Annotated in this window: 107 protein-coding genes and 1 tRNA gene (2 of these 108 cut by a window edge); 64 read left to right on the forward strand and 44 right to left on the reverse strand. The window is 65.5% G+C overall.

The features are described from left to right. From JQ617_RS05060 to JQ617_RS05110, 11 genes are all read right to left on the reverse strand, one after another. Positions 1–524, reverse strand: partial view of a cation diffusion facilitator family transporter gene (locus tag JQ617_RS05060; protein ID WP_212024862.1) — the 5' portion only. The gene continues 445 nt to the left of window position 1, outside the view; the window shows 524 of its 969 coding nt (coding positions 1–524); its start codon is at positions 522–524; its stop codon lies beyond the left edge, outside the window. Positions 525–526: 2 nt separating this feature from the next. Then, positions 527–3739, reverse strand: coding sequence for a divalent metal ion exporter subunit IhpC (gene ihpC / locus JQ617_RS05065; RefSeq protein ID WP_212024864.1), 3213 nt, complete (start codon positions 3737–3739; stop codon positions 527–529). Next, positions 3732–4709, reverse strand: coding sequence for a divalent metal ion exporter adaptor subunit IhpB (gene ihpB / locus JQ617_RS05070; protein ID WP_212024865.1), 978 nt, complete (start codon positions 4707–4709; stop codon positions 3732–3734). The genes ihpC and ihpB overlap by 8 nt, the downstream gene beginning before the upstream one ends. Continuing rightward, entirely contained in the window at positions 4706–5980 is a 1275-nt protein-coding gene (ihpA, locus tag JQ617_RS05075; RefSeq protein ID WP_212024867.1) for a divalent metal ion exporter subunit IhpA, read from the reverse strand. The genes ihpB and ihpA overlap by 4 nt, the downstream gene beginning before the upstream one ends. Before the next feature lie 54 nt (positions 5981–6034). Beyond that, on the reverse strand, positions 6035–6322 hold the full coding sequence (locus tag JQ617_RS05080) for a hypothetical protein (protein ID WP_249156833.1): 288 nt from the start codon (positions 6320–6322) through the stop codon (positions 6035–6037). A gap of 333 nt (positions 6323–6655) precedes the next feature. Continuing rightward, on the reverse strand, positions 6656–7906 hold the full coding sequence (pepT, locus tag JQ617_RS05085; protein ID WP_212024869.1) for a peptidase T: 1251 nt from the start codon (positions 7904–7906) through the stop codon (positions 6656–6658). Between the two features lie 105 nt (positions 7907–8011). After that, the gene (locus tag JQ617_RS05090; protein WP_212024870.1) at positions 8012–8311 is read right to left on the reverse strand and encodes an HU family DNA-binding protein; all 300 of its coding nucleotides are present in this window, start codon (positions 8309–8311) and stop codon (positions 8012–8014) included. Between the two features lie 186 nt (positions 8312–8497). Next, a tRNA-Asp gene (locus JQ617_RS05095) sits at positions 8498–8574 on the reverse strand. 161 nt (positions 8575–8735) lie between these two features. Beyond that, a complete protein-coding gene (locus tag JQ617_RS05100; RefSeq protein WP_212024872.1) occupies positions 8736–8939 on the reverse strand; it encodes a hypothetical protein in 204 nt (67 codons plus the stop codon). Between the two features lie 143 nt (positions 8940–9082). Next, a complete protein-coding gene (locus JQ617_RS05105) occupies positions 9083–10378 on the reverse strand; it encodes a spinster family MFS transporter (protein WP_212024874.1) in 1296 nt (431 codons plus the stop codon). A 69-nt stretch (positions 10379–10447) separates the two neighbouring features. Continuing rightward, positions 10448–11638 carry an aromatic ring-hydroxylating dioxygenase subunit alpha gene (locus JQ617_RS05110; RefSeq protein ID WP_212024876.1) on the reverse strand — a complete coding sequence of 397 codons (1191 nt, stop codon included), beginning with the start codon at positions 11636–11638 and terminating at the stop codon, positions 10448–10450. Positions 11639–11827: 189 nt separating this feature from the next. On the opposite strand from JQ617_RS05110, the gene JQ617_RS05115 reads away from it, so the two are divergent. The 24 genes from JQ617_RS05115 (at position 11828) to mtnK (ending at position 36059) form a co-directional block, all read left to right on the forward strand. Then, complete coding sequence (locus JQ617_RS05115) at positions 11828–12340, forward strand: MarR family winged helix-turn-helix transcriptional regulator (protein WP_212025969.1); 513 nt, start codon at positions 11828–11830, stop codon at positions 12338–12340. A gap of 179 nt (positions 12341–12519) precedes the next feature. Beyond that, positions 12520–14769 (forward strand): TonB-dependent siderophore receptor, encoded by a 2250-nt coding sequence (locus JQ617_RS05120; protein ID WP_212024878.1) that lies wholly within the window; start codon positions 12520–12522, stop codon positions 14767–14769. A 695-nt stretch (positions 14770–15464) separates the two neighbouring features. Further along, entirely contained in the window at positions 15465–15830 is a 366-nt protein-coding gene (locus JQ617_RS05125) for an NADH-quinone oxidoreductase subunit A (RefSeq protein WP_008136158.1), read from the forward strand. Beyond that, positions 15821–16408: a NuoB/complex I 20 kDa subunit family protein gene (locus JQ617_RS05130; RefSeq protein WP_212024880.1), complete on the forward strand. Its 588-nt coding sequence runs from the start codon at positions 15821–15823 to the stop codon at positions 16406–16408. The genes JQ617_RS05125 and JQ617_RS05130 overlap by 10 nt, the downstream gene beginning before the upstream one ends. An 11-nt stretch (positions 16409–16419) precedes the next feature. After that, positions 16420–17031 (forward strand): NADH-quinone oxidoreductase subunit C, encoded by a 612-nt coding sequence (locus JQ617_RS05135; protein ID WP_063683171.1) that lies wholly within the window; start codon positions 16420–16422, stop codon positions 17029–17031. 2 nt (positions 17032–17033) lie between these two features. Next, positions 17034–18230, forward strand: a complete 1197-nt coding sequence (locus tag JQ617_RS05140; protein ID WP_145666028.1) for an NADH-quinone oxidoreductase subunit D — start codon at positions 17034–17036, stop codon at positions 18228–18230. Next, positions 18230–19192 carry an FkbM family methyltransferase gene (locus JQ617_RS05145; protein WP_212024882.1) on the forward strand — a complete coding sequence of 321 codons (963 nt, stop codon included), beginning with the start codon at positions 18230–18232 and terminating at the stop codon, positions 19190–19192. Before JQ617_RS05140 ends, JQ617_RS05145 begins: the two co-directional genes overlap by 1 nt. A 12-nt stretch (positions 19193–19204) precedes the next feature. After that, positions 19205–19816, forward strand: a complete 612-nt coding sequence (gene nuoE / locus JQ617_RS05150; RefSeq protein ID WP_027559486.1) for an NADH-quinone oxidoreductase subunit NuoE — start codon at positions 19205–19207, stop codon at positions 19814–19816. Then, a complete protein-coding gene (locus JQ617_RS05155) occupies positions 19816–20022 on the forward strand; it encodes a hypothetical protein (protein WP_212024884.1) in 207 nt (68 codons plus the stop codon). Before nuoE ends, JQ617_RS05155 begins: the two co-directional genes overlap by 1 nt. A gap of 15 nt (positions 20023–20037) precedes the next feature. Then, a complete protein-coding gene (nuoF, locus tag JQ617_RS05160; RefSeq protein ID WP_212024886.1) occupies positions 20038–21363 on the forward strand; it encodes an NADH-quinone oxidoreductase subunit NuoF in 1326 nt (441 codons plus the stop codon). Positions 21364–21368: 5 nt separating this feature from the next. After that, on the forward strand, positions 21369–23444 hold the full coding sequence (gene nuoG, locus JQ617_RS05165; protein WP_212024888.1) for an NADH-quinone oxidoreductase subunit NuoG: 2076 nt from the start codon (positions 21369–21371) through the stop codon (positions 23442–23444). 4 nt (positions 23445–23448) lie between these two features. Beyond that, positions 23449–24516: an NADH-quinone oxidoreductase subunit NuoH gene (gene nuoH / locus JQ617_RS05170; RefSeq protein ID WP_156527639.1), complete on the forward strand. Its 1068-nt coding sequence runs from the start codon at positions 23449–23451 to the stop codon at positions 24514–24516. Positions 24517–24530: 14 nt separating this feature from the next. Then, complete coding sequence (gene nuoI / locus JQ617_RS05175; RefSeq protein WP_026232873.1) at positions 24531–25019, forward strand: NADH-quinone oxidoreductase subunit NuoI; 489 nt, start codon at positions 24531–24533, stop codon at positions 25017–25019. A gap of 9 nt (positions 25020–25028) precedes the next feature. Then, the gene (locus JQ617_RS05180) at positions 25029–25667 is read left to right on the forward strand and encodes an NADH-quinone oxidoreductase subunit J (protein WP_212024889.1); all 639 of its coding nucleotides are present in this window, start codon (positions 25029–25031) and stop codon (positions 25665–25667) included. Continuing rightward, positions 25664–25972, forward strand: coding sequence for an NADH-quinone oxidoreductase subunit NuoK (gene nuoK, locus JQ617_RS05185; RefSeq protein ID WP_008547737.1), 309 nt, complete (start codon positions 25664–25666; stop codon positions 25970–25972). Before JQ617_RS05180 ends, nuoK begins: the two co-directional genes overlap by 4 nt. An 8-nt stretch (positions 25973–25980) precedes the next feature. Then, positions 25981–28059, forward strand: coding sequence for an NADH-quinone oxidoreductase subunit L (nuoL, locus tag JQ617_RS05190; RefSeq protein ID WP_212024891.1), 2079 nt, complete (start codon positions 25981–25983; stop codon positions 28057–28059). Further along, positions 28060–29568, forward strand: coding sequence for an NADH-quinone oxidoreductase subunit M (locus JQ617_RS05195; RefSeq protein WP_063683180.1), 1509 nt, complete (start codon positions 28060–28062; stop codon positions 29566–29568). It abuts the gene before it with no gap. A 22-nt stretch (positions 29569–29590) separates the two neighbouring features. Beyond that, on the forward strand, positions 29591–31027 hold the full coding sequence (gene nuoN / locus JQ617_RS05200; protein WP_063683181.1) for an NADH-quinone oxidoreductase subunit NuoN: 1437 nt from the start codon (positions 29591–29593) through the stop codon (positions 31025–31027). Position 31028: 1 nt separating this feature from the next. Then, the gene (locus tag JQ617_RS05205) at positions 31029–31835 is read left to right on the forward strand and encodes a biotin--[acetyl-CoA-carboxylase] ligase (RefSeq protein ID WP_212024893.1); all 807 of its coding nucleotides are present in this window, start codon (positions 31029–31031) and stop codon (positions 31833–31835) included. Then, positions 31835–33505: a ribonuclease J gene (locus tag JQ617_RS05210; RefSeq protein ID WP_063683183.1), complete on the forward strand. Its 1671-nt coding sequence runs from the start codon at positions 31835–31837 to the stop codon at positions 33503–33505. Before JQ617_RS05205 ends, JQ617_RS05210 begins: the two co-directional genes overlap by 1 nt. 69 nt (positions 33506–33574) lie before the next feature. After that, positions 33575–33979: a methylmalonyl-CoA epimerase gene (mce, locus tag JQ617_RS05215; RefSeq protein ID WP_212024895.1), complete on the forward strand. Its 405-nt coding sequence runs from the start codon at positions 33575–33577 to the stop codon at positions 33977–33979. 8 nt (positions 33980–33987) lie between these two features. Continuing rightward, on the forward strand, positions 33988–34263 hold the full coding sequence (locus tag JQ617_RS05220; RefSeq protein WP_212024897.1) for a DUF1467 family protein: 276 nt from the start codon (positions 33988–33990) through the stop codon (positions 34261–34263). Positions 34264–34311: 48 nt separating this feature from the next. Beyond that, entirely contained in the window at positions 34312–34659 is a 348-nt protein-coding gene (locus JQ617_RS05225) for a hypothetical protein (protein ID WP_063683186.1), read from the forward strand. A gap of 116 nt (positions 34660–34775) precedes the next feature. After that, the gene (gene mtnK, locus JQ617_RS05230; RefSeq protein WP_212024899.1) at positions 34776–36059 is read left to right on the forward strand and encodes an S-methyl-5-thioribose kinase; all 1284 of its coding nucleotides are present in this window, start codon (positions 34776–34778) and stop codon (positions 36057–36059) included. Between the two features lie 133 nt (positions 36060–36192). Here the strand turns inward: mtnK and JQ617_RS05235 are convergent, their stop codons facing one another. Next, positions 36193–37203 (reverse strand): hypothetical protein, encoded by a 1011-nt coding sequence (locus JQ617_RS05235; RefSeq protein WP_249156639.1) that lies wholly within the window; start codon positions 37201–37203, stop codon positions 36193–36195. 146 nt (positions 37204–37349) lie between these two features. Here JQ617_RS05235 and JQ617_RS05240 point away from each other — a divergent pair, with 146 nt between their 5' ends. The 5 genes from JQ617_RS05240 to JQ617_RS05260 are packed head-to-tail and all read left to right on the forward strand — an operon-like array spanning position 37350 to position 42733. Then, positions 37350–38939 (forward strand): ABC transporter substrate-binding protein, encoded by a 1590-nt coding sequence (locus JQ617_RS05240; protein WP_212024901.1) that lies wholly within the window; start codon positions 37350–37352, stop codon positions 38937–38939. A gap of 54 nt (positions 38940–38993) precedes the next feature. Continuing rightward, positions 38994–39917 carry an ABC transporter permease gene (locus tag JQ617_RS05245; RefSeq protein ID WP_212025971.1) on the forward strand — a complete coding sequence of 308 codons (924 nt, stop codon included), beginning with the start codon at positions 38994–38996 and terminating at the stop codon, positions 39915–39917. Next, on the forward strand, positions 39914–40735 hold the full coding sequence (locus JQ617_RS05250) for an ABC transporter permease (RefSeq protein ID WP_063683191.1): 822 nt from the start codon (positions 39914–39916) through the stop codon (positions 40733–40735). Before JQ617_RS05245 ends, JQ617_RS05250 begins: the two co-directional genes overlap by 4 nt. After that, entirely contained in the window at positions 40732–41712 is a 981-nt protein-coding gene (locus JQ617_RS05255) for an ABC transporter ATP-binding protein (RefSeq protein WP_212024903.1), read from the forward strand. Before JQ617_RS05250 ends, JQ617_RS05255 begins: the two co-directional genes overlap by 4 nt. Then, positions 41705–42733, forward strand: a complete 1029-nt coding sequence (locus JQ617_RS05260) for an ABC transporter ATP-binding protein (protein ID WP_212024905.1) — start codon at positions 41705–41707, stop codon at positions 42731–42733. The genes JQ617_RS05255 and JQ617_RS05260 overlap by 8 nt, the downstream gene beginning before the upstream one ends. Positions 42734–42883: 150 nt before the next feature. On the opposite strand, the gene JQ617_RS05265 is transcribed toward JQ617_RS05260, so the two are convergent. From JQ617_RS05265 to JQ617_RS05290, 6 genes are all read right to left on the reverse strand, one after another. Then, complete coding sequence (locus JQ617_RS05265) at positions 42884–43960, reverse strand: serine hydrolase domain-containing protein (protein WP_212024907.1); 1077 nt, start codon at positions 43958–43960, stop codon at positions 42884–42886. 501 nt (positions 43961–44461) lie between these two features. Continuing rightward, entirely contained in the window at positions 44462–45715 is a 1254-nt protein-coding gene (locus tag JQ617_RS05270) for a threonine/serine exporter family protein (protein WP_212024909.1), read from the reverse strand. A gap of 260 nt (positions 45716–45975) precedes the next feature. Next, positions 45976–47001: an ABC transporter permease gene (locus tag JQ617_RS05275; protein WP_212024911.1), complete on the reverse strand. Its 1026-nt coding sequence runs from the start codon at positions 46999–47001 to the stop codon at positions 45976–45978. Between the two features lie 11 nt (positions 47002–47012). After that, a complete protein-coding gene (locus JQ617_RS05280) occupies positions 47013–48515 on the reverse strand; it encodes a sugar ABC transporter ATP-binding protein (RefSeq protein ID WP_212024913.1) in 1503 nt (500 codons plus the stop codon). A 6-nt stretch (positions 48516–48521) separates the two neighbouring features. Next, positions 48522–49544, reverse strand: coding sequence for a sugar ABC transporter substrate-binding protein (locus tag JQ617_RS05285; protein ID WP_063683197.1), 1023 nt, complete (start codon positions 49542–49544; stop codon positions 48522–48524). 146 nt (positions 49545–49690) lie between these two features. Beyond that, entirely contained in the window at positions 49691–50095 is a 405-nt protein-coding gene (locus JQ617_RS05290; RefSeq protein ID WP_212024915.1) for a globin, read from the reverse strand. A 484-nt stretch (positions 50096–50579) separates the two neighbouring features. On the opposite strand from JQ617_RS05290, the gene JQ617_RS05295 reads away from it, so the two are divergent. The 11 genes from JQ617_RS05295 (at position 50580) to JQ617_RS05345 (ending at position 61783) form a co-directional block, all read left to right on the forward strand. Then, on the forward strand, positions 50580–50954 hold the full coding sequence (locus JQ617_RS05295; RefSeq protein ID WP_212024917.1) for a DUF2946 domain-containing protein: 375 nt from the start codon (positions 50580–50582) through the stop codon (positions 50952–50954). Between the two features lie 84 nt (positions 50955–51038). Continuing rightward, entirely contained in the window at positions 51039–53447 is a 2409-nt protein-coding gene (locus JQ617_RS05300) for a TonB-dependent receptor family protein (protein WP_212024919.1), read from the forward strand. A gap of 29 nt (positions 53448–53476) precedes the next feature. Next, positions 53477–54688 carry a sialidase family protein gene (locus JQ617_RS05305; RefSeq protein WP_212024921.1) on the forward strand — a complete coding sequence of 404 codons (1212 nt, stop codon included), beginning with the start codon at positions 53477–53479 and terminating at the stop codon, positions 54686–54688. After that, the gene (locus tag JQ617_RS05310; RefSeq protein ID WP_212024922.1) at positions 54685–55182 is read left to right on the forward strand and encodes a TlpA family protein disulfide reductase; all 498 of its coding nucleotides are present in this window, start codon (positions 54685–54687) and stop codon (positions 55180–55182) included. Before JQ617_RS05305 ends, JQ617_RS05310 begins: the two co-directional genes overlap by 4 nt. Before the next feature lie 28 nt (positions 55183–55210). Further along, the gene (locus JQ617_RS05315) at positions 55211–55732 is read left to right on the forward strand and encodes a copper chaperone PCu(A)C (RefSeq protein WP_212024924.1); all 522 of its coding nucleotides are present in this window, start codon (positions 55211–55213) and stop codon (positions 55730–55732) included. Continuing rightward, a complete protein-coding gene (locus JQ617_RS05320) occupies positions 55732–56154 on the forward strand; it encodes a hypothetical protein (protein WP_212024926.1) in 423 nt (140 codons plus the stop codon). Before JQ617_RS05315 ends, JQ617_RS05320 begins: the two co-directional genes overlap by 1 nt. A 14-nt stretch (positions 56155–56168) precedes the next feature. Beyond that, positions 56169–56687: a YcnI family copper-binding membrane protein gene (locus tag JQ617_RS05325; protein WP_212024928.1), complete on the forward strand. Its 519-nt coding sequence runs from the start codon at positions 56169–56171 to the stop codon at positions 56685–56687. After that, complete coding sequence (locus tag JQ617_RS05330; RefSeq protein ID WP_212024930.1) at positions 56687–58249, forward strand: copper resistance CopC/CopD family protein; 1563 nt, start codon at positions 56687–56689, stop codon at positions 58247–58249. Before JQ617_RS05325 ends, JQ617_RS05330 begins: the two co-directional genes overlap by 1 nt. A 152-nt stretch (positions 58250–58401) precedes the next feature. After that, on the forward strand, positions 58402–59721 hold the full coding sequence (proS, locus tag JQ617_RS05335; protein ID WP_212024932.1) for a proline--tRNA ligase: 1320 nt from the start codon (positions 58402–58404) through the stop codon (positions 59719–59721). Between the two features lie 72 nt (positions 59722–59793). After that, a complete protein-coding gene (locus JQ617_RS05340) occupies positions 59794–61074 on the forward strand; it encodes a lipoprotein-releasing ABC transporter permease subunit (RefSeq protein WP_212024934.1) in 1281 nt (426 codons plus the stop codon). A gap of 7 nt (positions 61075–61081) precedes the next feature. Continuing rightward, positions 61082–61783 (forward strand): ABC transporter ATP-binding protein, encoded by a 702-nt coding sequence (locus JQ617_RS05345; protein ID WP_063683207.1) that lies wholly within the window; start codon positions 61082–61084, stop codon positions 61781–61783. A gap of 130 nt (positions 61784–61913) precedes the next feature. Here the strand turns inward: JQ617_RS05345 and JQ617_RS05350 are convergent, their stop codons facing one another. Next, positions 61914–62993 carry a quinone oxidoreductase family protein gene (locus JQ617_RS05350; RefSeq protein WP_212024937.1) on the reverse strand — a complete coding sequence of 360 codons (1080 nt, stop codon included), beginning with the start codon at positions 62991–62993 and terminating at the stop codon, positions 61914–61916. Positions 62994–63102: 109 nt separating this feature from the next. On the opposite strand from JQ617_RS05350, the gene JQ617_RS05355 reads away from it, so the two are divergent. After that, positions 63103–63876 carry a helix-turn-helix transcriptional regulator gene (locus JQ617_RS05355; protein ID WP_212024939.1) on the forward strand — a complete coding sequence of 258 codons (774 nt, stop codon included), beginning with the start codon at positions 63103–63105 and terminating at the stop codon, positions 63874–63876. On the opposite strand, the gene JQ617_RS05360 is transcribed toward JQ617_RS05355, so the two are convergent. The 8 genes from JQ617_RS05360 to JQ617_RS05395 form a co-directional block, all read right to left on the reverse strand. Beyond that, entirely contained in the window at positions 63861–64436 is a 576-nt protein-coding gene (locus tag JQ617_RS05360) for a hypothetical protein (protein ID WP_212024941.1), read from the reverse strand. The two genes, JQ617_RS05355 and JQ617_RS05360, sit on opposite strands and share 16 nt — an antisense overlap. A gap of 190 nt (positions 64437–64626) precedes the next feature. Beyond that, a complete protein-coding gene (locus JQ617_RS05365; protein ID WP_249156641.1) occupies positions 64627–64842 on the reverse strand; it encodes a hypothetical protein in 216 nt (71 codons plus the stop codon). Beyond that, positions 64839–65048: a hypothetical protein gene (locus JQ617_RS05370; RefSeq protein ID WP_212024943.1), complete on the reverse strand. Its 210-nt coding sequence runs from the start codon at positions 65046–65048 to the stop codon at positions 64839–64841. The genes JQ617_RS05365 and JQ617_RS05370 overlap by 4 nt, the downstream gene beginning before the upstream one ends. A 250-nt stretch (positions 65049–65298) precedes the next feature. Continuing rightward, entirely contained in the window at positions 65299–65547 is a 249-nt protein-coding gene (locus tag JQ617_RS05375; protein WP_212024945.1) for a DUF6894 family protein, read from the reverse strand. A gap of 344 nt (positions 65548–65891) precedes the next feature. Further along, positions 65892–66638, reverse strand: a complete 747-nt coding sequence (locus JQ617_RS05380; protein WP_212024947.1) for a Crp/Fnr family transcriptional regulator — start codon at positions 66636–66638, stop codon at positions 65892–65894. A gap of 5 nt (positions 66639–66643) precedes the next feature. Then, positions 66644–69772, reverse strand: a complete 3129-nt coding sequence (locus tag JQ617_RS05385) for a CheR family methyltransferase (RefSeq protein ID WP_212024949.1) — start codon at positions 69770–69772, stop codon at positions 66644–66646. Positions 69773–69936: 164 nt separating this feature from the next. After that, positions 69937–70215, reverse strand: coding sequence for a hypothetical protein (locus tag JQ617_RS05390; RefSeq protein WP_212024951.1), 279 nt, complete (start codon positions 70213–70215; stop codon positions 69937–69939). An 8-nt stretch (positions 70216–70223) separates the two neighbouring features. Then, positions 70224–71228 carry a chemotaxis protein CheB gene (locus JQ617_RS05395; RefSeq protein WP_212024953.1) on the reverse strand — a complete coding sequence of 335 codons (1005 nt, stop codon included), beginning with the start codon at positions 71226–71228 and terminating at the stop codon, positions 70224–70226. Positions 71229–71312: 84 nt separating this feature from the next. On the opposite strand from JQ617_RS05395, the gene JQ617_RS05400 reads away from it, so the two are divergent. Then, positions 71313–71717 (forward strand): response regulator, encoded by a 405-nt coding sequence (locus tag JQ617_RS05400; protein ID WP_212024955.1) that lies wholly within the window; start codon positions 71313–71315, stop codon positions 71715–71717. Positions 71718–71768: 51 nt separating this feature from the next. Next, positions 71769–71945 (forward strand): hypothetical protein, encoded by a 177-nt coding sequence (locus tag JQ617_RS05405; RefSeq protein WP_212024957.1) that lies wholly within the window; start codon positions 71769–71771, stop codon positions 71943–71945. 79 nt (positions 71946–72024) lie between these two features. Here JQ617_RS05405 and JQ617_RS40175 read toward each other — a convergent pair whose 3' ends face one another. From JQ617_RS40175 to pdxR, 3 genes are all read right to left on the reverse strand, one after another. Further along, the gene (locus tag JQ617_RS40175) at positions 72025–72150 is read right to left on the reverse strand and encodes a hypothetical protein (protein ID WP_283842035.1); all 126 of its coding nucleotides are present in this window, start codon (positions 72148–72150) and stop codon (positions 72025–72027) included. Positions 72151–72401: 251 nt separating this feature from the next. Beyond that, complete coding sequence (locus tag JQ617_RS05410; protein ID WP_212024959.1) at positions 72402–73667, reverse strand: hypothetical protein; 1266 nt, start codon at positions 73665–73667, stop codon at positions 72402–72404. A 94-nt stretch (positions 73668–73761) separates the two neighbouring features. Beyond that, positions 73762–75168 (reverse strand): MocR-like pyridoxine biosynthesis transcription factor PdxR, encoded by a 1407-nt coding sequence (gene pdxR / locus JQ617_RS05415; protein ID WP_212024961.1) that lies wholly within the window; start codon positions 75166–75168, stop codon positions 73762–73764. Between the two features lie 117 nt (positions 75169–75285). Here pdxR and JQ617_RS05420 point away from each other — a divergent pair, with 117 nt between their 5' ends. Together JQ617_RS05420 and JQ617_RS05425 are read left to right on the forward strand one after the other, a co-directional pair. Continuing rightward, positions 75286–75747, forward strand: coding sequence for a carboxymuconolactone decarboxylase family protein (locus JQ617_RS05420; protein WP_212024963.1), 462 nt, complete (start codon positions 75286–75288; stop codon positions 75745–75747). A 49-nt stretch (positions 75748–75796) separates the two neighbouring features. Continuing rightward, positions 75797–76435 (forward strand): HD domain-containing protein, encoded by a 639-nt coding sequence (locus JQ617_RS05425; protein ID WP_212024965.1) that lies wholly within the window; start codon positions 75797–75799, stop codon positions 76433–76435. A gap of 3 nt (positions 76436–76438) precedes the next feature. On the opposite strand, the gene JQ617_RS05430 is transcribed toward JQ617_RS05425, so the two are convergent. The 3 genes from JQ617_RS05430 to JQ617_RS05440 form a co-directional block, all read right to left on the reverse strand. Next, positions 76439–77737 carry an MFS transporter gene (locus tag JQ617_RS05430; protein WP_212024967.1) on the reverse strand — a complete coding sequence of 433 codons (1299 nt, stop codon included), beginning with the start codon at positions 77735–77737 and terminating at the stop codon, positions 76439–76441. A 158-nt stretch (positions 77738–77895) separates the two neighbouring features. Next, entirely contained in the window at positions 77896–78150 is a 255-nt protein-coding gene (locus JQ617_RS05435; protein WP_212024969.1) for a DUF3551 domain-containing protein, read from the reverse strand. Position 78151: 1 nt separating this feature from the next. Next, positions 78152–78460, reverse strand: a complete 309-nt coding sequence (locus tag JQ617_RS05440) for a DUF3551 domain-containing protein (RefSeq protein ID WP_212024971.1) — start codon at positions 78458–78460, stop codon at positions 78152–78154. Between the two features lie 255 nt (positions 78461–78715). On the opposite strand from JQ617_RS05440, the gene JQ617_RS05445 reads away from it, so the two are divergent. The 3 genes from JQ617_RS05445 to JQ617_RS05455 all read left to right on the forward strand — a co-directional run bounded on the left by JQ617_RS05445 (position 78716) and on the right by JQ617_RS05455 (position 84038). Next, positions 78716–79438: an outer membrane protein gene (locus JQ617_RS05445; RefSeq protein ID WP_212024973.1), complete on the forward strand. Its 723-nt coding sequence runs from the start codon at positions 78716–78718 to the stop codon at positions 79436–79438. A 455-nt stretch (positions 79439–79893) separates the two neighbouring features. After that, positions 79894–83397 (forward strand): DNA polymerase III subunit alpha, encoded by a 3504-nt coding sequence (gene dnaE / locus JQ617_RS05450; RefSeq protein ID WP_212024975.1) that lies wholly within the window; start codon positions 79894–79896, stop codon positions 83395–83397. A 134-nt stretch (positions 83398–83531) separates the two neighbouring features. Beyond that, complete coding sequence (locus JQ617_RS05455; protein WP_349630602.1) at positions 83532–84038, forward strand: DUF2846 domain-containing protein; 507 nt, start codon at positions 83532–83534, stop codon at positions 84036–84038. 70 nt (positions 84039–84108) lie between these two features. Here the strand turns inward: JQ617_RS05455 and JQ617_RS05460 are convergent, their stop codons facing one another. Beyond that, complete coding sequence (locus JQ617_RS05460; protein WP_212024979.1) at positions 84109–84348, reverse strand: hypothetical protein; 240 nt, start codon at positions 84346–84348, stop codon at positions 84109–84111. A gap of 93 nt (positions 84349–84441) precedes the next feature. Here JQ617_RS05460 and JQ617_RS05465 point away from each other — a divergent pair, with 93 nt between their 5' ends. The 13 genes from JQ617_RS05465 (at position 84442) to fabZ (ending at position 99931) form a co-directional block, all read left to right on the forward strand. Beyond that, positions 84442–85212, forward strand: coding sequence for a carbonic anhydrase (locus JQ617_RS05465; protein WP_212024981.1), 771 nt, complete (start codon positions 84442–84444; stop codon positions 85210–85212). Between the two features lie 175 nt (positions 85213–85387). Next, positions 85388–87865, forward strand: coding sequence for a caspase family protein (locus JQ617_RS05470; protein ID WP_212024983.1), 2478 nt, complete (start codon positions 85388–85390; stop codon positions 87863–87865). A 213-nt stretch (positions 87866–88078) separates the two neighbouring features. Further along, positions 88079–89074 carry a 30S ribosomal protein S2 gene (locus tag JQ617_RS05475; protein ID WP_018642316.1) on the forward strand — a complete coding sequence of 332 codons (996 nt, stop codon included), beginning with the start codon at positions 88079–88081 and terminating at the stop codon, positions 89072–89074. Positions 89075–89206: 132 nt separating this feature from the next. Further along, positions 89207–90130, forward strand: a complete 924-nt coding sequence (tsf, locus tag JQ617_RS05480) for a translation elongation factor Ts (RefSeq protein ID WP_063683223.1) — start codon at positions 89207–89209, stop codon at positions 90128–90130. A 60-nt stretch (positions 90131–90190) separates the two neighbouring features. Continuing rightward, positions 90191–90907, forward strand: coding sequence for a UMP kinase (pyrH, locus tag JQ617_RS05485; RefSeq protein ID WP_063683224.1), 717 nt, complete (start codon positions 90191–90193; stop codon positions 90905–90907). A gap of 71 nt (positions 90908–90978) precedes the next feature. Further along, positions 90979–91542, forward strand: a complete 564-nt coding sequence (gene frr / locus JQ617_RS05490; protein ID WP_057756077.1) for a ribosome recycling factor — start codon at positions 90979–90981, stop codon at positions 91540–91542. Positions 91543–91554: 12 nt separating this feature from the next. Then, complete coding sequence (locus tag JQ617_RS05495) at positions 91555–92313, forward strand: isoprenyl transferase (protein ID WP_063683226.1); 759 nt, start codon at positions 91555–91557, stop codon at positions 92311–92313. After that, positions 92310–93152, forward strand: a complete 843-nt coding sequence (locus tag JQ617_RS05500; protein WP_156527644.1) for a phosphatidate cytidylyltransferase — start codon at positions 92310–92312, stop codon at positions 93150–93152. The genes JQ617_RS05495 and JQ617_RS05500 overlap by 4 nt, the downstream gene beginning before the upstream one ends. A gap of 4 nt (positions 93153–93156) precedes the next feature. Continuing rightward, positions 93157–94380 carry a 1-deoxy-D-xylulose-5-phosphate reductoisomerase gene (dxr, locus tag JQ617_RS05505; protein WP_212024985.1) on the forward strand — a complete coding sequence of 408 codons (1224 nt, stop codon included), beginning with the start codon at positions 93157–93159 and terminating at the stop codon, positions 94378–94380. A gap of 44 nt (positions 94381–94424) precedes the next feature. After that, positions 94425–95576, forward strand: coding sequence for an RIP metalloprotease RseP (gene rseP, locus JQ617_RS05510; protein ID WP_063683228.1), 1152 nt, complete (start codon positions 94425–94427; stop codon positions 95574–95576). Between the two features lie 175 nt (positions 95577–95751). After that, positions 95752–98280: an outer membrane protein assembly factor BamA gene (bamA, locus tag JQ617_RS05515; RefSeq protein WP_212024987.1), complete on the forward strand. Its 2529-nt coding sequence runs from the start codon at positions 95752–95754 to the stop codon at positions 98278–98280. A 125-nt stretch (positions 98281–98405) separates the two neighbouring features. Then, positions 98406–99473 carry a UDP-3-O-(3-hydroxymyristoyl)glucosamine N-acyltransferase gene (gene lpxD / locus JQ617_RS05520; protein ID WP_212024988.1) on the forward strand — a complete coding sequence of 356 codons (1068 nt, stop codon included), beginning with the start codon at positions 98406–98408 and terminating at the stop codon, positions 99471–99473. After that, positions 99470–99931 carry a 3-hydroxyacyl-ACP dehydratase FabZ gene (gene fabZ, locus JQ617_RS05525; RefSeq protein WP_063683231.1) on the forward strand — a complete coding sequence of 154 codons (462 nt, stop codon included), beginning with the start codon at positions 99470–99472 and terminating at the stop codon, positions 99929–99931. The genes lpxD and fabZ overlap by 4 nt, the downstream gene beginning before the upstream one ends. A gap of 22 nt (positions 99932–99953) precedes the next feature. On the opposite strand, the gene JQ617_RS05530 is transcribed toward fabZ, so the two are convergent. Then, positions 99954–100277: a KTSC domain-containing protein gene (locus tag JQ617_RS05530; protein WP_212024990.1), complete on the reverse strand. Its 324-nt coding sequence runs from the start codon at positions 100275–100277 to the stop codon at positions 99954–99956. 176 nt (positions 100278–100453) lie between these two features. On the opposite strand from JQ617_RS05530, the gene lpxA reads away from it, so the two are divergent. Genes lpxA through lpxB form a run of 3 tightly spaced genes read left to right on the forward strand, consistent with a single transcriptional unit; the run spans position 100454 to position 103297 of the window. After that, a complete protein-coding gene (gene lpxA / locus JQ617_RS05535) occupies positions 100454–101245 on the forward strand; it encodes an acyl-ACP--UDP-N-acetylglucosamine O-acyltransferase (RefSeq protein ID WP_212024992.1) in 792 nt (263 codons plus the stop codon). Between the two features lie 19 nt (positions 101246–101264). After that, positions 101265–102122: an LpxI family protein gene (locus JQ617_RS05540; protein WP_212024994.1), complete on the forward strand. Its 858-nt coding sequence runs from the start codon at positions 101265–101267 to the stop codon at positions 102120–102122. Continuing rightward, the gene (lpxB, locus tag JQ617_RS05545) at positions 102119–103297 is read left to right on the forward strand and encodes a lipid-A-disaccharide synthase (RefSeq protein WP_212024996.1); all 1179 of its coding nucleotides are present in this window, start codon (positions 102119–102121) and stop codon (positions 103295–103297) included. The genes JQ617_RS05540 and lpxB overlap by 4 nt, the downstream gene beginning before the upstream one ends. A 110-nt stretch (positions 103298–103407) precedes the next feature. On the opposite strand, the gene JQ617_RS05550 is transcribed toward lpxB, so the two are convergent. The 9 genes from JQ617_RS05550 to gltX all read right to left on the reverse strand — a co-directional run. Next, on the reverse strand, positions 103408–104175 hold the full coding sequence (locus JQ617_RS05550) for an SDR family NAD(P)-dependent oxidoreductase (protein ID WP_212024998.1): 768 nt from the start codon (positions 104173–104175) through the stop codon (positions 103408–103410). Then, positions 104172–105281, reverse strand: coding sequence for an ABC transporter ATP-binding protein (locus JQ617_RS05555; protein WP_212025000.1), 1110 nt, complete (start codon positions 105279–105281; stop codon positions 104172–104174). Before JQ617_RS05555 ends, JQ617_RS05550 begins: the two co-directional genes overlap by 4 nt. Positions 105282–105291: 10 nt before the next feature. Further along, positions 105292–106149: a carbohydrate ABC transporter permease gene (locus JQ617_RS05560; RefSeq protein WP_212025002.1), complete on the reverse strand. Its 858-nt coding sequence runs from the start codon at positions 106147–106149 to the stop codon at positions 105292–105294. Then, positions 106142–107065 (reverse strand): carbohydrate ABC transporter permease, encoded by a 924-nt coding sequence (locus tag JQ617_RS05565; RefSeq protein WP_212025004.1) that lies wholly within the window; start codon positions 107063–107065, stop codon positions 106142–106144. Before JQ617_RS05565 ends, JQ617_RS05560 begins: the two co-directional genes overlap by 8 nt. Then, positions 107062–108348 (reverse strand): ABC transporter substrate-binding protein, encoded by a 1287-nt coding sequence (locus JQ617_RS05570; protein ID WP_063683239.1) that lies wholly within the window; start codon positions 108346–108348, stop codon positions 107062–107064. The genes JQ617_RS05565 and JQ617_RS05570 overlap by 4 nt, the downstream gene beginning before the upstream one ends. Positions 108349–108407: 59 nt before the next feature. Further along, on the reverse strand, positions 108408–109586 hold the full coding sequence (locus JQ617_RS05575) for an ROK family transcriptional regulator (RefSeq protein WP_212025973.1): 1179 nt from the start codon (positions 109584–109586) through the stop codon (positions 108408–108410). A gap of 121 nt (positions 109587–109707) precedes the next feature. Continuing rightward, positions 109708–110112, reverse strand: a complete 405-nt coding sequence (locus JQ617_RS05580; RefSeq protein ID WP_212025006.1) for a GFA family protein — start codon at positions 110110–110112, stop codon at positions 109708–109710. A gap of 174 nt (positions 110113–110286) precedes the next feature. Further along, complete coding sequence (gltA, locus tag JQ617_RS05585) at positions 110287–111591, reverse strand: citrate synthase (RefSeq protein WP_063683241.1); 1305 nt, start codon at positions 111589–111591, stop codon at positions 110287–110289. 155 nt (positions 111592–111746) lie between these two features. Continuing rightward, positions 111747–112708, reverse strand: partial view of a glutamate--tRNA ligase gene (gene gltX / locus JQ617_RS05590; protein ID WP_212025008.1) — the 3' portion only. The gene runs 466 nt beyond the window's last position; only the last 962 of its 1428 coding nucleotides appear in the window; its start codon lies beyond the right edge, outside the window — the gene reads right to left on this strand; the stop codon is at positions 111747–111749.

Raw genomic sequence — 112708 nt, forward strand, 5'->3', positions numbered from 1 at the left:
TAGGCGCCTTCGATGTTGATGTCGTCCTTGCGGCCGCTGGCGAACAGCATCGCCGTGAAGCCGTTGATGAGGATGCCGATGCCGGCAACCACCATCACGGTCACGCCGGCGATCGGCTCCGGCTGGCGCAGGCGCAGGATCGCCTCCCAGCCGATGGCGCCGGTCGCGACCAGTAGCAGCACCGCGTTCGCGAGCGCAGCGAGGATGGTGGAGGCGCGCAGGCCATAGGTGAAGCGGCCGCTCGGCGCGCGCCGCGCCGCGATCGAGGCGCCCCAGGCCACGACCAGGCCAAGCACGTCGGAGAGATTGTGGCCGGCATCCGCGAGCAGGGCGGTTGAGTTGCTGATGTAGCCATAGATCGCCTCGGCCACGACCAGCGCGGTGTTGAGGACAATGCCGATCGCAAAGGCCTTGCCGAAGCTGGCGGGGGCATGGACATGACCGTGACTGTGGTCATGCCCGTGATCATGCGAATGGCCGGCATGGTCATGATGGTCGTGGCCGTGGTGGTCGTGGCTGCCCAAACCTAGTGCTCCCCGGACGCCGCCAGATCGGGCACCATTGTAGGCGTTTCGCTCGCCGCGTCACGCCGGAACAGCACGTAGAGTGCCGGCAGCACCAGCAGCGTCAGCACCGTCGAGGAGATGATGCCGCCGATCACGACGGTCGCCAGCGGCCGCTGCACCTCGGCGCCGGCGCCGGTGGCGAGCGCCATCGGCACGAAGCCGAGCGAGGCGACCAGCGCCGTCATCAGCACGGGCCGCAGCCGCGTCAGCGCGCCCTCGCGTACGGCCTCCGCAACGGGACGCCCCTCGCTGCGCAGCCGCTCGATGAAGGCGATGATGACGAGGCCGTTGAGCACGGCGACGCCCGACAGCGCGATGAAGCCGACGCCGGCGCTGATCGACAGCGGGATGCCGCGCAGTAGCAGGGCCGCGACGCCCCCGGTCAACGCCAGCGGCACGCCGGAGAACACCAGCGCCGCATCCGCCGCCGATCCCATCCCCATGAACAGCAGCAGGAACACCAGCAGCAGCGCGACCGGCACCACGATGGTCAGCCGCTTGGTGGCGGAGACCAGCTGCTCGAACTGTCCGCCCCAGCCGATCCAGTAGCCCGGCGGCAGCTTGACCTTCTCGGCCACGGCGGCCTGCGTCTCGGCGACGAAGGAGCGCAAATCGCGCCCGCGCACGTTGGCCATCACCACGACGCGGCGTTTGCCGTTCTCGCGGCTGATCTGGTTGGGGCCCGGCGCGATCTCGACCGCCGCGACCGAGGATAGCGGCACGTAGCGCAGTGCCGGACCCGCCGTCCCCGACCAGGCCGTCTTGGTGACCGCGGCGGCATCCTCTCCCGGCGGCAGCGGGATCGGCAGCGACTTGATGGTGTCGGGGTTGGCACGCAGGCTTTCCGGCAGCCGCACCACGATGTCGAAGCGGCGATCGCCCTCGAACAGCTTGCCGACCGGTTTGCCGCCGATCGCGATCTCGACGAGGTTCTGCACCTCGCTGAGGCTGAGGCCGTAGCGCGACAGCGCCTGGCGGTCGAGCTTGACGGTGAGGATCGGCAGGCCCGCGACCTGCTCGGTCTTGACGTCGGCGGCGCCCTCGATGCCGCGCACGATGCCGTTGACCTGCTGGGCGATGCCCGCGAGCACGTCGAGATCGTCGCCGAAGATCTTGACGCCGACGTCGCTGCGGATGCCGGCGATGAGCTCGTTGAAGCGCATCTGGATCGGCTGCGTCATGCCGTAAGCCGTGCCGGGCAGGGTGTTGGCGGCGCGCTCGATCTCCTCGATCACCTCATTCTTCGGCTTATCGGGATCGGGCCATTCCTCGCGCGGCCGCAGGGTGACATAGGTGTCGGCGACGTTGGGCGGCATCGGATCGTTGGCGATCTCGGCGGTGCCGACCTTGGAGAAGATGGTCGCGACTTCCGGAACCTGCTTGACGGCTTGCTCCAGGCGAAGCTGCATGTCGACGCTCTGGGTCAGGCTGGTGCCGGGAATCCGGATGGTCTCGATGGTGATGTCGCCTTCGTCCAGGCTCGGAATGAACTCGCCGCCCATGCGCGTCGCGGCAAAGACACTGCCGGCGACGATCAGCACCGCGATGAACGCGACGCTGCCGCGATAGCGGATTGCGCGGTCGAGCAGCGGCACATAGAACCGCTTGGCCGCCCGCATGAAGATGTTCTCCTTCTCCGAGACCTTGCCCGTGACGAAGATCGCAACCGCGGCCGGCACGAAGGTGACGGACAGCAGCGCGGCACCGGCGAGCGCCATCAGCACGGTCAGCGCCATCGGCGTGAACATCTTGCCCTCGGTCCCGGTCAGGGTCAGGACCGGCAGGTAGACCACGGCGATGATCAGCGTTCCGAACAGGCTCGGCTTGATGACCTCGCTGCTCCCGGCGCGGATGGTGTCGAGGCGTTCGTCCAGCGTCAGCAGCCGGCCGCGCCGATGCTGCTCGGTAGCGAGCAGCCGCAGGCAGTTCTCGACGATGATGACGGCGCCGTCGACGATGATGCCGAAATCGATGGCACCGAGACTCATCAGATTGGCGCTGACCCTGCTCTCGACCATGCCCGTGATCGTGAACAGCATGGAGAGGGGGATGACGCAGGCCGTGATCAGCGCGGCGCGGATGTTGCCGAGGATCAGGAACAGCACCGCGATCACCAGTGCCGCGCCCTCGATCAGGTTCCTGGCGACGGTCTGGATGGTCGCCTCCACCAGATGCGTGCGGTCGTAGACGGCGCGCGCGATCACGCCGTCGGGCAATGACTTCGCGATCTCCGTGAGCCTCGCCTTCACGCGCTGGGCAACCGTGCGGCTGTTCTCGCCGATCAGCAGCATGGCGGTGCCGAGCACCGTCTCCTTGCCGTTGGCCGAGGCCGCGCCGCTGCGCAGGTCCTGGCCTTCCTGGACGTCGGCAACGTCGCGGATGCGCACGGGCACGCCGCCGCGCGAGCCGATCACGATGTCGCGGATATCCTCGATATTGGCGACCTGACCGGGGGCGCGGACGAGATATTGCTCGCCGTTGCGCTCGATATAGCCGGCGCCGACATTGGCATTGTTGGCGGCGAGCGCCGTCATGATGTCGCGGAAGCCGAGCTTGTAGGCCATCAGCCGGCCCGGGATCGGCAGCACGTGGAACTGCCGCTCATAGCCGCCGATCGAGTTGACCTCGACCACGCCGGGAATGGTCCGCAGCTGCGGCTTGATGATCCAGTCCTGGATGGTGCGCAGCTCGGTCGGCGTGAACTCCGTACCCGTCGGCGACTTCGCGCCCGCCTTGGCTTCGACGGAGTAGACATAGATCTCGCCGAGCCCGGTCGAGATCGGCCCCATCGCGACCTCGGTGCCCGCAGGCAATTGCTCCTTCGCCTGCTGGATGCGCTCATTGACGAGCTGGCGCGCGAAATAGATGTCGGTGCCGTCCTGGAACACGACCGTGACCTGGCTCAGGCCGTAGCGCGAGATCGAGCGGGTGTAGTCGAGCCTGGGTAGGCCGCCCATGGCGGTCTCGAGCGGGAAGGTGATGCGCTGCTCGGCTTCGAGCGGCGACAGGCCCGGCGCGCGCGTGTTGATCTGGACCTGAACGTTGGTCACGTCGGGCACCGCGTCGATCGGCAGCCGCGTGAAATTCCAGGCGCCAAAGGCGCCGGCGGCGAGCGCGAGCAGCACCACCAGCCACCGCTGGCGAACGGAGAAGGCGAGGAGCGCGTCAATCATGATCGGCGTCTCCCTTCCCCATCTCCGCCTTCACGACGAAGCTGTTCTCGGCGACGTAGCGCTCGCCGGCCGACAGGCCGGCGCGGATCTCGACGAATTTCGGGTCGGAATCGCCAAGCTCGACGGGACGCGCCTCGATCTTGTCGCCGTCCTCGCGGACGAACACGATGGTCTTGTTCTCCAGCGTCTGGATTGCGCTCCGGCGCACGGCGACCGCGACATTGCGGGCGGCGAGGATCAGCCGGGCCGTGACGAACAGGCCGGGCCGCAGGCGCCCTTCCGGGTTCGGCAGCACCACACGCGCCAGCGCGGTCTGGGTCTCGCTGGAGCCGATCGGCGCCATGTAGGAGATGGTGCCCTTGATCTCGCCGCGGCCGTCGTCGGGATCGATCAGCACCTCGTCGTTGAGACGGACGCGTTTCAGGTCCTGCCGGTAGATCGACAGATCGACCCAGATGGAGGAGAGATCGGCGACGACGAAGGCCGGCTTCTGCTCGGAGGCGTATTCGCCGAGCGAGATCTGCCGCTCGATCACGGTGCCGGCGATCGGCGCCTTCAGCTCGTAGACCGTGAGGCTCTGATTGCTCTCGATCGCCGCCAGCAGGTCATCCTTGCCGACCTTGTCGCCGATCCGCTTCTGGATCGATTTTGCAATTCCGGGAAAGCGGGGCGTGACCTGGACGACCGCCTCCTGGTTCGCGCGCAGGATGCCGTTGAACGACAGCGTGTCGGTCAGCGTCGCGCTCGCGGCTTCCGCCAGGGTCACGCCGGCGGCGGCCAGCTTGACGTCGGAGATGCGAATGCGGTCGGCACCGTGCTCGTCCTGCTCGACATGGTCGTTCGGCTTCTCCGGCTTCTTCTCTTCGGCGTGCTCGATGTGCGCAACCTTGGCAGGGGCGAGCAGCGAGTAACCGTAAGCCCCGAGCGCGGCCGCGACGACAGCTATGAGGAGGGTGGAGGATGCCTTCATCGCGCGCTCTCCCGGGCCAGCGCAAAGGGATTGCCGACGAGGCCTTCGATGGTGGCAACGCCGACGTGGAAGTTCTGCTGTGCTTCCTGCTCGCGCAGCCGCGCTTGCGTCACGCTGGCCTGTGCGTCGAGCACTTCGAGCAGGGTGAAGCGGCCCTGGCCGTAGCCCTGCGAGATCGCCTCGGACGCCTCGACCGCCTTGGGGATGGCGGTCTCGCGCAGCACGGCGAGCTCGCGCAGCGAGCCCTGCACCGAGTCGTAGGCGCGGCCGGCGATCACGATCAGCGTGTTGCGGTTGGCCTCGCGCTCGGCTTTGGTCTTGGCGAGGCTTTCCTGCGCCGAGAGGATGTTGCCCTGGTTCTGGTCGAACACGGGAATCGGCACGGAGACGGTGAGCCGCACCGCATCGTCATTGCTCTCGTTGAAATGGCGCCAGCCCGCGGCGATCCGCACGTCGGGATAGGGCTTGAGGCGCGCGATCAGCAGCTCGGCGTTGCGCTGGGCGAAGACTGCGGTCCAGCGCACCAGCTGTGGATTGGCATCGATGGCGGCGATCACCGACTGGAAGGTCGGCGGCCGCCCGGTGGTGTCGAGCCGTCCGGAGACCTCGCCGAATTTCGCCGCGGGATCGCCCATCAGCACCGCAAGCTCGCGCCGGGCGCTCGCCAGCGTCGCCTTGAGGCGCTCGCGGTCGGCCTTCACCAGCGCGGAGGCGACCTCGGCGCGGCCGGTCTCGGCCGGGGAGGAGGCGCCGGCTTCGACGCGGCGGCGAAGCAGCGGCGTCAGCCGGTCGATCGCGGCGATCTGCTCGTCGAGGATCTGGATGCGCCGCTGCGCGCCGAGCACGCTGAGGAAGGCGATAGCGGTCTCCGACAGCACCTCCAGCCTGACCGCCTTGCGCTGGATCGCGGCGACCTCGATGCCGGCCTGTCCGGCGGCGATCCTGGCGTCGCGCTTGCCGAACAGCTCGAAAGCCTGGCTGATCTGGAGCGTGGTCTCGGCCGATCGGGTGCCGCGATAGATGCCGGAGCCAAACGAATTATCCTGCTCGTAGGACAGTTCCGGATTGAGCAGCGCGCCCGCCTGGATGCGCTGGCCCGTGGCGATGCCGACATCGCGCTCCGCCGCCGTGAGGCGCGGGCTCGCGGCCAGCGCGCGCGAGAGCGCCGCGCGCATGGACAGCGTCTGGGCGTGCGAGGCCGCCACCAGGGCTGGGCTGATGAGAATAGCCACCGCGCACGCGATGCGCGCGGCCGTCCGTCTGCAAGACATGAATAGAACCTGTGAAGGAGAACCGATGGGCGCTCGTAACGCCCGGCTGATCCGTCAGGTCAGGTGTTTTGGAGGCGGGGAGGTGGTGTCGGGTGCTATGCCGGCGAGCGCCGGTTGCCGCTGCGAGACCGGCGCGGCGATCACATCGGCCCCAGCTTCCGCGTGCACCTGCGGTGCAACGGCGACGGAGAAGCAGCCATGGCAGTGATGGCCCGCAAGTGCCTTGTGATCTGCGTGGCCGGAGGCAGCCTCATCGAGGATCGAGGCGATCTCCGAGCCGCCGGACGGGCTGGTCACGTCGATGTCGTGCGCCCCGTGAAGCGTGCCCGACAGCAGGTACATGATGGCAACGAACACGGCCACGAGCCCACGCCAATTGCGCGTGCGGCTCGATCGATAGGCGCTGTCGGTGACGATCACGGTCTGACTCAAGTTCCCCAATCCGGTTGCGGTAGCATGGCGGCCGCAACACTGTCGACCTGCAACATTGTTACTTCCGGGGAACTCGATGTCGCACGGCCCCAAACACGGAAAGGCCCCAGCCCGGGGCTGACCGGCTGAGGCCTCATGTGCTCACAATCTTCAATCCTTGGGACTTGAGCTTCCAACACGCTCCCTACCGGATCGTTCCGGCGCGGCTGGAATTATTTTGCCCGCAGCGGGGAGGAGCGGCGCCTACGCCTTCTCCTCCCAGATCATCGCGAGATGCACGATGGTCTGCACCGCCTTCTCCATGTCCTGCCGGCTGACCCATTCCAGGCGCGAGTGGAAGGCGTGCTCGCCCGCGAAGATGTTGGGGCAGGGCAGGCCCATGAAGGACAGGCGCGAGCCGTCGGTGCCGCCGCGGATCGCGGTGCGCATCGGCCGCAGGCCGGCGCGGCGGATCGCCTCGATGGCGTATTCGAGGATGTGCGGGTGACGGTCGATCACCTGCTTCATGTTGCGGTATTGCTCGCGGACCTCGAACGTGTAGGTCGAGCGCGGATAGTCCTTCATCACGTCCTTGACGATGTTCTCGAGCAGGGCCTCCTTCTCCTTCAGCCCTTCCTCGGTGAAGTCGCGCACGATGAAGGAGAGGCTCGCCTGCTCCAGCGCGCCCTCGATGCCGATCGGATGCAGGAAGCCCTGCTTGCCCGAGGTCGTCTCCGGCGAGCAGCCTTCCCTGGGCAGCCGCTCGACGATGGCGGCCGCGATCTTGATCGCGTGCTCCATCTTGCCCTTGGCGTAGCCGGGATGGGCGCTGACGCCGTTGATGGTGATGGTGGCTCCGTCGGCCGAGAAGGTCTCGTCCTCGACGCTGCCCGCGCTTTCGCCATCCATGGTGTAGCCGAAATCGGCGCCGAGCTTCTTGAGGTCGACATTGTCGACGCCGCGGCCGATCTCCTCGTCGGGCGTGAACAGGATCTTGATGGTGCCGTGCTTCACGTCGGGATTGTTGATGAAGAAATACGCGGCATCCATGATCTCGGCGACGCCGGCCTTGTTGTCGGCCCCGAGCAGCGTGGTGCCGTCGGTGGTGATGATGTCGTTGCCGATCTGGTTCTTCAGCGCGGGATGCTCGGCAAAGCGGATCACCTGGTTGGGATCGCCCGGCAGCACGAGGTCGCCGCCGCGATAGTTCTTCACTAGCTGCGGCTTGACGTCCTTGCCGGTGACGTCGGGCGAGGTGTCCATGTGCGAGCAGAAGCAGATCACCGGCACCTTCTTGTCGGTGTTGGCCGGGATCGTCCCATAGACGTAGCCGTAATCGTCGAGATGAGCGTCGGCGACGCCGATGGCCTTCAGCTCGGTGACGAGCACGCGGCCGAGATCCTTCTGCTTCTCGGTCGAAGGCGAGCGCGGGGATTCGGGATCGGACTGGGTGTCGATGGTGACGTAGCGCAGGAAGCGCTCGGTCACGGTGTGCGAAAAGGTGAGGGAGGTCATTTCTGTTCAAACCGCCGGGGCTTTGGGGAAGCTGGCGGTATATCAGAAAAGCGGGCCAGGTTGCGCCGGAACGACGCTGGATCAGGCTTAACGATCGGTAAGCGGCTAGATCGCCTCTTTCAGCTCCTTGACCGGGCGGAACGCCACCTTCTTGCTGGCCTTGATATGGATGGCTTCGCCGGTGGCGGGATTGCGGCCGGTGCGGGCGGCCCGTTTGCGGACCTGCAGGATGCCCAGGCCCACGATTCGGACCCGGTCGCCCTTCTTCAGGTGCTTGGTGATCAGCTCGACCATGTCGGTCAGGACGGCCTCGGCGTGCTTTTTCGACAGGTCCTGGCTCTCCGCGATGTCGGCGGCGAGCTGCTTGAGCGTGATGGTGGCGGGAGCGGCTGCCTTTTTCGCCATATCTGGCCTCCTCAATGACAGGGAAGCCCCGGAAAAGCCGGAAAAGCGTGGGGATCCCTTCCTAAGTCCTGGAAGGCGTAGACGATTCGGGCGCGGGCTGACTATGCCACGGGTTCCCGACATGGCGGGCAATGCCGCCAAAGGCATCGAGATGTTCGGGCTAAGACTATGAAGGGGTTGCCAAAATGGCGCGAGAGACGGGGCTCGAACCCGCGACCTCCGGCGTGACAGGCCGGCGCTCTAACCAACTGAGCTACTCCCGCGTGGCTCGCTGAACGCGCGCGGAACGAGGGGGGACTTAAAGGCGGGGCTGAGTGAAGTCAAGGACGTTGCGCTTCGTCCGCGCATCTCGCCTAAGCATTGCTTTGGAAAACGAAAAAGGCCGCCCGGCGGCGGCCTTTGGTCAGCCCGGAACGGGGCTGAGTCAGCGAATCTCGGACGTGCCCGCGCTGGTGACCGCAACCGGCTTGCCGGCCTTGATCACGTGGGTCGACTGGGCGGTCTGGCTGTAATCGGCGTTGGTCCGGGCGGCGATCCCGAAACCGGCCACTGCAATGCCGGCAACCAGCGCCACCACCACGATCTTCAGGTGGGTCGCACGATCAGCAGAATGAATTGAGTGGTTCATATGAGCCTCCCGACGGGCTTAGCCGCCGTCTATGGGCTCATCTTCTAAGGACCATCTGTTTCCGGATGGTTTCGCGGGTTCCGCAAAATGGTTTCATCTGGCGGTCCGGAGGGTTTCTCTGGGCTGCCGCCCCTGGGCGGCTTTCAGGCCGCCGCCCGCCCGATATCGCTCCGGATGCTTCGCGCCGCCCAGACGAACAGGAGGGCGCCGAGCGTGGTCGTGACCGCCGCCGAGAGCAGGGAGTAGCGTACGGCGTCCGCGCCATAGCTGCCCTTCAGGGCATCGTTGACGACGCCCACGGCGAGCGGACCGACGCCCTGACCGAAGCAGGTGGCGGTGAGCGCGATCAGCGCCGAGGCCAGCGCCCGCATGCTGGGCTTGGCGACCGTCTGCGCGATCGCGAAGATCGGGCCGAGATGGAAGCCGACCAGGAACGAGGTCAGCGCCAGCATCGCCACCATCATCGCGAAATCCTGCGTCAGCATGCAGAGCGCGAAAACCGGGCCGGCGAGGCCGGAGGTGATCGCAGGCGCCCACAGCTTCCAGCGGTCGTCACGGCGGCTGATCTGCGCCACCACGAACCCGCCGAGCAGGGTGCCGGCCATGCCGGCGAGCCCTTTGAAGGTGCCGGCATAGGTGCCGATCTCGGCGCTCGACAGATGGTGCACGCGCGCCAGGAACGGCGGGATCCAGGCCGCGGTCGCGTAGTTCGTGTAGGTGGTGAGGCAGAAGCCGATCAGCACGACGATGAAGCTCCGCTGCGAGGCGAGGAAGCGCAGCGTCGGGCCGAGCGGCTCGGGCACGAAGCTCTCCTGCATCGCGCCGCGCTTCGGCTCGGAGATCGTCAGCCACAGCACCAGCGCGAGCAGGATGCCGGGCAGGCCGGCGACATAGAACGCCATCCGCCAGCCATAGTGCTGGTTGACGTAGCCGCCGACGAAATAGCCGAGGAAGACGCCGAGATAAGTGCCGATGGCGTAGATGCCGAGCGCGCGCGGGCGCTCGTTCTTGGCGAAGAGATCGGCGACGATCGACTGCGAGGCGGGGGAGCCCGCGGATTCGCCGATGCCGACGCCGATCCGCGCCAGCGCCAGCGAGGTCAGGCTGGTGGCGGCGCCGCACAGCGCCGTCATCGCACTCCAGAACGCGAGGGCGACGGCGACGATGTTGCGCCGGTTCATCCGGTCGGCGACGCGCGCGATGGGGATGCCGAGCAGGGAATAAAACAGTGCGAAGCCGAAGCCCGCGAGCAGGCCCATCATGGTGTCGCTGAGCTGAAACTCCTTCTTGATCGGCTCGATCAGGACATTGAAGATCGTGCGGTCGAGGAAATTCAGCGCGTAGATGATGGTGAGCAGGCCCAGGACGTAATAGCGCCGCGCCGAGGGCTTTGCCGCGGCCGCCGCTTGCACCGACATCTGTGACGTCACATCGACCATCGCTTCCCCCAATTTGTCTTTGTTTTGTCTTTGTTGCCGTCACCCGTCCAGCCCCTGAAGGCTGTCGGCTCAGCCCTCGCGGATGTAATTCCCCGCTTCGAACTCGACCGGCGGCGCGCCTGCATCGAACGAGATGCCGATCGGATCGCGACCTGCTTCCATCGCTTCCAGCTGGTCGGTCAGCATGCGCCGGATCATCAGGATGCCGCGGTCGCTCTGGCCGAAATGCTCCTCGGAATGGACCGTCACCTCGCCCTGGCCTACCTGGGCCTCATAGTCGCCCGGGAATTTCTGGTGCTCTTCCTCGGTCATGTCCCACCAGAACTTGCCGTTGAATTTCGAGCGCATGCGGCTGATGTCGCCGGGCGCCTTGACGCGGCCGGCGACATAGATGCGGAACGACGTGTCGTCGATCGGCAGGACCCAGCCGATCGACTCGACGCGGGCGAACTGCGCGACGCGCGGGTTCGGCACCACGCGCAGCGTCGGCAGTGCCGCCTCGCTGACGCGGTAAAACACCTTGCCGTCGTCCTGCTTGCGCTCGGAGCGCACGAGCACGCCGCGCGGCGATTTCTCGAACTTCACCGCCGGGATGGAGGCCATCATGTTGGTGAATTGCGGGCCCGAGAACGAGCCGTGCAGCACCGGCACGTGGTAGGGATCGACGACGTTCTCGAAATGCTGGAGCCAGTTGCAGGGGATGATCGCGGGGCCGCCGCCGCCGATCGATGAATCGTCGGCCTCGACCAGCTCGCCGTCGTCCATGTTCTCCAGGCACTCATAGTGCGGCAGCACCGGGCGTTTCTCCGCCGGGCCCATATAGGCGAAGATCAGCCCGTAGCGCTCCTCGACCGGATACCAGGGCTGGCGCACCTTGTCCTTGAACTGGCCGCCCTCGGGCTCGCAGGGCTGCTCCAGGCAGTGGCCTTCGGTGTCGAACTTCCAGCCGTGATAGCAGCAGCGGATGCCGTCCTCCTCGACCTTGCCATAGTAGAGCGTGGTGCCGCGGTGGCAGCAGCGCGCGTGCAGCAGGCCGGCGCGGCCATGCTTGTCGCGGAACAGCACCAGATCCTCGCCGAGCGCGCGCACCTTCTTCGGCGTGTCGGTGGCGTCACCGACGAGGCCGACCGGATGCCAGTAGCGGCGGAGCAGTTCGCCCATCGGCGTGCCGCGCACGACCGAGGTGAGCTCGATGCGCGTGTGCGCCGGCTTCATCGCGTAGGCCGTGCCGAGATCGCGATCCCGCTGGGTGATGGTCATGCTGATCCTCCCGCCGGCCGCGCTGACCGGGCCTTCTCGATGTCTTGTTGACGTCTTGGGAGCAGTGAAAAATAAATCGATGACAATGTCAACGATCTTCTAAATGCCTCTTAATCGCATTTGAGGAGAACGGCCGGGCCGCGGCGGCTCAGGCTTGGCAGCGCCGGGCTTTCTTGGCAGAGGTGGATGATGAACGAGACACCGAGCAGGGACGGGTGGACGGCCCCCGAGGCGAGCAAGAGCGAACCGGCGCCGGTCACCGTGATGCTGTCGTCGCGGCTGATGGTGCTGGCCAATCTGCTCAAGCGCGGTGCCATCCTCCGTTACAAGCGGCTGACGGGATTGTCCTCCGTCGAGTTCGGTCTCGTTGCCTCGCTCGGCCGGCGTCCGCCGATGAGCGTGGCGCGGCTCGCCGAGGCGGTCGGCCAGGACAAGGGGCAGATCAGCCGCGCGCTGGCCAATCTGGTGTCGCGCAAGCTGATCGCGAAGTCGGCAAATCCGAAAGATAGCCGCGAGGTGCTGATCTCGCTCACCGCGGCGGGCCTCGCCGCCCATGATGCGATCGTCGCAGGCGCGCAGGAGCGCAACCGCCGCCTGTTGGAAAGTCTGAGCCCCGCCGAGTTCGAGATGCTGCTGCAGCAGGTCGATCAGCTCACGGCGATCGCGGCCGACATGCTCGAGAGCGAGAAGAACGCGCGCTGACGCTTCGATCGTGCCCGGGAACAATGGATCGGTTCTAAGAGTCGCTCTAAGAAGTTTTCAATTAGGGAAATCGCGCGCGCTCACATAAGCGTCGCCCTTGGGCGCATGCCGTTGCCGGGACACGGCGGCATGACGCAGCAAACATGCAGCTTCGGGGTGGCGCGTTGAACAGTCTTGGAATGCTGCGGTCTGCCGTGTTGGCGACCGCATCCGCTTGGGTTTTGGTGCCGCAGGCATCGCTCGCACAATCATCCGCGCAAAGCGGCGCGCAGAACCTGCCATCGGTGACGGTCACCGCACCGGAAGCGCGCCGCCGCGCACCCGCGGCTGCGGTGCGCAGCGCGCCGCGGCGGTCGGTGCAGACCGCGAACAGGAGCAAGCCGCAGCCGCAGCGCAATGCCGGTTTCGTCGAGACGCCGCGCGGCCCGGTGAACGGCTATGTCGGCAAGCGCAGCTCGTCCGGCACCAAGACCGACACGCCGATCATGGAGACACCGCAATCGGTGTCCGTCATCGGCGCGGAGCAGATCCGCGACCAGAAGCCGACCAAGCTCGACGAGGTGCTGCGCTACACCGCCGGCGTGCGGGCAGGGACCTTCGGCGCGGATACGCGCAACGACTGGTGGCTGATCCGCGGCTTCAAGTCCGACGATATCGGCCTGTTCCTCGACGGCATGCAGCTGTTCTATACGGCTTATGCGAGCTGGCGGATTCCGCCGTCCAACATGGAGCGCGTCGAAGTGCTGCGCGGCCCGTCCGCCGTGCTCTATGGCGGATCGAGCCCGAGCGGCATCGTCAACGTCATCAGCAAGATGCCGCCGACCGAGCCGATCCGCTACATCGAGACCGGCGTCAACAATTTCGGCAACGCCTATGTCGGCTTCGACGTCGGTGGTCCCGTCGCAACGCAGCCGCAGGACGGCAAGCTGTTCTATCGCGTCGTCGGCGAGGTCAGGAACGGCGGCACGCAGGTCGACTTCACGCCCGACAACAATTACTTCATCGCGCCGTCGTTCACCTGGAAGCCGGATGCCGACACCTCCTTCACGGTGCTCGCCTCGGCGTCGAAGACCGACACCCGCGGCATCAACTTCCTGCCGTACCAGGGCACGGTGACCGGCGCGCCGTTTGGCAAGATCCCGACCAGCTTCTTCGTCGGCGATCCCAGCGTCGACAAGTTCACTCGCGAGCAGGAGATGCTCGGCTACCAGTTCGAGCGGCATCTCACCGACGATCTGACGTTCCGGCAGAACGCGCGGTTCGCGCATATCGACCTGACCTATCGCGGTTACATCGGCAACGGCTGGGACAACATCAACACGGCCACGATGGGCCGTTACAATTGGTATGCGAAGGACACCGCCAACCAGGCCAATCTCGACAACCAGCTGGAGTACCGCTTCAACACGGGGCCGGTACGGCACACCATGCTGTTCGGCGTCGATCTGAGAGGATACCAGATCGACGACTACCAGAACTTCAATTTCGGCACGGTTCCCTCGATCAACGTCTTCAACCCGGTCTACGGCACCAACGTTCCGCTGACGGGGGCGCCGTTCCGCAACTTCCTGATCACGCAGAAGCAGGCGGGCACCTATCTGCAGGACCAGATGAAGCTCGGCAATTTCACGCTGGTCCTGAGCGGCCGCAACGATTGGGTCGAGACGACGCAGGCTGCCCGTGACACAGGCTCCACGGTCGCCAGTCGCGACGACAGCAAGTTCAGCGGGCGCGCCGGGCTGATCTACAATTTCGACAACGGCATCGCGCCCTACGTCTCGTATTCCACGAGCTACAATCCGGTGATCGGCCTCAACGCCGCCAATCAGTTGTTCCTGCCCGAGACCGGACAACAGGCCGAGATCGGCGTGAAGGTCGCGCCGAAGGGCTTCGACGGCTATTTCACCGCCTCGGTCTTCGACCTGAAGCGTCAGAACGTGTCGACCACCGCAGGCACGGTGTTCCTGCAGAACCAGACTGGCGAGGTGACCTCGCGCGGCATCGAGCTCGAGGCGGTGGCCAACGCGACCAAGGAGCTGAAGCTGATCGGCGCCTTCACCGCCTATCATCTCTTCAACACCAGGGACCTCGATCCGTCGCTGGTCGGCAAGACGCCGACCAATACGCCTCAGCTGCTGGTCTCGGGCTGGGCGGACTACACGTTCAAGGATGGTCCGCTTGCCGGCTTCGGTGTCGGTGGCGGCGTCCGCTACGTCGGCTCGTCCTGGGCCGATCCGGCCAACACCCTCGAAGTTCCCGCGGTGGTGCTCGGCGACCTCGCGCTCCACTATGAGTGGCAGAACTGGCGCACGGCGCTGAACGTGATCAACGTGACCGACAAGATCTACGTCGCGAGCTGCTCGTTCCCGACGTCGTGCTTCTACGGCGACCGCCGGCGGGTCACCGCCAGCGTCTCCTACAAATGGTGAGGCCAGGGTGAGGACGGGCGAGGGCAGTCTCGCGCCGGCCTGATCCCGTCCTCCTCACTGTCCTGCCGACCGGACGACCGCCGATCTTCCCTCGGGGGAGATCGATGAGCTCAGGCCATGCCCCCCGGCCGGAAGCTCATGCGAGCGCGGCGCGTGCGACGACCCAGCAAGTCGCCGCCGCGCTCGCGGTCGGTCGGGTCCGGAGCCGCCCCGACGCATTCGCCAGACGGGCCCCGGACCCGTCGTGATGCATGGCTCGTCCGATTGTCTCTGCTGCGCCGGTCCTGGCCACGACCGCGATCATCTGCGCGGTCCCTGCGGTGACCGTCGGCAATATGTCGCCGGGGTGACGGAACGGGCCCTCCGCACCGCGTCATGGCCCGGCCATGGGTGCGCCGCCGCACGAAAAATCCGAGCATTTTGCCCCGATGCTGCGTGACGGAGAGCTGCCGCGCTCTATGCACCGCAATCTCGGAACGGCCGCCGTGCAAAACTGCCGTCACCCTTGCTGGGCTGGGCGATCTGCTCCATACCAGCCGCGGGGTGATTCCGGGATTTCCACCGTTCTGGGGGCGACAAAGGGCCTAAAAAGAGCGTGTCTTGCGCCCATTGGTGCACTGCGCTAAGGCTCAGAATAATTCCAAATCGGGACGAATCCGCGGCTCCCCCGACGTCGCGGGAAAAAGGGCTCGCCAATGAGCGGCATTCTGCAGAACTATCTTCCACTCGTCGTCTTTATAGGGGTAGCGGGCCTCATCGGCCTCGTGCTGCTGATCGCGCCGTTCATCGTCGCGTTCCAGCAGCCGGACCCGGAAAAGTTGTCGGCGTATGAGTGCGGATTCAACGCTTTCGACGACGCGCGAATGAAGTTCGACGTCCGCTTCTATCTGGTCGCCATCCTCTTCATCATCTTCGACCTCGAGGTGGCGTTCCTGTTTCCCTGGGCGGTGGCGTTCGGCAAGCTTGGCGCGACCGGCTTCTGGTCCATGGTGGTGTTTCTCGCCGTGCTGACGGTCGGGTTCGCCTATGAATGGAAGAAGGGAGCACTCGAATGGGATTGAACCCTGCAACGTCCGCCGGTCCGGTGATTGCGCCGGCCGCCAAGGGCATTCTGGATCCGTCGACCGGCAGGCCGGTCGGGGCCAATGATCCGTTCTTCCTCGAGGTCAACTCCGAGCTGTCCGACAAGGGCTTCTTCGTGGCCGCGACCGACGACCTCATCACCTGGGCCCGCACCGGCTCGCTGATGTGGATGACCTTCGGTCTCGCCTGCTGCGCCGTCGAGATGATGCAGGTGTCGATGCCGCGTTACGACGTCGAGCGCTTCGGCTTCGCCCCGCGTGCCTCGCCGCGCCAGTCCGACGTGATGATCGTCGCCGGCACCCTGACCAACAAGATGGCCCCGGCGCTGCGCAAGGTCTACGACCAGATGCCCGAGCCGCGCTACGTCATCTCGATGGGCTCGTGCGCCAATGGCGGCGGCTACTATCACTATTCCTACTCGGTCGTGCGCGGCTGCGACCGCATCGTGCCGATCGACATCTACGTGCCGGGCTGCCCGCCCACGGCGGAAGCGCTGCTGTACGGCGTGCTGCTGCTGCAGAAGAAGATCCGGCGCACCGGCACCATCGAACGCTAAGGTTTTACGTCATGGACGACGGCAAGCTCGACGCCCTTGGGCAAACGATCGTTAGCGCGCTTCCGGGCGCCGCCACCGGTCACACGGTGGCCTTCAACCAGCTCACGGTTGATGTCGAGGCCAGCAAGATCGTCGAGGTGGTCAAGTACCTCCGCGACGATCCGAACTGCCGTTTCGTCAACTTCACCGACATCACGGCCGCCGACTATCCGTCGCGCGACAAGCGCTTCGACGTGATCTACCACTTCCTGTCGCCGACCCTGAACACCCGCATCCGTCTCAAGGCGCAGGCCGACGAGACCACGCAGGTGCCGTCGTTGATCGAGATCTTCCCCGGCGCCGACTGGTTCGAGCGCGAGGCCTACGATCTCTACGGCGTGTTCTTCGTCGGCCACCCCGACATGCGCCGCATCCTCACCGATTACGGTTTCGAGGGTCACCCGCTGCGCAAGGACTTCCCGCTCACCGGTTTCGTCGAGGTCCGCTACGACGACCAGGAGAAGCGGGTCGTGTACGAGCCCGTCCGGCTCAACCAGGAATTCCGCAAGTTCGATTTCCTCTCGCCGTGGGAAGGGGCGGACTATCCGCTTCCCGGTGACGAGAAGGCGGGACCGAAGGCCTGATCATGAACGAGCAACCCGAACAGCTTCGCAATTTCACCATCAACTTCGGGCCGCAGCATCCGGCGGCGCACGGCGTGCTGCGCCTGGTGCTGGAGCTTGACGGCGAAATCGTCGCCCGCGTCGATCCCCATATCGGCCTGCTTCACCGCGGTACCGAGAAGCTGATCGAGCAGAAGACCTATCTGCAGGCGATCCCGTATTTCGACCGCCTCGACTACGTCGCGCCGATGAACCAGGAGCACGCCTTCTGTCTCGCCGCCGAGAAGCTGCTCGGCATCGAGGTGCCGCGCCGTGGCCAGCTCATCCGCGTGCTCTATTGCGAGATCGGCCGCATCCTCTCCCATCTTCTGAACGTCACCACGCAGGCGATGGACGTCGGCGCGCTGACCCCGCCGCTGTGGGGCTTCGAAGAGCGCGAGAAGCTGATGGTGTTCTACGAGCGCGCCTCCGGCAGCCGCATGCATGCAGCCTTCTTCCGCGTCGGCGGCGTGCATCAGGACCTGCCGCAGAAGCTGGTCGACGACATCGAGGCCTGGTGCGATCCGTTCCTGAAGGTCGTGGACGATCTCGATCGCCTGCTCACCGCCAACCGCATCTTCAAGCAGCGCAACGTCGACATCGGCGTGGTGCCGCTGAAGGAAGCCTGGGAGTGGGGCTTCTCCGGCGTGATGGTGCGCGGCTCGGGCGCGGCCTGGGACCTGCGCAAGTCGCAGCCCTATGAATGCTACGCCGAGATGGATTTCGACATCCCGATCGGCAAGAACGGCGACTGCTACGACCGCTACCTGATCCGCATGGAAGAGATGCGCCAGTCCGTGCGCATCATGAAGCAGTGCATCCAGAAGCTGAACGCAGCCGACGGGAAGGGCCCCGTCGTCGTCGAAGACAACAAGGTCGCTCCGCCCCGCCGCGGCGAGATGAAGCGCTCGATGGAAGCGCTGATCCACCACTTCAAGCTCTATACCGAAGGCGTTCACGTGCCGGCCGGCGAGGTCTATGCCGCGGTCGAGGCGCCCAAGGGCGAGTTCGGCGTCTATCTGATCTCGGACGGCACCAACAAGCCCTACAAGTGCAAGATCCGCGCGCCGGGCTTTGCCCATCTGCAGGCGATGGACCACATCTGCCGCGGCCATCTGCTCGCCGACGTCTCGGCCATTCTCGGCTCGCTCGACATCGTGTTCGGAGAGGTCGATCGGTGATGGCGCAGGCGCCAATCCAGTTTGACCGCGCCTCGGGGGCCCTTGAAGGGGCCAACCTGTGGGAGCGGACGGCTGCGTTGGCGCTGGTGACGGGATCGAAGATCTCCTCGCACTTCTCGCACATGGGCTACATCGCCTGCGCCAACCTGCTGCGCAAGACGCTGCCGGAGCGCAACATCGCGATCAGGCTCAATCCCGACGCCGTGTTCGAATTCCCCTATGGCGACGGCTATTGGAGCAAGCTGCTCAACCGCTCTTACAATTACGAAGACGAGCTCGAGCTGCTGTTTTCCGACTCGATCGACGTCGACTACACGCTGCTCGATTGCGGCGCGAATTACGGCTACTGGTCCGTGCTGGTCTCGAGCAAGCCGTTCGGCGCACACAAGGCGATCGCGATCGAACCGTCCGGGCAGAACTATCCGAAGCTCGCCAACAACGCCCGCGTCAACGCCAGTCGCTTCGAGACCATGAAGTGCGCGATCGGCTCTGCCCGCGGCACCGCGCGTCTGTCGGGCACCAAGCACGAGGCCTTCAGCATCGCCGGCGATCCGTCGGCGGGCGGCGAGGAGGTGCCGGTCATTTCGCTCGACAACCTCATCGATGACGGCAAGGTCGCGGCATCGGGCAAGTACCTGATCAAGCTCGACGTCGAGGGCGTCGAGATCGAGGCGATCAAGGGCGGCGCCCGGCTGCTTCAGGCCGACAGCGTCATCATGTGCGAGGAGCACGGCAGCGACCGCTCACATGCGGTGTCGCGCTACATCCTCGAGCAGACCCCGCTGAAGCTGATCGTGTTCGATCCGCGCAGCAACCGGATGGAGACCGTGACCGAGCTGTCGATCCTCGACCGCATCAAGGTCTCGACCCACGTCGGCTACAACGTTTTCGGCACCGCAAGCGCATTCTGGCAGGACAGGATCGAAGCCCTTAATGCCAAGACCGCGCGCCGCATGCAGTGAGAGATTGAAGATATGTCCGTTCGCCGATTAGCACCGAAGGAAGTCCAGCCCGCGAGCTTCGCGTTCACGGAGGAGAACCTCGCATTCGCCAAGCAGCAGATCGCGAAATATCCGGCCGGCCGGCAGGCCTCCGCGGTCATCGCCATTCTCTGGCGCGTTCAGGAGCAGCACGAGGGCTGGGTGTCGGAAGCCGCCATCCGCGCCGTCGCGGACCTGCTCGACATGCCCTATATCCGCGTGCTGGAGGTCGCGACCTTCTACACGATGTTCCAGCTCGCCCCCGTCGGCAAGAAGGCCCATGTCCAGGTCTGCGGCACCACGCCGTGCCGGCTGCGCGGCGCCGAGGATCTGATCCACGTCTGCGAGCACCGTATCCATCACGAGCCCTTCCACCTCTCCAAGGACGGCAATTTCAGCTGGGAGGAGGTCGAGTGCCTCGGGGCCTGCGTGAACGCGCCGATGGTGCTGATCGGCAAGGACACCTATGAGGACCTGACCAAGGAAAGCTTCGGCAAGGTGCTCGACGGCTTCGCTTCGGGCAATCCGCCCAAGCCCGGTCCGCAGAACGGCCGCCAGTTCTCGGCGCCGATCACCGGGCCGACCACGCTGAAGGAGATCACCTGATGCGTGATCTCTCGCAGCCTTCGGTGCAGGGGAGTGGTGCCATGAAGAAGTGGGGCTTCATCGCAATGCATGCCGCCGTGGCGGCTGCCTTCATCTTCCTCCTGCAACGCTTCAGCCTGAACGCGTCGCTGGAATCCAGCCTGCTCTGGGCGCTGACGTTTGGCGTCTGCGCCGCCGGACTTGCCTACAAGCAGTCCATTCGTTGATCGGAAAGCACTGATATGCTCGAGGACAAGGACCGCATCTTCAAGAACCTCTACGGCCTCCACGACTGGGGGCTCGAGGGTGCGCGGCGCCGCGGCGCTTGGGATGGTACGAAGAACATCATCGACAAGGGCCGCGACTGGATCATCAACGAGATGAAGGCGTCGGGCCTGCGCGGCCGCGGCGGCGCCGGCTTCCCGACCGGTCTGAAGTGGTCCTTCATGCCGAAGGAATCGACCGACGGCCGTCCGAGCTACCTCGTCGTCAACGCCGACGAGTCCGAGCCCGGCACCTGCAAGGATCGCGAGATCATGCGGCACGATCCGCACCTCCTGATCGAGGGCTGCCTGATCGCGAGCTGCGCGATGAACGCGCATGCCTGCTACATCTATGTCCGCGGCGAATTCATCCGCGAGCGCGAGCATCTCCAGGCCGCGATCGACCAGGCCTATGAGGCCAAGCTGGTCGGCAAGGACAACGTCAACGGCTGGCCGTTCGACATCTATGTCGCGCACGGCGCCGGCGCCTATATCTGCGGCGAAGAAACCGCGCTGCTCGAAAGCCTCGAAGGCAAGAAGGGCCAGCCGCGCCTGAAGCCGCCGTTCCCGGCCAATGTCGGCCTGTTCGGCTGCCCGACCACGGTCAACAACGTCGAGTCCATCGCGGTCGCGCCCGACATCCTTCGCCGCGGCGCCGCCTGGTTCGCCGGCATCGGCCGTCCGAACAATGTCGGCACCAAGCTCTTCTGCATCTCCGGCCATGTCGAGCGGCCCTGCAACGTCGAAGAGGCCATGGGCATTCCGTTCCGCGAGCTGATCGACAAGCATTGCGGCGGCATCCGCGGCGGCTGGGACAACCTCAAGGCCGTGATCCCCGGCGGCTCGTCGGTGCGCATGGTGCCGGCCGAGCAGATCATCGACACGCCGATGGATTTCGACAGCCTGAGCAAGCTGCGCTCGGGCCTCGGCACCGCGGCCGTGATCGTGATGGACAAGTCCACCGACCTGATCCGCGCCATCGCCCGCATTTCGTACTTCTACAAGCACGAGAGCTGCGGCCAGTGCACGCCGTGCCGCGAGGGCACGGGCTGGATGTGGCGCGTCCTGACCCGCATGGCCGACGGTCGCGCGCACAAGCGCGAAATCGACATGCTGCTCGAAGTGACCAAGCAGGTCGAAGGCCACACCATCTGCGCGCTCGGCGACGCGGCGGCCTGGCCGATCCAGGGCCTGATCGCGCATTTCCGTCATGAGATCGAAGCGCGCATCGACCAGTATTCGCACAAGGCCGACATCGACGATATCGGCGTCCGCGATCCCGTGAACATGGTCGCGGCGGAGTAGAGAGAATGACCAAGCTCATCATCGACGGCAAAGAGATCGATGTCCCCGCCGAATACACGCTGCTTCAGGCGTGCGAGGCGGCCGGCGCCGAGATTCCGCGCTTCTGCTATCACGAGCGCCTGTCGATCGCCGGCAATTGCCGGATGTGCCTCGTCGAGGTGAAGGGCGGCCCGAAGCCGGTGGCGAGCTGCGCCTGGGGCGTGCGCGACTGCCGTCCGGGCCCCAAGGGCGAGCCGCCGGAGATCTCGACGCGTTCGCCGATGGTGAAGAAGGCGCGCGAAGGCGTGATGGAATTCCTTCTCATCAACCATCCGCTGGACTGCCCGATCTGCGACCAGGGCGGCGAGTGCGACCTGCAGGACCAGGCGATGGGCTATGGTGTCGACACCAGCCGCTTCGCCGAAAACAAGCGCGCGGTCGAGGACAAGTACCTCGGCGCGCTGGTCAAGACCTCGATGAACCGCTGCATCCAGTGCACGCGCTGCGTCCGCTTCTCGGCGGAAGTCGCCGGCGCCCCCGAGATGGGCGCTACCGGCCGCGGCGAGGACATGGAGATCACGACCTATCTCGAGCACGCCCTGACCTCGGAATTGCAGGGCAATCTCGTCGACATCTGCCCGGTCGGCGCGCTGACCTCGAAGCCCTATGCCTTCGCGGCGCGCCCGTGGGAGCTCGGCAAGACCCAGTCGGTCGACGTCATGGATGGCGTCGGCTCGGCGATCCGCGTCGACACCCGCGGCCGCGAAGTGATGCGCGTGCTGCCGCGCATCAACGAGGCCGTGAACGAGGAGTGGATCTCGGACAAGACCCGTCACATCGTCGACGGCCTGCGCACCCAGCGCCTCGACCGGCCCTATATCCGCGAGGCCGGCAAGCTGCGCGCGGCGAGCTGGCAGGAGGCCTTTGCCGCGATCGCTTCGAAGGCGGCGCGCACCGACGGCAAGCGCATCGGCGCGATCGCAGGCGATCTCGCCGGCGTCGAGGAGATGTTCGCGCTGAAGGATCTGCTGTCGAAGTACGGCTCGGGCAATCTGGCGGTGCAGGGCGGTGACGCCTTCGATCCCGCGCTTGGCCGCGGCTCCTACATCTTCAATCCGACGCTCGTCGGTGTGGAGCAGGCCGATGCGCTGCTCATCATCGGCGCCAATCCGCGCAAGGAAGCGGCCGTGTTCAACGCCCGCATCCGCAAGCGCTGGCGCGCCGGCGGCTTCAAGGTCGGCGTGATCGGCGCCAAGGCCGATCTGACTTACGACTATGATCATCTCGGCGCAGGCACCGAGACGCTCGGCGAGCTCGCAGCCGGCAAGCACTCCTTCATGGACGTGCTCAAGAACGCCAAGCACCCGATCATCCTGGTCGGCGCGGGCGCGGCTGCCCGTCACGACGGCGCCGCCATTCTCGCCGCCGCCGCCAAGCTCGCGCTCGACGTCGGCGCGCTCAAGGACGGCTGGAACGGGTTTGGCGTGCTGCACGAAACCGCCTCGCGCGTCGGCGCGCTCGACATCGGCTTTGCGGCCGGTCAGGGCGGCCTGAACGCCGCGCAGATGACGACCTTCGGCACGCTCGACCTCTTGTTCCTGCTCGGCGCCGACGAGATCAAGGCGCCGGACGGCACCTTCGTCGTCTATATCGGCACTCATGGCGACCGCGGCGCGCACCGCGCCGACGTGATCCTGCCGGCGGCCGCCTACACCGAGAAGTCCGCGATCTACGTCAACACCGAAGGCCGCGTGCAGATGACCGGCCGCGCCGCGTTCCCGCCGGGCGAAGCCCGCGAGGACTGGGCGATCATCCGCGCGCTGTCGGAAGCGCTCGGCAAGAAGCTCGGCTACGACTCGCTGTCGGCGTTGCGTCAGGCGGTCTTCAAGGCCGTGCCGCATCTGATCCGTCTCGACCAGATCGAGGCCGGCTCCGCCGACCAGATCAAGAAGCTGGCAGGCAAGGGCGGCTCGCCCGAGAAGGCGCCGTTCAAGCCGCTGGTCGAGGACTTCTATTTGACCAACCCAATCGCGCGTGCGTCCGCCGTGATGGCGGAATGTTCGCGGCTTGCCTCCGGGCAGATGCTGACCGCAGCGGAGTGAGCTGATGGAATTCTTCGAAAGCGCATTCTGGACCGGCTTCCTCTGGCCGCTGATCATCATGGTCGCGGAGAGCGTCCTGGTGCTCGTCGTCCTCCTGGTCGCGATCGCCTACATCCTGCTCGCCGACCGCAAGATCTGGGCGGCGGTGCAGATCCGCCGCGGCCCGAACGTGGTCGGACCCTGGGGCCTGCTGCAGTCCTTCGCCGACCTGCTCAAGTTCGTGCTGAAGGAGCCGATCATCCCGGCCGGCGCCAACAAGGGCGTGTTCCTGCTGGCGCCGCTGGTGTCGTGCGTGCTCGCGCTCGCGGCCTGGGCGGTGATCCCGACCAATCTCGGCTGGGTGATCTCCGACATCAATGTCGGCATCCTCTTCATCTTCGCGATCTCGTCGCTGTCGATCTACGGCATCATCATGGCCGGCTGGTCGTCGAACTCGAAATACCCGTTCCTGGCGGCGCTGCGCTCGGCGGCGCAGATGGTGTCCTATGAAGTCTCGATCGGCTTCGTCATCATCACGGTGCTGCTCTGCGCCGGCACGCTGAACCTGTCGGCCGTGGTCGAGGCCCAGCATGTCCGTGGCCTTGCCAGCCTGATCGGCCTGCCGCAGCTCACCATCCTCAACTGGTACGTCTGGCCGCTGTTCCCGATGTTCGTGGTGTTCTACGTCTCGGCGCTGGCGGAAACCAACCGTCCGCCCTTCGACCTCGTCGAAGCGGAATCCGAGCTCGTCGCCGGCTTCATGGTGGAATACGGCTCGACGCCGTACCTGCTGTTCATGCTCGGCGAGTACGTCGCGATCGTCACGATGTGCGCGATGGCCACGATCCTGTTCCTCGGGGGCTGGCTGCCGCCGGTGGACCTGCCGCCCTTCAACTGGGTGCCGGGGATCATCTGGTTCTCGTTGAAACTGTTCTTCATGTTCTTCCTGTTCGCGATGGCAAAGGCGATCGTGCCGCGCTACCGCTACGACCAACTCATGCGTCTCGGCTGGAAGGTGTTCCTGCCGCTGTCGCTGGCGATGGTGGTCGTGGTGGCGGGCGTGCTGCAGTTCGCCGGCATCGCGCCGAAGTGAGGGCCGTCATGGGTATCAACATCAACGCCACTGCACGCTCGCTCCTGCTGTCGGAATTCGTCTCGGCGTTCTTCCTCGCCATGCGCTATTTCTTCCAGCCGAAGCCGACGCTGAACTATCCGTTCGAGAAGGGCCCGATCTCGCCGCGCTTCCGCGGCGAGCATGCGCTGCGCCGCTATCCGAACGGCGAAGAGCGCTGCATCGCCTGCAAGCTCTGCGAAGCGGTCTGCCCGGCGCAGGCCATCACCATCGAGGCTGGCCCGCGCCGCAACGACGGCACCCGCCGCACCGTGCGCTACGACATCGACATGGTGAAGTGCATCTATTGCGGCCTCTGCCAGGAGGCCTGTCCGGTCGACGCCATCGTCGAAGGTCCGAACTTCGAGTTCGCGACCGAGACCCGCGAGGAACTGTTCTATGACAAGGCCAAGCTGCTCGCCAACGGCGACCGCTGGGAACGCGAGATCGCGAAAGCGATCGAGCTCGACGCGCCGTACCGGTGAGGTGAGGGCATGATCCTTCCCGCGCTGTTCTTCTATCTCTTCGCCGGCGTCTGCGTCGCCTCGGCCGTGATGGTGATTGTCTCGCGCAATCCCGTGCACTCCGTGCTGTACCTGATCCTGGCCTTCGTCAACGCCTCCGGCCTGTTCGTGCTGATGGGCGCCGAGTTCCTCGGCATGATGCTGATCGTCGTCTATGTCGGCGCGGTCGCGGTGCTGTTCCTGTTCGTGATCATGATGCTCGACGTCGACTTCGTCGAGCTGCGCGAAGGGTTCATCCAGTACCTGCCGGTCGGCGTCGTGATCGGCGGCATCTTCCTGTTCGAGCTGCTGCTGACGGTCGGCGCCTGGGTCATCAACCCCTCCGTGAGCAAGAACATCACGGCGGCGATCCCGACCAACGTCTCCAACACCGAAGCGCTGGGGCTCGTGCTCTATACGAAGTACATCCACTACTTCCAGCTCTCGGGCATGGTCCTGCTGGTCGCCATGATCGGTGCCATCGTGCTGACGCTGCGCCACAAGGCGAGCGTGAAGCGGCAGGACATCAACGTTCAGAACGCGCGCACGCCCGACATGGCGATGGCGATGCGCAAGGTGGCGCCGGGGCAGGGGCTCTCGGATGCCGACGCGGCGGAGTGGGTGAAATGACGATCGGGCTCGGACATTATCTGGCGGTCGGCGCGATCCTGTTCACGCTCGGGATCCTCGGCATCTTCCTGAACCGCAAGAACATCATCGTCATCCTGATGTCGATCGAGCTCATCCTGCTCTCGGTCAACATCAACCTCGTCGCGTTCTCGACCTTCCTCGGCGACATCGTCGGCCAGGTCTTCGCGCTGCTGGTGCTGACGGTCGCGGCTGCTGAAGCCGCGATCGGTCTCGCCATCCTGGTGGTCTATTTCCGCAACCGTGGCTCGATCGCGGTTGAGGACGTCAATCTGATGAAGGGCTGAGCTCTCAAATGGTTCAGGCAATCGTTTTTCTGCCTCTGCTGGGCGCCATTCTGGCAGGGCTCATCGCCCTGGCCGGCGCGCATGCCCGCAACCCCTCGGGCGACGAGCTCGATCATCATGGCGACCATGGCCACGGCGACGCGCACGCGTCGGCTGCCCATGACGACCACGGTCACGACGATCACGGCCATGACGACCACGGCCACGGTCCGGTCGAGCCGGCCGCGGCCGGTTCGCGCGCCGCCGAGCTGATCACCACCGGTCTGCTGTTCGTCTCGGCCGCGCTGTCCTGGATGACGCTGGTCGACGTCGGCTTCATGCACCATGACGCCCGCATCCAGCTGCTGCCCTTCATCTTCTCCGGCGACCTCCAGGTCTGGTGGGCGCTGCGCGTCGACACGCTGACCGCCGTGATGCTGGTGGTGGTGACGACCGTGTCCTCGCTCGTGCACCTCTATTCCATCGGCTACATGGACGAGGATCCGAACCGGCCGCGCTTCTTCGGCTATCTCTCGCTGTTCACCTTCGCCATGCTGATGCTGGTGACCGCGGACAACCTCGTGCAGCTGTTCTTCGGCTGGGAAGGCGTGGGTCTGGCCAGCTACCTCCTGATCGGCTTCTGGTACCAGAAGCCATCGGCGAACGCGGCCGCCATCAAGGCCTTCGTGGTCAACCGCGTCGGCGACTTCGGTTTTGCGCTCGGCATCTTCGCGATCTTCATGCTGACGAGCTCGACCGATTTCGAGACCATCTTCCATGCCGCGCCGGGCCTCACCGGCAAGACCATCAACTTCCTCGGCTGGCATGCCGACGCGCTGACCTTGACCTGCCTGCTGCTGTTCATGGGCGCGATGGGCAAGTCGGCGCAGTTCCTGCTGCACACCTGGTTGCCGGACGCGATGGAAGGCCCGACCCCGGTGTCGGCGCTGATCCACGCCGCGACCATGGTCACCGCCGGCGTCTTCATGGTCGCGCGCCTGTCGCCGCTGTTCGAGCTCGCCCCGAACGCCCAGGCCGTGGTGATGTTCTTCGGTGCCACCACCGCGTTCTTCGCGGCGACCATCGGCCTCGTCCAGAACGACATCAAGCGCATCGTCGCCTACTCGACCTGTTCCCAGCTCGGCTACATGTTCGTGGCGATGGGAGCAGGGGCCTACTCGGTCGGCATGTTCCACCTGTTCACGCACGCCTTCTTCAAGGCGCTGCTGTTCTTGGGTTCCGGCTCGGTGATCTACGCGATGCACCACGAGCAGGACATCCGCAACATGGGCGGCCTCTGGAAGAAGATCCCCTACACCTATGCGGTGATGGTGGTCGGCACGCTGGCCCTGACCGGTTTCCCGCTCACCGCCGGCTACTTCTCCAAGGACGCGATCATCGAGTCCGCCTACGCCTCGCACAACCCGTTCGCGATGTACGGCTTCCTGATGACCGTCGTCGCCGCGGGCCTGACCTCGTTCTACTCCTGGCGCCTGATCTTCAAGACCTTCCACGGCGAGCCGCATGACGAGCATCATTACGAGGCCGCGCATGAGGCCCCGCTCTGGATCCTGATCCCGATCGGCGTGCTCGCAGTCGGCTCGTTCGTCGCCGGTCTTCCGTTCAAGGAGCTCTTCGCCGGTCACGGCGTCGAGGAGTTCTTCCGCGAGTCCGTGAAGATGAACCCGCACATCATCGAGGAGATGCACCACATCCCCGAGACCATCGCCTTCCTGCCGACGGTGATGATGGTGCTGGGCTTCCTCGTCTCGTACCTGTTCTACATCCGCCGGCCCTATCTGCCGGTCGAGCTCGCGAACACGCAGCCGATGCTGTACCAGTTCCTGCTCAACAAATGGTACTTCGACGAGCTGTACGACCTCATCTTCGTCCGTCCGGCGAAGTGGATCGGCTATCAGCTCTGGAAGAAGGGCGACGGCTTCATCATCGACGGCTTCGGCCCCGACGGTGTCTCGGCCCGCGTGCTGGACATCACCCGCAACGTCGTGAAGATCCAGACCGGTTATCTCTATCACTACGCATTCGCCATGCTGATCGGTGCCGCCGGCCTGATCACCTGGTTCATGTTCGGCTTTGGAGGCCAGTAAATGACAACCTGGCCCATTCTTTCGGTCACGACGTTCCTGCCGCTGGTCGGCGCGCTGATCGTCTATCTCAGCCGCGGTGACGACGAGGCGGCCAAGCGCAATTCGCGCTGGATCGCGCTCTGGACCACGCTGATCACCTTCGCGGTGTCGGTGATCCTGGTCATGCGCTTCGACCCCAACAACCCGGACTTCCAGTTCGTCGAGAAGGCGAACTGGCTCGCCGCCGGCATCACCTATCACATGGGCGTCGACGGCATCTCGCTGCCGCTGGTGATCCTGACCACCGCCGTGATGCCGTTCTGCATCATCGCGAGCTGGAAGGCGATCACCAACCGCGTCCGCGAATACATGATGGCGTTCCTGATCCTGGAAACGCTGATGATCGGCACCTTCTCGGCGCTCGACCTCGTGCTGTTCTACCTGTTCTTCGAGGGCGGCCTGATCCCGATGTTCCTGATCATCGGCGTCTGGGGCGGTCCGCGCCGGGTCTACGCGTCGTTCAAGTTCTTCCTCTACACGCTGCTCGGCTCGGTCCTGATGCTGCTCGCCATCATGGCGCTGTACTGGAACGGCGGCACCACCGACATCCCGACCCTGATGCACACGGCCGTGCCGCGTAGCTTGCAGACCTGGGCGTGGCTCGCCTTCTTCGCCTCCTTTGCGGTGAAGATGCCGATGTGGCCGGTGCACACCTGGCTTCCCGACGCGCACGTCGAGGCGCCGACCGCGGGCTCCGTGGTCCTCGCGGCGATCCTGCTGAAGATGGGCGGCTACGGCTTCCTGCGCTTCTCGCTGCCGATGTTCCCGCTGGCTTCGCATGACTTCGCGCCGTTCGTGTTCACGCTCTCGGCCATCGCCATCATCTACACCTCGCTGGTGGCCTTGATGCAGGAGGACATGAAGAAGCTGATCGCCTACTCGTCGGTGGCGCATATGGGCTTCGTCACGATGGGCATCTTCGCCGGCACCATGCAGGGCGTCGCGGGCGGCATGTTCCAGATGATCTCGCACGGCATCGTCTCCGGCGCGCTGTTCCTCTGCGTCGGCGTCGTCTACGACCGGCTGCACACCCGCGAGATCGCGGCCTATGGCGGCCTCGTCAACCGGATGCCGCTCTACGCGATGACCTTCATGATCTTCACCATGGCCAATGTCGGTCTGCCCGGCACCAGCGGCTTCGTCGGTGAGTTCATGACGCTGCTCGGCACCTTCAAGGTCTCGATCCCGACCGCGTTCTTCGCCACCTTCGGCGTGATCCTCTCGGCGGGCTACGCGCTGTGGCTCTACCGCAAGGTCGTGTTCGGGGCGCTGGTCAAGCCGTCGCTGGCGAGCATGAAGGATCTCACCTTGCGCGAATGCGTGACGCTGTTCCCGATGATCGCGCTGACGATCCTGTTCGGCGTCTGGCCCAAGCCCGTGCTCGACATGTCGGCCGCCTCGGTCCAGCAACTCGTCAACAATTACAACACCGCTGTGACGGCCGTGAAGGCCGCCGCACTGCTCCAGTGATCGGGCAGGTCAGGATATCGCCATGAGCTTTACGACTGCAGGTTATCAACTGGCGCCGGTGCTGCCCGAGCTCGTGCTCGCGATCGGCGCCATGGCGCTTCTGATGCTGGGAGCCTATCGCGGGCAGGGGACGACAAGCGCGGTCACCTCGCTGGCCGTGCTGCTTCTCGTCGTGGTCGGCGTGCTCGAATACATGCTGCCCGCGGGCAAGCAGGTCACCTTCGGCGGCAGCTTCATCGTCGACGACTTCGCCCGCTTCATGAAGATCTTGGCGCTGATCGGCTCGGCGGTGACGCTGATCCTGTCGACCGAGTTCCTGGCCGACCCGTCGCGCCGCATCTTCGAATACGCCATCCTGGTGCTGCTCTCGACGCTCGGCATGATGGTGCTGATCTCGGCCGGCGACCTGATCTCGCTCTATCTCGGCCTCGAATTGATGTCGCTGGCGCTCTATGTCGTGGCGGCCTCGAACCGCGACAACGCCAAGTCGACCGAAGCCGGCCTGAAGTACTTCGTGCTCGGCGCGCTGTCCTCGGGCATGCTGCTTTACGGCGCCTCGCTGATCTACGGCTTCACCGGCACCGTGAGCTTCACCGGCATCGCCGCGGCCGCGACGATGTCGAATGTCGGCCTGGTGTTCGGCCTCGTCTTCCTGCTCGCCGGCCTCTGCTTCAAGGTTTCGGCGGTGCCGTTCCACATGTGGACGCCGGACGTGTATGAGGGCGCCCCGACGCCGGTCACCGCCTTCTTCGCCTCGGCGCCGAAGGTGGCCGCGCTCGCCGTCTTCACCCGCGTCACGCTGACCGCATTCCCAGGCATCGTCTCGCAGTGGCAGCAGATCCTGGTGTTCGTCTCGATCGCCTCGATGGCGCTCGGCTCCTTCGCCGCGATCGGTCAGACCAACATCAAGCGCCTGATGGCCTATTCCTCGATCGGCCACATGGGCTTCGCGCTCGTCGGCCTCGCCTCCGGCACGGTCGAGGGTGCGCAGGGCGTGCTGATGTACATCGTGATCTATGTCGCGATGACGCTCGGTTCGTTCTCGATCATCCTCGCCATGAAGCGCAACGGCCAGGCCGTCGAGCAGATCAGCGATTTCGCCGGCCTGTCGCGCACCAATCCGCTGCTCGCCTTCATGTTCGCGATGCTGCTGTTCTCGCTCGCCGGTATCCCGCCGCTCGCCGGCTTCTTCGCGAAGTGGTACGTCTTCGTCGCCGCCATCAAGGCAAACCTGTTCACGCTCGCCGTGATCGGCGTGCTCTCCAGCGTCGTCGGCGCCTACTACTATCTCGCCATCGTCAAGACGATGTATTTCGACGAGCCGGCCGGCCAGGTCGATCCGGTGCGCGTCGAGGTGAAGACGGTGCTGGCGGTTGCGGGCGTGTTCAACATCCTGTTCGCGCTGATCGCGGGCCCGGTGGTGAGCGTCGCCTCCGCTGCGGCAAAGTCGCTGTTCTAGGATGGGGTTCGCGCTCGGTCCTCGCGCACAGGCCGCGGGCTACAGGCTCGCGGCTTTCGAACGGACCGGCTCGACCAACACCGACGCGATCGAGCACGCGCGGGCCGGCGAACGCGGCCCGATGTGGTTCGTCACCTCCGAGCAGACCGCCGGCCGCGGCCGTCGCCAGCGCCCCTGGATCGCCCCGAAGGGCAATCTCGCCGCCAGCGTCCTCGAAGTCCTGGATATCGCGCCTGCGGTTGCCGCCACGATCGGCTTTGCGGCCGGGCTGGCGGAGGAGGCCGCTCTCGAGAAGGTCAGCCTCGAGGCCGCGATGCGGCTCGGCGAGGGCCGTCCCCGCTACGCCCTGAAATGGCCGAATGACGTGCTTGCCAACGGCAAGAAGCTCGTCGGCATCGGCCTCGAGGCGGAGGCCGTCGGCGACCGCCTCGCCATCGTTACCGGCATCGGCACCAACGTCGTCGCCGCACCCGAGGGCACGCCGACGCCCGCCGTGTCGCTGGCCGCCCTCGGCGTCCAGATCAGCGCGGAGGAGCTGTTCACGGCCCTGTCGGATGCCTGGGTCGAGTTCCGTGGCATATGGGACAATGGCCGCGGCTTCGCCGAGATCCGTAAACTGTGGCTGGCGCGCGCCGCCGGTCTCGGCGAGCGGGTGGCGATCCACACGGGGACGACGACGCTGGAAGGCATTTTCGACACCATCGACGACACCGGCTGCCTGATCGTCCGCACCGCGGAGGGCCGGCGCGTGCCGGTGGCGGCGGGTGAGGTCTTCTTTGGTCCGGCCCGTTCCGTGGGAGCTGCGTGATGGCAAGGCCGGACGAACTGGTATTTGCGCCGCTCGGCGGCGTCGGCGAGATCGGCATGAACCTGTCGATCTATGGCCTCGGCAACCGCCACCAGCGCTCCTGGCTCGCGGTCGATCTCGGCGTCTCCTTCGGCGACGAGGAGCACCTGCCGGGTATCGACCTGATCATGCCCGACATCTCCTTCCTGGAGAAGGAACGCAAGAACCTGATGGGCCTCGTGCTGACGCACGCCCATGAGGACCATTTCGGCGCCATCATCGATCTCTGGCCGAAGCTAAAATGCCCGATCTACGCGACCAAGTTCAGCGCCGCACTGTTCGAGGCCAAATGCGCCGCCGAGCGCAATGCGCCGGAGATCCCGGTGACCGTGGTGCCGTCAGGCGGGCGCGTCGATATCGGCCCGTTCAATGTCGAGTTCATCCCCGTCGCGCATTCGATTCCGGAAGCGCATGCGCTGGCGATCCACACCGAAGCCGGCATCGTGCTGCACACCGGCGACTGGAAGATCGACCCGACCCCGACGCTGGGCGCCCCGACCGACGAGAAGCGGCTGCGCGAGCTCGGCGAGGAGGGCGTTCTCGCTCTGATCGGCGATTCCACCAACGCCGTGCGCGACGGCCGCTCTCCTTCCGAAGCCGAGGTCGCCAAGACCATCATCGACCTCGTGAAGTCCGCCAAGGGCCGCGTCGCGGTGACCACGTTTGCTTCGAACGTTGCCCGCGTGAAGGCCGTGGCCGACGCCGCCAGGGCTGCCGACCGCGAGGTCGTCGTGGTCGGCCGCGCCATGGAGCGCGTGGTGCAGGTCGCGCGCGAGACCGGCTATCTCGAGGACGTGCAGAATTTCCGCTCGCCCGAGGTCTACGGCCACCTGCCGCAGGACAAGGTGCTGGCGCTGTGCACCGGCAGCCAGGGCGAGCCGCGTGCCGCGCTCGCGCGCATCGCCAATGACGACCACCCCGAGATCACGCTGAACCGCGGCGACAGCGTCATCTTCTCCTCGCGCACCATTCCCGGCAACGAGAAGGCGGTTGGCTCGATCATCAACAATCTGGTGCTGCAGGGCGTCGAGGTCATCACCGATCGCGACGCGCTGGTCCACGTCTCCGGCCATCCCCGCCGCGACGAGCTGCGCGACCTGATCTCCTGGGTGAAGCCGCAGCTCCTGATCCCCGTCCATGGCGAGGCCCTGCATCTGCACGAGCATGCCAAGCTCGCCCGCGCCGCCGGCGTGCCGCGCGTGCTGGTCTGCCGCAACGGCGATCTCGTCAAGCTCGGGCCCGGCGATCCCGGCGTCGTCGGCGAGGTGCCGTCGGGCCGGCTCTACAAGGACGGCACGATCCTTGAGGATTCCAAGTCCCGCGCGGTGGTCGAGCGGCGGCGCATGGCCTTCTCCGGCTGCGCCTTCGTCGCCATTGCCATGACAGCGCAGGGCGAGCTCGCCGACGAACCCGAGGTCGATCTGGTCGGCATTCCCGAGAAGAACCGGGCCGGCGAGACCTTCGACGACCTGGTCTTCGATGCCGTCATGTCCACGATCGAGGGGCTGCCGAAGGCGCGGCGCCGGGATCCCGACGCGCTCGGTGAATCGGTGCGACGCGCTGTCCGGGCCGTCATCAACGAACATTGGGGCAAAAAGCCCCCCTGTCTGGTACACGTCCTGACAGTGTAATCGCGTAGGCATGGTCTCGCGGGCGGTTCGCTTCGCCCAGTCCGGATCGTGCGCTGAGGGAGAAGAAACATGCTGGGTCGCCTCAACCACGTCGCGATCGCGACCAGGGATGCCGTCAAGGCCGCGAAGATCTACGGCGCCGCGTTCGGCGCCCAGATCTCGGAAGCCGTGCCGCTGCCCGAGCACGGCGTCATCACCGTGTTCGCGACCCTGCCCAACACCAAGATCGAGTTCATCGAGCCGCTCGGGGAAGCCTCGCCGATCGCCAAATTCGTGGAGCGCAACCCCGACGGCGGCATCCACCATGTCTGCTACGAGGTGGTCGACATCATCGCCTCCCGCGACACGCTGGTGAAGGAGGGGGCAAGGGTGCTCGGCGACGGCGTGCCGAAGATCGGCGCCCACGGCAAGCCGGTGCTGTTCCTGCACCCCAAGGGTTTTTCCGGCGCCCTCGTCGAAATCGAGCAGGCGTAAGCCGTCCCATGGCCATCCAGATCTCGACCGCGATTGCGATCTACTTCGTCATCTGGTGGGTCGCGCTGTTCCTGACGCTGCCGTTCGGCGTGCGCAGCCAGCACGAGGACGGCGTGGGCGCGCCCGGCACCGACCCAGGCGCGCCGATCCTGACGCGGATGGGCCGCAAGCTGATCTGGACCACGATCATCTCGGCGATCGTCTACGGCCTCGGCATGCTGGCCTATCATGCCGGCTATCTCTCGATCGAACGGCTGTCGAAATTGATGGGCATGCCGTTCTAGCTATTCTTTGCTGGAATTTTCCCGTTGCGTGGGTTGTTGGGGGAACGAATGACTTTTCAAAGGATCGTCGTCGCGCTTCTGGTGCTGATCGTCGCCGGCCTTGGGGCCGTCGGCTATTTCGAATGGAAGATGGCGGTGCAGGTGCGCACCCTGAAGGCGTTCGTCGAGGGCTATGTCTTCAACGACGCGGTGATGGCCTGCGAGCAGGCCAAGAGCTCGACGCCGTTCAAGTGGAACGGCGGCAAGAGCACCTCGGTGATCGGGCTGAACTCGGTCAAGCTGGACAAATACAACGTCGTCGCCAGCTACACGCTGGTGGCGGACGGCGTCTATTGTGATTACGATCCGATCAAAAGAAAGGCCGAGATCGGCTCGAGCTTCCTGGAGCGGGAGTAACGATCCGGCCCCATAGAGCATGATCCGGAAAGTGTGAAGCGGTTTTCCTTGAAGATCATGCTCAAATATAAAAAACGAAAGCGCGATTTCATCGCGCTTTAGGGGATGGGATCGCCATGGCGCAGGCGGCGGATTACCGGATTCTGCATGAGGCCGACTTGCGGGACTATCTCGCTGGCCTTCCGGACCTGAGGGCGCTGCTCGGCGGCGAGCCCGCGTCCTGGGCGATCACCGAGGTCGGCGACGGCAATCTCAACCTCGTCTTCATCGTCAAGGGCGCGAAGGGCGGCGTCGCCGTGAAGCAGGCGCTGCCCTATGTGCGCCTCGTCGGCGAGAGCTGGCCGCTGCCGCTGTCGCGCGCGCATTACGAATATCTCGCGCTGTCGCGGCAGGCACAGCTCGCCCCGGGCCTCGTGCCGGCGCTGCTGCACCACAATGACAAGCTGGCGCTGACCGTGATGGAGCTGCTCGAGCCCCACATCATCATGCGCAAGGGTCTGGTCGCCGCAACGCAATATCCTGGTTTCGTGGACGACATCACCACCTTCATGGCGCGAACGCTGTTCTTCACCTCGGACCTCGCCCTGCCGGCTGCCGAGAAGAAGGAGGCCATCGCGGCCTTTGCGGGCAACCATGCGCTGTGCAAGATCACCGAGGATCTGATCTTCACCGATCCCTACCGCATCGCCGAACAGAACCGCTGGACTGCGCCTTACCTCGATGGCCTCGCCGCAAACCTCCGCGACGACATGGAGCTGCATGTCGCGATCTCCCGGCTGAAGCTGAAATTCATGGCAAGCCCGGAAGCGCTGCTGCACGGCGACCTCCACACCGGCTCGATCATGGTCACGGAGAGCCAGACGCGGGTCATCGACCCGGAGTTTGCGTTCTACGGTCCGATGGGGTTCGACGTCGGCGCGGTGCTGGCCAATCTGCTGATGGCCTATTTTGCCTCCGCAGGCCATGAGCGCACGCAAGGCGAGCGGGCTGCCTTCGAGGTCTGGGTGCTGGAGACGGTCGACAAGGTCTGGAACGAGTTCTCCCGCAAATTCCTCGACCTCTGGCGCACCGGGCCGACCGGCGATGCTTACCCGACCTCACTTTTCACCGGCGACAAGGGCTCCTTGCGCCTGGAGGCCGAGCGGCAGGCCTACATGCAGCGCCTGTTCACCGACACCGTCGGCTTCGCCGCGGCCAAAACCATCCGTCGTATCTTCGGCCTCGCGCACAACATCGATTTCGAGCTGATCGAGGACCCCAGGAGGCAGGCGATCAGCGAAGCCCGCGCCGTGCGGCTCGCACGGGGCATGATGGTGGAGGCGGCGGCGTTCCGGACGATCGCCGACGTCACCGGCGCCGCGCGGAAAGTGCGCGACTGGCAGCCGGAGTTGACGGGCTAGGCGCCTGACAACGAGGTCTCCACGTTCCGTCATTGCGAGCGTAGCGAAGCAATCCAGAGTGGTTCCGCAGCGGAGGTCCGGATGGCTTCGTCGCAAGAGCTCCTCGCAATGACGAGGGGAGAGACGCGGGACCTCAATAAAGCCGCATCGGCAGCAGGATGCCGTCCGAGCCGGCCAGCAGACCCCAGGTTTCATCGGCCGCGACCTCGAACTCCCGGCTTTGCGCCGCGCTACCGTCCACCTTCAGGGTGACCTTGTACTTGCCGGGCGGCAGATCGATCCTTTGGCCGCCCGGTAGTTCGCCTGCGGCGCTGTCGGAGTTCGTCAGCTTCTCGCCGGCGTGCGCCGCCAGCGTGATCGTCTGCTCGGCGACGGTGATGACTGCCGCTTCATCCGTCTTGTTGCCGAGGATCAGCCTCACTTGCCCCGGCTTCGGCAGCAGGCCGCCGGTCGCCGCGACGAATTTGCGCCGCGACAGCTCGGCGATGGTCTTGTCGTCCTGACGGGAGAGCCGGAGCAGGGCCAGCCCTGCGCCTGTCCTGAAGGTGATCACCGCCCGGTCGGCTGCGACGACCGCGCCGTCATCCTCGGTCCAGCCACGCTTGCCGAGTGCGTCGCGGTAGAAGCCGAGCACGGAAGCGAGATCGCGCGGCGTCTCGGCATAGATCGAATTGATCTGCGGCGAACTCTTTGCCGTCGTGAGGGTCCAGTCCTCGGGCAGCGGCAGGCCGGTGACCTCAGCGAGCTTGGCTTCGAAACCCGCGCCTGCGCCGCGCGCGATCATCCCGACGGGGATGCTGAGCAGCCGTTCGACGACATTATCCGCAGTCTCGTGACTTCGGACCGCCCACCAGGTCTGGTCGAGATAGTCGTTCGACCCGGAGGTGCGGCTCCAGCCAAAGCGAATGCTGTCCGCGTCGCTGTGCCGGCCGGGGCTGGCCGCGACCGGGCTTGCGAGCGCAGCCGCCGCGGCGACCAGACTGCCCGCGAGCAAAACACCTAAAATTCGGCGCTTCATCTTTTCCGCGATCCCATTTTTCCGCGATTCCCGCGGCTCAGATGACGATCCTGAGCTTGGTCGCGCTGATCGCGAAAAATGTTCACTGCTCCCGGTCATGCGATGATGCACCGCGTCAATCGGCAACTTGCATCGCCGTGGGATGCAACCAGATCCACGAGCTTGTCGCTGCCTCAGGAACCGGCATCACGTGGCATCAAATCGAAGCTTGCGTTCGACGGGCTACGAATGATCAAATCCCTGATCGAAATACCTGCGTCGGTGGGGGACCCATGATGTTGAGGATGATCGCGATCGTTGCTGGTCTGGGGCTGGCACTCGCCGCCTCGGCAGAGGCCCAGACGCCGCGCAAGGGCGGAACCATCCGCATGACCGCGCCCTACGGCTCGAGCTTCACCAGCCTCGACATCCACGCCACCCAGCGCGCCCAGGACGAGATCTACGCCAAGGCGCTGCATCGCTCGCTCTACATCTGGAATTCCGCGGAAGGAAGGCCGGTTCTGGAGCTCGCCAAGGAGGACGTGGTTTCGGGCGGAGGCCTCGTTCACACCTTCAAGCTGCGCGACGACGCCTATTTCCACAACGGCCGCAAGATGACCGCCGATGACGTGATCTGGACCTTTACCCGCATCATGGACGGCACCAAGGCCTTTCCCGGCGCACGTTTCGTCCGCGTCATCGAGGGCGCCGCCGCGGTCGAGAAGGGGCAGGCCAAGGAGATCTCCGGCCTGAAGAAGATCGACGATTTCACCCTCGAGATGAAGCTGACCGAAAAGGTCGATCCCGGTTTCTACTTCTTCACCGCGCTGACCTCGATCTATCCTGCCGACGAAGGCGCCAAGGAGAGCTTCATCCAGAAGCCGATCGGCCTCGGACCGTTCAAGTTCGTCGAGCACGTGCCGGGATCGCGCATCGTGCTGGAGCGCTGGGACCGCTTCTACAAGCCCGGCAAGCCCTACGCCGACAAGGTCGTCGTGTCGATCATGGCCGAGGCCGCGGCGCGCGACGTCGCCTTCCGCAACAAGGAGATTGACACGTCCGTGCTCGGGCCCGCGCAGTACGTGGCCTACCAGTCCGATGCCAATCTCAAGGGCACCATCGTCGAGGTCGCCGAGGTGTTCACGCGCTACATGGGCATGAATCCCTCGTTCAAGCCGTTCACGGACAAGCGCGTCCGCCAGGCGATCAACTACGCGATCGATACCGATCTGATCATCAACAAGCTGGTCAAGGGCAAGGCGTATCGCGCCACCAGCTGGCTGCCGCTGACTTCGCCCGCCTACGACAAGGCGATGAAGCCTTACCCCTTTGATCCCGCCAAGGCCAAGCAGCTGCTTACAGAGGCCGGTTACCCCAATGGCTTCGAATTCGAATGGACCACCAGCCAGAACGAGAGCTGGGGCCTGCCGATCGTCTCGGCCGTGATCCCGATGCTGGACAAGGTCGGAATCAAGGCGAAGGTCAAGCAGGTCGAGACCGCGGTGCTGGCGGAGGTGGTGCGCAGCGGCGACTACCAGGCCTTCATCTATTCGCAGCAGAGCGGCCCGGATCCCCAGGCTGCGCTCAAATGCTTCCACTCCGCGACGCCGCAATCGGCCTGCAACTACATGAACTTCAAAAATGCCGAGTTCGACAAGATCGTCGATGCGGCCGGGCAGGCTGACGCTCCTGAGCAGCGCGTCGCGCTGCTGCAGAAGGCCAATGCGCTCCTCTACGAGGAAGCGCCGGTCTGGTTCTTCAACTACAACAAGGCGGTCATGGCCGTGCAGCCGTGGCTCAAGGGCGTTCAGCAGAACGCGACGGAGCTGACCCACCAGAATGTCGAAGACCTCTGGGTCGACGAGACCTCGCCCGCGAAGTGACACGCGCGCTCCCTCGATCGCACAGGGCGATGGAGGGAGCGGGGAAAAGTGCCGATGCTCTCGTTCCTGATCCGCCGTCTGCTGCAGTCCATTCCGACCGTGCTTGCCGTCGTGCTGCTGGTGTTCGTGCTGTTCAGCGTCGTTCCCGGCAGCATCGTCTCCTCGATGAGCGACGATGCCGATCCGCAGGTCGAGCTGCGCATGAAGAAGCAGCTCGGCCTCGACGATCCCGTCTATGTCCGTTTCGGCAGCTATATCGCCAAGCTCGCAACCGGCGATTTCGGGACCTCGTTCCGGACCCGTGAACCGGTCATAACAATGATCGCCAAACGGGCCTGGCCGACGCTGCAGCTGATTTTCACGGCCATGGCGTTTGCAATTCTGGTCGGCGTGCCGCTTGGCTTCGTCGCAGCGCTGAGGCCCGGCGGCCTCGTCGATACGCTTGCCATGGTCGTGGCGGTATCGGGCCTGTCCATCGCCAAGTTCTGGCTCGGACTCGCGCTGATGTATCTGTTTGCGTTGAAGCTCGGCTGGCTGCCGAGCTTCGGCTACGGCGACGGCGGGCTGAAATACCTGCTGCTGCCGGCGGTGACACTCGGCGTCTCGCCGATGGCGCTGTTTGCCCGCACGACGCGCGCTGCCGTGCTCGAGATCATGACCGCCGATTTCGTCCGCACCGCGCGTTCCAAGGGCATGAGCGAGACGCGCGTCGTCAAATGGCACGTGATGCGCAACGCACTCGTCATCATTCTCACCACCGTCGGGCTGCAGTTCGGCGGGCTGATGGGGCAGGCGGTCGTGGTCGAGAAGCTGTTCTCGTGGCCCGGCATCGGCTCCCTGCTGGTCGACAGCGTCCTGCAACGCGACATTCCCGCCGTCCAGGGCTCCATTCTCGTGGTGGTGCTGGCCTTTCTCGCGATCAATCTGTTGATCGACGTGCTCTACGGCGTGATCGATCCCAGGATCAGGTACGCATGAAGCTTCGCGCCAATCTCATCATCGGCGGCGCGCTGTTCGCGCTCGCGATCCTGGTCGGGCTGCTCGCGCCCTGGCTGGCGCACACCGATCCCGTCCTCGACGCCAACCTGATGAACGCGGAGGAGCCGCCGAGCTGGACCTGGTGGTTCGGCACCGACGACCAGGGCCGCGACATCTATTCCCGCGTCGTCTATGGCGCCCGCGTCTCGCTGACGGTCGGCATCGTCTCGCAGCTCATCAACAGCGTCATCGGCGTGGCGCTGGGCCTCAGCGCCGGCTATTGGGGCGGCTGGTGGGACGATGTCGTCAACGCCCTGACCAACCTGATGCTCGCGATCCCCTCGCTGATCTTCGCGCTGGCCATCATGGCGGTGCTGGGACCCGGCCTGACCAGCCTCTTGATCGCGCTCGGGCTCACCAACTGGTCCTTCACCTGCCGGATCGCGCGGGCCTCGGCATTGTCGCTGAAGAGCCAGGGCTATGTGCAGGCGGCCACCGTGCTCGGCTATGGCGATGTGCGGATCATGATCACGCAGCTCCTGCCGAACATGCTGGGGCCGATCGTCGTCATCGGCACGCTCGGCATGGGCAGCGCAGTGCTGTCCGAAGCCGCGCTGTCGTTCCTGGGCCTCGGCGTCCGTCCGCCGTTCCCGAGCTGGGGCAGCATGCTGTCGGACGCCCGCGACCAGATCACGACGGCGCCATGGCTCTCAGTGTTTCCGGGCCTGGCCATCTTCCTGACGGTGCTCGGTCTCAACCTGCTCGGCGACGGCCTGCGCGACATCCTCGATCCCCAATCGCGGAGCCGGCGGACATGACGGGCGCGCCGCTGATCGAAGTCGAGGATCTGCGCATCGACCTGGACGATGGATCGCGGCGCGTTGCGGCGGCCGAAGACATTTCGTTCCGTATCGATCGCGGCGAGACCTTTGGACTCGTCGGCGAATCCGGTTGCGGCAAGAGCATCACGGCGCTTGCCTTGATCGGCCTGTTGCGGCCGCCTTTGTCGATCGGCGGCGGCGTCATCCGGTTCGAGGGCAAGGAAATCCAGCACCTGTCCGCGGCGCGGCAGCGCGACCTGCGCGGCAACCGCATCGCCATGATCTTCCAGGAGCCGATGACGGCGCTGAACCCGGTCTCGCCCGTGGGCCGGCAGATCGCCGAGATGTTCGTGCTGCACAAGGGCAAGAGCTGGCGGGAGGCCAACAAGCTCGCGGTCGAGGCTCTGGCGAGCGTGCGCGTGCCCGCGCCCGAACGGCGCGTCAACGATTATCCGCACCAGCTCTCCGGCGGCATGCGACAGCGCGTGATGATCGCCATCGCACTCGCCTGCGGCCCGGACCTCCTGATCGCCGACGAGCCGACCACCGCGCTCGACGTCACCGTGCAGGCTGAGATCATCGAGCTGATGCGCAATCTGTGCGCGGAGCGGGGCACGGCGATCCTGATGATCAGCCACGATCTTGGCCTCGTCGCCAATGTCTGCCGCCGCGTCGCGGTGATGTATGCCGGCCGCATCGTCGAGGAGCGCGGCTCGGCCGATATTTTCCGCGCGCCGTCGCACCCCTATACGCAGGGCCTCGTCGACTCCTTGCCGCGGCTGGGCAGCCGTGCCGCGCTCGGGCGGAGCAGGCTCAAGGAGATCGCGGGCGTGGTCCCGGCCATCACGAGCTTTCCGGGCGGCTGTCGGTTCAATCCGCGCTGCGCGCGGGCGACCGATATCTGCCGGACCGCCGCGCCGACGGCGGAGTGGCTGGAGGCGGGCGGTCTGGTGAGGTGTCATCACCATGCATGAACCACAGGGAAGACCGGCTGACGATTTGATCCTCAGCGTCGAGGATCTCGCGGTCCATTTTCCCCTGGGCGGTGGTCTGTTTGGCCGCGGCCGGCGGTTGCTCCGCGCCGTCGACGGCGTCGATCTCAGCTTGAAGCGCGGCGAATGCCTTGGCCTGGTCGGTGAGTCCGGCTCCGGCAAGTCCACGGTCGCGCTCTCGATCCTCGGCCTCCTGACGCCCACGCGTGGCCGCATCGTGCTGGACGGGCAGGTCGTGACGGACCGGCCATCCGTCGATCGCAAGGCGCTGGCTCGCACCGTGCAGATCGTGTTCCAGGATCCGTACGCCTCGCTCAACCCGCGCCAGACGGTGCGCCGCACGCTGGAGGATCCCCTGCGTGTGCACGGCGTGACCGCGAAAAGCGAGATCGAGGACCGCGTTGCGACGATGCTCAGGCATGTGGGATTGCGCCCCGAACAGGCCGACCGCTACCCCCATGAATTCTCCGGCGGCCAGCGCCAGCGCATCGGCATCGCGCGCGCGCTGATCCTCAATCCCAAAATCGTCATCTGCGACGAGCCGGTTTCGGCGCTCGACGTCTCGATCCGCGCCCAGATCATCAATCTGCTGCTGGAGCTGAAGGACACGCTCGGCCTGTCCTACATCATGATCAGCCACGACCTCGGCGTGGTCGAGCACATGAGCGACCGCGTCGCGGTGATGTATCTCGGCCGCATCGTCGAGAATGGCCACTGGCGTGAAATCTTCGAGCGTCCCGCGCACCCCTATACGCAAGCCCTGATCGCCGCGATCCCCGATCCCTTGCGCCACGCGCCGCTGGCGACGACCGGCGGCGATCTTCCCAACCCCCTCAATCCGCCAAACGGCTGCGCCTTCAGTCCAAGGTGTCGGCATGCGGAAGATGTGTGCCGCCACGAGCCGGGGCCGGTGCTGGAGACGCGGCCGGACGGGCATGCGGTGCGCTGCTGGCGGGCGGACGAGATTGCTGTGGCAAGCCTGGCCCCATCACCGTTACCCTGAGGCGGCGGCTTCTTCAGCGACCCTCGAAGGGCGACGGCCCGACTGGCACCTCGGGCGTTCATCCTTCGAGGCTCCGCTTGCGATGCCTTGCGCATCGCAAGCTCCGCGCCTCAGGATGCGGGGCTCAGCGTGGCATGTCGGGCGCTGTCCTCACTTCAACCCGGCCAGGACGATTTCGCGGATCACCCGGATCGGCGGCATCCATTGCTTCTCGTCGGCGTAATTTCCGCTGGCGATGGCGACCACGATGCCGAGGTCGGGCATCGCGAACAGGCGCTGGCCGCCATAGCCGAAGCCGCCGACCCAATGCGTGATCGGCCGGTTCGGCCGCTCGCCGTACTGCAGATCGCCGCTGTACCAGAAATAGCCGTATCGGCGCTGCTCGTCGCAGGGCACGTAAGGCTGGAACGATTTCGTGAGCCAGTCCGCTGAGACGATCTGGCGCCCGTCCCATTGCCCGCCGTTGAGGATCAATTGCCCGATGCGCGCGAGATCGCGCGGCGCCATGCGGAGGCCAGAGGCAGGCGCGGGCTGCCCATTGAAGCCCTTTGTCCACTCGGTCGGGCCGATCCCGAGGGGATCGAACAGGTTTGCACGTGCAAAATCCGGCAGCGACTGGCCGACGCCTTTCACCAGCAATTGTCCGATCAGCTCGGTGCCGGCCGCGCCGTAGATCCAGCGCACGCCGGGATCAGAGATGAAGGGCCGGCTGAAAATGTAGCGCAGGCGATCGGGCGCCTTCTCCATTCGGATTTCGCTGTTGTTCGGGTCCTGGTAGGGAATGTCCTCGTTCCAGTCGAGCCCCAGCGTCATGGTGAGCGCGTGCGCGACGGTCAGGCGCTGGAGGCGGGGATCGGTTGCGGCATCCGCGTAGTCGGAGAATTGCGCGACCAGCTTCTGGTCCGGCGCGGGCACCTTGCCTAGATCGAGCGCGATCCCGTAGAGCAGGCCCAAGATGCTCTTGGTGACCGAGCGCAGGTCGTGCAGCGTGTCGGGACCGAACGCGACACGGCCGCGAGGGGCGCCCCAGACTTCGTCCTCGCCGGTGAAATAGCGCTCGAGCACCAGCTTGCCCATGCGTGTGACGACAACGCCATGCAGGCCCCAGGCGCGCTTCTCCGCGATCAATTTGTCGAGTCGCTCGTCGAGGTCGGGTGCGAAGCCTGCATCGAGCGGGGCGATCGATTGCCACGCGAATGGAGCTGATGCGAGCGGGCTCGTCGTCATGAGAAGCGCTCCCGCTCCCATAAGGGCAGCACGACGATCGATGACAGCCATTCGGGGGGCTAGCTCCAGGGGACACGCGATCGGTGCCACGATGACACTCTACCCCTGTTTTGCCCGACGCCTCGCGATTTTTTTGGTGTGGTTGCGCTCATGCCATGGCGGGTTCGGCAGGCGGCCGAATTCTCTCACAGTTTCTACTGTGCATGGGGTTGTTTTCGCACTTTTTGTTTTGGAGCCTGAAAAGGACCGCCATGCCCGGGCTTGTCCCGCCTGCGCGGCCGAAGCCGCTTCGGCGAGGCGGAGGCCCGGGCATCCACGGTCTCATGTGCTGTGAAGCAAGGCGTGGATGGCCGGGACAAGCCCGGCCACGACGGCGTGCCGGTCTACTCCGCCGCCTTACGGGCATGCGGTGCGCTGCTGGCGGGCGGACGAGATTGCGGGGCAGGCGGCGGTGGCTTCCGTCTAGGGGCGATCCTCGCAGCGCGCCGGCCCCGGTCGTCCTCAGCTCCTCTGAACCGGATCGCGGCGAACATTGAGGTGGTTGATGACCACCTTCGGCACGATCAGGCCGAGGCTTATGCCCAGCATGATCGCGATGGCGGTCACACCATCGGCAATCGTGGCCCCGACCAGGGCGGATGTCGCTTGTGCCGTGTCGGCGATTTCCAGTAGCCCGCTCGCCATCCGGAAGAGGTAGACGCCGGGGATCATCGACACGACCGAGGCAAAGCTGATCGCGGCGAATGGCAAGTGGCGACGGCGTGCGATCGGGGTGAGTAGCAACCCGACCACGAGGCAGGCGACCAACGCGCCGGTCGCCGCGCCAAAACCCAGCTCCGAGATCGCGGCCCAGCGTGAGGCATGGGCGAGCATGCCGACGGCGATGGGCCAGGGCAGCATGGCGCTCGGAGTCGAGAAGAAGACGCTGTAACAGGCGACCGCGACGCCCGCTGCGATCACATCGAGCCAGAGCGGCACCGCCTGGCCCGGCGGGTCGATCGGGAGCGACTGATTGAGCAGCGTGAGCCCGAGCAGCAGCCCGGTCGAGATCGCGAAGACCACCAGGCCCGCATAGGTCAGGCGGGCCGCGCCCAGGTGAATGCGCGCTCTGAGGAGATCGAGCACGCCGTTGAGGATGTGCGGTCCCGGCACCAGCACCATGCATGGACACACCACGACCAGGCCGGGGGTGGTGCTGAGCTGGTAACGCGCCGCAACGCCGCCGACGATCCCGGCCAGCAGGGCTGCGCAAAACGGCTGGATGAAGACATTCGTGCTGATCCTTGCGATGAAGCGCCGAAGCAGCCCGCCGAGGCCGGCGCTCGCGAAGATCAACACTGCAGTCAGCCAGTGCTGCATGCCGAAAATGATCGCGAGCGCCACCGAGCCGCTTGCCGCGGCCAACGCGAACAGCCAGGTCGGCGACGGTGGCGTGGCGGCGATGGCCTCGATGCGGCTGTGCGCATCCGCGATCGACAATCGACCGGCCTCGATGTCCGCGATCGCATGCATGGTGGACGCGACGCGGCTCATGTCGATCCCGATCGGATCGGCCGGCTCGTCGGTGATTGATGTCACGCCGCCGGCTTCCGCGCGCAACCGCAGCTCGCCCCAGCGCGACATCAGCCGGGTATTGACGCCGAGCGTGCGTCCAAGCAGTCCGGTTGCGGCGACGACCTGATCGGTCGCCTGGCCGTTGACGAACAGCGTCCTCGCGAACGCCAGGATCAGCCCGGAGCTGTCTTGACTGGTCATGGTCTCATCTCTCGACGCCGTCTCCGGGAGCTGGACAACCGGCCAGGGAGGGCGGTTCTCGCGGTAGTCGGCACAGGTCGTCGTTGCCGCCGTATCAGTGGCGATTGTCCTCCATGGGCGGCAGCGCTGGCTTTCAGCTCCGAACGATAGCGAGCGGACCGGCGTGGAAGATGTCCGCATGGCCAGGCGGCCGTGAGGCGGCGGCCGACGCCGCTCCGCGCCGAATTCCCCAATGATTTGTAATGTGCGTGGGGTGGGGGCTACTCGACCGCCTTTTCCCTCAACCGCTGCGCATAGACGTTGATCACCAGCGCCGCCAGCAGGATCAGGCCGCGGATCAGGATCTTCAGGAAGCTGTCGATGTTGACGTGGTCGAGGCCGTTGTTGAGGACGCCGAGCACGAAGAGCCCGACGATGGTGTTGCCGATGCCGCCGCGGCCGCCGAACAGGCTGGTGCCGCCGACGACGACGGCGGCGATGGAGTCGAGGAGGTAGGTGTCGAACTCGTTCTGCTGCGCGCTGCCAAAATGGGCGACGCCCAGCATGCCGCCGATGCCGGAGCACACCGCCGAGATCACCATCACTGCACCGAGGATGAGCTTGACGTTGAGGCCGGCATATTCGGCCGCCTCGCGGTTGCCGCCGACCATGTAGACGTAGCGGCCGAAGCGCGTGTAGGTCAGCACGAGGTGTCCGCCGAGCAGCATGATGGCGGCGACGATGACGATCCAGGGGATGCCGCCGATCGATCCCGAGCCGAGCGTCGTGATCAGGCTGGGGACCTTGTAGGCGATCTGGCCGCGCACCAGCAGCGCCGAGATGCCGGCGGCGATCTGCATCATCGCCAGCGTCATGATGAAGGAGGGGATGCCGATCACGGTCAGTCCCAGCGCGTTGACGAGCCCGAGCAGGGCGCAGAGCAGGATCGACAGGATGATCGCAACCGCGCCGGGCAGGGGGATGTTGGCGATGTTGACGTAGGATTCCTGCAGCGTGAAATAGGCGACCGCGATGCCCGTGACATTGGCGATGCTGGCGATCGAGAGGTCGATCTCGGCGCACAGGATCACGAAGGTGAGGCCGACCGCGATGATGCCCGTCACCGACACCTGCGTCAGGATGTTGCCGAGATTGTCGAGCGTGGCGAAGGAGGGGCTGGCGAAAGCAAAGAAGCCGGAGAGGAAGATCAGCGTCAGGAACGGGGCGATGTTGCGCATCTGCGAGCGCAGGAAGGGCGCAAGGCCCCGTGCCCGCTGCCCCGCCGCCAAAGCCGTCTCGCTGCTCATGTGCTTCTCCGTCACGCCGCTTCCAGCAGGCGGTCCTTGCTGACCGGCTCGTTCCTGAACTCCCGCACCACCGCGCCGCGCTTGAGCACGAGGATGCGGTCGGCTAGCGACAGCACCGTTTCCGGCTCCGTCGACAGCACGATGATCGCGAGCCCTTTTGTGCGGAGGTCGCGGACGATGTTGATGACGTCGTTCTTGGCGCCGACATCCATGCCGCGGGTCGGCTCGCACAGCACGAGGAGCTTGGGGGGATAGGTCAGCCATTTGGCGAGGGCAACCTTCTGCTGGTTGCCGCCCGAGAGCATGCCGAGATCGAGGCCGACCACCGGCGGCCTGATCTGCAACTGCTCGACCTGGCGCTTGGCGATGTCGCGCTCCTGCGCCGGCTTCAGCAGCAGCGACGAGATGCGGTCCAAAATGCTGATCGAGATGTTCTTGTAGACCGGCTCCTGATGGAACAGCATGTCGCGCCGGCTCTCCGGCACCAGCGCCACGCCGGCGCGCCGCGCCGCCGCCGTGCTGGCGAAGGTTTTGGGCGTGCCGTCGACGAGGAGCGTGCCGCCGTCCGGCTTCAGCTTGCCGAACAGGATGCGGGACAATTCCTGCTGGCCACAGCCCATGAAGCCGTAGATGCCGAGCACCTCGCCGGCGCGCGCCTCGAAGGAGATGTCCTTGAGGCTGCGCGCGAGCGAGAGCTGGTCGACCTTCAGGACCACGGGGCTATCGCTCGGCTGCGGCAGCATCAGGTCGTCGGTGTAGCTGTGCTCGAGCGCCTCGCCGCCGCGGCCGATCATCGACTCGATCAGCGCGCCCTTGCTGGTCGCAGCGCTCGCGGTCTCCGCGACCTTCCGGCCGTTGCGGAACACGGTCACCGTGTCAGACACGCGCAGGATGTCCTCGATGAAATGCGAGATGAAGACGATGCTGGTGCCTTGCTCGCGCAGCCGCCGCAGCGTTGCGAACAGGCGCTCGACCTCGGGCGGGGAGAGCGCGGAGGTCGGCTCGTCCAGGATGACGATGCGCGCGCCGGAGAACAGCACGCGTGCGATCTCGATCAACTGCTGCAACCCGATCGGCAGGTCACCCAACCGCGACATCGGGTCGACGTCGATGCCGAAGCGGGCGAGCTGCTCGCCGGCCTCGCGCGCCATCCGTCGCCATTGCACCAAACCAAGAGCGTTGGTCGGCTGGTTGCCGAGGAAGACGTTCTCGGCGACGGTGAGGTCGGGGGCGACGGAGAGCTCCTGATGCACCATGGCGATGCCGGCCGCATGCGCGTCGCGCGCCGAGCGGAAATGCGTCTCGGTTCCGTCGATCAGGAAGCGGCCGGAGAATTCGGTGTGCACGCCGGCGATGATCTTCATCAGCGTGCTTTTCCCCGCGCCGTTCTCGCCGACGAGACCATGGATCTCGCCGGGATAGAGCGCGAAGTCGACACCACGAAGCGCTTCGACGCCGCCGAAGCTCTTCGTGATGCCCTGCAGTTCCAGGATGGGCGAACGCGTCTCAGGCATGAAAGATCAGATCAGGAAGTGATCCTGCATCCACTGCATCCCCGCGGCGTTCGCCTTGGTCACGACAGGGCCGTCGGTGACGACGTTCTTCGGGATTCCCTGTCCGCTCTTCTCGCCGCCGACCACGGCGGACACGCCCGCGATGATCGCACCGCCATGGATGCGACAGGACGGGTTGCGGACGGTCGCGTACATGCGGCCTTCGCTCACCGCCTGGATCGCCGGCGGCATGGCGTCGACGCCGCCGATCAGGATGTTGGTGCGGCCCCGCGCCTTCATGATGTTGGCGGCGGCGAGCGCCATGTCGTCATTGTGGAAGAACGCCGCGTCGATCTGCGGGTATTTCGTGAGGTAGGTTTCCCAGAGGCGCGCAGTCTTGGAGACGTCCCAGTCGGCCGGCTGGGTGTCGAGTACCTCGATGTTCGGGAACTGCTTGACGACGGTGTTGAAGCCCTTCGCGCGTCCTTGTGCGCCGGTGTGGCCGAGCGCGCCTTGCGTCATGATGATCTTGCCCTTGCCGCCCATGGCGTTGCACAGCGCCTGCGTTACCGAGGCGCCCATGAACTCGTTGTCGGGGGCGAGGAAGGAGTGGACGTTGATTTGATCGAGAGGAGCAATGAGTGTGTCCATGTCGATCACGGGCGTGCCGGCGTCGATCATCTTCTGCACGGGCTGGGTGAGGGTGCCGATGCCGAAGGCCTGGATCGCGACGAAATCCCATTTCTGCGAGGCCATGTTGTCGATCGCCGCGCGCTGCTTCACCGCGTCGAGCTGGCCGTCGAACCAGGTGACCTCGACGTTGAACAGCTTGCCCCAGAATTCCGCGGCCTGCTTGCCTTGCGCGCACCACGTCGCCTGAAGGCCCGCATTGGAGAAGGCCGCCTTCAGCGGTTTCTCGCTGCGTCCGACTTCGGCGGCCAATGCGGGGTTTATGCCCATGCTGCCGAACAGGGCAGCCCCGGCGCCGGCGGTCGCTGCCGCCTGAAGAAGATCGCGCCTCGTCGTCGAGAAATCTTTCGTCCCGGACATCGCTCGCTCCCATGTATTTTATCGTCGGCGCGTCATTGCTTGCGCGGCCGATGTCCGAAAGTCTCTCACAAGAGTTGTTCGCACTCAATCTGCAATCAGCGGCGTCGTGGCCGCGATGTCGCCGCAGCTTGGTGCAGCGCAAAGGATCAGGCGGGAATGCTGGCGTATGCGTCGATCTCGACGAGCAATCTGTCCCAGGCCAGTGCAGTGTCCGCCGACCAGTCGTCGCCGAGCAGGTCGCGCAGCGTGTCCCTGATGACAGCGAAGAAGGCGATGAACAGCTCGCGCGAGGTGCCATATGCATCGTGCGAGGCGACCTCGCAGGCGATCAGCCGGAAATGCCCGCGGCGCTCGCCCGCAAAGTCGAGAATCGCCTCGATGGTCAGGGCCAGCATCGAACCCATCACGAGCTCGCTGCCTTGCGCGCGGAACATCGTTCGCGTTTCGGGATGCGCTTCGAACAGGCGCCGGTAGACCAGCGGCGTGAGATCGGCGCAGCGCAGCGCCGCGATTTCGAAACTCTGTTCGATGCGATTGAGGGAAGGGCTCATCGGCTTTTCAGCCATGCGGACAAAAAAAGAGCGGGGCCCTGGCCCCGCTCAAAAATTGTGTCGACCCTATTATCCCCGATCTTAAGATTTGATCTTGATTGACGGGGCGACGCTGCGTTTTGCGCGCCAGGGGCTCCTCCCGAGACTTGGACCACCAGGCCTCGACCTCGCGGTCAGCGCCTGAGCAAGAGGGATGCTAGATCAACTTTTCTCACTTGTCATCATTTTCGGCAACGATTGTTCAAAATAACAGCAGCTGACGAAATGATCGGGCTGCGCCCCCCGTAAGCATATGACAAATATAAGAAATCTGTGGATACGCCGGGGCGGCCCGGCTGCCTCGAATGCCGGACGTCCGGTCGGCGTGGGTCGCCCGGACCACAGTTTTCGAGAAATTTGAGCCGGGCCAACCAGCCGGCGGAACTGGCCTCGACTCGGGTCCCGCCGAGGTGTTTAGTTCGTAGACGAACGAACGGTTCGGTGGATGCGCGCACGGCTGCAAAAATTCCTGCCTCTGGTCCTGCTCGCCCTGGCGATGCAGGTGCTGGCGCCGATTGCCGCCTGTCTGGCGGCAAGCCAGGCCGTTGCCGATCCGTTGTCGGCCGCCGTCATCTGTCACAGCCCGAGCGAGCAGGGTGGTCTGAACGACCGGACGGGAACACCGACCGCGCATGCGGGCGCGTGCGCGCTGTGTTGCCTGGCCCAGGCCAATGCCTCACTCGATTCGCCGCCGCACGTGGCGCTCGCCATTCCCTTCCGCCATGCCGAACGCGTGGTGTGGCATACGGCGGATGCCTCCGCGGTTTCTTCTCCCAGGGGCTCAAACGCCCAGGCGCGCGCGCCTCCTCAGCTTTCCTGACGACCCTCGTGATCGCCGCGGTCCGTCCGCTGGCGATTGATGCTGTCGAATGGCCGGAGAGAAAGCCGGCGTCAGGAATGCCCCATGTTACGTCGTCATGCCCGCCGAGGCGTGAGTGTCGTTGCCGTTCAGGCCGCGCTGCTCGCGCCGTCAGGCGAGGTTTTCGCCCAGAGCGGCAATACCGAGATTCCCGCGGTGACCGTCGAAGCGCGGCAACCCGCCCGTGCCAAACCGATCGCCCGGCCATCGAAACCGCGCTCCGCGACAGTCGGGCGGGCGGCGAGACCTGCTGCGCCGAACGCGGGCACCAATGCACCGACCCAAAACAGGACGGTCGCCGCCGGCGCAGCGCGCGATGGCCTCAATCAGGCGCCGGCCGGGCAGACCGCCACCACCATTGATCGCAGCCAGTTCGACAACCGCCCCGCATTCTCGGTCAGCGATGTCCTGCGGGACAGTCCCGGGATTTCGATCAAGCAGGGCAACGGCCCGCGCGATTTCGGCATCTCGATTCGCGGGTCCAACGCGCGGAACGGCTTTGGCATCCGCAATCTCGTGATCTTCGACGACGGCTTTCCGGTGACGCAGCCGGACGGCTTGTCGCGGAGCGACCTGATCGATCCCCACGCCTATGGCGCGATCGACGTCATCCGCGGTCCCTCGTCGGCGCTCTACGGCAATTACGCGACCGGCGGCGCGCTCAATTTCCGGACGCGGCCGGGCGGCACGATCGACGGCGCCGAATATGGCGTCGATGGCGGCGGCTACGGCTATCTCAACAACTACCTGGCTGCCGGCAAGAAGGTCGGCAATTTCGAGGGCTCGCTGTTCGCGAGCGACACGCGCGGTGACGGCTATATCGGCAACAGCTGGTTCAATACGCAAACCGTCAACTTCCTCGGCACGCTCAAGGCGACGCCGTACGACCGCTTCACGCTCAAGATCATCAACAACGACCTGAGTGCGAGACTGCCGATCCGCCAGTCATTGAACCAGTACTACCAAAATCCTTTCCAGCAGGGCTGCGCGACCGGTGCCACGGCCGCGGCCGGATGCGGTACGGTCACGCTGAACAACAACGGTTTCAACACTGCGGCAGGCACGGACAAGGAAACGGCCGTGCAGGCCGGGCTCGGCCGCAACGACCGACGCACCATCGTCGGCGGCCGCTGGGAGCACGATTTCGACAACACCACCACCTGGCGCAACCAGTTCGTTTTCGACGACAGGAACATCAGCCAGCCGACCGGGACCACCAGCGCGATCGGCGATTTTCCCTCGTACAACTACATGAGCGATCTCACCAAGCGCGGCGAGATCCTCGGGCTGGAGTCGACGACGTTCTTTGGCGCCTTCTACAACACCCTGACGGCATCGAGCGATACGCGGGCCGTGATGCCGGGAGGCAACGCGACGCTCGGCCGGCTTACGAACAATCTCTACAGCGAAACGACGAACTATGGCGTGCGCGCGCGAGAAGAATTGAGGCTGACGCCATCTCTGCTGGCGATTGCGGGCATTGGCTGGGAGCAGACCGTGCTGAAGGGCATCAACACGGGCTACAGCTATTCCGGTCCAACGGGCGTTCTCGATCCTCTGAAGATCACAGCAGCAGACAGGCAATTCCAGAACACAGCGCCCGAACTGGCGTTGCTCTATACGGTCAACAGCGAATGGCTGATCCGGGGACGGGTCGCGACGGGGTACGGCACTCCGCAGGTTTCGAACCTGTTCGTTCTGGCGAACGGGCAGTCGGGCAACAATACCCAGCTCCAGACCCAAAAGAATCTCGGCTACGACCTTGGTTTCGACTGGACCCCGAACAACACGCTGAAGGTCAGCGCCACCGGATTCTACGAATTCTTCCGCGACGAACTGGTGTCGCAGGCAACGCCTGCCAATACACCCAATACAAGTTTCACATTCAACGCCCCGCGATCGGAGCATCGTGGCATTGAGCTTGCGGCCGACTGGAAGTTCTATCCGGGCTGGCGTCTCATGGCGGCGTACACCTATCTCGACGAGGTCTACACCGAGTATGTCGAAAACATCACCAATGGCACGCAGTTCAGCTTCAACCGGGCAGGCAACAAGATTCCCGGCATCTCGCCGAACGAGCTGACGGCCCGGATCGGCTATGACGAGTTCGCGGGGCCGCTGGCGGGCCTCGGTGGATTTGTCGAGCTCCAGTGGAAGGACTCCTTCTACATGGATAACGCAAACCTGCTGAAAGCGCCGGGCTATGAGCTGGTCAATCTGAACGTCCACTACAAGACCGACCTTGTGTCCGACACGTTCAGATCCCTGAACCTGTTCCTCGAAGTCAGAAATGTGTTCGACCGGACCTACGTTGCCTCGGCCAACAACATCGCCAACACGGTGACAGCGGCAGGCCTTCAAAATCCTGCGAGCGTCCTCGCAAACACGACGGGATCGATCTACGCAGGCTCGCCGCGCACTTTCGTTGCAGGTATGAAGGTGGCATTCAAATGATCCGGGCTCTCAAAGGGACCAGGGCGGCCATGATCCGAAGTGGATTGCTTGGGCTTGCTGTCGCAGCGCTCCTGCAGGGGGCGGCATTTGCACAGATGCATGGCCAGCACGCCTCTGAAGCTGCGTGCGAAGAGCCGACGCTGCGCTGTGCGACCAAGGTGACGCCTGCATTTGCGGCGGACGGAACGCTGTGGCTGGTCTGGATGGCAGGCGGGCAGGTCTCGGTTGCGAGCTCGCGGGATGCGGGGCGGAGTTTCTCGGCTCCCGTTCAGGTCACGACGAAGCGGCTGAACCTCGACTGGGGGCCGGATGCCCGGCCGAAGATCGTGGTCGATCGCAAGGGCGGGATCGCACTCGCGTTCTCGATCTTCAGGGACGAGGCCTTCAACGGCCAGGTGCTCACTACGCGCTCGGCCGATGGCGGGAAGAGTTTTGCCGAGCTGAAGCCGATCACCGCCAGCAATGAGAGCCAGCGTTTCGAGGCGCTGGCGCTCGATCAGGATGGAACGGTCTTTGCGGCGTGGCTGGACAAGCGCAATCGCGTTCTCGCGAAGGAAGCGGGACAGAAGTACGAGGGAGCGGGGTTGTTCTTCACCTCGTCCAGCGACGGCGGTACCACCTACGCAGAAGCAAAGCTGGCACGCGAGGGCACCTGTGAATGCTGCCGGTTGGCACTGACATTTGCGGCGCCCGGGCGGCCGGCCGTGATCTTCAGGAATATCTTTGACGGCGGCGTACGCGATCATGCGGTCATGACCTTCGCCGACGTCGCGACTCCAGGTGAAGTCCGCCGGGTCAGCAACGACGACTGGCAGATCAATGCCTGCCCGCATCACGGGCCGAGCCTCACCGTTGCGCCGAACGGGACCTATCACGTCGTCTGGTACACGAACGGAAAGGCGCGGAAGGGACTGTTCTATGCCCACTCGCGCGACGAAGGGCGGACGTTCTCCGCGCCCATGGCGATCGGGCAACCGGGGCGCAATCCGATGCGCCCCTACGTGCTCGCAGGTCCGGCAGGAGCGGTGATGGTCTGGAAGGAGTTCGATGGCGAGAAAACGTCGGTCCGAATGACGATCTCCCGCGACGACGGCGAGACGTGGTCGCCGCCGAAGACGATATCGAGCACGACCGACACGTCCGATCACCCCTTGCTGGTCTCCAATGGCCGAGAGACCTACCTGTCATGGATGACGAAGGCGGATGGCTATCGTCTCACAGCAATCGAGGACCAACCATGAGACGTCGATTTGCCGGGATTCTGGGCCTGATTATCCTGATCGCATCGGTGGCTACGCTCCTGGCCGCGCCGGCGCTCAAACCGTTCGAGCGCGGTACATGGCAAAGCGTGCTCAGGGGGCATGCGGGCCGCCCCACGCTGGTGCATTTCTGGGGCGTGACCTGTGGGCCCTGCAAGGTCGAGCTGCCGGAGCTCGGGCGGTTTGCAAAGGACCATCCCGGGATCGACGTGGTCACGATCAGCGCCGATCTCGTGCCTAACCTGCCGGCCGCGACCCAATCGATGCTCGACAAGGCCGGACTGTCGTCGACCGAGAACTTCATCTTCAGCGACGGCTTCGTCGAGCGGCTGCGGTTCGAGGTCGATCCGGCCTGGCAGGGCGATATTCCCCGGACCATGCTCATCTCGCGGGACGGAACCATCACGACGATCGAAGGCTCGGCCGAGATGGCCGATCTCGAAAAATGGTCGGGCCAACAGCTCGCCACACACTGAAATCCAAACTGCAAACGGGAAGACCAAGATGAAGACAATGTTGAAAGACGTGATGTTTGCGGCGTTCGCCCTCGCGCTTTGCGCAGCACCTGCGGCGGCCGACGACGTCAAGGCCGGCGATCTCGTGATCTCGCAGGCCTGGAGTCGCGCGACTCCGGGCGGCGCCAAGGTCGCGGGCGGCTATCTCACCATCGAGAACAAGGGAACGGTCGCGGACAAGCTGGTCAGCGTCTCCGCCGACATCGCGGGCAAGGCCGAGGTCCACGAGATGGCGATGGACAATGGCGTGATGAAGATGCGTCCGCTCGACAAGGGTCTTGTCATCGATCCCGGCAAGACCGTGAAGCTGGCGCCGGGCGGCAATCATCTGATGCTTCAGGAGCTGAAGGGGTCGTTCAAGGAAGGCGAGAAGGTGCCGGTCACCCTCGAGTTCGAGAAGGCCGGCAAGGTCGCCATCTCCCTCGATGTGCAGGGCCTTGGTGCCCAGGCCCCCGGCGGTGGCGGAATGATGATGAAGAAAATGCCGGATCATTCGGGAATGAAACACTGATGAGCACGATCAATCTCCATATGACCACGCGTCGAGCCATCCTCGGGATTGCTGCGTTGCTGTCGGTTGCCGCAGCGCCGCTGGCGGCGGCGACCGACGACGACAGCTTCTTCACGCATCTGCACACCGAGAAGGCGATGGCCAACGTCACGGTCTCGCCGGGCCGCGCCGGCCCGGTCGAGATCGCGATTCAGCTTGAGACCACGGACGAGACACCGCTCACGGCGAAGGCCGTGTCAGTCACGCTGGTGGACACGCAGTCCGGCAGGAAGCTCGCGCCGGTCGAGGCTTCGCGCGACGGCGAAGACGGCTGGCGCGTGAAGCTCGCGCAATTGACGCCCGGCCGCTGGATGCTCGGTCTTGGAATCTCGATCTCCGAGGCTGACCATGTCAGCATTGAATCGCCGATCCTGATCAAATGATAGGGGGCCCGAACATGTCGAAGCGTTTTTGCTTGATCCTGATCGCCGCATTCGCGGCGTCGCCCGCGGCGGCGCATATCACGCTCGAGACCAAGCAGGCGGCGGTCGGTTCCTACTACAAGGCCGTCTTCGCCGTGCCGCATGGCTGCAAGGGTTCGCCCACGACAAAAATCCGGGTGCAGATTCCGGAAGGCGTCATCGCGGTGAAGCCGATGCCGAAAGCGGGCTGGAGCGTCGACGTCGTCGAGGGAAAATACACCAACGAGTACGACTATCACGGCAACAAGCTATCTTCCGGCGTTAGGGAAGTCGCCTGGTCCGGGGGCAAGCTGCCGGATCACAATTACGATGAGTTCGTCATCAGCAGCTTCCTCACCGACAGCCTGAAGCCGAACACGACCCTGTATTTCCCTGTCGTCCAGGAATGCGAGACTGGCGTCAGCCGCTGGATCGAAATCCCGGCGGAGGGGGCGAAGCACTCGCACGAGGGCAACTCGCCGGCGCCTGGCGTGAAGCTGCTGCCCAAGCCCTGATGCGCCTCTTCGCCGCGCTCGCGACGCTGCTTCTTGCTGTCGGCTTCGCGACCGGCGCCTTTGCGCATGCCGCGCTCGTCGCGGTCGAGCCCGCGAGCGGCAGCATGCTGGCGGCTGCGCCCAAGTCCGTGGAGCTGCGCTTCAACGAGGCGGTGACGCCCGGTGCGGTCCGGTTGATCGACGGAGCGGGCAGGGCCCGGGACGATGCGCGCATCAGCGCATCTGGCGAGACGATCTCGGTCGCCATGCCGCCGGATCTGCCGCAAGGCACGGCCGTCGTGAGTTATCGCGTGATCTCGCAGGACGGTCATCCCGTCGCGGGATCGGTGATTTTTTCGATCGGCATGCCGACGGGGACGCAACCTCCCGCCAATGTGGACCGCGGGTTGAACGCGCTGATCTGGCTGGCGCGGGTCGGTCTCTATCTCGGGCTGTTCGTCGGCATCGGCGGTGTGTTCTTCGCGCGCTGGGTCGCCTGGTCGATGACGGGCCTGACCGTGCCGCGCTTTGCGTTGTTGGTCGGCATTCCCTGCGCGGTTGTTTCGCTTGGCGTGCTGGGTCTCGATCTTCTCGGCCTGCCGCCGGCGGCGCTCGCAACGGTTGCTCCGTGGAAGGTCGCATTCGCAACCAGCGCCGGCCCCGCGTTGCTCGTTGCAGTGGCGGCGATGCTGCTTGCGATGTTGGCGCTGCGCGGCGCGTGGTATGCGCGCGCCTGCGCGATCATCGCATTCATCGGCGTCGGTCTGTCGCTCGCCATGACCGGGCACGCCGCAACGGCACCGCCGGAAGCGTTGACGCGGCCGGCGATTTTCCTTCATGGCCTTGGCGTCGCCTTCTGGATCGGAGCCCTCGCGCCGCTCGCCGCGCTGATGTCGAAGCCGGCAACTGCGGCTCTCCCGGTCGTGAACCGCTTTTCCCGCCTCGCCGTGCTAGCCGTCGGTGTGTTGGCGTTGACCGGTCTTGGCCTCGCCATCGTTCAGCTCGAAAAGCCGTCGGCGCTGGTCGAGACCCGCTACGGGACCATCCTGTCGATCAAGCTCGGTCTGGCCGTCCTGCTGCTGGCGCTGGCCGCACTCAACCGGTTTCGACTGACGCCGGCCCTGGCGGGGAAGGGGAACGCCGCGTCTGCATTGAAGCGTTCGATCGTACTCGAATGCATCATCGCCCTCGGCATCTTCGCCCTCGTTGCCGGCTGGCGTTTCGCGCCGCCGCCGCGGACCATTGTTCCCGAGACGCCGCTCGCGATCCACATCCACACCGACAAGGCGATGTTCCAGGTGCTGGTCTCGCCGGGGAAGGCCGGCGCCAACGACTTCGTGCTGCAGCTCATGACGGGTGAGGCGACGCCCCTTTCGGCCAAGGAGGTGACGCTGACGCTCAGCCTGCCGGAGCGCGGCATCGAGCCGATCGAGCGGGGCGCCTCGCTCGGTCCTGACGGCTACTGGCATGTCGCCAAGGCCGAGCTGCCCTTCGCCGGCCGCTGGCATGTCAGGATCGATGCGCTGGTGACCGATTTCGAGCAGGTCACGCTGGAAGACGATCTCGAGCTGGCGCCCCCTTAGTGGGGGCCTGCACGGTTCAAGTTAAACCTCAAGGCAACGGAAAAATGACAAGGAATTCCGCCGCGTTAGCGGCTTTTCCTCATTCCCGGCCTTGTATTTTCGCTCCCAATCCGGTTTCACTGCAGGCCCTCACTGATTCCTCGAGTATTGCCATGCGGTTGTCGCGATTCTTTCTGCCCATCCTGAAGGAAAATCCGAAAGAGGCGGAGATCGTCTCGCATCGGCTGATGCTGCGCGCCGGCATGATCCGGCAGGAAGCGGCCGGCATCTATGCCTGGCTGCCGCTCGGCTTTCGCGTGCTGAAGAAGATCGAGCAGATCGTGCGCGAGGAGCAGGACCGTTCCGGCGCGCTGGAACTGTTGATGCCGACGCTGCAGCTCGCCGACCTCTGGCGCGAGAGCGGCCGCTACGACGCCTATGGTCCGGAGATGCTGCGCATCGCCGATCGCCACAAGCGCGAGCTGCTGTACGGGCCGACCAACGAGGAAATGATCACCGAGATTTTTCGCGCGTACGTGAAGTCTTACAAGAACCTGCCGCTGAATCTCTATCACATCCAATGGAAATTCCGCGACGAGCAGCGTCCGCGCTTCGGCGTGATGCGCGGCCGCGAGTTCCTGATGAAGGATGCCTATTCCTTCGACCTCAACGAGGCGGCGGCGCGGGTGGCCTACAACAAGATGTTCGTCGCCTATTTGCGCACCTTCGCGCGGATGGGGCTGAAGGCGATCCCGATGCGCGCCGAGACCGGTCCGATCGGCGGTGATCTCAGCCACGAATTCATCGTGCTCGCTGAAACAGGCGAATCCGGCGTGTTCATCAATCGCGACGTGCTGGACCTGCCGGTACCGGGCGAGGACGTCGACTATGACAGCGACCTGACGCCGATCATCAAGCAGTGGACCTCGGTCTACGCCGCGACGGAAGACGTTCATGATGCCGCCCGGTTCGAGCAGGAAGTGCCCGCGGACAAGCGGGTCAACACCCGCGGCATCGAGGTCGGCCAGATCTTCTATTTCGGCACCAAATACTCCGACGCCATGAAGGCCCTGGTCGCGGGCCCCGACGGCGTCGATGTGCCGATCCATGGCGGCTCCTACGGTGTCGGCGTCTCGCGCCTCCTGGGTGCCATCATCGAGGCCTGCCATGACGATGCCGGCATCAAATGGCCGGAGGCGGTGGCCCCGTTCCGCGTCTCGATCCTGAACCTCAAGCAGGGCGATGCGGCGGTCGACGCAGCCTGCGAGCAGCTCTATGCCGAGCTCCAGGCCAAGGGCGTCGACGTGCTCTATGACGACACCGACCAGCGCGCCGGCGCCAAATTCGCCGCCGCCGACCTGATCGGCATCCCCTGGCAGATCATGATCGGGCCGAAGGGGCTCGCCGACGGCAAGGTCGAGATCAAGCGGCGGAGCGACGGCTCCCGCGAGACCATGTCGCCTGCGGACGCGGTCGCCCGGCTGGTCGGCTGAATAGTGTTCATCGCGCGATAGCGGGCCGGTAATCCGGCCACATTTGCCCCCGAATCATGGGATTATCGAGCGATGGATGAAACCATGACCGAAACCAAGCCAACCGCGCCTTTTGCGCCATTCGAGTGGATGCTGTCGGCGCGCTACCTGCGGGCGCGCCGCAAGGAGGGATTCATCTCGGTCATCGCCGGGTTCTCGTTCCTCGGCATCATGCTCGGCGTGGCGACGCTGATCATCGTCATGGCCGTCATGAACGGCTTCCGCAAGGAACTGCTGGACAAGATCCTGGGCCTGAACGGCCACATCCTGGTGCAGCCTTTGGAATCGCCGCTGACCGACTGGAAGGACGTCGCCGACCGCCTCAGCCAGGTAAAAGGCATTCGGCTCGCCGCGCCCGTGGTGGACGGCCAGGCGCTGGCGTCCTCGCCGTGGAACGCCTCCGGCGTCCTGGTGCGCGGCATCCGCTCCGACGATCTCAACAACCTCACCTCGATTGCCAAGAACATCAAGCAGGGCTCGCTCGAGGGCTTTGACGAGGGGCAGGGCGTCGCGATCGGCCGGCGCCTCGCCGACCAGCTGTCGCTGCATGCCGGCGACAGCATCACGCTGGTGGCGCCGAAGGGCGCGGTGACGCCGATGGGCACCACGCCGCGCATCAAACCCTACAAGATCGTCGCCGTGTTCGAGATCGGCATGTCCGAATACGATCTCGGCTTCGTGTTCATGCCGCTCGCGGAGGCGCAGGCCTATTTCAACCGCAGCAACGACGTCACCTCGATCGAGGTGTTCACCACCAATCCCGATCAGATCGTCGCCTTCCGCCAGGCGGTGACGGAGGCGGCGGGCCGGCCGGTGTTCCTGGTCGACTGGCGTCAGCGCAACTCGACCTTCTTCAACGCGCTCCAGGTCGAGCGCAACGTGATGTTCCTGATCCTGACCATGATCGTGCTGGTCGCGGCGCTCAACATCGTCTCCGGCCTGATCATGCTGGTGAAGGACAAGGGCAGCGACATCGCGATCCTGCGCACGATGGGCGCCTCGCAGGGCTCGATCATGCGCATCTTCCTGATCACCGGCGCCTCGATCGGCGTGGTCGGCACGCTGGTCGGCTTCATCGTCGGTCTCGTCATCTGCCTTAACATCGAGTCGATCCGGCAATTTTTGTCCTGGCTGACCTCGACCGAGCTGTTCTCGCCGGAGCTCTACTTCCTGTCGAAGCTGCCCGCCGAGATCGACATCGGCGAGACCACGGCGGTCGTCATCATGGCGCTGACGCTGTCGTTCCTGGCGACGCTGTATCCGTCCTGGCGCGCCGCGCGCCTCGACCCCGTCGAAGCGCTCCGGTACGAGTGAGGGGCTGATGGAGCAGCAGGGGGCTGACGATGTACCGGTCATTTATCTCCACGAGATAAAGCGGCAGTATTTGCAGGGCGAGGTGCCGCTGACGATCCTGGACGGCGCCAAGCTCGCGCTGTGGCCCGGTCAGTCGGTTGCGCTGGTCGCGCCGTCGGGTTCGGGCAAGTCGACGCTGCTGCATATCGCGGGGCTGCTCGAAGCGCCGGATTCCGGCGAGGTCTATGTCAACGGCGCGCCGACCTCGCAGCTGCCCGACATCGAGCGCACCCAGCTGCGCCGCACCGATATCGGCTTCGTCTACCAGTCGCACCGGCTGCTGCCGGAGTTTTCGGCGCTGGAGAACGTCATGATGCCGCAGATGATCCGCGGCCTGAAGAAGTCCGAGAGCGTCAAGCGCGCCAAGGAGATCTTGGGCTATCTCGGCCTCGGCGACCGCATCACCCATCGTCCCGCGGAGCTGTCGGGCGGCGAGCAGCAGCGCGTGGCGATCGCACGCGCGGTGGCGAACGCGCCGCGGGTGCTGTTCGCGGACGAGCCGACCGGCAATCTCGATCCGCACACCGCTGACCACGTGTTCCAGGCCCTGATGCAGCTGGTCAAGGCGACGCAGGTCTCCATGCTGATCGCGACCCACAACATGGAGCTCGCCGGCCGCATGGACCGGCGCGTGTCGCTGGCGAACGGCCAGGTCGTCGAGCTCGAATAATAAAAGTTCGAAAACAACCCCATGCACAGTAGCCGAACACCGGCGGCTACTGGCGGGGTGACGCCTCCCAGCTCTTTGAGATGTCATGCGAACCCGCTGCGACGGCGCATTGCCGCAGCGGGGAGGCAAATTACGGCCTGATCACCGTCAGCTTGAACGGACCGCCGTTGGCCGCGGCATGCGCCACGGCGTCGTTGGCATGGTCGAGATCGAAGGCGGTGGTCTCGTACTCGTCCAGCCGCAGCAGCCCCGAGCGCACGAGCGCGATCAGGCGGGCGGCCGCATCGGGCGGGTACATCCAGACGCCGTGGATGCTGATGCAGTTGCGCATGATCCAGGGGTAGGGCAGCTCGAGGCCGGCGCCGCCGGCCATGCCGACGCCGCCCATCAGCACGACGCGGCCATAGGCCCGCACCGTCATCACCGCCGCGCGCACGACGGTCGGACTGACCGAGGGCGGCATGATGTCGAACACGCAGTCGATCGGCCCCGGTGCTGCGCGCTTCATCGCCTCGCGGTCGTCGTCCTCATTGCCGGTCAGCCTGACCGGCTTCACGCGGCTGCCGAAGCGGCGGACGAGGTCGGCGAGGATCGTCTCGTTGCGGCCCGGCGTCACCACGCAGGCCGCGCCCATCGCCAGCGCGACGGACACCGCCGCGCTGCCGAAATTGCCGGTGGCGCCGCTCACCAGCACGGTCTCGCCGGCTTGCAGGTTGGCGGCGAGGAAGCCGCCATAGGGCACCAGCAGCGTGCCGAGCGCGCACCATTGCGCGGCCTGCTCCGGTGTGATCTCGCCGATGGGTTTGACGTTCTCCGTGGGCACCCGCATCTGCCCGGCAAACGAGCCATGGCGAAAATGCTGCTGCAGGCGCATGCCGCCGGGGCCGGCGGCCGTGAGCCCCTGCAGGGCGATGTCGGGCGCGACGGCGTCGTCGCGCGAGCGCACCGTCGGGTCGCAGAACACCCAGTCGCCGACGGCAAGCTTCGTCGCGTCCGGACCGATCGCGCGGACCCGGCCGATGCCGCCCGGTCCCGGGATGATCGGCAGGTCGAGCGCATAGTTGCGCGTGCCGTCGAAGACCTCGTTCATGTAGGACAGCACGCGCGTGGCGACGACGTCGATGATGACCTCGCCGGTGCCGAGCACCGGTTCGGGGACAGTCTCGATCGCCAGGGGCGAGCCGAAGGATTTGAGCACGGCAGCTTTCATGATGTTCACCTCAGGGATGGGTGAAGCCGATATGCCCCGCCCTTGAACGGACAAGAAGGCCTGGTATTATCCTAGTATTGCAAAATCCCTCCATCGCGGGAGCGACATCATGGCCGATCCACGCCGCGTCGAATTCGGCGACTTCCTGCGGTCCCGCCGGGAGAAGCTGTCGCCGAAGACGGTCGGGCTTCCGGCAGGCCGCCGGCGGCGCACCGCGGGACTGCGCCGCGAGGAGGTGGCGCAACTCGCCGGCATCGGCGTCGACTGGTACATCCGCCTCGAGCAGGGCCGCACCGTCAGCCCGTCGGTGACCACCGTCGACGCGCTGGCCCGCGCGCTGCGCCTCTCGAAGACCGAGCATGCACACCTGAAGGCGCTGGCGCGCGACGGCGACAGGCGCGCGTTCGTGCCGGAGGTCGTACCGCCGTCCATCCGGCGGATGATCGAGAGCCTGAACCAGCCGGCCTACATCACCGGGCGGCGCTGGGACGTGCTGGCCTGGAATGATCCCGCCGAGGAGGTCTTTGCTTTCGGTCAGTTGCCCGAGCAGGATCGCAACACGCTGCTCCTCATGATGACCAACAAGCAGACGCGCAAGCGTTATGGCGCCGGCTGGGCCGACGTTGCCAAGGCCATGGTCGCGATGTTTCGCGCCACCCACGACGTCTGGGCCGGCGATCCCGCCTTCACCGAGCTGCTGACGCGGCTGCGCGAGGGCAGTCCGGAATTTGTCAAATGGTGGGAAGCGCACGAGATCCGCAGCACCATGTCGGGCCGCAAGACCATGAACCATCCGACCCTCGGCGTGCTGCATTTCGAGCACACGAGCTTTCAGGCCAATGACGATCCCGCGCTGAAGCTTGTGATCTACACCCCGGTGTAGGATGTCGCCTCGCCCCGCGATGCCGCTTTGGTCAGCACGAAGCCGGCATGACGACAATTCGACGTGTATGGCGCGCGCGATACCCTTGTAAATTGAGAGTAGCAGGGTACGGTGCTGCGGCTCTGTATTGCGAATTGCGAGGACGTCGTCATGGGGTCTTTGTCTCGCCTGACCGTTGCCTGCTCTTGCATTGCACTGTTGACGTGCGGCCCCGGCGGCATCGCCGTCTCGCAAGCTGCGACATCGGCGAGCAGTTCTCTCACAACGCTTCCCGCCGTCACGGTCGACGCACCGAGCCAGACACAGAGGCGCAGCAAGCCGACCCGGCACCCCGCTGTTGCCCACGGGGCCGTGCCGCGCCGGTCATCGTCGACCAATGAAACGTCGGTGACCGCAATACTGGCGGCGCCGACGTCGGTCGTCACCAAGCTCGCAAAGCTCGAAAGCATCTCTGGCAGTTGTGTCGATGGTTGCCAGACGAGCTTCAGGACCGGCAATGCGCCCTGGCGCGGATGCTCGTCGTCCGGCTGGCCGGCGTTGTCGACAACATGCCGGAACATCTACCATTTCAAGACCTACGCCGAGTGCTCGGGCACTGCACTGTTGCTGGGCTGGCAAAGCCGCGAAATCACCTGGTACTGCACCAGCTTGGCCTTGAAGTAATCCGTCACGCAACGCGCAAGGCCCGACTGTGACGCAAGCCGGAGCGTGTTCACCGATCCTGGCGCCTCCGTTGGCGATCGTCGATGGTCAACCGACGGTCTGCCGTGGCATGATCTCGGAAGACTGGTCGAACAGCGCGATCCGCTTGTCCAGGCGCCATAACTCGATGCGATGGAGCAGCACCAGCGAGGCCGCCTGACGTTTGGCCTCCTCGTCGTCGCCGCAGGCGATGTTGATGCAGCCGAAGACGTGGCCGTCGGGATCGATCTGGAAGGCCCGGTAGTGCTTGATGGTCTGCATCATCGTTCCCCGCGTCGTTGCATGCCCGATCGAGACAGCCAGTCCGTCAGGTTTGAAGCCACTTCGTTCTGGTTCGCGCTCTGCAGCAACGTGTCCCGTGCCGTGCCCGCCGGCAGGCGACGCGCGCGCTCCCGTGCGTTTTCGGCCGCGGCCAGCAGCCGCTCCTGGAGAGAGTTCGTCTGTCGCTTTCGATTGCGCTTTGCGGTCATGGCCTGCTCACGAATGACATTCGCTCGGCCGGACCGCCCGAACACCAAACGCTTGAATTGAAAGGCTTGGGCGAGGCCGGCAATGCGCTGAGCTTCATGGCAACGGCGGGTTCCGGCATTTCCATAGGTTAATGCCGGGCTCGAATTTGCCTGATGCCGACGAGCGGCGTTCGCTATTGCGAGCCGGCGTCCTCGATCCCGCTGCCGCAGCGTGCGGCCCGGCGCTGATGTGCTTGTGGTGCGAGGCCGGCTAGTGCCTCAGCGTCTCGATCTCGAAAGTGAACTTGACCTGCATCACGGGGCCGCTGGCGTCCCGGACCTCGATCGCCATGCGGTGTCTGCCGCTCATGGAATCGGGTGCGCATGCGGCGTCTCGCGCCATGTCGGCCAACGATTTGGCGGCCTCGGCCTGGGCCGCGCGGAGACCGGACAGCTCGAGACCTTCCTCGTCGAGGGCCAGCTCCTCTTCGTCGCGAAGATCGAAATAGAAACGTGGCATCTCGGATCTCCAATGCCAGCCGGTCGTCAGCGCTCGCACGACGATGTCTCAGGTGGCGCGCGGTTCGGTAGATTCTGGCGCTCCGCAGCAAGCGGTGAGCGGTCGTCCTTTGGCAAGCGGATTGAGCACTTCGGCGTCAATGCGCGGCGCTGTTCCGCCCGATTGCAGTTGCGCTCCGCATCGTACGATGCGTCCGCATTAACATAAGCTAACGGACGCCACATTCGTTCCTACCGTCACGCATGCAGGCGCCGCGTGAAGCTCGCCTGATCTTCGGGCAGTGCTGCTGTCGGAACGGTCGATGGTTTTGGCCGGCGTTGCCCGAAGGCCTGGCCGCGTCTCGGTCACGTCGCCCGGTATGGCCGGAGATAGCCGGGCGAATACATCGCCGCATTCTTGAGCGCATCGAGATCGGGGATGGTCAAGGTCCGTTCCTTGAGGACGATGAGGCCGGACGATCGCAATTCCTGGATCGTGCGATTGGCATGAACCACCGAAAGACCGGTTGCGTCGGCAAGATCCGTCTGGGTGATCGGAAGGGCATAGGAATGGCCGTCGATCAGGCCAACGGGGCGAAGCCGTTCGAAAATCTCGCAGAACAGATGGGCCATGCGCTCGAACGCGGCCCGCCGGCCGAGGTTGATGATCCATTCGCGCTCGATCGCGCTGGTCAGCAGCGTCTCGCACATGAAGGCTTCAGCCAGCGTGCGGTGGTTCGCCATCAGCTTTTCGAAGCGCGCACGCTTGATTTCGGCGAAGGCAACGGGCGTCGCCGACGTGATCGAATGATCCAGCGTCGACAGGAGGTAGGCGTGCGCATCGCAGGTCTCGCCCGGCAGGATGAAGTTGACGATCTGCCGGCGCCCGTCCTCGAGCGTCTTGTGCCGGAACAGCCAGCCCGAGAGCACGAGGCGGACACCGTCGATCGGCTCGTCCTCGGCGATCAAATCCTCGCCCGGCCCGGCCCGCAGCAAACCTTCGAGAACGGCATGTTCGAGCGCGGCGGCATCCTCGTCCGACAAAGGGCGCAGGGCGTTGAAGCGGCGAATGACCGGCTGCGCCACTCCGACATCGGTTGCCTGAACACGCATCGTCATCATGCCTCCATCGACGGCGTATGGAAGGTGCGCTTGGTCAAGGGGATCGCGATCAGGCAGATGAGGCCGGACGCGTTGAACGAGATGGTCGTGTGTCCCTTCAGCTCGAACGCCAGGGTGCGCTCCAGAAGCTCGGTGCCGAAACCCTTGCGCGGCGGCGGCGTCACCGCCGGGCCGCCCCGCTCGCGCCATTCGAACAGCAATCGCGGAGGCTCGACGCCGTTGTCGATACGCCAGGAGATTTCGAGCCGGCCGGAGAGCTGACCCAACGCGCCGTATTTGAGCGCGTTCGTTGCGAGCTCATGGATGGCGAGCGCGAAGGTCTCGGCAGCCTTGGGCTGGAAACGGATGGGTGGGCCGGAGGCGCGCACCTGCTCGCCCTCCCGGGCATTGTAGGCCAGCAGCTCCTCGATCACGAGATATTCGAGATCGACGCCGCCCTCGGGATCACGCGTCACCAGGGCCTGGGTCCGCGCGAAGGCGTTGAGGCGGCCGTCGAGATGGGCCGCGTATTCCTCGACCGTGGAGCTCGTCTCGGCCGAGCGGCGCGCGATCGACCGCACCACGCCCAGCGTGTTGCGAACGCGGTGCTGAAGCTCGGCGAGGAGAAGGCGCTGCCGCTCTTCGGCGCGGGTGATCGCGGTGACATCGATGAAAGTGATCACGACGCCGGCAATGAAATTGTCGATGCTGCGGTAGGGCAGGATGCGGACGATGTAACGCGTACCGCTGTCCGGCGCAGTCAATTCGCGCTCGGCGCTGGCGAGCGTGCGCAAAACGCGGCGAACGTCGTCGTAGAGCTCCTCGATCGGAATGCGCGCCTTGATATGGGCGATCGGCCGGCCGACGTCGGTTTCGACCAGATGCAGGATCTGCGTGATCGCCGGCGTGAAGTTCATGACGCGGAGATCGTTGTCGAGGAAGACGGTCGCGATCTGCGTGCTTTCGAGGAAATTCTTGAGATCGCTGGTGGCGCGGGTCAGTTCCTGGACCCGGTGCGCCAGCTCGCCGTTGACGGTCGTCAGCTCCTCGTTGGCGGATTGCAGCTCCTCATTGAGCGACTGATACTCCTCGTTCGAGGATTTCAGCTCTTCATTGGTGCTTTCGAGCTCCTCGATCGTGGCCTGAAGACGTTCGCGCGTCGCCCGCAATTCGCTTTCGAGGCGTTCGACGTGCTCGGTCCGCACCAGCGCGCCGTTGCCGTTCTCGCGCGCATCGGCGGCGCGTGCCGGACCGTCCTTGAACAGCACCACGAAATTGCGATGGCCGCCGGCACCGTCCTGGATCGGCTCGACGGTGATGTCGACGAGAATGCGGTGACCGTTGACGCCGAGCTGGATCTGCTCGGTATGGGCGGATTCATTGCTTTCCGACGCGCGGGACAGCGTCGTGCGCAATTCGAGCCTGAGATCGCGGTGCACCAGCTGAAGCAGATCGAGCGAGGCGGCGCCGGCCGTCGGCTCGATGTAGCGGCCGGTGCGACCGGAAAAATGCAGGATCTGGAAATTGTCGTCGGTGATCACATAGGCCGGGGCATAGCGCTCGGCGATGCGCTGGGCGCGCCGTTCGAGCCCCACGTCCGGCCCGAACGAGCGGGCCGGCGGCGCCTCGACCGGCGCGCGGCCGGCCGAGGTCGAGATCGGGAATTCGGGCGGCAACCGCGTTCCGGTATCCAGCTTCCTGAAGATTCGCGCGCGGCGGTCGACCGGGGCAAACAGCTTGGGATGCCGCGTCACGTTCTCGGAATTGCCGAGGAACAGGAATCGCTCGGGCAGCAGCGCGAAATGAAATAGCGGAATCACCCGGTTCTGCAGCTCTGCGTTGAGATAGATCAGCAGGTTGCGGCAGGAGACGATATCGAGCTTGGAGAAGGGGGCATCCTTGATCACGTTGTGCTGGGAGAAGATGCACATCTCCCTGAGTTCCTTCACCACGCAGTAGGTGTCGCCCTCGCGCACGAACCAGCGCGCCAGCCGCTCGGGGGACATATCCTGCTCGATATTGGTGCGGTAGCGCCCGACGCGGGCGGTCGCGAGCGCACGGCCGTCGATGTCGGTCGCGAAGATCTGGACCTGCGGCGCGGAGTCGAGCGTCGCCATGTGCTCGCGCAGCAGGATGCCGATCGAATAGGCTTCCTCGCCGGTGGCGCAGCCCAGCACCCAGACGCGCACCTGCTGGCCGCTGCTCTTGCCCTCGAAGATCTTCGGGATGATCTGCGTTTCCAGCACCTCGAATTCGCGCTTGTCGCGGAAGAATTCGGTGACGCCGATCAGGAGGTCGTTGAAGAGATTCTGCGCCTCGTCCTTGTCGTTGCGCAGGAAGTCGACGTAGGAGGTGATGTCCTCGAGCTGCACGACCTGCATGCGCCGCTGCACGCGGCGCAGGAAGGTGTTCTGCTTGTAGCCGTGAAAGTCGTTGCCGGTCTTGTTGCGCAGGATGTCGGCGATGCGGGACAGCGAGGTCGCCGCCGCGGCCAGTACCTCGTCGAATCCCTGCTTCTCCTCCAGCCGCCGCAGATGGCGGGCATAGACCTGGATGTGCTCCGGGATGTCCTCGGGCGGCAGGACGTAGTCCGCGATCGCCGCCGGCCGGTTGCTGTCGACCAGATGGTCGGTCGACTCATCGCCGGCCAGCCTTTCCGCAATCGCAAGCCCGCCGTGATCTTTCAGCGTGGCAGTGCCCAGCGTACCGTCGCCATTGGTGCCGGCCAGCAGGACGCCAATCGACTGCTCGGCGCGCTCCTCGGCCAGCGAGACCAGGAAGCTGTCGATGGTGGCCCGCTCGCCCGGGCCCTGTTCGGCCTTGCGGACCGCAAACCGCCCGCCCTGGATCGTGGTGATCATGGCCGCCGGGCTGAGATAGATGGTGCCTCCTTCGACCGCCATCGCATCGCGGATGTCAGCGAGACGCACGCCATCGGCTCGCTGAACGATGCCGCGGAGCTTCACCTCGTCCAACAACTCGGCATTCTGGAGGACCAGGACGATCGCCTGGTCGTCGCTCAGCGTCAGCTTGGCGAAGAACCGCTCGATGCTGTCGATGGCGCCGGCCGATGCTCCTACGCCGATGACCAATGGGGCCTTGGCTTCAGGCTCCGGCTCCCCCGCCGTCTTGCCGACTTCGTCCATAATTGCCGTTACTCTCGTTGCCGGGACCAACGGATTCCGGTCTCTGCAATTAGCAGAAATCGACATGATCCCAACAGTTAAAAGCGGAGAACGTTCACCCCTCCGCCGAGCCGCCAGCCGAAAAGGCGCACGCCTCGGCACGGCACCGATCGCCGTTGCCTGCGCTATTTGATCGGCGGCACCAGATCGACCTCCTGCTCGAGGTAGTTTACCCTCTGGATGATGAGGGTGCGGTGCCGTTCCCACTCCACCAGGGTCTGCTTGAGCAGGTCGACCAGCCGTTCCGCCTGCCGGCAGTCATGACCGCCGGCCTGCAGCGCCCGTACCCGGTCTTCCTGTGTGTGGATGCGCCGCCAGCCTTCGTCGATATCGACATCGGCCTTCTCCAGAAGGCGGCGCTCGTCGCGAAGTTGCTGCGTGCGCTCGGCAAGGGATACTGCCATAGCGGCCTTCACTTCCTTCGATCATCCGGAGGATCGAGCGACTTTAGCACGACCCGCCGGATCATGTCGGCATATTCGCGATATTCGGCCGCGCGCAGCGCGTACATTTCGGCCACGGCGGACCTGCCGCTGCGCCGGCCATCCGCAGCCATGCGATGCACCAGCTCCGCGCGCTCCTCGATGATGCGGAGCGCAACGCGCAGGGCCTCGTCGACCTGTCCTTCCTGCTCCTTGGCGAGGGCGTCGGCGGTATAGGCGTGGCCGACCTGACAGCGAAACCGCGCGGGCCGGGCCTCTCGCACCTCGGAGAGGACCCCGCCGCAACTGGGACAGGTCAGCGCGGCCGGATCGGCGATGTCGGCGAGGGGGGCGCTGCCGATACGTTCGCCCGCGGCGATTTCCACCTCCAGACGGATATCCGGAGCGATCGGAAGCACGGCCCCTGGCGGCTCCCGGGCAAGTTCGGAGAGGACGTCGCCCAGCCGCGCGGCCGTGACGCAAAGGTCGGCCGTGGTTGCCTCCAGGGCGCGGTTCGGCATCTCCGCCGCAATCGCCTCGGCCGGATCCTGCACGACGACCGTCCCGCCGCAGCGCTTGATGGCGTTGAGGCCGGCGGCTCCGTCGGAGAGCAGCCCGCTCAACACCACCCCGATCACGCGCGGGCCGTGATGGAGCGCGGCAGAGCGGAATAGCGCGTCGATCGCCGGCCGCACCATATTTTCGCGCGGGCCGCGCCCGAGCTGGATATGGTCGCCCGAGAGCAACAGATGATGGTCGGGAGCGCCCAGATAGACGTGGCCGCGCTCGAACTTCATGCCATCCACGGCTTGATGCACGGGGAGCCGGCCGGCACCGGCCGCGACGGTTGACAGGATGCCGATGCCCTGCGCCGGGATGTGGAGGACGATGAAGATCGCTGCCGGCACGTCCGGCGGCAGGTCCGCCAGGATCCGCTTCAACGGTGCCGTGGCCCCCGCGGAACCGCCGATCACGATGATGTCGCGGTTGCTCATGGAACCCGCCATTCAATGCTTCGTTTGCACCAAGGCGGCCTGGGGCCCTATGTTCCTATCCATCGCGGGGGTATTGGAGGAAGCATGGCGATTTCGCCAACGATCTCGCGCAGGAACGCGCCCTTGTCCGGATGGCGTATCCTCGTGATCGAGGACGAGTACTTCCTCGCCGACGACATCAGCCGCGCGTTGCGCTCGGCCGGTGCGGAGATTGCCGGCCCGGTCGGCGAGGTCGACGAAGCGTTGCCGATCCTCAACTCCGGCGGCGTTCTCGACGGCGCGATTCTCGATGTGAACCTTCGCAACGAAATGGTGTTTCCCGTTGCGCAGGAGCTCAGGGCGCGCCAGGTGCCGTTCGTGTTCACGACCGGCTACGACAAGGTCAGCATTGCTCCACAATTCCGCGACGTGATGTTGTGGGAAAAGCCGATCGACATCGCGGCGATGGTCCGCGGCCTGACCCAACTGATCGCGGATCGGCCAGCGTGATGCGCGCCGTTGCGTGATCGCAACCCCGCGCACGAAGCAAGCGAGGCTCGAATGATCTACAGACCCGCACGGGGGGATACAAAGCTGCTGTCGTTTTCACGCGAACTGGTTCGAGATTCGCTTGTGGCCCTGCGCAACAGCGAATCCATCGCGCGGGCGCAACGCATCCGGGACGAATTGGTCAACGCGGAGCCGGCGCGCGGCGCGACCGAACCTGCTGAAGCGTGATGAATGGTCATCACGCTTCAGTTTGTCGTTTGCGCATGAACTTTCCGGAAAGCCGCTTCGCACTTTTCCGGATCAGGCTTTAAAGCAGGCGGCTCCAGGTCAGCCACGCGGCCACGGCGATGCACAGGGCGATCCCGAGATAGGGCAGGGCTTGCGACAGGCGCAATGACGCTGCGCCATCGTCCGTCAGCTCACGATCATCCATATGATCGCTCCCAGCATCACCAGAAAGCCCAGCATCGCGGTGGCGATGAAGGCCCGTTCGACGCGGTCCATCGTCATCATAGCCCCTTGTCCCACCTGCCATTGTGACGCTTTGCTGCGCCAACTGCATTAGGCTATGTGAATCCGCGGTCCGTTTCCGAGACATTGCTGCTGCAACGCTCGGTGTCGTTTGCGTCGTCGCGACACCGGAGACTGCAAGCAGCCCCGATGATCGGATTCTGCGTGACGCGCTTATGGCGTGGGCGCGGCGGGGGGCGCGGCGCTTTGCGGCGCGGCGCTGGCGTTCGGCTGCGGAACCGGAGGCCATGGACTGATCGGGCTGAGCGCCGACAGGGCGCAGGATGATTTGAGCTGGCTCCACAGCGCGGCGAGGCCGGTCAGGTCGATGTCGAATTTGGTCTCGTCGGTCTTGTCGTCTGGCATCGCAACGGTTTCGCGGACATGCAGGGAGCGCGAGGCCAGGATCGCCTTGACCATGTCGGCATCGATGCTGCCGCGCCAGGTCTCGTACTTGCCGGATCGGATCGGGGCCCCTCCGGCCTGCTTGTCCGTGGCGTCCGCCGTCATCAGAAGCGTGCTCGTGCCGGTGGAGGCCTCGTCGATCTCGCCGGCGAACCACAGCGGCACGCGGCTCCTGCTTTCGCAGGACAGGCGCCACTCCATGGTCCGGAACGAGGTGCCGCTCTGCTTCAGCACGGCGAGCTTGCGGACGTACGGCCGCGCGGACTTCTCCAGCCGCCACATCGTTTCGGCGAGCGGCCGGGTGTCGATGCCGAAACGATAGAGCTCGGATCGCGTCAGCACGTGCAGGTTCTCGAACTTCACGGTGTGGATCAGGGCGTCGAGCTCGCGGCTGATCCCCATCGAGGCGATGAACGCGGCGCGCTCGCGCTCCGCGCTCGCCATGCGGCGCTGCCGCGCCTCGGCGACGATCTGTGGCGGAGGATCGCCGCGAACGCGGAAGATCAGCCTGGAATTGTGGACCGCCAGCGCAGCGTCGGGCGCCACCTCGCGGGACGTCGCTCCGAGGAAGAGGTAGCCGCAGGCCGAGTTGCACATCGCGTTGCGTGTGGTGAGCTCGGCCTCGAGCTCGCCGCCGGCGTTCTTCATCTTCAGGCATGCGGCGTCGATCTGCGTGCCCGCCGCGCAGGCGGTCACGATGGTGCGGCCGACCCGGGCGACCGCCTTGCGACTGCGCAGCAACCGCGCCAGCGCGTAGGACTGATCGACATTGCCGCCGGGGGAATAGAGGTAGATCGGGCGCTGCGTGTCCTTGACGGTCGCGAGGAAGCGGCGAATGCGCGGCGCGGCCTCGCCATCGATCTCGCCCTCGATGGCGATCCAGCGGTCGCAGCCGGGCCCGCAGGTATCCGGCGCGCCCTTGGCGAGATAGATCGTCAGCCTTGAGGGCATTCCGGCTTTCTCTGCCGGCGTTTCCGCATGCAATGCGCCCGAGATCGACAGCGCGGCAACGACAAGCAGGATACGGGCGAGCATGAACTGGGAGACCGCGCGGCAAGACACGGATGGAGGCTATACGAAGATCACCCCGCGCACAACTTTCGGTGGCATGACGAAGTGCGGCGGCCGATCATCCGAAACGGTCGATGATCTGCAGCAGCCGCTCGCACGAGGCCTCGATCCGCTTCAGCGGGGATGTCGCAACGCCGAGCAGCAGGCCCGGGCGCGCCGTCGCCTGCGACGCATACCAGAGCGACAGCGCGGTCGGCGCCAGTCCGAACGATGCGGCGTCCCGCGCGATCGGAAGATCGGGTGCTCCGTCCGGCAGTCGCAGCACCGCCGCCAATCCGGCAATCGCAACGTTGGCGGTGCGCGGACGCAGATATTTCACCAGCGCATCGGCCTGCGCCGCGTAGGCCCGCTTGGTGCGGCGGAGGTGCCGCAGATAATGGCCGTCGCGCATGAAATCGGCCATCGCGCGCTGCACCGCCGGCCCGGGCGCCGGCGCAAGGCATGCCGCAGCTTCGGCGAAGCGCGAGGCAAGAGCTGCGGGGGCCACGACGAAGCCGAGCCGCAGGGCGGGCGTCACGGTCTTGCTGAAGGAGCCGATGTGAATGACGCGGCCGGCGCGGTCGAGCGAGGCGAGCGCCGGCGTGGCCCGGCCCTTGAGCTGAAGCTCGCTGAGATAATCGTCCTCGATCACGAAGGCGCCGCGTTGCGCGGCCCAGTCGAGCAGGCGCGAGCGCCGTTCCAGCGACAGCGTCGATCCGAGCGGCGCCTGCTGTCCCGGCGTCACGACAGCCAGCGCCGCGTCGGGAGCGTGCTGCAGCCCGTAGCCGACGTCGATGCCGTCGGCATCGACGGGGATCGGTGCGAGCGACAGGCGCGCAAGCGCGAGGCCGTGCCGCGTGAACGGGAAGCCGGGGTCCTCCACCCAGGCCGTCTTCTGCTCGAGGCCGAGCACGCGGAGCGCAAGGCCGAGGCCGCCGCTGAAACCGGCAGTGACGACGATCTGTGACGGCGCGCATTCGATCCCGCGCGCCAGCGCAAGGTAGGCGGCGATCTCGCGGCGCAAGTCCGGCTCGCCGCGCGGATCCGGATAGATCGCCGGCGCGCTCATCTCGACGCGGACCGCCTGCGCGCGCATGCGTGCGAGCAGCGTGGCGGGAAAGGTCTCCTGCGCCGGCACGCCCATCTGGAAGATCGCCGGCCCCGCCGTGAGCTCCCCGTACATCTCCATGAAGGAGCCGGGGTCCGGCGCCTTGTCCCGCCGAACCGGAAGCGACGGCCGGTCCGCGACATGCGTTCCGCTTGCGCGCGAGGCGACGATCAGCTGGGCCGAGGAGAGCTTCTCGTAGGCCGACCGTACCGTGCCGCGCGCGACGCCAAGCTGGGCCGCCAGGTCCTGCCAGGACGGCAGGCGCGCGCCCGGGGCGAGCACGCCGCTCTCGATGGCGGCCCTGATCCCCCCATGGATCTGCTCGGCCAGCGGGGTCCTAGCGGATCGATCGAGCTCCAGCCGCAGCGGTCGGGTCATGGCCCGTGGTACACCCTTTTTGTTCGTTCTTGGTGCTTTTTTGTGGACCAGGGCAGGGGCACCTACAGGGGGAGCAAAGGGCCGGGCAGCCCCAAAAGACCATCAAGGAGCAAGGCAATGACTGGACGTCTCGACTACGAACGCATCGCACCTTCAGGCGTCAAGGCGCTCGGCGGCGTCTATGGCTACGTCCTGCAGAGCGATTTGCCTGCGACATTGGTGAACCTCGTCTATCTGCGCGTGTCGCAGATCAACAACTGCGCCTATTGTCTCGACATGCATACGCGCGATCTGCTCAAGGGCGGGGTGAAGATCGAAAAGCTCGCGCTGTTGCAGACGTGGGCCGAAGCCGGCGACCTCTTCGACGCGCGCGAGCGCGCAGCCCTCGCATGGGCCGAGACGGTGACGCGCGTTGCGGACACCGGTGTGCCTGAGGAGGCCTATGACGCGGCGCGCGCCGTCTTTGGGGAGCGCGAACTCGTCGATCTCACCATCGCGATCGGCCTGATGAACACCTACAACCGGATGGCCATCAGCTTCCGCAGGACACCGCAAGCCGTGCTGGCAAAGGCCGCCTGACCGGCCGCGAACGCAATCGACCGATGTGTGTCAAGGCAGGAGCTTTAAGATGACCAATGTGATCTCCGGCGTGACGATCCCCGACAGCAAGCTGGCACGCGAAGCCGCTGAGCTGGTGCGCAGCTACGAAGACGAGATGCTGTTCAACCATTCGGTCCGGGTCTTCGTGTTCGGCGCCATGAAGGGGCAGCGTCAGAAGCTGAAGTTCGATGCCGAACTGCTCTATGTCGCCGCGCTGTTTCACGACCTCGGGCTGGTCGATCACTATCACACCGAGACCAAACGGTTCGAGGTCGACGGTGCCGACGCTGCGCGCGATTTCCTCCGGGCGCGCGGCATCGGCGAAGCGCAATCCGATCTGGTGTGGGAGGCGATCGCGCTGCACACCACCCCCGGCATTCCGCAATTCATGCGGCCGGAGATCGCGCTCACCAATGCCGGCGTCCTGGTGGACGTCGTCGGCGTCGGATATGACGACTACACGCCCGAGCAGCGCGAGCAGGTGATATCGGCGTTTCCGCGCGGCGATTTCAAGAACGAGTTCCTGAAGGTGCAGACCTGCTCAGCGCTGAAGAAGCCGCAGACGACGTTCGGAACGGTGAACTTCGACTACATCCAGGATCACGATCCGAGCTTCCACAAGCCGAACGCGTGTACGCGCATCCGCAACACGCCCTGGCAGAGCTAGCCGTTACGCCACCCTGTCCCTGGTACGGCTCTGATGATCCGGCGCCAATGGCGGCGCAGGTCGGGCGGGAGCCAACGGAGCGATATCGACGACGACCGGCGTGGACCCGGCGTCGCGCCAGGCAACGATCCAGATCAGGAAGCCAAGCAGCGCGAGCACCGCGCCGACGGGACCGGTGGAGGTCCAGCCCAGCCCCTCGCGAATGGCGATGCCGCCCAGGAACGGGCCGAGCGCGTTGGCGGTGTTGAACGCCGAATGGTTGAGCGCGGCGGCGAGCGCCTGCGCATCGCCGGCGACGTCCATCAGCCGGGTCTGCAGGATGGCGCCGAGCGAGACGCTGGCGCCGATCGCAAAGACGTCGATCGCCAGCAGCCACGGATTGCCGGCGACAAGCGGGAAGACCAGCAGCGCGACGGCGGCAAACAGCAGGATCACGCCCGCCGTCGGCATCAAGGCGCGGTCGGCAAAGCGCGGCACGAACAGGTTGCCAAGCGTGGCGCCGATGCCAAAGATGGCCAGGAAGAACGGGATGACGGTGACGCTGACCTTCGTCACCTCGATCAACGTGGTCGCCAGATATGTATAGACCGCGAACATGCCGCCGAAGCCAATGGCGCCGATCGCCAGCGTGATCCAGATGCGGCCGTTTCGGAGCGCACCGAGCTCGCGCAGCGGATCGGACCGGCCGGCCTGGTCGCGTGGCGCGAACAGGGCGCAGAGCAGCACCGTGAGCAGCGCCAGCACCGAGACGAGGCCAAAGCTTGCGCGCCAGCCGACCGCTTGGCCGATCAAATTGGCCAGCGGCACGCCGATAATGGTCGCGACCGTCAAGCCGAGCATCACTTGGCCGACCACCCGAGAGCGGCGGTCGAACGGCACGAGTGAGGCGGCGACCAAGGCGGCGATGCCGAAATAGGCGCCGTGCGGCAGCCCCGAGAGGAAACGCGCCGCGATCATCCAGCCAAAGCCGGGCGCGAGCGCGGTCAGCGCGTTGCCGAGCGCGAACACCAGCATCAAGGCCAGCAATTGCGTGCGTCGGGCGAACCGCGCGCCGAGCACGGCGATCAGCGGTGCGCCCAGCACGACGCCGAGCGCGTAGGCACTGATCGCGTGTCCCGCGGTCGGCTCGTCGATGCCGAGGTCGGCGGCGAAGAACGGCAGCAGGCTCATCGATGCGAATTCGGTGGTTCCGATCGCAAACCCGCCCATCGCGAGCGAGATGAGGACGATGGCGAGGTGTGAGGGGGCTGTGGCCGCGATTGAATTGGCGCGCGGTGAGGTCGCGTGAGGCGAGGTCGTCATGAGTCCTGCATTGGTGGCGGCAACGGGAACCAGCCCAGCGAACGTCGCCACCCCTGCAAGATTTGTCCGACCTACTTAAACCTGTGCCGGCTTGCGTCAACGCTGCAAGCTCGCCGAATGGCGGTGCGCATATCAGCCTCCCGATTTGCAGCTGCCGCTCAATGGTCGCGTCGCGTCCGGGACCGGGTCTTCGGTTCGTTCCGCGCAAAATACGGATTCACGATGCAGGTCGCCGACCGGCCGACCGCGAGATATTTGCACTGCTCGAGCGTCGCGTAGCGGCAGTCGGCATAACCGACGGGGCCGTAGATCTGCATGCAGACCGGAAAACGCGGATCGTAGGTCTGCGCATGCGCGGCGGCGCTCGCGAGCAGCGCGCCCGTGACCAGGAGGGCGAGGGCGGGCCCGCGCATCTCAGCGCGGCTGATAATAGCCCGGCACCAGGTTGCGTGGACGATTCTGGTACGCGTAGGGATCATCGCTTTGTCCCCCGAAATACGGATTTGCGATGCAGGTCAGCGCGCGGCCCGAAGCGCTCGCCTGACACTGCGCGTAGGTGTCGAACATGCAATTGCTCAGTCCCGGCCATTCATCACCCGTGAGGCAGAACGCGTGATGCGTCCCGAATGCGCGTGCAGGCTTGCTCGCGCTCAGCGTGAACGTGAATGTGGCGATTGCGAGCGAAAGTGTGGCGACAATGGGGAAGGCAATTCGTCCACTCATTTCTCGTTTCTCCAATCACGTGAATGTGCGCGCGACGATGTTACGCGCGCACGCATTCTATCGCGTGTCGCCGACAATGGAACTCTCGAAAACACTTGTTTCAAAGGGTTTCCAGCGCGCTCCGGTAAATCTTCATTAATGAAGCGCGGGCCTTTGGCGCCAACTGTTGCGTCGTGGTTACAGCAATTCCATCGATCGCTGTTATGACCACCCAACGGCCCGGGGGCCTAACGACGAAACTGGAACGGGAATCAAATGAAGAAGAATTTGTTGCTTGCTGCTGTGAGCCTCGTCGCGCTGAGCGCGACTGCGCCGGCGCTCGCTGCTGACCTCGCCGCGCGTCCTTACACCAAGGCGCCCGCAATGGTCGCCGCGATCTACGACTGGAGCGGCTTCTACATCGGCATCAACGGCGGCGGCGGTTCGGCGCACTCGACCTGGGACGTCGTCGGCGGTGGCCGCGAAGGTTCCCACGATGCGACGGGCGGCACGGTCGGTGGCCAGGTCGGCTATCGCTGGCAGTCCGGCCAGTGGGTGTTCGGCGTGGAAGGTCAGGGCAACTGGGCTGACTTCTCGGGCGACAACGTCAGCGCGCTGTTCGCGACCCGCAATCACTCGAAGATCGATTCGTTCGGTCTGATCACCGGTCAGGTCGGCTACGCCTGGAACAACGTCCTGCTCTACGTCAAGGGCGGTGCCGCTGTCGCCAGCACCAAGTACGACGTGTTCAGCACCGCTTCGGGCGCGCTGCTCGCCTCGAACGACCAGACCCGCTGGGGTGGCACGGTCGGTGCCGGCCTCGAGTACGGCTTTGCGCCGAACTGGTCGGTTGGCGTCGAGTACAACCACATCTTCCTGCAGGACAAGGACGTCACCTTCGCTCTGGTGCCGTCGACCGATCGCATCCGTCAGGACGTCGACATGGGCCTCGTCCGCCTGAACTACAAGTTCGGCGGCCCGATCATCGGCCGTTATTGATACCGACCGCTCTTTCGAGCGTTCGCGAAAGCCCCGGCCATCGGCCGGGGCTTTTTTATTGCGTGAATTCAGCGAGTTAACCATCCGCTTGCGAGATCGCTGGTCCGGCTTGACTCCCGTGAACGAAATGAGAACAATGTTCTTCATACGTTCTAGCAAGGGAGCGAGACCATGTTCAGGATTTTCGTGGAAGAGGCGGCTGCACTGGCGTCCATCACGCTGTTCGTCGGGATGATCGCGATCTGGGCCCAGGTGATACCGCAACTCTGATGCACGCCGCAGGGGGGGAGGGGCCGGGTTGTTGAAAAGCGGGACGACGCGGCCGATCGACCGCTCCGGCGTGGACTCTGGGGCTGCGACACCCCACCATTGCGGGGCGAGTCGGCGAGCGGGTGCATGATGCCTAAGGAGCCGGCGACCGCTCCATCTCATCTGCAAGAGGCCGTCACGCGACCATGCCGAGCGCCGGATTTGTCCACCTTCACGTTCACTCGGCCTATTCGCTGCTCAAGGGCTCGATCAAGATCGCCAAGCTCGCTGAGCTCGCGAAGAAGGACCATCAGCCCGCGCTGGCGCTGACCGACACCGACAATCTGTTCGGGGCGCTGGAATTCTCCGACAAGATGGCTGGTTCCGGCATTCAGCCGATCGTCGGCTGCGAGCTCGCGATCGACTTCGGCGATCAGGATCCGAACGCGCGCAATGCGATTGGCCCGTCGCGAATCGTGCTGCTCGCCGCGCAGGAGCGCGGCTATCGCAGCCTGATGCGGCTGAACTCGCGGGCGTTCCTCGAAACGCCCGACAGCCATGCTCCGTTCATCAAGTTCGACTGGTTCGAGGGCGAGACCGAGGGGCTGATCGCGCTGACGGGCGGACCGGACGGGCCGATCTCGCTGGCGCTCGCCGGCGGCATGGCGGACCTCGCCGCGACGCGCTGTGAGCGCCTGGCCAGCCTGTTCGGCGATCGCCTTTATATCGAGCTGCAGCGCCACAACATCGACAAGGAGCGGCGCATCGAGGGCGGCTTGATCGACATCGCCTATGCGAAGGGCCTGCCGCTGGTCGCGACCAACGAGCCGTATTTCGCATCGACCGACGATTACGAGGCGCATGACGCGCTGCTCTGCATCGCCGGCGGCCGGCTGATCGCCGAGACCGATCGCGTGCAGCTCACGCCGGATCATCGCTTCAAGACCCGCGCCGAGATGGCGGTGCTGTTCGCCGACATCCCGGAGGCGCTGGCCTCGACGGTCGAGATCGCCGAGCGCTGCTCGTTCCGTCCGATGACGCGCAAGCCGATCCTGCCGTTCTTCACGGTCGGCGCCGCCGCCAGCTCCGATGCCGCCGCGGTCGAGGCCGCCGAGCTGAAGCGGCAGGCGGAGGAGGGCCTCGCCAACCGCCTGCGCGTGCATGGCCTGTCGCAGGGCACCACGGAGGAAGACTACGACAAGCGCCTGGCGTTCGAGCTCGACGTCATCATGCGCATGAAGTACGCGGGCTACTTCCTGATCGTGTCCGACTTCATCAAATGGGCCAAGGCGCATGGCATTCCGGTCGGACCGGGCCGCGGCTCCGGCGCAGGCTCGCTGGTGGCGTGGGCGCTGACCATTACCGACCTCGATCCGATCAAGTTCGGCCTGCTGTTCGAGCGCTTCCTCAACCCGGAACGCGTCTCGATGCCGGACTTCGACATCGACTTCTGCCAGGACCGCCGCGGCGAGGTGATCAAGTACGTCCAGGAGCGCTACGGGCGCGACCAGGTCGCGCAGATCATCACCTTCGGTACGCTGCAGGCGCGCGGCGTGCTGCGCGACGTCGGCCGCGTGCTGCAGATGCCCTACGGCCAGGTCGACAAGCTCACCAAGCTCGTGCCGCAGAATCCGGCCGCCCCCGTGACGCTGGCGGCCGCGATCGAGAGCGAGCCGAAGCTCCAGGCGTTCCGCGACGAAGACCCGGTGGTGGCGCGCGCCTTCGACATCGCGCAGCGCCTCGAGGGCCTGACGCGTCACGCCTCGACGCACGCGGCCGGCATCGTGATCGGCGATCGGCCCCTGAGCGAACTCGTGCCGATGTACCGCGATCCGAAGTCGGACATGCCGGTAACCCAGTTCAACATGAAATGGGTCGAGCCGGCGGGCCTCGTGAAGTTCGACTTCCTCGGCCTGAAGACGCTCACCGTGCTCGACGTCGCCTGCAAGTTGCTCAAGCCGCGCGACATCCACGTCGATCTCGCCACGCTGCCGATCGACGACGCCGACAGCTACCAGATGCTGGCACGCGGCGAGGTGGTCGGCGTGTTCCAGGTTGAAAGCCAGGGCATGCGGCGCGCGCTGGTCGACATGCGGCCCGACCGCTTCGAGGACATCATCGCGTTGGTCGCGCTCTATCGACCGGGCCCGATGGCGAACATCCCGACCTATTGCGCGCGCAAGCACGGCGACGAGGAGCCGGAATACCTGCACCCCGTGCTGGAGCCGATCCTGAAGGAGACCTTCGGCGTCATCATCTACCAGGAACAGGTGATGCAGATCGCGCAGGTGATGTCGGGCTATTCGCTCGGCGACGCCGACCTGCTGCGCCGCGCCATGGGCAAGAAGATCCGCGCCGAGATGGACAAGCAGCGCGACATCTTCGTCGCCGGTGCGGTGAAGAACGGCGTGCCGAAGGCGCAGGCCGAGACCATCTTCGAGCTCTTGGCAAAATTCGCCGACTACGGCTTCAACAAGAGCCACGCGGCGGCCTATGCGCTGGTGTCGTACCACACCGCCTACATGAAGGCGCATTATCCGGTGGAGTTCATCGCCGCGTCCATGACGCTCGATCTGAACAACACGGACAAGCTCTCCGAATTCCGCTCCGAGGCGCAGCGCCTCGGCATCAAGGTCGAGCCGCCGAACATCAACCGTTCGGGCGCGACCTTCGAGGTCGGCGACAAGGTCATCTACTACGCGCTCGCCGCGCTCAAGGGCGTCGGCATCCAGGCCATCGACCAGATCATCGAGGAGCGCAACAAGAACGGCCTGTTCACCTCGCTCGCCGATTTCGCCGCGCGGGTGTCGCCGCGCGCGATCAACAAGCGCATCATCGAAAGTCTCGCCGCCGCCGGCGCCTTCGATACGCTGGAGCCGAACCGGGCGCGCGTGTTCGCCGGCGCGGATGCGATCCTCGCCGCCTGCCAGCGCGCGCATGAAGCTGCGACCGTCGGCCAGAACGACATGTTCGGCATGTCGGCCGACGCGCCGACCATCATGCTGCCGCAGATCGAGGCATGGCTGCCGGCCGAGCGGCTGCGCCGCGAATATGACGCGATCGGCTTCTTCCTGTCGGGACATCCGCTCGACGATTACGCCACCGTCCTGAAGCGGCTGCGCGTGCAGAGCTGGGCCGAATTCTCGCGCGCGGTGAAGACCGGCGCCACCGCCGGCAAGGTCGCGGCGACCGTGGTCTCGCGCATGGAGCGGCGCACGAAGACCGGCAACAAGATGGGCATCATGGGCCTGTCGGACCCGACCGGGCATTTCGAGGCGGTGCTGTTCTCCGAAGGTCTCGCGCAATATCGCGACGTGCTGGAGCCGGGCGCCGCCGTGCTGCTCCAGCTCGGCGCCGAGTTGCAGGGCGAGGACGTGCGCGCCCGCGTGCTGCATGCCGAGCCGCTCGACGACGCCGCGGCCAAGACGCAGAAGGGCCTGCGCATCTTCCTGCGCGATACCAAGCCGCTGGACTCGATCGCCAAGCGTCTGGCCGGTCCCGATGCGGCCGCTTCGAACGGCGCTGCGCCAAAGGTCGGCAGCCCGGCCATCGCGCCGCGCTCCAACGGCGACGGCGAGGTCTCGCTGGTGATGATGCTCGACCTCGAGACCGAGGTGGAGATGAAGCTGCCCGGCCGCTTCAAGGTCTCGCCGCAGATCGCCGGCGCGATCAAGGCGGTGGCGGGCGTGGTGGACGTGCAGCAGATCTAGCTGCATCGCGCGTTGCGGCCGGCCGGTCATACGACGAAGTTGTCATAATGGATCGGTTGCAACCTTGCGCTGATTCTGGCTAGCATATCCCGGGGAATGGGCTGGGGTGTGCAATGCTACGATGGGGCGCTTTGGTGCTGGCCGCCGGCGTGATGCTGGCTGGGTGTGTGAGTGATCGGGTCGGAACCGACTTTGCATCCGTGTCGAAGAAGATCGGTCCGCCGCGCGCGGGACATTCGCGCGTGGTGTTTCTGCAGGACAAGCGCAACGGCCTCAGCATGGCGATCTGTGCCTGCGAGGTGAAACTCGATGGTGCGCCGCTCGGGAAAATCGTGGCCGGCAAATATGCCTATGCCGATCTTCCGGCCGGGCGTCACGACGTGCTGGTGACCGAGGCGCTGTTTCCGGGCGACACCAAGCGCCAGATCGTGATGGAAGCCGGCCGGACGCACTTCTACCAGATCAAGAGCAGTGCGAGGCACGACGCCACGACCGGAGCCGCGGTCCTCGGCGGTCTGGCCGGACTGGCGGTCGTGTCCGTCGCGACGGCCGGCGAGGCCAATCCCGGGCCGGGCGAAATCGTCGCTCTGGACGAGGCAACCGCGCGCACGAAGCTCGCGGAGCTGCAGGCCGTCGAATAGGGCGTGCGCAGTACGATGAACGGCCTCTGATCGCGCCGCGCGCCGTTGCCGGGGATGACGGGCAGCAGCTTTAGAGCGCGACCAGATCGGAACGAATCGCCACCGTGATCTGGATCGTTGCTTGAGCACGATCTTCACGCGAACGCGTGCCGCTTGCGTCGTTGAGAGAAAAAATTGCGCCGACCTTCTCGGATCGCTCTTTGGCGGGCTGATTTCGAATGATGCAGGCGGACGCAAGCCAGTGCAGTCGTGGAGCGCACGATGAGCAATCGTTTTGGCTTTGCGGTATGGTTTGCATTGCAGCAATCATCGGTTGCATCGCTTAACATTTGTTATTTCTTCACATCGGCGTACCTATCCTCGCGGCACTTCCATTCGTCCACGGTAACTGGGGAAACGTCACATGTGCGACAAGTGCTCTGACTCTCTGCATCATCAATCACTGCATCAAGACGTCGTGCCGTCACGGCGGTCGGCGATGCTGTTTGGCGCCGCTGCGTTTGGCATGGCCTTCGCCGGCGGAGCTTTCGCCAACGGCGCCTCGGCAAAGGAGGCCAAGCAGCCGCCGAAGCCGCAGAACGTGCTGTCGCCCGACGAGTCGTTGAAGCGACTGATGGAGGGCAACGGGCGCTACGTTTCGGGCGTGGCGCGGCGTCACGATTTCAAGCACGAACGCGAGGCGCTGGCCGGCGGGCAGAACCCGTTCGCGGCCGTGCTGAGCTGTGCCGACTCCCGCATCGCGCCGGAATATGCGTTCGATACCGGCCGCGGCGATCTCTTCGTCTGCCGCGTCGCCGGAAACTTCGCGGGCACCGAAACCATCGCCAGCATGGAATATGCGGTCGCGGTGCTGAACGCGCCGCTGATCCTCGTGCTCGGTCATGATGCCTGCGGTGCGGTCGATGCGACGCTGAAGGCGATCAAGGACGACAAGCAGCCGCCGGGACACATTCCCTCGCTGGTCGATGCGATCGCACCGGCCGCGAAGGCTGCGATGCAGCAGGGCGGGGACGTGCTCAACAAGGCGATCCGGCAGAACGTGGTCGACAACGTTGCCAAGCTGAAGGCGGCGGCGCCGATCCTCAATGCGGCCGTGGAGCAGGGCAAGCTGAAGGTCGTCGGCGGCATCTACCGGCTCACGACCGGAACGGTGGATTTGATCGCACAGGGCTGAGCGGGGCTCGCGCCGCATTGCGGTCGCGAGGCTTACGCCGACCTGACGCTGGGTTTGATGTGGGGCGGGGGCGTCATGCCGCCGCCTCAATCCGCGCTTTTCGTTCAAGAGCCATTAAGCCAGCCGCGCGTCTGATGTGCGGTGGCCACCTCAACAACAAAAGCGGGCACAAGCCATGCGTGGGACGCTCAAAATCTTCATCTGCCTTCTCCTGCCGATGGCGGTCCTTGCCGCGGGCGCGCATCCGGCGCGTGCGCAGCAGCCGGAAAAGCGCATCGCGCTCGTGGTCGGCAACGGCGCCTATGCCAAGTCGCCGCTGGCGACGACCGCGAACGATGCCGGCCTGATCGCGCAGACGCTGCAGGCGGCGGGCTTCGACGTCGTCGGCGCGCGCGATCTCGACGGCGACACGCTGCGCAAGAGCTTTCGCGATTTCGTCCAGAAGGCGCAGGCCTCGGGACCCGGCACCGTCGCGATGGTTTATCTGGCCGGCTATGGCGTGCAGCTCGCCGGCGAGAACTATTTCATCCCGGTTGATTCCAACATCACCCGCGACACCGACATTCCGACCGAAGCCCTGCGCCTCAGCGACTATGCGCGCCAGCTTGCTTCCATTCCGCTCAAGGCCAATATCCTCGTGCTCGATGCGGCCCGCGCGCAGCCCTTCATCGAGGGCGGCCAACCGATCGCGAGCGGGCTGGCGCTGGTCGAGCCCGATCCGAACATGCTGATCGCCTTCAATGCCGCGCCCGGTACGGTCGCGCCGGAGGAGCCGGGGCCCTACGGCATCTACGCGCAGTCGCTGGCGGAGATGATCCGCACCGGCGGCTTGTCGCTGGCCGACGTGTTCGACCGCGTCCGTCTGCGCGTCAACGAGGCCAGCAAGGGCGCGCAGGTGCCGTGGAACGAGCAGAAGATATCGGCGCCATTCTCCTTCTTCGAGCGCGCGCCCGATGCGCCGCCGCCGGAGACCGCACCGGATCAGGTCGCCGCGATCCGCAACAAGCCGATCCGCGATCTCGGCGTACGGGATGCCTATGCGGCCGCGCTCGAGCGCGACACGCTGCCGGCCTATGAGGAGTTTCTCGCCGCCTATCCGGGCGATCCGATGTCGAAGCGCGTGATGGCGATCGTCGCGGCGCGCCGCGAAGCGATCACCTGGCGCCGCACCTACCGGACCGACACGCCGGAGGCCTATTGGTCGTATCTGCGCCGCTATCCGCGCGGGCCGCACGCGGGCGATGCGCGCCGCCGCCTTGCGATCCTCACCGCGCCGGTCGAGCCGCCGCCGAGCTTTGCGATGATCGACTACGACGTGCCGCCGCCGCCGCCGGAGGAAGTGGTCTATGTCGATCGTCCGGTGCTGTATTTCAGCGATCCCGATTTCGGCTTCGCGCCGCCGCCGCCGCCGCCGGTCTATTACCTGCCGCCGCCGCCGCCGGATTTCATCGTGCTGCCGCCGCCGCTGCCGGTGATCGGCCTGTTCGTGCTGCCGCAGCCGGTGTTCGTCCCGATCCCGGTGTTCGTGCGGCCGCCGGTCTATGTCGCGCCGCCGCCGAACAACATCATCTACGCCAACATCCACAACACCACGGTGATCAACACCGTCATCAACCGGCCGCCCGCAGCGCCGGTCGGGGCCGGAGGAGGGACCGGACCCGGCAATCTGACGCCGGCGATTGCCGGCCGCGCCAACGCGGTCGGACCGGTCCTGCCGCAAGCCGCCACGCAACGCGCCGCCCTGATTCAGGAAGGCAAGGCGCCGATGCCGCCGAGCGCGACGATCCGGCCCATGGCGCGGCCCGGGACACCTCCGGGGACGCCGGCGAACGTCGCGCCAACCGCTTTGCCGGGCGTCGCCGCACCAGGCACCGCTGCACCAAATGTCGCCCCGAATGCCGCGCCACAGGCCAGGTTGCCCGCGGCCAACACACTGCCGGTTCCGGGCTCCCATGGCGGTCCGCCGGCACCGCCGGCGGGGGCAGGGCCATCGCCGGGCGGCAGGCCTGCGCCGACCGCGAACGCGCCCGGTTCGACGCCGCCTCAACCGGGGACGCCGACCGCCGCAGCTCCCGGCACGACGACGCTGCCTGGCCATCCCGGTGCGCCGAATGGTGCCGGTTCGGTAACGGCTGCGCCCACCACGACGAATCCGACGCCTGCGCTCGGCCAGCCGCCGAAACCGCCGGTGGTCCAGACCCCGGTCGGGGCAGCGCCTGGCGATCGCGGCAAGTCCGCAGCCCGCGAGCCGTCCGGTCCGCCTCCGGCCGCAGCTGGAAAGCCGGTCGCACCGCCGCCGTCGGCTGCGCATGAGCCGATCCGGCCGCAGGGCCGGCCAACGGCTGCGCCGCCGCAGGCGGCCAGACCCGCTGCTCCGCCGCCGCGGCCCCAGGCCGTGGCGCGGCCGACGCCGCCACCACCTCCGCCGCGGGTGTCGGCCCCGCCGCCGCGCATGGCAGCGCCTCCGCCGCCGCGCCCCGCTCCGCCGCCGGTCGCCGCGGCCCGGCCCGCGCCGCCCCCGGTGGCCCGGCCTGCTCCACCGCCGCCGCCCCGAGTGGCCGTGGCCCCGCCGCGTCCGGCGGCACCCCCGCCACGCCCGGCCGCCCCGCCGCCGGCCGCCAAGAAGTGCCCTCCCAACCAGCAGAAGTGCTAGGACGGTAGGGTGGTATTGTCGGAGGAGGGGTCTTTCGCGGGCGAAAACCGCCCCTGAAAGACCCTTATTTCCTTGCTTCTGGCCAAAATCGCGCTATATAGCGCGCCATCTCACACGGAAGCATGGCTCGCAAGGCCGTCCGGTGGCAACCGGGGCGACAACGCTCTGTTTTGCTCACACGCTTCCGGAGGAACCAACCGGAGAATTAGAACGATGGCACTGCCCGATTTCACTATGCGTCAGCTGCTCGAAGCTGGCGTGCACTTTGGTCACCAGTCTCACCGCTGGAATCCGAAAATGGCTCCGTTCATTTTCGGCGCTCGCAACAACATCCACATCGTCGACCTCGCCCAGACCGTGCCGATGCTGCACACGGCCCTTCAGGCCGTCAGCGACACCGTCGCCAAGGGCGGCCGCATCCTGTTCGTCGGCACCAAGCGCCAGGCGCAGGACGGCGTTGCTGACGCGGCCAAGCGCTGCGCGCAGTATTTCGTCAACTCGCGCTGGCTCGGCGGCACCCTGACCAACTGGAAGACGATCTCGGCCTCGATCAAGCGCCTGCGTCATCTCGACGACGTGCTCTCGGGCGGCGAAGCCAATTCCTACACGAAGAAGGAGCGCCTGACGCTTCAGCGCGAGCGCGACAAGCTCGACCGCTCGCTCGGCGGCATCAAGGACATGGGCGGTCTGCCCGACCTGATCTTCGTGATCGACACCAACAAGGAAGACATCGCGATCCAGGAGGCCCAGCGCCTCAACATTCCGGTCGCCGCGATCGTCGACACCAATTCGGATCCGAAGGGCATCACCTATGTGGTCCCCGGCAATGACGACGCCGGCCGCGCCATCGCGCTGTATTGCGACCTGATCGCGCGCGCCGCGATCGACGGCATCTCGCGTGCCCAGGGCGATTCGGGCATCGACATCGGCGCCTCGGTTCGTCCGGTCGCCGAAGAGCTGCCGGCCGCGTCCTCGAGCGGCTTCCAGGGCCTTGCGGGTCCCCGCGGCACCGCCGACGACCTCAAGAAGCTCCCGGGCGTCTCGGGCGCGATCGAGAAGAAGTTCAACGACCTCGGCATCTTCCACTACTGGCAGCTCGCCGAGCTCGACCACGACACCGCGCACACGATCGGCGAAGAAGTCGGTCTGCCGAGCCGCGCGGATGCGTGGGTGGCCAAGGCCAAGGCGCTGACCGCGGAAGCGGAATAGTCAGAGCGATCGGTTGGCCGGATCGGATCCGGCCACCATTTCATTCAGTTGACGCGAATTCCTGAGATGGACCGCGGCGGGGCAATTGGAGCCACGCCGCGGCAAACCGGCAGGCAAGAAGGATTTTCCACGATGGCAACGATCACTGCTGCGATGGTCAAGGATCTGCGCGAGTCCACCGGCGCAGGCATGATGGACTGCAAGGCCGCGCTGACCGAGAACGACGGCAACATGGAAGCGGCGCAGGACTGGCTGCGCAAGAAGGGCCTGTCGAAGGCTGCCAAGAAGTCCGGCCGCGTCGCCGCGGAAGGCCTGATCGGCGCGCTCACCAAGGGCACCAAAGGCGTTGTGGTCGAGGTCAATTCCGAGACCGACTTCGTCGCGCGCAACGGCCAGTTCCAGGGCCTCGTCAAGATGGTCGCCCAGGTCGCCTTCGACGCGGGTGCCGACGTCGAGAAGATCAAGGCCGCCAAGGTCGGCGACGTCACGGTCGAAGCCGCGATCAATGACGCGATCGCCACCATCGGCGAGAACATGACGCTGCGCCGTGCCGCCGCTCTCGAAGTGAAGCAGGGCGTGGTGTCGCATTACGTCCACGGCGCGGTCATCGACGGCGCCGGCAAGATGGGCGTCATCGTCGCGCTGGACTCGCCGGGCAAGGCCGACGAGCTCGCCGCGCTCGGCCGCCAGATCGCGATGCATATCGCGGCCACCAACCCGCTGGCGCTCGACCCGTCCGGCCTCGATCCGGCGGTCGTCAAGCGCGAGAAGGACGTGCTCGCCGACAAGTACCGTCAGCAGGGCAAGCCCGAGAACGTGATCGAGAAGATCGTCGAGTCCGGCCTGAAGACCTACTACAAGGAAGTCTGCCTGCTCGAGCAGGCCTTCATCCACGACACCGGCAAGTCGGTGGCGCAGGCGGTGAAGGAAGCCGAGGGCAAGGTCGGCGGCGCTGTGAAGATCGCCGGCTTTGTGCGCTATGCTCTCGGTGAGGGAATCGAGAAGCAGGAAAGCGACTTCGCAGCCGAGGTCGCGGCGGCCAGCGGCAAGAAGTAAGCGCCGGAACGTTCCTTCCGGCGTGCCGCCGGAAGCGGCGCCCGGACGAGGAAAGTGCTCATGACTGATCCGGTCTATCGTCGCGTCGTGATCAAGCTGTCCGGCGAATATCTCGCGGGACAGCAAGGCTTCGGCATCGATCAGCCGACCATGGACCGGGTTGCGGACGATCTGATCGCCGCCCGCCAGCTCGGATGCGAGGTTGCGGTCGTGATCGGCGGCGGCAATATCTTCCGCGGTGTCGAGGTGTCGTCCCGCGGCGTGTCGCGTCCGACCGGCGACACCATGGGCATGCTTGCCACCATGATGAACTGCCTCGCGCTCGAAGCCACGATCGAGCGCAAGGGGACGCCGGCGAGGGCTCTTTCGGCCTTCGTCATGCCCGAGGTTTCCGAGCTGTTCACCCGCGCGGCGGCGCACAAATACCTCGCCGAGGGCCGGATCCTGCTGCTTGGCGGCGGAACCGGCAATCCGTTCTTCACCACCGACACGACCGCGGTGCTGCGTGCCGCCGAGATCGGCGCCCAGGCGGTGCTGAAGGCGACCAATGTCGACGGCGTCTACTCGGCCGACCCGAAGAAGGACCCGAGCGCGACGCGGTTCGACCGGCTGACGCATTCGCAGGCGATCGAGGGCGGCTACAAGGTGATGGATGCGACCGCCTTCGCGCTTGCCCGCGAGACGTCACTGCCTATCATCGTGTTTTCGATCGCGGAGCCAGGCTCGATCGGTGCGATTCTGCGTGGCGTCGGCCACGGAACCGTCGTCGCCGGCTGACGGCTCATCCAGCGCTCTTTCCGGGAAGGGGCGCGGTGAGGTCGTCGCCGGGATTTTGAAGGAGAAACGTGATGGCCACGGGTAATTTCGACCTCAACGAAGTGAAGCGCCGCATGCAGGGCGCCGTCGCCTCGCTCAAGCACGAGCTTGGCGGCCTGCGCACCGGCCGCGCGTCGGCCTCGATGCTCGATCCCGTGCAGGTCGATGCTTATGGCAGCCACATGCCGCTCAACCAGCTCGCGACCGTCAGCGTGCCCGAGCCGCGCCTGATCTCGGTGCAGGTCTGGGACAAGTCGATGGTCAAGGCGGTGGAGAAGGCGATCGTCGATTCCAATCTCGGCCTGTCGCCCGCGACCGAAGGCCAGGTGCTGCGCCTGCGCATCCCCGAGCTCAACGAGGAGCGGCGCAAGGAGCTGGTGAAGGTCGCGCACAAATACGCGGAAGCCGCCAAGGTCGCCGCGCGCCACGTCCGCCGCGACGGCCTCGACGTGCTCAAGAAGCTCGAGAAGAATCACGAGATGTCGGAGGACGATCAGAAGCGTCACGCCGACGAGGTGCAGAAGGCGACCGACGGCACCATCGCCGAGATCGACCAGCTGCTGGCCGCCAAGGAAAAAGAAATCCTCACCGTCTAGGGCTTTTTTTCCATGTCCAACGCCGCCGCGCCAGCAACGGAAGGGCCCGACCGGTCCGAGGCGCCTGCGCATGTCGCCATCATCATGGATGGCAACGGGCGTTGGGCGGCCGCGCGCGGCCTGCCGCGTGCCGAGGGGCACCGCCGCGGCGTCGAGGCGTTGCGCCGCGTGGTGCGCGCCTCGCACGAGCTCGGCATCCGCTATCTCACCATCTTTTCCTTCTCGTCGGAAAACTGGTCGCGTCCGGCGAGCGAGATCGGCGATCTGTTCGGCCTGCTTCGCCGTTTCATCCGCAACGATCTGGCGAGCCTGCATCGCGACGGCGTCAAGGTCCGCATCATCGGCGAGCGCGACGGGCTCGAGGGCGACATCTGCGCGCTGCTCAACGAAGCCGAAGAGCTGACGCGCGACAACACGCGCCTCACGCTCGTCGTTGCCTTCAACTACGGCTCGCGCCAGGAGATCGCGAAGGCTGCGCAGAAGCTTGCGCGCGAAGTCGCGGAAGGCAAGCGCGACCCCGCCACGATCGACGCCGAGACGCTCGGTGCGCATCTCGATGCGCCCGACATTCCCGATCCCGATCTGATCATCCGCACCAGCGGCGAGCAGCGCCTCTCCAACTTCCTGATGTGGCAGGCGGCCTATAGCGAGCTGGTCTTCGTGCCGATCCACTGGCCCGATTTCGACAAGGCTGCGCTGGAAGGCGCGATCGCCGAATTCGCCAGGCGCGAGCGCCGTTTCGGCGGCCTGGTCGCGAAAACCGCCTCGTGAGCGAATCCGACACCGCACCCGCGGGCGCCAAGCCCGCCCCGAGCAACCTCGTGATGCGAGTCCTCGCAGCGCTGGTGCTGGCGCCGGTGACCATTGCGATCGCCTATGCCGGCGGCTGGCTGTGGGCGCTGCTCGTTACCCTGGTGTCGATCGGGCTGTTCGCGGAATGGCTGATGGTGGTCGGGGCGGGCTCGACCGCGCTGACCGGGGCGGGGACGATCGTCATCGCCATGATGGGCTTGTGCGTTGCCGCCGGCGCGCTCAAGACCGCCATTGTCGTCGGCTGCGTCGGCGGCGCGATCATCATGCTGATCGCGCGCGGCAGGTTCGTCTGGGCCGGCACAGGCTTTGCGTATGCGTCGGCGGCGCTGCTGGCCTCGATCCTGGTGCGGAAGGATCTTGTCAACGGCTTCGCCGCGCTGATGTTCGTGCTGCTGGTGGTGTGGGCGACCGATATCGGCGGCTATTTCGCCGGCCGCGGCCTTGGCGGCCCGAAATTGTGGCCGCGGGTGAGCCCGAAGAAGACCTGGGCCGGAGCCCTCGGCGGCTTTGCCGCGAGCCTTGCGGTCGCCTCGGGCTTTGCCGCTTGCGGGATCGGCAAGCTGGTCCCGCTGCTGCTCGTCAGCGCCGTGCTCTCGGTGGTGTCGCAGCTCGGCGACCTCTTCGAATCCGCGGTGAAGCGGCGGTTCGGCGTCAAGGATTCCAGTCACTTAATTCCCGGCCACGGCGGGCTTATGGACCGTCTGGACGGCTTTGTTGCGGCCATCCTAGTGGCCTGGATTATCGGCTTTCTCCGTCACGGTGTGCATAGCGCCGGAAGCGGTCTTATGGTTTGGTGAGGATATGAGCGCAGTCCCATTGCGTAATAACAGGCTTGCTGCGTCCGACGTTCGCAGCGTCACGGTTCTCGGCGCCACCGGCTCGATCGGCGACAGCACGATGGATTTGCTGCGCGCCTCGCCCGAGCGCTACCGCGTCGAAGCTCTCACGGCGAACAGCAATGTCGAAGCGCTGGCCAAGCTCGCGAAGGAGTTCAACGCGCGCTTCGTTGCGATCGCAGACAGCTCGAAGCTCGGTGAGCTCAAGGCCGCACTTGCGGGGACGAGCACCGAATGCGGCGCCGGCGAAAGCGCGGTCATCGAGGCCGGTGCGCGGCCGGCCGATTGGGTGATGGCGGCGGTCAGCGGCGCGGCCGGGCTGAAGCCGGCTCTGGCGGCGGTCGATCGCGGCGCGCATGTCGCGCTCGCCAACAAGGAATGTCTCGTCTGCGCCGGCGATTTCTTCATGCAGCGCGCCGCGAAAGCCGGTGCGTGCATCCTGCCAGCCGATTCCGAGCACAACGCGCTGTTCCAGGCGCTGGCATCGGGCAATCGCGACGAGCTCGTCCGCGTCATCATCACGGCGTCGGGCGGCCCGTTCCGGACCTGGAAGCCGGCCGACATCGAGCAGGCGACGCTCGAACAGGCGCTCAAGCATCCGAACTGGAGCATGGGCCAGAAGATCACGATCGACTCCGCCTCGATGATGAACAAGGGGCTCGAGGTGATCGAGGCCTCCTATCTGTTCGCGCTCTCGCCCGACGAGATCGACGTGCTGGTGCATCCGCAGTCGATCATTCACGGCATGGTGGAATTCTCCGATCGCTCGGTGATGGCCCAGCTCGGCGCCCCCGACATGCGCACGCCGATCGCGCACTGCCTCGGCTGGCCCGACCGCATCAAGGGGCCGGCGGCCAAGCTGGACCTCGCCAAGATCGGCCAGCTCACCTTCGAGGCGCCGGATTTCGAGCGGTTCCCCGGACTGCGTCTGGCTTTCGACTCGCTCCGGACCGGGAAGGGGGCGACGACGGTCTACAACGCGGCCAACGAGGTCGCGGTCGCCGCTTTCATCGCCGGCAAGATCCGGTTCGGCGCCATTGCGCGGCTGGTCGAGGCGACGCTGGACGACTGGGTCCGGGGCGGAAACCAGGCCCCGATGACATCAGCGGATGATGCTATATCTGTTGACCATGTTGCTCGAAATAGAGCCGCCGCCCTATTGCCTCAAATTGCCTTAAAGGCATCCTAGTTGGTTCGGGGCCAGGGCCTTGCGGCGCTGGATGAGGGATATCGATGATCGACTTTTTCGTCCATAGTTTCAATACGTTGAGCCATGGGCTCCTCGGTTACGCAGTTCCCTTCCTCTTCGTCCTGACCATCGTCGTGTTCTTCCATGAGCTCGGCCATTTCCTGGTCGCGCGCTGGGCGGGCGTTCGGGTGTTAACCTTTTCGCTCGGTTTCGGACCTGAGCTGATCGGTTTCAACGACCGTCACGGTACCCGCTGGAAGATCTCGGCGATCCCGCTCGGCGGCTACGTCAAGTTCTTCGGCGACGAGAGCGAGGCCTCGACCCCGTCGGCCGAGTCGCTGGCGGCGATGACGGCCGAGGAGCGCGCCGGCAGCTTCCACCACAAGAAGGTCGGCCCGCGTGCGGCCATCGTCGCGGCCGGACCGATCGCCAATTTCATCCTGGGCGCGCTGATCTTCGCCGGCATGGCCCTGTATTACGGCAAGCCGAGCACGATCGCGCGCGTCGACGGCGTCGTCGCCGATGGTGCGGCGGCCGCAGCCGGCTTCAAGATCGGGGACGTCGTGGTCCAGATCGACGGCAAGCCGATCGAGAGCTTTGCCGACATGCAGCGAATCGTTGCGATGAATGCCGGTTCGGCGCTTGCGTTCCAGGTCAAGCGGGACGGGTCCATCGTGTCGCTGACTGCGACCCCGGCGCTGCTCGAGCGCAAGGATCCTTTCGGCAACAGCCATCGTGTCGGCGTGCTCGGTGTCGAGCACAAGTCGCAGGCCGGCGAGGCCTCGACCGCGCCGGTGGGTGTCGGCGAAGCGCTCAAGATCGGCGTCGAGCAGGTCTGGTTCATCATCACCAGCACCTTCAAGTTCCTGGGCTCGCTGTTCGTCGGAAACGGCAATCCGAATGAGGTCAGCGGTGTCCTCGGAATCGCGAAGATGTCGGGGCAGGCGGCCAGCGCCGGGTTCCAGTTCGTGATCAACCTCTGCGCGGTGCTGTCGGTGTCGATCGGCCTGCTGAACCTGTTCCCGATCCCGCTGCTCGATGGCGGTCACCTTATGTTCTATGCGGCGGAAGTGGTTCGCGGCCGGCCGCTGTCGGAGCGGACGCAGGAGATGGGGTTCCGAATCGGGCTGGGTTTGGTGCTGATGTTGATGGTGTTTGCCACCTACAACGACATCCTGCGGATGGCAGCTTCCTGATAGGGGCTTTTTTGTGGCGTTGCTGATCAGCAACGTCTTGGAATGAAATTGAAATTACGGCGCTTTCGGCCGTTTGCGGCGTGAGCGAAATTGGCTACAAGCGGCCTGAACTTGGGGAATCTCCGGACCGGCGTTGGGGTTGGGTCTGGCACGGAATGATAAGGGCGCGTTGCGCATGAAGTTTGGACTGCGACTCCGGGGGGGCTTGCTCGCAACCCTGATCATGTTCGGCGCGCCGGTGGTTGCCCCGGTTGGGGCTGTTTTTGTGTCTTCGTCTGCGCTCGCTCAGACCGTTCAGTCGATTTCCGTCGAAGGAAATCGCCGTGTCGAGGTGGAGACGATCCGCTCCTATTTCAAGCCGGGCCCGGGCGGCCGCCTGGACCAGGGCGCCATCGATGACGGCCTCAAGGCGCTGATCGAGACCGGCCTGTTCCAGGACGTCAGGATCAATCGCGGCCCCGGTGGCCAGGTCATTGTCTCCGTGGTGGAAAACCCGGTGATCGGCCGCATTGCCTTCGAAGGCAACAAGAAGATCAAGGACGAGCAGCTCACCGCCGAGGTCCAGTCCAAGGCGCGCGGAACCTTCTCCCGTGCCATGGTGCAGTCCGACACGCTGCGAATCGCTGAAATCTATCGCCGCTCCGGCCGCTACGACGTGCGCGTCACGCCCGAAGTCATCGAGCAGCCGAACAACCGCGTCGACCTCATCTTCACGATCGTCGAAGGCTCCAAGACCGGCGTGAAGTCGATCGACTTCGTCGGCAACGTCGCGTTCTCGTCCTACCGCCTGCGGGACGTCATCAAGACGCGCGAATCGAACCTGCTCAGCTTCCTTGCCAGCGGCGACATCTACGATCCCGATCGCGTCGAGGCCGACCGCGACCTGCTGCGCCGCTTCTATCTCAAGAACGGCTTCGCCGACGTCCAGGTCGTGGCCGCGCTGACCGAATACGATCCGGAGAAGAAGGGCTTCAACGTCACCTTCAAGATCGAGGAAGGCTCGCAATACCGCGTCGGCGCGGTCGACTTCCGCACCAGCATTCCGAACTTCGATCCCTCCTCGATGCGCGGCTATTCGCGCGTCAATGTCGGGTCGCTCTACAACGTCGAATCGGTCGAGAAGTCGGTCGAGGAGATGCAGATCGAGGCCTCGCGCCGCGGTTATGCCTTCGCCGTGGTCCGTCCCGGCGGCGACCGCAATTTCGAGGCGCACACCGTATCCGTCGTGTTCAACATCGACGAGGGCCCGCGCACCTATATCGAGCGCATCAATCTGCGCGGCAACACCCGCACGCGCGACTACGTGATCCGCCGCGAGTTCGACATCTCCGAGGGCGATGCCTACAACCGCGCGCTGGTCGATCGTGCCGAGCGGCGCCTGAAGAACCTCGACTACTTCAAGTCCATCAAGATCACGACGGAGCCCGGCTCGTCGAGCGACCGCGTCATCCTGATCGTCGACATGGAAGAGAAGTCGACCGGCGACTTCTCGATCTCGGGCGGCTATTCCACGACCGACGGCGCGCTGGCCGAAGTGTCGATCTCCGAGCGCAACCTGCTGGGCCGCGGCCTGTTCGCCAAGGCGGCGGTGACCTACGGCCAGTACGCGCGCGGCTATTCGCTGTCGTTCGTCGAGCCGTATCTGCTCGACTACCGCGTCGCGCTGGGCCTCGACCTCTATCAGCGCGAGCAGAAGTCCAACAGCTACATCTCCTACGGCACCAAGACGCTCGGCTTCTCGCCGCGCCTCGGCTTCTCCTTGCGTGAAGATCTGGCGCTCCAGATTCGCTACTCGATCTATCGGCAGGAAATCTCGCTGCCGTACTTCCTGGCGAACTGTAACAATACCGGGACGCCGGCGATCAATCCGAGCCCGGCCTTCGCCAGCCTGAACGGCATCGACCTGACCTCGACCAACGGCCTCGGCTGCTACAGCGATGGCGAAGCGTCGCTGCCGGTGCGCAGGGAGCTTGCCAACGGCAAGACCCTGACCTCGGCGCTCGGCTATACGCTCAGCTACAACACGCTGGACAACAACAAGAACCCGACCGACGGTCTGCTCCTCGACTTCCGTCAGGATTTCGCCGGCGTCGGCGGCGACGTCACCTATCTGAAGTCCGTCGCGGACGGCAAGTATTACACCCCGCTGGTCTCGGACATCGTCGGCCTCGTCCATCTTCAGGGCGGTGTTCTGACCAAGATCGGCAGCGACATTCGCATGCTCGACCACTTCCAGATGGGCCCGAACCTCGTCCGCGGCTTTGCCCCGAACGGCATCGGCCCGCGCGACCTCAACCCGTTCGGCACGCAGGACGCACTCGGCGGCACCAAGTACTGGGGCGCATCGCTGGAATTGCAGATGCCGTTCTGGTTCCTGCCGAAGGAAGTGGGTCTGAAGGGTGCGGTCTATGCCGACGCTGGTGGCCTGTTCGACTATCAGGGCCCGACGACCTGGGCTCTGACTGGCGAAACGACCACGCCGAAGAATTCGAACTGCACGCCGTCGACCATCAATCCGCCCACGGCCGGAACTTGTACTGGCCTGGTGTACGACAACGGAAACACCGTTCGTTCGTCGGTCGGTGTCGGCTTGATCTGGCAGTCGCCGTTCGGTCCGCTGCGGTTCGACTACGCGGTTCCGCTCACCAAGGGCAAGTATGACCGCACGCAGGAATTCCGGTTCGGCGGCGGCACCACGTTCTAACGCGAACAGCACGGCACGATCCGGATCGTTGGAGCCGGTTTCCGAAAAGGATCGTGCCAGTCCAAGAGATGAGGCATGATGCGGCCTTGCCGCTTCATGCCGAAGCCGGACCGCGACGGGGTGGAATGGCGCAGCCGACCTTCTTCACAAAGCCGCCTGCCACGGCGCTGGCCGAGATCGCCACGCTGACCAAGGCGCAGCTTGTCGACCCCGCAAGGGGCGGCCACATCATCACGGGCCTGGCTTCGCTCGACGAAGCCGGCCCGATGCATCTGGCGTTCTTCGACAACCTCAAATACGCGGACGAGCTCAAGGCGACCCGGGCTGGCGCTTGCCTGGTGAGTCCGCGCTTCGAGGCCCAGGTGCCCGCCCATGTGGCCGTGCTGCGGGTGGCGCAGCCGTTCCGCGCCTTCGTCGGAATTGCCCGGGAATGGCACGGCGATGCGCTGCGGCCGCAGTCCTGGTTCGGTAATGACGGCATCGCGCCGTCGGCCATCATCGATCCCTCGGCGCGGCTCGAGGACGACGTCATCGTCGAGCCTCTGACCGTCATTGGTCCCGACGTCGAGATCGGCAGCGGTACTGTGGTCGGCGCCGGTGTGGTCATCGGTCCCGGCGTCAAGATCGGCCGGGACTGCAATGTCGGCGCCCGCACGGCCATCCAGTGCGCGCTGATCGGCAACAACGTGCTGATCCATCCCGGCTGCTCGATCGGCCAGGACGGCTACGGCTTCATCTTCTTCGGCCCCGAGGGCCATCTGAAGGTGCCCCAGACCGGCCGCGTGCTGATCCAGAACAACGTGGAAGTCGGCGCCGGCACCACCATCGATCGCGGGTCCCTGCGCGACACCGTGATCGGGGAGGGCACCAAAATCGACAATCAGGTCCAGATCGGCCACAATGTGACGATCGGCCGGAACTGCCTGCTGGCGGCCCAGATCGGGCTCGCGGGCAGCCTGACGATCGGCGACAACGTGGCGCTGGGAGCGAAGGTTGGCATCAACAACCACCTCAAGATCGGCGACGGCGCCCAGGTCACCGCGATGAGCGGCGTCAAGGACGACATCCCGCCGAACGGTCGCTGGGGCGGCTTTTTTGCCAAGCCGACCAAGCAGTGGTTCAAGGAAATTATCGCGGTGGAGCGCCTGGTACGCGACAGCAGGGCCGATCCGAAGGACGAGGGACGGGAATGACGGAGGAATCGCCTATCAAGTTCGAGCTGGTGGATATCAATGCGATCCTCCAGACGCTGCCGCACCGGTTTCCGATGCTCCTGATCGACCGTGTGATCAACATCCGGGCCGATTACAGCGGCATCGGCATCAAGAACGTCACCTTCAACGAGCCGGCCTTCCAGGGGCATTTCCCCGAGCGCCCGGTCTATCCCGGCGTGATGATGATCGAGGCGATGGCGCAGACGGCGGGCGTGATCGGCATCAAGTCGGTCGAGGGCACCGAGAAGCCGCGCGCGGTGTATTTCCTCACCATCGACAAGTGCAAGTTTCGCAAGCCCGTGCTGCCGGGCGATACCATCGAGTATCACATGCGCTCGCTCGGCCGCCGCAAGGCCATGTGGTGGTTTCACGGCGATGCCAAGGTCAACGGGACGGTCGTTGCCGAAGCCGACGTCGGCGCGATGCTGACGGACTGATCGCGCCGCTGCGCGAAGGGCGTCACGCGCGGCAGTCGTAGCGGCTGCCGCCGGCCTCGCGCCTGATATTCCGATTGAAGAACTGGCCCATCGACGGTGCGCCCAGGAGGCGTTCGACCGTCTCGGCCGCGACGCCGCAATAGCGGCCATAGGCACCGTCTGCGATGACGACGAGGTCCTGCCGCGCGCGATCGTAGCAGATCCGCTGGAGCACCGTGCTGCGGGTGATGTCGCGGCACTCGAACGTTGCGAGATCGACCAGGTGGCGCTCGGCGGTCTCGACCGTTTCGGAGACGATCGGCGTCGCCGCGAGCTGCGCGAGCAGAACTGCCAGGGCCCTGACCATGATGACTTCAAGCTCCACATGAACACGTTGAAGGGCCGGGATGGCGGCCTCATCCGGCACTTGAAACACGGCGAGATGATACGTCACTGGACAGATCGGGCATAGTCGCGCTAACCAGCGGAAAACCTAACGACTTCAACACACAATCAGACCTTCTTGACGAGTTAGATTGCTTGATGAGCAAGATTGATCCCACCGCACGGGTCGCGGACGGCGCCGTGATCGGCGAGGGCACCGAGATCGGCCCCTATTGCATCATTGGCCCGAATGTCGTGATCGGTGCGAACTGCAAGCTGATCGGGCATGTGCACATCACGGCGCAGACCACCATCGGGGACGACTGCACGATCTACCCTTTCGCCTCGCTCGGCACGCCGCCGCAGTCGCTCAGCTATCGTGGCGAGCTGACCAGGCTCACGATCGGATCGGGTTGCACCATCCGCGAGTCCGTGACCATGAATGCCGGCACAGTCGCCGGCGGCGGCATCACCTCGGTCGGTGACCGCGGCTACTTCATGAACTGCAGCCATGTCGGCCATGACTGCCATGTCGGCAACGACGTGATCTTCGCGACGTCGGCGACGCTCGGCGGTCACTGCGAGATCGGCGACTTCGTCTTCATCGGCGGCCTGTCCGCGGTCCACCAGTTTACCCGCATCGGGCCGCAGGTCATGGTGGGCGGCGTCTGCGGCGTCCGCGACGACATCATCCCGTTCGGGCTGGTCAATGGCCAGTATGCCGCGCTCGAGGGCCTCAACCTCATCGGCATGAAGCGACGCAAGTTCACCAAGCAGCGGCTGGCGACGGTGCGCGGCTTCTACCAGAAGCTCTTCCACGGGCCCGGCACGTTCGCCGAGCGGCTCGAGGCGGCGCGGCCGCTGGCGGGAGAAGATCCCGCCATCGCCGAAATCCTCAACTTCATCGGCAAGGGCAAGCGCCCGCTCTGTCTTCCCGCCATCGCGAAGTGAACCCGGGATGGCCGCGGACATGACATCGGCGGCTCCTGAGATTTCATCGCCGGTCGGCGTGGTCGCCGGCGGCGGCGCGATGCCGTTCGCGGTAGCCGACTCGCTCTCCGCGCGCGGCATCACGCCGGTGCTGTTTCCGCTCCGCGGCGCCTGCGATCCGGCGCGGGTGGAGAAATTCCGCCACCGCTGGATCTCGGTCGGCCAGCTCGGCCGCGCGATGCGGCTGTTCCGCGAAGAGGGCTGCCGCGACCTGATCTTCATCGGCACCCTGGTGCGGCCGTCGCTGTCCGAGATCCGCTTCGACATGAAGACGCTGCGCCTGCTCGGCAACGTCATCCGCGCCTTTCGCGGCGGCGACGACCATCTTCTCTCCGGCGTCGGCCGCATCCTCGAGCAGGACGGCTTCCGCATGGTGGGCATCAAGGACGTCGCACCCGACCTCCTGATGCCCGAGGGCTGCATCAGTCGCGCCTGGCCGAACGACAATGCCAAGGCCGACATCGAGCGCGGGCGCGCGGTGCTGACGGCGCTCGGTCCGTTCGACATCGGCCAGGCTGCCGTGGTGATCGACGGCCATGTCGTGGCGGTCGAGGACATCGAGGGCACCGACGCGCTGCTCGCGCGCGTCGCGCGCCTGCGCGAGGAGGGCCGCATCCGCGCCGCGACCGGCCGCGGCGTGCTGGTGAAGGCGCCGAAGAGCGGGCAGGATCTGCGCTTCGACCTGCCGACGATCGGCCCGCGCACCATCGAAGGTGTCGCAAAGGCCGGCCTTGCCGGCATCGCCGTCATGGCCGGCAACACGATTGCCGCGGAGCCGCAGGCGATGATCGCGCTCGCCGACGCCAAATATCTCTTCGTCATCGGCCTGCCCGCGTGATGCAGACCCGCGATCCCCAGCGAAAGATCTTCCTGATCGCGACGGAGGAATCCGGCGACCGCCTCGGCAGCGCGCTGATGAAGGTGCTTCGTCAGCGGCTCGGCGACGGCGTGCAGTTCGTCGGTGTCGGCGGCCGCACCATGGCGCGCGAGGGGCTGGAAACGCTGTTTCCGATCGAGGAGCTGTCGATCGTTGGTTTCGCTGCAGTGGTGCAGCAATTGCCGAAGATCCTGCGGCTGATCCGCGGGACCGTGGACGCGGTGCTGGAAGCCGCGCCCGACGCGCTCGTCATCATCGACAGTCCGGATTTCACCCATCGCGTCGCCCGCCGCGTGCGCGCGAAGAACCGTACGATCCCGGTCATCGACTATGTCTCGCCGCAGCTCTGGGCCTGGCGGCCAGGACGGGCGCGGACCATGCTCGGCTATGTCGATCACGTGCTTGGCCTCTTGCCGTTCGAGCCGGAGGAATACCGCAAGCTCGGTGGGCCGCCCTGCAGCTATGTCGGGCACCCCCTGATCGAGCAATTGTCTTCGCTGCGACCGAATGCGCAGGAGCAGGCGCGCCGCGACGGTGAGCCGCCGGTGCTGCTGGTGCTGCCCGGCAGCCGCCGCAGCGAGATCCGGCATCATCTCGACGTGTTCGGCGCGGCGCTCGGCCAGCTGCAGGGGCAGGGGCGCGCCTTCGACTTGATGCTGCCGACCATGCCGCATCTCGAAGCCACCGTGCGCGAGGGGATCGCGAGCTGGCCGGTCAAGCCGCAGATCGTGATCGGCGAAGCCGAGCGGCGCGCCGCCTTCCGCCTCGCGCACGCCGCGCTGGCGAAGTCCGGCACGGTGACGCTGGAGCTTGCGCTATCGGGCATTCCCATGGTGACGGCCTATCGCGTCGGCGCGATCGAAGCCTTCATCCTGCGCCGCGCGATCCGCGTCTCCTCGGTGATCCTCGCCAATCTCGTGATCGGCGAGGACGTCATTCCGGAGTACCTGCAGGAGGACTGCACGCCGGAGAAGCTTGCCGGGGCGTTGTCAGAGGTGCTGACCGACACGCCGCTGCGCCAGCGGCAGGTCGAAGCCTTCGCCCGGCTCGACCGGATCATGTCGACCGGCAACAAATCGCCGAGCGTGCTCGCCGCGGATGTGGTGCTGGCGACGATGCGGAAGGCGCGGAGGTAAGCGACGGTCTCGTAGCGGGCAAAACGAAGGGTGCCCAGCTTGCCGTTGTTGGTTGCGTGAAAGTCGTAGGCACGCTTCGCTTTGCCCACCCTACGGTACTTCCCGCGCCGTTAGGCCAAGCCCCCATCCACCCGAAAACACTGGCTGGTGATGCGTTGGCTCTCGTCGGAGGCGAGAAACAGCGCCATTCTGGCGATGTCTTCAGGCGTCACCGCGTCGGGGACGGCCTGACGGGTACGAAACTCGGCGATGACGCGCTCGTCCGGATACCACAGCCGGCGCTGGCGCTCGGTGATCACCATGCCCGGCGCGATCGCATTGACGCGGATGCGGTCGGGACCGACCGACCGCGCCAGCGAATTGGTGAAGCCGACGATCGCCGCCTTCGCCGCGGCATAGACCGGCAGCGCCGGGGCGCCGCGCATCCAGGCGATCGACGACATGTTGATGATCGAGCCGCCGCCGCGAGCTCGCATCTGCGGCACCACGGCCTGTGCGGCAAAGAACACGTGCCTGAGGTTGACGCCGATGGTCCAGTCGAACTCGGCGGGCGTCACGTCCGCGAGCACGTGGCGCTGGTCGTTGGCGGCATTGTTGACGAGCACCGCCGCGTCTCCGAGCTTGCTGTGGATCTCCGCCATCGCGGCGCGCAAGGCCTCGATGTCGAGGAGGTCGCAGCGCACGAACAGCGGCACTGTTCCGTCCGCGGCCGCAATCTCCGCCGCCAGCGCCGCGCCCGCCGCTTCGTCGATGTCGAGAAACGCGACGCGGGCGCCCTGACCGGCGAAGGCGCGCACGAAGGCGGCACCGATGCCGCTGGCGCCGCCGGTAATCAACACCACGCGGTCCGCGAGGCCTGCATAGTTCGTTCTTGTCATGCGATCAGTCGCTCCGTCTCGGGGTCGAACAGGCAGATGCGGCGGGTGTCGAGCGCGAAGGGCGCGACCTCGCCCGGCGCGGGGCGGACGTCCGGGGAGATGCGCGCCTGCGCGGGCTCGCCGCCCAGCCGCAGCAACACGATGGTCTCGGCCCCGGTCGGCTCGACCATCTCCACCGGTGCGTTGACGATGATCGGCGCCTCGCCGGAAAACACGCGTTCGCCCTCGGCGATGCATTCCGGCCTGATCCCGAACACCACCTCGCGGCCGACATAGGGCGCCGCTGCATCGTAATCCCGGAGGCGCAGACGAACCTCGTCCGGGCGCCCGGCGCCGATCACGACCACCGGCCCGCCGGCATCGACCTCGAGCCGCGCCGCCATCGTATTCATCGGCGGCGAGCCCATGAAGCGGGCGACGAACAGATTGGCGGGATAGCGGTACACGGTGTCGGGATCGGCGAACTGCTGCACCACGCCCCGATGCATGACGGCGATGCGCGTTGCCATCGTCATCGCCTCGATCTGGTCGTGGGTGACATAGATGATGGTGGCGCCGATGCGCTGGTGCAGGCGCTTGATCTCCATCCGCATCTCGACGCGGAGTTTTGCGTCGAGATTGGAGAGCGGCTCGTCGAATAAAAAGAGCAGGGGATCGCGCACCAGCGCCCGGCCCATCGCCACGCGCTGGCGCTGGCCGCCCGAGAGCTGCGACGGCTTGCGGCCGAGCAGCGGCTCGATCTGGAGCAGCCGGGCCACGTTCGCCAGCGCCTTCTCCTGCTCGGCCCTGGCGACACCCTGGCATTCCATGCCGAAGGTGATGTTCTGGCGCACCGTCATCGAGGGATAGAGCGCGTAGGACTGGAACACCATGGCGATGTCGCGGTCCTTCGGCGGGACGTCGTTGACGACGCGCCCGCCGATTTCCACGGTGCCCGCGCTGGCATGGTCCAGTCCGGCGACGATGTTGAGCAGCGTGGACTTGCCGCAGCCGGACGGACCTACCAGCACGGTGAACTCGCCGCTCTCGATATCGAGGTCGATGCCCTTCAGCACCTCCAGATTGGCGTAGCGCTTCGAGAGGGCGCGAATGCTCAACGCGGCCATAACCACTCCATCATTTCACGGCCCCCGCGGTCAGGCCGCGTACGAAGTACTTGCCGCCGATCAGGTAGATCAGCAGCGTCGGCAGGGCGGCGATCATCACCGCGGCGCTCTGCACGCCATGCTGCGGGATATCGGCGACCGCGGCGGAGAGCGCGATCAGCGCGGCGGTGACCGGCTGCTGCTGACCGGTCGTGAACGTCACGCCATAGAGAAACTCGTTCCAGATATGGGTGAACTGCCAGATCACGGTGACGACCAGGATCGGCGGCGAGAGCGGCAGGATGATGCGCCAGAAGATGCGAAAGAACCCGGCGCCGTCGATGCGTGCGGCCCTGATCAATTCCTGCGGGATGGCCACGTAGTAGTTGCGGCAGAACAGGACGGTGAAGGAGAGGCCCTGGATCGTGTGGATCAGGACCAGGCCCGTCAGCGTGTTCATGAGGCCGGTATCGCGCAGCACGATGGTCCAGGGCAGCAAACGCATCTGCTGCGGCAGGAAGATGCCGAGCGTGACGATGCCGTAGATCCAGCTGTCGCCGCGAAAGCGCCAGAGCGATATCGCGTAACCTGCGACCGCGCCGAGCAGGGTGGAGAAGATCGTTGCGGGAATGGTCACGAGCGCCGAGTTCAGCATGTACGGCCGGATGCCGGCGCAGGTCTCGGCGACGCAGAAGCCGCTCCAGGCGGCGGCATAATTGCTCCAGGCCAGATGCTGCGGCCAGCCGATCATCGAGCCCTGCGCGATCTCCTCGTTGGTGCGGAGCGAATTCAGCACGACGACGGCCAATGGCGCGAGCCATGCGGCCGCGACCAGCGACACGACGAGATAGATCAGGATCCGGCTGGATGCGAAGCTGCGGTCACGCATGGATCGCCCGCCGCCGCTGGAGATAACGCCACGCCGCATAGGGCAGCAGCACCGCAAGAAGAATGAGCAACATCAGGACGGCTGCCGCGGCGCCCCGTCCGAGCAGGCTGCGCTGGAACATCAGGTCATAGACCACGAGCGCCGGCAGTTGCGTCGCTATACCAGGGCCGCCATTGGTGAGCGCGCGGACGAGATCGAAGGTCGAGATCGCAAACTGCAGCTGGATGACGATGACGGTGATGGTGATCGGCCACAGCGTCGGCAGGATGACGCGCCGGTACATCCGGACCGGACCTGCGCCGTCGATCTGCGCGGCCTTGATCAAATCGGCATCGACGGAGCGCAGGCCCGCGAGGAAGAGCGCCATGGCAAAGCCCGAGGATTGCCAGATCGCGGCGATAACGATGGTCCAGATCGCCATGTCGCGGTCGATCAGCCAGTCGAACCGGAACGAGGTCCAGCCGAGGTCGTGAACCAGCTTCTGGATCCCGAGGCCGGGATTGAGCAGCCAGCTCCACACCGTGCCGGTGACGACGAACGACACCGCCAGGGGATAGAGGAAGATGGAGCGCAGCACATTCTCGCCGCGAATGCGCTGATCGAGCAGGATCGCCAGGATCAGGCCGGTCGCCAGACTGAGCAGCACGAAGGCGCTGCCGAACAGCAGCAGATTGTCGAAGGCGATCTGCCAGTTCCGCGATGCCGCAACTGCGGAATAGTTGCGCAAGCCCACCCAGCCCGTCACGGGGACCAGCGTGGACGGCGTGAACGAGATCCAGATCGTCCACAGCGTGAATGCAATGAGGTGCGCGGCGGACAACAGCAGCGGCACCCAGATCGTCAGAATTTCGGGCAGCCGGCGGATCATCTCAGACCCCGCCGGCCGGCCCGCTCTCGTCGAGACGGCGATCGTCAACGTGCGCTCTCGACGGCCTCGGCGAGGCGTGTCGCCGCCTGCTCCGGCTTGATGGTCTTGTTCTTCACATACTCCGTGATCACGTCGATCATGGCTGCCGTCATGCCGTTTTCCTGCGCCATGTTGTGGGCAAGGCTGAGGACGGCCTGATTGCTGGCGATCGCGTCTTTCAGGGCTGCTGCGGTCCGCCGTTGACCGTCCGACCAGCCTTCGCCCGAGAGATCGACGTCGGTGCGCACGGGGATCGATCCCGTGATCTGCGAGTACATGGTCTGGATCGCCGGATCCATCACGAGCTGGGCCATCAGCGTCTGGCCGGCTTGCAGGTCGGCCTCCTTGCGCTGCCAGAAGATGAAGGCATCGGCGTTCAGCAGGAAGACCGGCTTGCCATTGTCGCTCGGGCCGGGAGCGATCATGAAGTCCTCGAACTTGAAGCCGGCGTTGCGCAGCACGCCCTGGGCCCAACCGCCCATGATCATCATGCCCATGTCGCCGTCGACGAAGCGCTTCAAATTGGTCGAGAAATGCTGGGCGCCGACATTGGGGTCCATCCAGTCGGCGATCTTGCGGACCTGCGCGAAGGCAGCCTTGATCTCGGGGGCCTTCAGCGCCTTCTCGTCGAGATTCATGATGGCCGTGCGATAGACGGCGGGACTGATGCCGGCCAAGGCGGCCTCGAACTTCTGCCCGTCATCGGGGCGGGTGCCGCCGTTGGCGATGGGATAGGCCACGCCGCCCGATTTCATCTTCTCGGCGAGGTCGTTGAACTCGGCCCAGGTGACGGGGACCTTGTCGGCCTTGGCCTTGTCCATGGCGCGCTTGGAGAGAAACAGCATGTTGGTGCTGTAGATCTGCAAGGGCAGCGCGATCCACTTGCCCGCCGGCCTGTGCAGCTTGGCAAGGTCCGGCGCGACGACCTTCTCATAGCCGGCGGCCGCGACGAGGGCGTCGAGATCGACGGTCGGCGCGATCTTCGACCAGGCCGCGATCTCGGGGCCCTTGAGCTGCGAGCAGGCCGGCGGATCGCCGGCGATGATCTGGGCGCGCAGCTTGTTCATCATCTCGGTGGTGAAGCCGGGGACGGGCGAGTGCTGCCAGACCCCGCCTTTCTCCTCGAATTTCTTGCCGAGCGCCGTGATGGCCGCTCCGTCGCTGCCCGCGGACCATTGCGAGATCGCGGTCAAGCGCGGCTTGACCGCGCCTTGGGCGCGGGCAAAGGCCGGCAGCGCAAGCGCGGCGGCAGATCCAGCAAGCAGACGACGCCTTGTTGTTGTGATCGGCATGGCAGTTCCTCCCGGTGTGAACTTCTCTTGGCGCGTTGGAGCCGCGGGCTCAGGGCATGTCAGGCGGCCTCCGTGGATGCCGCGGGCATGCCGCCGCGGCTGGCAAGACAAAAGGCGGCGAAGGCGAGTGCGGCCTGCGGATCGTTGCCGGTCGAGGGCGGCACGAAGGCGAGGGACACCTGCGCCAGGGTCCGGCCGCCCAGCAGGCAGGCGTCGATCCCATCGATCACCGCTTTCCGATCCGCTTCGGAGAGCAGCGATGGCCAGCCGCTGACGACAACGCCGCGACACGGCTTGACGTTCAGCGTGTTGCCGATGGCGAGACCGAGCCTGAACAGCCGCTGGTGCAATTCCTGGCGCATCCGCGAGGTCAGCGGGATCGTTGTCACCCATTCGCTCCCGAGCTGAAGCAGCTCCGCTTCGCTGACCCGCAGCAGCTCGGCCAGTGCCGGCAGCGATGTATAGGCTTCGACGCAGCCGTGATGGCCGCAGCGGCAACGTGGCCCGCCGGTTCCGAACACCATGTGGCCGAGCTCGACCGGCTGCAGCGCATCCTCCTCGATCGGATCGCCCATCCACGTGCCCGCGACGCCCTGGCCGACAAAGACGAAAAGGTGCGCATCGCTGAACGGGTAGTCCTCCGTCCGGCAGCGATGAAAGGTGGCATGCGCGACCACCGAATTGGTGAAGGCGACGGGGATGTCCGCAAACAGCTCGGCGACCATGTCGCCGATCTGTTCGACGTCGCAGGGGATGATCGGGTTGCCGAATTCGCTCAACCGGCCGAGGCCGGGAATGGTGATGCCGATCTGCGCAAGCGTGATGCGGCGCCGGCGCGTCCAGTCGCGCAGCAGGCCCAGCGCTTCGCGGAACAGGCGGCCGACAGTCTCCATGGCCGGCTTCTTCGGCAGCGGCAAACGCTCGGAGTAATGCATTTCGCCGGACAGGCTGCCGACGCCCAGGGTCAGCCACTGACTGTTCAGCTCGAGGGCCGCGAGGGCCACCGAACCGTCAAGTGACACGAGGCCCGTCGGGCCGCCGACGTAAGGGGCAGGGCGCCGGACTTCCTCGATCAGGCCTTCGGCCTTGAGGTCGAACAGGATGCGCGACAGGCTCGCTTCCGATAGGCGAACGGCCTTGGCCAGCGGCGGGCGAAACGAGCCGCCCGACTGAAGCAGATGAGTCAAAATGGCGGCGCGCGTTTGCCGCCGACTTCTCGGCTGCTCCGGCATTTCCATCCCTGTCGTCATTCTTACTTACTGTAAGAATGCGCGCGGAGCATTTCGGCTGTCAAGCGATCGCAGGCGCGATGCCCCGACTTGTTGTTGTGCGCGGCAGCACGAGCGGGATGCGATCGGATCAGGATTTTGGCGGCCGGCCTTCCGCCCATTCCGCCAGTTCGACCTTCGGGTCGTACCAGTCGGCCGCATCCGATCGCCAGATGTGCACCTCGGGACGTTCCGCGATCGGCGTATCAAGACAGCCCATCCGCAGCAGCACGGTGTCCTTGCCATCGCGCGCCGCAGCGATGTGCGATCCGCATTGCGAGCAGAAGTAGCGCGTCTTGCCGGGCGAGGATTCGAAACCGCGCAAAAGCTCTTCGCCCTTGGTCCAGCGAAACCGATCGCGCGGAACGTTGGTGACGGTGGAGAAGGCCGAGCCGTGCGTCTTGCGGCAGGTCTGGCAATGGCAGTGCACGATCATGCTCGGGGAGGCATCGACTTCGTAGGCGACGTGTCCGCACAGGCAGCTTCCGGTGAGCATGAGGTTCTCCAGATCCGTAGGATGGGTAGAGCGAAGCGAAACCCATCAAGGTCGGCCTGGGTAACGGAAGTTGATGGGTTTCGCTTCGCTCTACCCATCCTACAAGGTCATCGCGCAAACAAAAACGGCGCCATCTTGCGATGGCGCCGTTTCGTCAGACCCTCAAGTCCGATCTTACTTGCGGTCCTTCATCGCGACGTAGTCGCGGCGGGTGACGCCGGTGTAGAGCTGGCGCGGACGGCCGATCTTCTGCTGCGGATCCTCGATCATCTCGCTCCACTGGCTGATCCAGCCGACGGTGCGGGCGACCGCGAACAGCACGGTGAACATCGAGACCGGGAAGCCCATCGCCTTCAGCGTGATGCCCGAATAGAAGTCGACGTTCGGGTACAGCTTGCGGTCGATGAAGTACTGGTCGCTGAGCGCGATCTTCTCGAGCTCGAGCGCCACCTTCAGCATCGGATCGTCGCCATGGCCGGTCTCCTTGAGCACGGCGTGACACATCTTCTGCATGATCTTGGCGCGCGGATCGTAGTTCTTGTAGACGCGATGACCGAAGCCCATCAGGCGGACTTCGGAGTTCTTGTCCTTCACCTTGGCGATGAACTCGGGGATCTTGTCCACGGTGCCGATCTCGGCGAGCATCGCGAGCGCGGCTTCGTTGGCGCCACCATGCGCCGGGCCCCAGAGGCAGGCGATGCCGGCGGCGATGCAGGCGAACGGGTTGGCGCCGGAGGAGCCGGCGATACGCACCGTCGAGGTCGAGGCGTTCTGCTCGTGGTCGGCATGCAGGATGAAGATCTTGTCCAGCGCGTCGGCGAGCACCGGGTTGATCTTGTATTCCTCGCACGGCACGGCGAAGCACATGTTGAGGAAGTTCTCGGCGAAGGACAGCGAGTTCTTCGGATACACGAAGGGCTGGCCGACCGTGTACTTGTAGGCCATCGCGGCCAGGGTCGGGATCTTCGCGATCATGCGCATGGAAGCGATCATGCGCTGCTTCGGATCGTTGATGTCGGTCGAGTCGTGATAGAACGCGGCGAGCGCGCCGACCGAAGCCACCATGACGGCCATCGGATGGGCGTCGCGGCGGAAGCCCTGGAAGAAGCGGGCCATCTGCTCGTGCACCATCGTGTGATGGATCACGCGGTCGTCGAAATCCTTCTTCTGCGCGGCGGTCGGCAGGTTCCCGTAGAGCAGGAGATAGCAGGTCTCCAGGAAGTCGCCGTTCTCGGCGAGCTGCTCGATCGGATAGCCGCGGTACTCCAGCACGCCCGCGTCACCGTCGATATAGGTGATCTTGGACTGGCAGCTCGCGGTGGAGGTGAAGCCCGGGTCGTAGGTGAACAGGCCCGACTGGCCGTAGAGCTTGCCAATATCGATGACATCCGGCCCGACGCTGCCGCTGTGAATCGGGAGATCGTAGTTCTTGTTTCCGACCGTCAGCGTGGCGGTCTTGTTGGCTGGTTTTGCGTCCATCAGAGGTCCCCGATGTGTGGTGAAACGGGCCGGAGCCGGAGGCCCCTTGGGAGATTATGGGGCAGACCGGATGTTCCAGAATGTACGGGGAGATGGGTATATTATTGCTGTGTGCGCTGCAAGATCATGGCAGCCATGGTCTGCTCATGGCCTACTTACGTCGTAGACTGATCCTTAAGCCGTCCCAAGCTTTCCTGGCGTCCCAGCACGTCTAAAACCTCAAATATACCAGGTGACGTGGTCCGTCCGGTCAGCGCCGCCCGCAAGGGCTGGGCAACCGCGCCGAGCTTGAGACTATTTTCCTCGGCAAAAGTACGCAGCGCAGCCTCAGCCGTAGCGGCACTCCAGGTCTCGACTTTCTCCAGCGCGGAATGAAGCTGACCGATCAGCTTGCGGTTCTCGCCCGTCAGCAGGGCGGTCGCCTTGGGATCGAGCTGCAACGGCCGGTCGGCGAAGATGAAATAGGCGCCGTCGATCAGCTCGATCAGCGTCTTGGCGCGCTCCTTCAGGGCCGGCATGGCCTTCAGCAGCTGCGCCCGCGTGGTGTCGTTTAACTTCGCTTTAACGTCGTCGCGGCTCGGCACGACGTGCTCGAGCACGTCCTCGAACATCTTCACGAGTGATTGATCGTCGGCGTGGCGGATGTAGTGACCGTTGAGGTTTTCCAGCTTGGCGAAATCGAAGCGGGCGGCGGCGCGGCCGACGCTGGCGAGGTCGAACGCCGCGATCATCTCCTCGGTCGAGAAGATCTCCTGGTCGCCGTGGCTCCAGCCGAGGCGGACGAGATAGTTGCGGAGCGCGGCCGGCAGGTAACCCATGGCGCGGTAGGCATCGACGCCGAGCGCGCCATGCCGTTTGGACAGTTTCGAGCCGTCCGGGCCGTGGATGAGGGGGATGTGCGACATGCTCGGCAGCGCCCAGCCCATCGCATCGTAGATCTGCTTCTGGCGGGCGGCGTTGATGAGATGGTCGTCGCCGCGGATCACGTGGGTGACGCCCATGTCGTGGTCGTCCACGACCACCGCGAGCATGTAGGTCGGGTTGCCATCGCCGCGCAAAAGCACGAGGTCGTCGAGGTTCTCGTTCTGCCAGACCACGCGGCCCTGGACCTGGTCCT

This window comes from Bradyrhizobium sp. KB893862 SZCCT0404, assembly GCF_018130885.1.
GTDB lineage: Bacteria > Pseudomonadota > Alphaproteobacteria > Rhizobiales > Xanthobacteraceae > Bradyrhizobium > Bradyrhizobium stylosanthis.

Excerpts from the sequence above, each read along its gene's own strand:
- JQ617_RS05355 (WP_212024939.1), top strand. The coding sequence starts at position 63,103 with ATGGCCGATCCACGCCGCGTCGAATTCGGCGACTTCCTGCGGTCCCGC.
- dnaE (WP_212024975.1), top strand. The coding sequence starts at position 79,894 with ATGCCGAGCGCCGGATTTGTCCACCTTCACGTTCACTCGGCCTATTCG.
- JQ617_RS05570 (WP_063683239.1), bottom strand. The coding sequence starts at position 108,348 with ATGCCGATCACAACAACAAGGCGTCGTCTGCTTGCTGGATCTGCCGCC.
- JQ617_RS05305 (WP_212024921.1), top strand. The coding sequence starts at position 53,477 with ATGATCCGAAGTGGATTGCTTGGGCTTGCTGTCGCAGCGCTCCTGCAG.
- nuoG (WP_212024888.1), top strand. The coding sequence starts at position 21,369 with ATGACCAAGCTCATCATCGACGGCAAAGAGATCGATGTCCCCGCCGAA.
- JQ617_RS05220 (WP_212024897.1), top strand. The coding sequence starts at position 33,988 with ATGGCCATCCAGATCTCGACCGCGATTGCGATCTACTTCGTCATCTGG.
- JQ617_RS05540 (WP_212024994.1), top strand. The coding sequence starts at position 101,265 with ATGACATCGGCGGCTCCTGAGATTTCATCGCCGGTCGGCGTGGTCGCC.
- JQ617_RS05295 (WP_212024917.1), top strand. The coding sequence starts at position 50,580 with ATGCGCGCACGGCTGCAAAAATTCCTGCCTCTGGTCCTGCTCGCCCTG.
- JQ617_RS05370 (WP_212024943.1), bottom strand. The coding sequence starts at position 65,048 with ATGACCGCAAAGCGCAATCGAAAGCGACAGACGAACTCTCTCCAGGAG.
- JQ617_RS05345 (WP_063683207.1), top strand. The coding sequence starts at position 61,082 with ATGGAGCAGCAGGGGGCTGACGATGTACCGGTCATTTATCTCCACGAG.
- JQ617_RS05320 (WP_212024926.1), top strand. The coding sequence starts at position 55,732 with ATGAGCACGATCAATCTCCATATGACCACGCGTCGAGCCATCCTCGGG.
- nuoE (WP_027559486.1), top strand. The coding sequence starts at position 19,205 with ATGTCCGTTCGCCGATTAGCACCGAAGGAAGTCCAGCCCGCGAGCTTC.
- JQ617_RS05375 (WP_212024945.1), bottom strand. The coding sequence starts at position 65,547 with ATGCCACGTTTCTATTTCGATCTTCGCGACGAAGAGGAGCTGGCCCTC.
- JQ617_RS05265 (WP_212024907.1), bottom strand. The coding sequence starts at position 43,960 with ATGACGACGAGCCCGCTCGCATCAGCTCCATTCGCGTGGCAATCGATC.
- JQ617_RS05575 (WP_212025973.1), bottom strand. The coding sequence starts at position 109,586 with ATGGAAATGCCGGAGCAGCCGAGAAGTCGGCGGCAAACGCGCGCCGCC.
- JQ617_RS05120 (WP_212024878.1), top strand. The coding sequence starts at position 12,520 with ATGCTGCGGTCTGCCGTGTTGGCGACCGCATCCGCTTGGGTTTTGGTG.
- JQ617_RS05250 (WP_063683191.1), top strand. The coding sequence starts at position 39,914 with ATGAAGCTTCGCGCCAATCTCATCATCGGCGGCGCGCTGTTCGCGCTC.
- JQ617_RS05330 (WP_212024930.1), top strand. The coding sequence starts at position 56,687 with ATGCGCCTCTTCGCCGCGCTCGCGACGCTGCTTCTTGCTGTCGGCTTC.
- nuoH (WP_156527639.1), top strand. The coding sequence starts at position 23,449 with ATGGAATTCTTCGAAAGCGCATTCTGGACCGGCTTCCTCTGGCCGCTG.
- JQ617_RS40175 (WP_283842035.1), bottom strand. The coding sequence starts at position 72,150 with ATGGATGATCGTGAGCTGACGGACGATGGCGCAGCGTCATTGCGCCTG.
- mce (WP_212024895.1), top strand. The coding sequence starts at position 33,575 with ATGCTGGGTCGCCTCAACCACGTCGCGATCGCGACCAGGGATGCCGTC.
- JQ617_RS05090 (WP_212024870.1), bottom strand. The coding sequence starts at position 8,311 with ATGGCGAAAAAGGCAGCCGCTCCCGCCACCATCACGCTCAAGCAGCTC.
- pyrH (WP_063683224.1), top strand. The coding sequence starts at position 90,191 with ATGACTGATCCGGTCTATCGTCGCGTCGTGATCAAGCTGTCCGGCGAA.
- JQ617_RS05290 (WP_212024915.1), bottom strand. The coding sequence starts at position 50,095 with ATGAGCCCTTCCCTCAATCGCATCGAACAGAGTTTCGAAATCGCGGCG.
- tsf (WP_063683223.1), top strand. The coding sequence starts at position 89,207 with ATGGCAACGATCACTGCTGCGATGGTCAAGGATCTGCGCGAGTCCACC.
- JQ617_RS05360 (WP_212024941.1), bottom strand. The coding sequence starts at position 64,436 with ATGTTCCGGCATGTTGTCGACAACGCCGGCCAGCCGGACGACGAGCAT.
- JQ617_RS05400 (WP_212024955.1), top strand. The coding sequence starts at position 71,313 with ATGGCGATTTCGCCAACGATCTCGCGCAGGAACGCGCCCTTGTCCGGA.
- nuoL (WP_212024891.1), top strand. The coding sequence starts at position 25,981 with ATGGTTCAGGCAATCGTTTTTCTGCCTCTGCTGGGCGCCATTCTGGCA.
- JQ617_RS05395 (WP_212024953.1), bottom strand. The coding sequence starts at position 71,228 with ATGAGCAACCGCGACATCATCGTGATCGGCGGTTCCGCGGGGGCCACG.
- JQ617_RS05465 (WP_212024981.1), top strand. The coding sequence starts at position 84,442 with ATGTGCGACAAGTGCTCTGACTCTCTGCATCATCAATCACTGCATCAA.
- JQ617_RS05210 (WP_063683183.1), top strand. The coding sequence starts at position 31,835 with ATGGCAAGGCCGGACGAACTGGTATTTGCGCCGCTCGGCGGCGTCGGC.
- JQ617_RS05445 (WP_212024973.1), top strand. The coding sequence starts at position 78,716 with ATGAAGAAGAATTTGTTGCTTGCTGCTGTGAGCCTCGTCGCGCTGAGC.
- JQ617_RS05140 (WP_145666028.1), top strand. The coding sequence starts at position 17,034 with ATGAACGAGCAACCCGAACAGCTTCGCAATTTCACCATCAACTTCGGG.
- JQ617_RS05390 (WP_212024951.1), bottom strand. The coding sequence starts at position 70,215 with ATGGCAGTATCCCTTGCCGAGCGCACGCAGCAACTTCGCGACGAGCGC.
- gltA (WP_063683241.1), bottom strand. The coding sequence starts at position 111,591 with ATGGACGCAAAACCAGCCAACAAGACCGCCACGCTGACGGTCGGAAAC.
- dxr (WP_212024985.1), top strand. The coding sequence starts at position 93,157 with ATGAGCGCAGTCCCATTGCGTAATAACAGGCTTGCTGCGTCCGACGTT.
- JQ617_RS05435 (WP_212024969.1), bottom strand. The coding sequence starts at position 78,150 with ATGCGCGGGCCCGCCCTCGCCCTCCTGGTCACGGGCGCGCTGCTCGCG.
- JQ617_RS05340 (WP_212024934.1), top strand. The coding sequence starts at position 59,794 with ATGGATGAAACCATGACCGAAACCAAGCCAACCGCGCCTTTTGCGCCA.
- JQ617_RS05325 (WP_212024928.1), top strand. The coding sequence starts at position 56,169 with ATGTCGAAGCGTTTTTGCTTGATCCTGATCGCCGCATTCGCGGCGTCG.
- JQ617_RS05270 (WP_212024909.1), bottom strand. The coding sequence starts at position 45,715 with ATGACCAGTCAAGACAGCTCCGGGCTGATCCTGGCGTTCGCGAGGACG.
- JQ617_RS05430 (WP_212024967.1), bottom strand. The coding sequence starts at position 77,737 with ATGACGACCTCGCCTCACGCGACCTCACCGCGCGCCAATTCAATCGCG.
- JQ617_RS05555 (WP_212025000.1), bottom strand. The coding sequence starts at position 105,281 with ATGGCCGCGTTGAGCATTCGCGCCCTCTCGAAGCGCTACGCCAATCTG.
- nuoF (WP_212024886.1), top strand. The coding sequence starts at position 20,038 with ATGCTCGAGGACAAGGACCGCATCTTCAAGAACCTCTACGGCCTCCAC.
- JQ617_RS05205 (WP_212024893.1), top strand. The coding sequence starts at position 31,029 with ATGGGGTTCGCGCTCGGTCCTCGCGCACAGGCCGCGGGCTACAGGCTC.
- JQ617_RS05405 (WP_212024957.1), top strand. The coding sequence starts at position 71,769 with ATGATCTACAGACCCGCACGGGGGGATACAAAGCTGCTGTCGTTTTCA.
- lpxA (WP_212024992.1), top strand. The coding sequence starts at position 100,454 with ATGAGCAAGATTGATCCCACCGCACGGGTCGCGGACGGCGCCGTGATC.
- pepT (WP_212024869.1), bottom strand. The coding sequence starts at position 7,906 with ATGACCTCCCTCACCTTTTCGCACACCGTGACCGAGCGCTTCCTGCGC.
- JQ617_RS05560 (WP_212025002.1), bottom strand. The coding sequence starts at position 106,149 with ATGCGTGACCGCAGCTTCGCATCCAGCCGGATCCTGATCTATCTCGTC.
- JQ617_RS05155 (WP_212024884.1), top strand. The coding sequence starts at position 19,816 with ATGCGTGATCTCTCGCAGCCTTCGGTGCAGGGGAGTGGTGCCATGAAG.
- JQ617_RS05130 (WP_212024880.1), top strand. The coding sequence starts at position 15,821 with ATGGGATTGAACCCTGCAACGTCCGCCGGTCCGGTGATTGCGCCGGCC.
- JQ617_RS05495 (WP_063683226.1), top strand. The coding sequence starts at position 91,555 with ATGTCCAACGCCGCCGCGCCAGCAACGGAAGGGCCCGACCGGTCCGAG.
- JQ617_RS05470 (WP_212024983.1), top strand. The coding sequence starts at position 85,388 with ATGCGTGGGACGCTCAAAATCTTCATCTGCCTTCTCCTGCCGATGGCG.
- JQ617_RS05385 (WP_212024949.1), bottom strand. The coding sequence starts at position 69,772 with ATGGACGAAGTCGGCAAGACGGCGGGGGAGCCGGAGCCTGAAGCCAAG.
- JQ617_RS05245 (WP_212025971.1), top strand. The coding sequence starts at position 38,994 with ATGCTCTCGTTCCTGATCCGCCGTCTGCTGCAGTCCATTCCGACCGTG.
- JQ617_RS05460 (WP_212024979.1), bottom strand. The coding sequence starts at position 84,348 with ATGATTGCTGCAATGCAAACCATACCGCAAAGCCAAAACGATTGCTCA.
- JQ617_RS05195 (WP_063683180.1), top strand. The coding sequence starts at position 28,060 with ATGACAACCTGGCCCATTCTTTCGGTCACGACGTTCCTGCCGCTGGTC.
- rseP (WP_063683228.1), top strand. The coding sequence starts at position 94,425 with ATGATCGACTTTTTCGTCCATAGTTTCAATACGTTGAGCCATGGGCTC.
- JQ617_RS05110 (WP_212024876.1), bottom strand. The coding sequence starts at position 11,638 with ATGACCATCACCCAGCGGGATCGCGATCTCGGCACGGCCTACGCGATG.
- mtnK (WP_212024899.1), top strand. The coding sequence starts at position 34,776 with ATGGCGCAGGCGGCGGATTACCGGATTCTGCATGAGGCCGACTTGCGG.
- JQ617_RS05225 (WP_063683186.1), top strand. The coding sequence starts at position 34,312 with ATGACTTTTCAAAGGATCGTCGTCGCGCTTCTGGTGCTGATCGTCGCC.
- JQ617_RS05420 (WP_212024963.1), top strand. The coding sequence starts at position 75,286 with ATGACTGGACGTCTCGACTACGAACGCATCGCACCTTCAGGCGTCAAG.
- JQ617_RS05080 (WP_249156833.1), bottom strand. The coding sequence starts at position 6,322 with ATGTACCTGCTGTCGGGCACGCTTCACGGGGCGCACGACATCGACGTG.
- JQ617_RS05550 (WP_212024998.1), bottom strand. The coding sequence starts at position 104,175 with ATGACAAGAACGAACTATGCAGGCCTCGCGGACCGCGTGGTGTTGATT.
- JQ617_RS05350 (WP_212024937.1), bottom strand. The coding sequence starts at position 62,993 with ATGAAAGCTGCCGTGCTCAAATCCTTCGGCTCGCCCCTGGCGATCGAG.
- ihpA (WP_212024867.1), bottom strand. The coding sequence starts at position 5,980 with ATGTCTTGCAGACGGACGGCCGCGCGCATCGCGTGCGCGGTGGCTATT.
- JQ617_RS05145 (WP_212024882.1), top strand. The coding sequence starts at position 18,230 with ATGGCGCAGGCGCCAATCCAGTTTGACCGCGCCTCGGGGGCCCTTGAA.
- JQ617_RS05275 (WP_212024911.1), bottom strand. The coding sequence starts at position 47,001 with ATGAGCAGCGAGACGGCTTTGGCGGCGGGGCAGCGGGCACGGGGCCTT.
- JQ617_RS05365 (WP_249156641.1), bottom strand. The coding sequence starts at position 64,842 with ATGATGCAGACCATCAAGCACTACCGGGCCTTCCAGATCGATCCCGAC.
- lpxD (WP_212024988.1), top strand. The coding sequence starts at position 98,406 with ATGGCGCAGCCGACCTTCTTCACAAAGCCGCCTGCCACGGCGCTGGCC.
- JQ617_RS05105 (WP_212024874.1), bottom strand. The coding sequence starts at position 10,378 with ATGGTCGATGTGACGTCACAGATGTCGGTGCAAGCGGCGGCCGCGGCA.
- nuoK (WP_008547737.1), top strand. The coding sequence starts at position 25,664 with ATGACGATCGGGCTCGGACATTATCTGGCGGTCGGCGCGATCCTGTTC.
- frr (WP_057756077.1), top strand. The coding sequence starts at position 90,979 with ATGGCCACGGGTAATTTCGACCTCAACGAAGTGAAGCGCCGCATGCAG.
- bamA (WP_212024987.1), top strand. The coding sequence starts at position 95,752 with ATGAAGTTTGGACTGCGACTCCGGGGGGGCTTGCTCGCAACCCTGATC.
- JQ617_RS05285 (WP_063683197.1), bottom strand. The coding sequence starts at position 49,544 with ATGTCCGGGACGAAAGATTTCTCGACGACGAGGCGCGATCTTCTTCAG.
- JQ617_RS05100 (WP_212024872.1), bottom strand. The coding sequence starts at position 8,939 with ATGAACCACTCAATTCATTCTGCTGATCGTGCGACCCACCTGAAGATC.
- JQ617_RS05530 (WP_212024990.1), bottom strand. The coding sequence starts at position 100,277 with ATGGTCAGGGCCCTGGCAGTTCTGCTCGCGCAGCTCGCGGCGACGCCG.
- JQ617_RS05255 (WP_212024903.1), top strand. The coding sequence starts at position 40,732 with ATGACGGGCGCGCCGCTGATCGAAGTCGAGGATCTGCGCATCGACCTG.
- JQ617_RS05125 (WP_008136158.1), top strand. The coding sequence starts at position 15,465 with ATGAGCGGCATTCTGCAGAACTATCTTCCACTCGTCGTCTTTATAGGG.
- JQ617_RS05580 (WP_212025006.1), bottom strand. The coding sequence starts at position 110,112 with ATGCTCACCGGAAGCTGCCTGTGCGGACACGTCGCCTACGAAGTCGAT.
- JQ617_RS05440 (WP_212024971.1), bottom strand. The coding sequence starts at position 78,460 with ATGAGTGGACGAATTGCCTTCCCCATTGTCGCCACACTTTCGCTCGCA.
- JQ617_RS05115 (WP_212025969.1), top strand. The coding sequence starts at position 11,828 with ATGAACGAGACACCGAGCAGGGACGGGTGGACGGCCCCCGAGGCGAGC.
- JQ617_RS05280 (WP_212024913.1), bottom strand. The coding sequence starts at position 48,515 with ATGCCTGAGACGCGTTCGCCCATCCTGGAACTGCAGGGCATCACGAAG.
- JQ617_RS05410 (WP_212024959.1), bottom strand. The coding sequence starts at position 73,667 with ATGCTCGCCCGTATCCTGCTTGTCGTTGCCGCGCTGTCGATCTCGGGC.
- JQ617_RS05135 (WP_063683171.1), top strand. The coding sequence starts at position 16,420 with ATGGACGACGGCAAGCTCGACGCCCTTGGGCAAACGATCGTTAGCGCG.
- JQ617_RS05180 (WP_212024889.1), top strand. The coding sequence starts at position 25,029 with ATGATCCTTCCCGCGCTGTTCTTCTATCTCTTCGCCGGCGTCTGCGTC.
- pdxR (WP_212024961.1), bottom strand. The coding sequence starts at position 75,168 with ATGACCCGACCGCTGCGGCTGGAGCTCGATCGATCCGCTAGGACCCCG.
- JQ617_RS05260 (WP_212024905.1), top strand. The coding sequence starts at position 41,705 with ATGCATGAACCACAGGGAAGACCGGCTGACGATTTGATCCTCAGCGTC.
- JQ617_RS05315 (WP_212024924.1), top strand. The coding sequence starts at position 55,211 with ATGAAGACAATGTTGAAAGACGTGATGTTTGCGGCGTTCGCCCTCGCG.
- JQ617_RS05380 (WP_212024947.1), bottom strand. The coding sequence starts at position 66,638 with ATGCGTGTTCAGGCAACCGATGTCGGAGTGGCGCAGCCGGTCATTCGC.
- JQ617_RS05300 (WP_212024919.1), top strand. The coding sequence starts at position 51,039 with ATGTTACGTCGTCATGCCCGCCGAGGCGTGAGTGTCGTTGCCGTTCAG.
- JQ617_RS05425 (WP_212024965.1), top strand. The coding sequence starts at position 75,797 with ATGACCAATGTGATCTCCGGCGTGACGATCCCCGACAGCAAGCTGGCA.
- ihpC (WP_212024864.1), bottom strand. The coding sequence starts at position 3,739 with ATGATTGACGCGCTCCTCGCCTTCTCCGTTCGCCAGCGGTGGCTGGTG.
- fabZ (WP_063683231.1), top strand. The coding sequence starts at position 99,470 with ATGACGGAGGAATCGCCTATCAAGTTCGAGCTGGTGGATATCAATGCG.
- proS (WP_212024932.1), top strand. The coding sequence starts at position 58,402 with ATGCGGTTGTCGCGATTCTTTCTGCCCATCCTGAAGGAAAATCCGAAA.
- JQ617_RS05475 (WP_018642316.1), top strand. The coding sequence starts at position 88,079 with ATGGCACTGCCCGATTTCACTATGCGTCAGCTGCTCGAAGCTGGCGTG.
- JQ617_RS05240 (WP_212024901.1), top strand. The coding sequence starts at position 37,350 with ATGATGTTGAGGATGATCGCGATCGTTGCTGGTCTGGGGCTGGCACTC.
- ihpB (WP_212024865.1), bottom strand. The coding sequence starts at position 4,709 with ATGAAGGCATCCTCCACCCTCCTCATAGCTGTCGTCGCGGCCGCGCTC.
- nuoN (WP_063683181.1), top strand. The coding sequence starts at position 29,591 with ATGAGCTTTACGACTGCAGGTTATCAACTGGCGCCGGTGCTGCCCGAG.
- JQ617_RS05310 (WP_212024922.1), top strand. The coding sequence starts at position 54,685 with ATGAGACGTCGATTTGCCGGGATTCTGGGCCTGATTATCCTGATCGCA.